The organism is Pseudonocardia halophobica, from assembly GCF_027922425.1.
GTDB lineage: Bacteria > Actinomycetota > Actinomycetes > Mycobacteriales > Pseudonocardiaceae > Pseudonocardia > Pseudonocardia halophobica.
In genome coordinates, this window is the sequence record NZ_BSFQ01000012.1 from 1 (window position 1) to 115,343 (window position 115,343).

A 115,343-nucleotide genomic window follows, 5' to 3' on the forward strand; every position below is an offset into this window, starting at 1 on the left:
GCGACTACTTCACCCGCCGCAACACCGACCGCCAACGCGACCGCCTCGTCGGCCAACTCCACAACCTCGGCTACCGCGTCACCCTCGACAAGACCGCGTAGCCCGGCTGCGGTCCATTCACTTCACAGCCCTTCCCGGTAGCGATCTTCGGATTGCTGCCGATGCTGCGGTCGTGTTCGCGGTAGAGCAGCACCAGGGCGGCGGGGGTGATTGCGCCGATGCGCCACGGGCAGAGGCTGACCTCACCTCCCAGCTCGCTGTCGACGCCCTGCGCAACGCCATCGCGCTACGCGCCCCGGACGCGACCGGGCGTCGATGGAGTAGCCGACGATCTACAAGTGGCGGCCCAAGCCCGTCTGCGAAGCCGTCCAGCCCTGCTGAGCGAGTTCGTCGGTGGGTAGACCTTGGCGTTGTCGGTGAGCACCCGCAGCACGCGCACGCCGTGGGCGCGGAACCAGGCCACCGCCCGATGGAGGAACCCGGCGCAGGTGGCGTCGCGTTCGTCGGGATGGGCTCGACGTAGGCCAGCCGGGAGTGGTCGTCCACGGCGACGTGCAGGTAGTCGTAGCCGAGCCCGCGGCCATGGACCGTGCGGCCGCGGACGTCCTCGCGGCGCCCGTGCAGCCGCCACCGGCCGCCGTCGGGCCACCCGGCCGAGCTTCTTCACATCCACATGCAGCAGATCGCCGGGGGCACGGCGTTCGTAGCGAACCCCGGAGGGGTGCCGTCGCACCGGCTCACCGGTGATCGGGTCGGTGGCGGCCAACGGCGCCACACCGTGGCGCGCAACACGCGGCCGACGGTGGCGGCGACCAGCCCGAGCTGCCCGGCCAGGAACACTGGCCCGCGCCGGGCACTGGTGCGCAACTCGAGGATCTGGGCTTCCACCTCCGTGGGGTGCGGGTCGGAGAGCGGTGCGGGCGGGAGGGGCGGTCTTCGAGCCCGGACCAGCCCTCGGCGCGGAACCGGTTGATCCACTTGTGCACGGTGGCGCGGGAGATGACGAGTTGTTCGGCGATCTGCGCGGCCGGCCAGCCGCCCTGCCAGTGCTCGATGATGAGTCGACGGCCGTGCACGGTGGTGCGCGCGTTACGGTGCCCCACGGAGGGCCTCCAGGCGGAGTAGGTGCGTCAGACACACCCACTCCGCCTGGAGGCCCTCCCCTCGTCAAGCCGCCACGCCGGACCGATCTGTCAACAACGTGATGGGTCGCTACACCTAGACCGGGCTAGCGAGACGCTCAGTAGGCGCCGCGGCTCCGTAGGACGGCCCCGATCGTCTTCCACAGGATGGTCAAGTCCAGGGCGATGGACCAGTTCTCCACGTAGCGCAGGTCGAGCCGGACGGATTCCTCCCAGGAGAGGTTGCTGCGTCCGCTGACCTGCCAGAGTCCGGTCATGCCCGGGCGGACGAGCAGGCGGCGGCGCGCGACGTCTTCGTAGGTCGCCACCTCGGCGGGAAGCGGAGGGCGGGGGCCGACCAGGGACATGCTGCCGCCCAGCACGTTGAACAGCTGGGGGAGCTCGTCGAGGGAGTACTTGCGGAGAACCGCGCCGATCTTGGTGATACGGGGGTCGCGGGTCATCTTGAACAGTGGGCCGGCAGCCTCGTTGGAGGCGCTGAGCGCGGCGAGGCGGGCCTCGGCGTCGATGACCATCGACCGGAACTTGACCATCCGGAAGGTGCGGCCGTTGGTGCCGACCCGCTCCTGGCGGAAGAACACCGGGCCGCCATCGAGCTTCACCGCGAGGGCGACTGCCAGGAAGACCGGTGCAGCGAGCAGGAGGAGCAGGCCGGCGGCGGTGCGGTCCACGACCGTCTTGACGACGCGGGCGGACCCGGTGAAGCGGGGCTGGGACAGCCGCACGAGGGGGAGGCCGTCGACCGGGGTGATGTGCATCCGCGGGCCGGCGATCTCCATCAGGCCGGGGGCGACGGCGAGCTCGGTCTCGGTGCCCTCGAGTTCCCAGGCGAGGCGGTGCAGGCGCTTGGGGCCCCAACCCGGGGCCTGGCACACGGAGACGACGCGGTAGCCCAGGCCGAAGACTGCCGGGCCGACCGAGTCGAGATCGCCGACGACCGGGACCCCTTCGACTGTCGCCTCGTTGCCGGGGCCGCGGCCGGTCGGGGTGCAGGCGCCGTCGATGCGCCAGCCGAAGTGCGGGTCCCGGCGCGTCCGGCGGATCATGTCGGCCACCGCGCTCTCGTCGCCGACAGCGAGGACGGACAGCATGGCGCGACCGTTGTGGCGCTGGCGGTGCAGCCACTTGCGGATCGTGAACCTGCCGAGCGCGACCAGGCAGCCGATCAGCGGGACCAGCAGGAACACCCAAATCCGGACCGACGCGACCAGCTGCGTGAGGCCTCCCAGACCCAGCACGATCGCCGCGCCGGCGACGGCCCGGCCGAGCCGCTTGAACTCCGCGCTGCCGACACCCAGGATTCGCCCCTCCCACGCCCGAGCGAGCGGCATCGCGACGATCAGCAGCGCGGCGGCGATAGTGCCGCACACCAGCTGGGCTCGGTCGGCGGCGTACATGCCGCTCCAGCCCGCGAGCACGGCCAGGGCCGTGGCGACCAGGACGATGCTGACGTCGCTCAGGATCACCAGGGAGCGCAGCCGCCGCTGCCACCGCGCCGCGCTGCCCTCGGGAACGACAGGATGTCCGGGCGTCGGCTCGGTGACGCGCTGAGCCGGGACGACCGGGACGCCGGCGGATGCAGCGACCTCAGACGGGTTGAACACGATCTGGAGCCCCCCAGAAAGATCCGATAGTGCGATCTCGGTCGAGGGGTCGCCGCCACGGCACGGCTCGTCCGTGCGGTGGCGCGCGGGGACGGCCGGGACCGAGGGGGAGCGATCCGGCAAACGTCGATCACTCCGCATGTCGCCCAGCCGAGTGGTCGTGTTACCGAATGTCACAGGGTCTGTGAAGCTTCATCAAGTTGGAGTAGATCGGCCTCGGGGGAGCAACCTCCCGGCCCCGTCCGCTTCGTGTCTGTTCCTGCTGAGGACTTCCTGTGTCTTTCCCGGACCGCGGTCTGCGTGGGCAGATCCAGGCGGGCCGTCGTATCAGGGTCGCGGCCGGGGGAGCGGCGGTACTGAACGCGCTGCGGATGGCTCGGCGCTTCGACCAGCCGCTGCTGGTGCTGGGCTCGTCGGCGCCGGCGGGTGGATGATGGTGTTCTTCGGCGACGTCGAACGACACGCTCACCGCCGTCGTCGCGTTGGGGATCTCGCCGCCCCGCTGCGGATCCTTGACGACGAGGAGGCCACTTCCTAGCCGCTCGGGCTCCTGCTTGGGCTCGGGGTGCTCTGCCATCTCGAGACGCTGGTGCTGGGGCCGTCGCTACTCGTCCCAGTCATCGTCGCGGTGCGGCGCGGCCGGCGACTCGGCACCCGATTGGCCCATTGCCGCCGTGCCCGCGGCGCTCGGCCTCGCGCTGTGGTGGTTCAACCGTCATGGGCTGCCGATCTCGCAGTTGGCCTCGGGCAGCCAGGTCTCGGCGCAGGGCAGGGACTGGTCGCGCTTCCTCCTCGCGGACGGCGCCACAGGGTGGATGCAGCTCCAGTTGGTGCTGCTGCTCGCGCCTGCCGTCGTCCTTCTGCCGGCGTGCCGGTTCACGGGTGTGCGCACCGTGTACCTCGGCGTCGCGTCGGCGGGAGCCTTGCTCATGGTGGTTGTCTGGTGGGCACAGGTGGGGTGTTCAACGACTGCAACCTCTACGCGATCTACGCGATCGTGGCGCCGCCACTGATCCTGCGCGTCGCCTCCGGGCTGCGGCGACCGAGCCCGCCCTGGGCGACCGCTTTCGTCGTCCTCGCCGGTGCGCAGGCGTTGGCGTGGGTGCTGGAGAACCACGTGTAGTCAACTCTGCTGATTCGTGTAACAACCACCGCGTGACCTCGGACAAGACGATCGAGATGAGAGACGGGAGAGGCATGCGCGAGGAACAGCCCGCGGAGGTGCTGGACGCCGTCGGGACGCGGAGCCGCAGAGGTCGCCGGATCCTGATCGGCCTGCTCGTCACTGTGCTCGCGCTGGTCCTGGCCGCCGCGGCGGCGATCTACATGCTCACGGAGAGCCTGGGCAACAATGTCAGCCGGGTGCCCGACGCGTTCGCCGGCATCCCCGCCGACGCGCGTCCTGCGGCGTCGTCGGGCAAGACCTTTCTCCTGATCGGCACCGACACGCGCTCGTCCGACCCGACCACAGGCACGGATGCTCCCGCTGGGGTGCAGGCGGGCTCGCAGCGGAGCGACGTGATCATGCTGGCCCGAGTGGCCGCGGATGGCAGCGCCGCCGCCGTCACCTCGATCTCGCGGGACAGTTGGGTGGACATCCCGGGCCGTGGCACCAACAAGATCAACGCTGCGTACGCCTTCGGTGGCGCCCCGCTGCTGATCCAGACGGTCGAGAGCCTGACCGGTGTGCGCGTCGACCACTTCGGGGTCATCGACTTCGCCGGTTTCCAGGAGATGGTCGACTCGGTCGGCGGGATCGACGTGCGGGTCGCGGCGGCGACGAGCAACGCCGGGGTCGACTTCCACGAGGGCCTCAACCACCTCGACGGCGCGCAGGCCCTGGCCTACGTCCGGCAGCGGTACGACCTGCCCGGCGGCGACCTCGACCGCGCCAAGCGCCAGCAGAACGCGCTCAAGGCGCTGCTGACCAAGGCCGGCGACGACCTCTCCCACCCAGTCGGCGTCTACAACCTGGTCGACGCAACCAGCCGGACCGTCAGCGTCGACGACACCCTGACCAACGGCGGCCTGCGCGACCTGGCGTTGGAGATGAAGGGGCTGCGGCCGGGTGGCGTGACCTTCACCAGCGCCCCAGTTGCAGGGCTCGGACGGGAAGGCGCTCAATCCGTGGTCTACCTCGACGAGCAGGCCGGGCCTCGGCTCTGGGCCGCCTTCCGCGACGGGACTATGGCCCAGTACGTCGCCGCGCACCCGGCCGAGGCGTTGTCAGGAGCTCCCCACTGAGCGTTCGTCCGACCGAGCCGAGAAGGCGAACGGGGGCGCTTTCGAGGCTAGCTCGAGACAAGATGTTGCCCTTTCTCCCTGAACCACTGCACCGTCTCGACAAGTCCCTTCTCGAGCGGAACGGCCGACGTGAACCCGAGCCGTTGTGAGGCGCGAGTGGTGTCGAAGTAGCGAGCAGGCTGGCCATCGGGCTTGGTCGTGTCCCACCGCACATCGCCTCCGTAACCGACGGCCGTCTGGACGGCCTCAGCGATCTCACGGATCGCGACCGCCTGGCCTGTACCGATGTTGATCGGTTCGGGGCCGGTCCTCGTGGCAACGGCCAGAGCGACGGCTCGGGCAGCATCGTCGACGTGCAGGAACTCTCGGGTGGCGTGCCCGGAACCCCAGTTCGTGACCGAGGGGGCATTCGACCGCTTCGCGTCGATGTAGCGACGGATGATCGCCGGGATCACGTGGCTGCCGGCGCCGAAGTTGTCCTCCGGGCCGTAGAGATTAGCCAGCAGCAGAACGGTGCTGTTCGTGCCGTACTGCCTCGCATAGTTCAGGCAGGCATCGTGCAGCATCCGCTTGGCGATGCCGTAGGGGCCGGTCGCCCCCGTCGGTGGCCCTTCCCAGAGGTCCTCCTCCCGAAGAGGGAGCGGGGCGTCCTGCGGGTAGGCGCAGCTGGTCGAGATCATCACGAGCTTGTCGATCCCGGCCAGCCGCCCTTCCTCGAGGAGCATCAGGCCCATTAGGGCGTTCTCGTAGAGGAACCGTCCCGGGTTGTCGACGTTCGCGCCGATACCCCCGACCGCCGCAGCGCAATGCACCACTACGCGGGGTCTGAGTTCCGCGTAGAGTGCTCGCACACCATGTTGTTCTGTCAGGTCGTAGTCCTTGCTGCCTACCGGACGTACCTCGTGGCCGGCCTTGAGGAGCCGCCGCACGACGTTGCGTCCGAGGAATCCTCGCCCACCCGTGACGACGATGGTCACGACGTCGCTCTCGCGCCGAAGTAATCGGCGTACCAGGCAACGGTCTCGCCGAGTCCCTCCCGGAGATCGACCTCCGGGCTGTAGCCGATCTCCGAGAGCTTCGTGATGTCGGGGCAGCGCCGGGAGGTCCCGCCCGCTCGGAGCGGACCCGGAACGATGGTGATCGGGACGTCGAGGATCTCGGAGATAAGATCGACGAGCTCACGGATCGACACCTCGTGCATAGTGCCCACGTGGTATATAGCGCCGGCTTTGCCCAGTTCGCCGGCGAGGAAGGCGCCCCGGGCTCCGTCGCGCACGTGGCAGAAGGCACGGGTTTCGGTGCCGTCGCCCTGAATCGGCAACTGGAGGGGGATCTCGGGGGAGGCAGCCTTCAGTTGGACGATCTTCTCGACGATCTCGGGAATGACGTGCTCGAATCCCATGTCGGGCCCGTAAAGATTGTGAGGTCGGAAGATCACCGGCTCGACCCCCCGGGGTCCGGCCATGTGCAGTGCGAGGAGTTCGCACGCGATCTTGCCGCCGCCGTAGCTGAACCGCGGGTTGGTGACGTCGGGGATCTTGAGCCACTCCTCCTCGGGCGTAGGCACCACGGAAGGTTCGTTGTAGGTCTCGCTGGTCGAGGCCAGGACCAAACGCCGTACCCCCTCGTTCACGGCAGCGTCGACGACATTCAGAGTGCCCCGGACGCCAACGTCCAGCACGTCGGCCGGCCGCTCGTAGAAGTAGCGTGTTCCGTTGATGTATGCGAGGTGCCACACGACCTCGCAGCCCTCGACGGCCGCCCGCACGTCGGTGTAGCGACGGATGTCGCCCTCGAGGACGGTGACACCCTCGCCGAGCAACGCGAGTCGGGCCGCCCGGCCGCGCGAGTTGTCGTCCAGCACGACGACCTCGTGCCGCGCTGCCACCAATTCGCTGCAGAGCGCTGCGCCCAGGAACCCCGTTCCGCCGGTGAGCAGTACTTTCACGCGTTCGCCTCCGCCATGTCGAGGGCCTTCGCCTGGTAGAACATCTGGTTCACCCGGCCGACGTTCCAGATGTCGGCGACCCATGCGTCCGGCCTGGTGCGGGCGAGCTCGCGGAGCGCCTCGTGGTAGCCGGTATGGTTGGTGGCGACGAAAACGGCGTCGACGTCCTCAAGGGCCTCACTGATCGGCCAGTTACGTGCGTCCCGGATGCTCGGCTCGGGGATCGGGTCCGGCAGGTTCTGGTCGCTGATCCGGATCTCGTCGGGAAGCTGACGGCGGACGTACCGCCACAGCTTGGGAGCAAGACTGTCCCGGAGGTCGTCCGTGTCGGCCTTGAACGAGAAGCCCAGGATCGCCACCCGGCTGTCGTGCAGGTCGGTACGCCTGCAGAGATGATCGACCAGGAATGTCGGCATGAACTCGTTCATCTTCCAGGCCGAGAGAAGCATGTCCGGGTACGGGCTCCATTCGTTGAGCATCCCGAAGTCCTTCCGCAGACAGGTCCCTGCTGTGAGGCCCGGAGCGGCGAGGAACGACCTCGGGTAGCCGTGGTTGGCCAGCTCCCGTGTCTCGTGGATGTTGGCCCCGAAGTTGTCCGCGATCATCGCGAACTGATTGGCCAGGGCGAAGTGGACGTACCGCAGGATGTTGTTGAACAGCTTGACGAGCTCGGCCGTGACGTAATCGGTCGTGAGGACCTCTCGCGTGATCCGTCGAAACAGCGCAACGGCACGGGCCTCGCTGGCGGCGTCCTGTGTGCCCACGATCTGCGGCAGTGTGCGGATCTCCTCGTAGGCCTTGCCCTCGGCGATCCGCTCAGGGCAGAAGGCAAGGAAGAAGGTCTCGCCGACGACCAGGTCTGTGTTCCGTCGAATCCACCTCTCGACGAACTCGGTCGTGCCGGGCGCCACTGTGCTGCGCAGGCAGAGCAGCTGTCCGGGGCGGAGGTGCTCCCCGATGCTCTCGAGCACGTCCTGCACCTGTGTCAGGTCGGTCTCGATGTGATTGTGTAGTGGAGTTCCGACGGTGACGATAATCGTCTCTGCTCTCGTCACCACCGACGGATCGTGAACCACGTGGAACCTGCGGCTGGCGATGATCTCGTCGTACCCGGGCTCGTGAAAGGGCATGACGCCCTCGTTGACCAGGTCGGCGAGCTCTTTGTCGACGTCGAGGCCGACTGCGCTGACCCCGGTCTCGACGAATGTCAGACCGAGAGGCAGCCCGACTCGGCCCGTACCGACAATGCAGACCTCGTGCCTCGACTCTGCAGAGCCGGGGGGCGCGTCGGGTGCCGAAGCGGTGGAGTCGTGGATCGTCATGACTTCCCCCTGGAAGAGGTCCTGGTGTTCGTCGTGCAGAGCCGCTCCTGCGCGGCGGTGGCAGTCGAGTGCGTGTTGTGCGGCCCGGGCGTCGAGGAGCTCGCCGAGTTGAGTAGCCGGCAGCGGAGGTCGGCCCACGTTCCTGCCGCGCGATCACGTGCGCTGATCGCGGTGACCGGAAGCGGCCAGGCGATCCCGAGGTCGGGATCGTCGTACTGCACAGCGACGTCCTCTGTCGGATCATGTTCCCGGTCGATCCGATAGCAGACGTCGGCCCACTCGGTGAGCGCCTGGAATCCGTGAAGGAAGCCTGGCGGCACATAGAGCTGGACGAGGTCCTCGTCGTCCAGCTGGACGGCAGCACTCCGTCCGAACTCGACCGACTCCGGCCGCGCGTCGACAAGGACGTCCAGGATCGCTCCCCGGGCACAGCGGACCAGCTTCCCCTCGCCGCGCCCCGAGCGTCCGTGCAGTCCGCGAACGGTTCCACGGGATGAGCGGGACTGGCTGTCCTGAAGGAACGCGCCGGCCTCGATGCCGTGGGCCAATGCGACACGGCTGTCGAAAGTACGGGTGAAGAAACCGCGGTAGTCGCGGTGCGGTACCGGGACGAACAAGAGGACCCCGGGCAAGGGGCCGGTCATGACCTTCACCTCAGTGGAGGGCGACCTGGCGCCAGGGCATCCAGGGCGTGCTTCCTGCCTGGTACAGCGCCTCCAAAGCCACCCGCTCCTTGACGGTGTCGGCGGGATGCCAGAAACCGCTGTAGGGGTAGGCAGCGAGTCTGCCCTCCTTGGCGAGCGCTGCGCAGGCGTCGCCCACCAAGTCGCCACCCTCGGGGATGTAGTCGAAGATCTCCGGTCGGAGAACGAGATAACCGCCGTTCTCCTGGATCGCCATATCCTTCAGCGCGGTGATCGACTCCACCCGATTCCCCTCGATCAGGTCGACGACGTGGAAGGCGGCTTGCGGGGGCACTGCGAGGAGCTGCGCAACCGCTGTCGGGTTCGCCTCGAACTGGGATACCATCGCGTCGATCGGAGCGTCGGTGAGCACATCCGCGTAGTTCGCCAAGAACATGTCCTCGTGTTCAAGGTGGGGGCGAACCCTCCGCAATCGCTCGCCGATGGCGGAATCTTGGCCTGTGTCGACGAAGGTGATGCGCCAGTCCGAGATGTCGCTGTCGAGCAGGTGCACGTCGCCGCCTTGAAGGACGAAGTCGTTGGATGCCGCCTCGTCGTAGCGGAGGAAGAAGTCCTTGATCTGTTGTGCGCCGTAGCCCAGGCACAACACGAAGTCCCGGTGGCCGTAGTGGGCGTAGTACCGCATGACGTGCCACAGCAGTGGCCGTGGGCCAACCGGGACCATGGGCTTCGGTGTGCTGGACCCGCCGTCCCGCATACGCATGCCGTAGCCGCCGCAGAAGAGCACGACCTTCATCTGATGCCCCCAACCTCGGTGTTGGTTCGGCGGTCTCTCGACGCGCCGACGCTCGGCTACTCGGGGTGGTCAGCGCGAGCGTTACCCCCGAACTCGAATGTTCCGGCTTGATCACGCAACGTGGCTGACGGGATCACCGATGGGTGTAGCAGCCCAGCGCCGTGCCTGGTATAACTCGATTTTCTGTGACTCTTCGTGACGAGAATGTCCGTTTGCCGCCGAATGGGTTGGTTCTGGCGCGCGGCAGACCTCGGCCGCTGGTGACCCCTGCGTAACGCAGCGTGACACGCTGGCCGGTGACGGCCTCGTCGATCTCAGGGGGTAAGCAATGCAGCAGGCGGCGACGAAGGGGCAGACGATCCCGCTCGGCCTCAGGGTCGGCGAGATCGTCGAGGTGCGCAGCGAGGCAGAAATCCTCGCAACTCTCGACGAGCGGGGTGAGCTCGAGGCGCTCCCCTTCATGCCGGAGATGCTCAAGTTCTGCGGGCGGCAGTTCCGGGTCGACAAGCTCGCGGTGAAGGTCTGCGACACGATCGACTGGTCCGGGATGTATCGGATGGAGGGTGCGGTCCACCTCGCGGAAACGCGGTGCGACGGCTCTGCCCACGGGGGATGCCAGGCCGGCTGCTTCTTGTACTGGAAGGAGGCCTGGCTGAAGCGCGTCGACCCCTCTGACGTCGGCGAGGGGAACATCAGAAGGGTCGCGGGCGGTCTGAGCGCCGGGGAACTGACGGCCACGACACGACGGGCCGGGGCCGCCGGCGAAGAGGTCTTCGTATGCCAGGCGACGGAGCTGATGCGAGCGGCGCCCGAATACCTCCCGCACTGGGATCTCCGACAGTATGTCCGGGACGTCCGGTCCGGAAACGCAGGCGCCTTCGCCACAGCCCGAAGCGTCCTCGTCGGGTTCTTCAACAAGTACCAGGATCTCAGCAAGCGCTTGCTGCCCCGGGCCCTGCGCATCCACGACGGTGTGCGGTACCCGTTCATCCAGGGCTGCCTGGAGCGCACCCCCTCCGGAAGCCTCGACCTCCGCCCGGGCGAACTGGTCCGCATCAAGCCCGCCGAGGAGATAGTTCGCACGCTCGACAAGGACAACAAGAATCGGGGTCTCTCCTTCGACCGAGAGATGTTGAAGTACTGCGGGCGGGAAGCGCGCGTCCTCCGTCGCGTCGACCGGATCATTGACGAGAAGACCGGACGGATGGTCCACCTGCGGAACCCGTGCATCGTGCTCGACAACGTTGTCTGTACCAGCGACTTCCACCGCAAGTGCCCTCGGGCGATCTACGCGTACTGGCGGGAGATCTGGCTCGAGCGGGCCTGACCGTGCCCGTCGACCGTCCCCTCGGCCGTCCCGCGGTAACGCCACCTCGTGACCGAGCGAGTGAGACCCAGCCAGCTCAGAGTGGACTGGCCCCGGGCTCCTGCCGTAACGAGAGAACACGGAGGGGGAGGTATCCGCGCCATGCTGATGGACGCCGCTGACGTTCCCGTCCTTCTCGTCGTGTTCAACCGCCCCGACATGGTGCGCCGTCTGATCGATGCGCTCCGGGAAGTCAAACCGCGCCGCATCTTCGTCGCTGCCGACGGGCCCCGGCTCCGTGTGCCGGACGATGTGCAGCGGTGCGCGGAAGCCCGAGCGGCGATCAGCGACATCGATTGGCGCTGCGAGGTCGAGCTGCAGTTCCAGGAGGCGAACCTGGGCTGCAAGAAGGGGCCCGAGACCGCCATCACCTGGTTCCTGGCCCAGGTGCCTCAGGGCATCATCCTCGAGGACGACTGTATCCCGGCTGCGGAGTTCTTCCCGTTCTGCGCCGAGCTGCTCGAGCGCTACGAGCGGGACGACCAGGTCATGATGATCGGGGGCCACAACCCGATCGTCGATCGGCTGGATCCTGGGCCGAGCTACGTATTCAGCCGGTCCTCGCCAACGTGGGGCTGGGCCACCTGGCGTCGAGCGTGGCGCCACTACGATCCCGATCTGCAAGCGTGGACGTCGCCGGCGGTGCGTCAGAAGTTGCGCGCCGAGATGCCGGCCGTCGAGTTCAGGATGGCGCGGCGGCGCTTCGACCTGGTTCGCGCGGGTCGCATCGACGCCTGGGATTTCGCATGGACCCTCGCCATGCTCAGTCGGAACGGGCTCTCGGTGATTCCGGCCGGGAACATGATCGATAATGTGGGGTTCGGCCCCGCAGCCACTCACACCAGGAACCCCCGGGCTCCTGATGCAGGTGTCCCGCTCGACCCCGTCAGGTTCCCGCTGGACCACCCTGAAGCACGCGTGCCGTCCGCCAAGTTCGACTCGGCCCTCTTGGCTCATCGTTTTCCCCTGCAGAGGCGAATCCTGACCCTCCTGCCAGTCGGCCTCGCTGCTCGGATCCGGGCGATCGGGTATCGGTTCGTGCGTGGGAGTGACCGCGGTGGACACGCCAGGTGTCCTGCTCCCGACCCGGACGACGGGCACGTCGCCCCGTGTGATCGTTCAGCGACGAGAGGATGACCGTGGAATCTCAGTCCGAGGCATGGCGCCCGTCCGATTCCGGTGAAATCAGTACTGATGTCTGCATCGTCGGCGGCGGACCGGCAGGGATCACCATCGCAAGGGAGCTCGGCCACTCGCGCTTCCGCGTCTGCCTGATCGAGAGCGGCGCCACGGACATCGATTCCCGAGTTCAGCAGCAGAGCCGGGGTGTCGTCTCTGGGTACCCGCTCCAGCGGCTGCACGATTCGCGGGTCCGCGTGGTCGGCGGCACACTGCGGCACCGGAAGCTGGGCAACGAAGGCTGGGCGGTCCGGCCGCTCGATCCGGTCGACTTCGAGAAGCGGCCGGGCCTGCCGTTGTCCGGCTGGCCCTTCACTCGCGATCACCTCGATTCGTCCTACGCTCGAGCCCAAGCCGCGGCCGGTCTCGACACCTACGACTACGAGCCTGAGCCGTGGTCGGATCCTGCGCGGACGCCTGTGCTCGACCTCGAGGGCTGCGGGGTCGATACAACCGTGTTCCATTTCGCCCAGCCACTCTTCCAGCACGCCGTTCCCGAGCTGACCGGCTCGCCGAACGTGCAGATGTTCACGCGCACCCGAGTTGTGGGAATGATCGCCGCGGCGGCCGGCGGAGCGGTCGACGGTGTTCGTGTGCTGCGTGACGACGGCTCACGCCTGGTCGTCCGGGCCCGCGTGGTCGTGCTCGCCGCAGGTGGTGTCGAGAATGCGCGGCTTCTCCTTCTGGGAGACGACGGACGCAGCATCGGCAACGACCACGACCTGGTGGGGAGGTTCTTCGGCGAGCGACTCTCGGCACACTGTGGGCACGTCGTCGTGGGGCGGCCCGAGATCCTGGAGACATTGGAGTTCTACACCCCGCATCAAGTCCGGCACACGTTACTCCGGGGGGCCCTGCGGCTGACGGACGAGAAGCAAAGGGAGTCGGGGCTGCGCAACTGTACTTTTCAAATTCAGCCTCGTCCCGCCCTCGTCACGACGGAAGCGCTCCGCTCTGTGGCCACGCTGCGCAAAGCCCTCCGACGGCAGCCGATGATGCAGGGTGCTGGAGCGCACCTCGGATCCGTGGTCGCCGGGCTCGGGGGGGTCCTTCACTCCGTTGCGCACGGCGGCCTTCGGGAGCGGACACTGACCGTTCGCTGTCAAGCGGAGCACGCGCCGCACCGCGACTCGCGAGTCACCCTTGGTGTCGATCGCGACGACCTGGGTCTTCCGACCGCGAACGTGCACTGGCGCTTCGAGGACTCCGATGTCGACTCCATCCGGACCTCGCTGGCGATCGTGGGCTCCGCCTTACAGGCAAGGGGACTCGGCCGAGTGCAATCCACATTGGACGACACGCGTCGCCCGACCTTGGTGGAAGGGATGCACCACCACATGGGTACGACCCGAATGAACGCCGACCCACGTCTCGGCGTGGTGGACGCCGACTGCCGCGTGCACTCGACGCGCAACCTTTATGTAGCAGGAAGTTCGGTCTTCCCGACATATGGCGCGTCGAACCCCACCCTCACCATCATCGCGCTGGCGTTCCGGCTAGCCGATCACCTCAGCGCCACCCTCGGTGCGGCGCAACCCTCCACTGTGAGCGTATCGTGACGATCAAGGACTACCTCCGGATTCTGCGCGCGCGCTGGGCGATCGTGGCTTTCGCGGTCGCGGTCTGCATGGCCGCCGCACTGGCGACCTATGCGGTACGGCCGACGGAGTACACCGCTCGGATGTCGATGTACGTGTCCGCGACAGGAGCGGAGGACGCCGCGTCGGCAGCCTATGGAGCACAGCTGTCTCTGCAGCGCGTCAAGTCGTACGTGATCCTCCTCGGTAGTCGCCGTATCGCCGAGCAGGTCGTCGCGCGGCTCGACCTTCCGGACTCACCGGACGACCTGTCGAAGCAGATCACGGCATCGACGCCGGTCGACTCGCAGGTCATCGACCTCGAGGTCGTCGACCGGTCCCCTAACCGCGCTGCCATCATCGCCAACACGGTGTATGACGAGTTCGTCCAGGTCTCGGCCGAGCTCACCCGGAACTCCCAGCTCGGGCAGTCGACCGTCGCCTTGCGCATGGTGGAACCTGCACCGCCGCCGAGGTCCCCGTCTTCGACCGGGCTGGGCCTGACGCTCGCGCTGGGGCTGCTCGCGGGCCTGATCATCGGCGTAGCCGCCGCCTTCGTCCGGAACACGCTCGACACCTCGATCCGGACACGCGAGAGCCTCGCCGCTGCCACCGGCGCGCGAGTGCTCGGGACCGTTACCTATGACGTCCGGCGCCGTCGCGCGCCGACGACGGACGATGCGGCCCAACCGTCGGGTCTGCCCCGATCCTCCTCGGAGGATCTGCGCAAGCTCCGAACCAATCTGCGCTTCGGCACGCAGCGGCAGGCGCCCAAGGTCGTGGTCGTCGCGAGTGCACTGACGGGCGAGGGCAAGACGACGCTCGTCGTGGACCTGGCCGCGACGCTGGCCGCCGGTGGCCTCCGGGTCCTCCTCATCGACGGTGACCTTCGACGGCCGATGCTCGCCGAGCGGCTCGGGCTTGCCACCTCGGCTGGTCTGGCGGAGGTGCTGTCCGGGAAGGTGCGGGTCGGCGACGCCGTCCAACGTCCGTGGGAGGAGACCGTGCACTTTCTGTCCGCGGGCGCAGCGGTGGCGAACCCGAGTGATGTCCTCACTGCCGAGCCGCTGGAGAAGGTGTTCGCGGAGCTTCGAGGGAAGTACGACGCCGTGCTGGTGGACTCGCCGGCGCTCGACCCGTATACCGACGCAGCTGTCCTCGCCGCCGCCGGCGACGGCGCCGTGCTGGTCTGTCGGTCTGGTGTCGGCACGCACACCGCCCTTGCGGCGGCGGCCGAGGGACTGCGGGCGGTGTCCGCGCCGATCCTCGGCGCCGTGCTGGTCGTCATCCGGGATATCCGCTTCCGGCTACCGTCGGGCCGTGGCCTTCCGGTCGTTCCGTGGACGGAGTTGTACCGCCCGCAGCACGCAGCGGATCCTGCAATGGGAGCCGCCGAACGGAGCGAGACGGCGGAAACGAACGGCTCGAGGAACTCCCTTCCCGTGCAGCGTGGGTGACGGAGACGCCCATGTCGATCCTACCGGTCCCGTCATCCACGATCCTGCCCGTCTCCGGCCCGACGCCGCTGCCACGGCGCGGCGCCGTGCCTGTGGTGGCCGTCGTCGCGATGGTTGCCGTGGGTACGGGTGTGATCGTCGGAACCGACGCCACGCTATTCCTGCTCGTTGCTGTGATCGCTCTCGTGGCAGGGCTGTGCTTCGTCGGGCCGAAATGTCGGCTCGTGATCGCGGTGGCAGGTGCCCTCGTGGTGTTCCAGTCGACCCTGAGCCTGCTGAAGTACGCCTATCTCGGCCTGGCTGTGCTGTGCTTCGCGTTGAGCCTCCGGGGGGTGTGCGACGCGAGTGGCGCCCTTCGCCGCGAGTATCGACCGTTCATCCTAGCCAGTTTCGCGCTGGCCGCCTACCTCGCCTTCTCCTATCTGGTCGCCCGCGCGAACGGTGCCTCCTTCGAACTCTGGTTCCGCGATGCCCTCCCGTACTTCCTGCTGACGGTCCTTCCGGTGATTGGAATCGCCGCCGGCGAGCGGATCACCCGGAGATGGAACGACGTCTGGATGGTTCTGCTGGGCATCGTCGTCAGCGTGGGCGTCACCTCCGAGTGGTTGGCCAGGCGCGAGGTATCGGCCCTGCCCTTCGGACGATTCGTCCTGTCGAGCGCCGTGATCGTCGCTCTGTGCTTCGCCTACGCCGTGACGATGGCCGGTCTTCCCCGGCGACGAGGCAGGGTCGGCTGGGCCGTCGTGGCGACGATCATCCTCGTCGTCATGCTCCTCTCCGGAACACGAACCAACATCGTTCTCCTCGCCGCACTGGTGGGGGTCGTCGGACTGGCCAAGCCTTCGGCGGTGTCGCCGCGAAGAATGGCGAGTCTCGTCCTGTGCATCCTTCTCGCCTTTGTGACCGTGGCACCGCTGGTCGCGCATGTCGTCGTTTCCGATCCGACCTTCTTCAGCGATCGGATCCAGTCTGCCGAGGCCGTCCTCACCGGTGAGGCCGCGAGCGACGGCAGCTTCGGCGAGCGACAGCAGGCGTACGAGTGGACGGCGGAGGCTTTTGCCGACCATCCCATCCTCGGCACCGGACCCGGGCACCTGTACCCGGCTCCCGAGAAATTGACGTTCAATCTGGACGCACCGGGGATCGTGCCGGCGAAGTTCGGGCTGGTGGGTATGTTCTTCATCGCGGCCTTCCTGCTCGCCGCTGTCGTCGCTGTTCGGCGAATACGGGTAGAGTACGGAGGTTTTCCTACGTATACCGCCGCGCGTGGATGGATGTGTGTGCTCGTTGCGCTTATTCCCTTCGGTCCATGGCTGGAGGACAAGGGATTCGCCATCGCCCTCGCGATCTTGTTCGCGGGCGTCGTGTCGGAAACGCGGGGGCCAACTCCCTCACTCTCTGAGACCGCCCCGTTGCGAACCGAAAAGGTATAGGGATGACGTCGCCTCGAATGGAGCAACGCTGTTACGTTGGAGCTCTTGCGTACGAGGTAGTCAGAGCGATGTTGCTCTTGACGGTGAATCGGAGGCCGCTCGATGCAGCCTGGTCGTGACTCAGTGTACATGTCTCGGATCGGCCTGAACGGAAACGACGTGCCTGCAGTGGCTGTCTGTATACCGCTCTACAACAAGGAGGGGTTCGTCTCCGAGACCATACGGAGTGTCCTTCAGCAAACTTTCAGTGACTTCGAGTTGGTCATACAGGACAACGCCAGCCGGGACGGCTCCCTTGCCGTCGCACGATCGTTCGACGACCCGCGGATCCGGGTTTTAGAGAGCGCCGAAACGATCCCGGCAACGGCGAACTTCAATAGGGCCGTATCGGCGTCGCGTGCTCGATTCATCAAGGTGCTGCCCGCGGACGATCTCCTTCGGCCGGATTGCCTGGCCCGTCAGTGGGACATCCTGGCCCACGACCCGGGGCTGGCGATGGTCAGCGCCAGGCACGAGGTCATCGACGGCGATGGCGAGGTGGTGGTGCGCGACAGGACCCTTCGGCATCAGGACCTTATCGGAAAGCAGGGCCGATCCGTCGTCCTTCGGAGGGTCGTCCGCCACGGTGGGAACCCGATCGGCAATCCCGGGAACGTGCTGTTTCGGCGACGTGCCTTCGCCGACGCGGGCGGGTTCCCAGAACACGAAGACTTCTTCTCCGTCGACGTGAGCCTGTGGCTCAAGCTGCTGGAGCACGGGGATTTCTTCGGGATCCCTGACACTCTCTGCAGCTTCCGTATCGAGGCGGGTACCGACACCCTCGCGCTTGGCCGGGAGGCCGCCCGTATCCAGCGCCGCTTCATCGAGGACCTGCGGCGCTCGAACCGCGGTGTCGTGCGGCGCAGCGACGTCATGCGTGGAGAACTGCGCCGGCCCTTGACCGCGGCGCGCCACCGCGTGCTTTCGGCTGTCGGCGGCCCGAAGAACAGCCCGACACGCCGACTCGCGACAACCCTGCTGACCGTGGCCCGCAAGCCTCCGGAGGCGCGACATCGCAATGCGTTCCGGACTGTGTCTGTGGAGCCGACAGCACAGACGATGCGCCGAGGCTGATTCGAGTCGTCGTGAGAGTAGAGGAACCGATGACACCGCCGACTCCGGCTCCGCCACCGCCGCGGCTTTCCTCCGTCGAGTCCCGCGACGGTGCCGGCGAGTTCGACCGCCCCCGCATGGTGGCCGATCCCCGAGAATGGGAAGGGCCCGCACCGAAGGTGCGGCCCGTCGCGGGGGTCCGGTCGGCCAAACGGATGAAGGCCTGGATGCTCGTCCTTCCCGTCGACCTCCTTGCCCTGAGTGCTCCGGCGATCTGGGTCCCACAGCACGCGAAGGGCATTCTTTCCATGGCGGCACTGTCCCTGCTGCTTCTGACTGGAGGAGGCCGCTACCGAGCGCGTCTCCACGTCAGCGTGCTCGACGAATTGCCGATCATCCTCGGCCGGCTGCTCGCAGCCGGCGCGATTGTGGCCACGGTCTTCGCTCTGCGCCACGAGCAGGCCGAGGTCACCGGTTTCCTGGTGTCGGCCGTCGTCGGGATCGGGCTGGTCGTGGCCGGACGAGTCGTGACCAATCAGCTCATCCTTCTGGGGCGGCGGCGGCGTGTCGTCGCACATCGAACCGTCATCGTCGGCGGCGGGATGCTCGGGGCAGAGCTCGCCGGACTCCTCAGCCGGTACCCGCAATACGGTCTGTTTCCCGTCGGGTTCGTCGACGAGCAGGAGGACTGTCCGGCCGGCTCCGTCAGTCACCGGCTGGGCGGGGTGGGCGACCTCGCTAGAGTCGTCCGGTCGACTGCATCGGACGTCGTGATCGTCGCAGACGGCGACACCTCCGAGTCCCGGCTCCTCGACGTGCTACGCCATCCGGACTGCGCTCGCTGCGACCTCATGATCGTCCCCCGCTTGCACCAGTTCTGCCGCCATGTCGGTGTCGGCGACCACATCGGTTCGATTCCGGTGACGCGGATCTTGCCGCCGCGTCTCGACGGGACGGCGGCCCTGGTGAAGCGGGGCTTCGACATCCTCCTCAGCGCGACGGCGCTCGTCGTCTGTACGCCACTGCTCCTCGCCTGTGCCCTCGCGGTGCGACTCGAAGGAGGTAGGGGTGTGCTCTTCAGTCAGGAGCGGGTGGGGCGGGCTGGTGAGCGGTTCACCTGCTACAAGTTCAGGACAATGAAGCCGGCCTCCGGAGAGGAGGCCGCTACACGCTGGTCCATCGCACACGACGGGCGAGTGGGAACCGTCGGGAGGATTCTGCGCCGCACCGGCCTGGACGAGCTCCCGCAGTTCTGGAACGTGCTTCGGGGCGACATGACTCTCATCGGGCCGCGTCCGGAGCGGCCGCACTTCGTCACGAAGTTTTCGGAGGAGGTTCCGATCTACGGGCACCGACACCGGGTGCGAACCGGACTGACCGGGCTGGCTCAGGTCAGCGGACTGCGCGGCGACGTTCCCATCGCCGACCGAGCGAGGTTCGACAACTACTACATCGAGAACTGGTCGTTGTGGCTGGATCTGAAGATCCTCCTGCGCACCGTCGCCGAGGTCGTGTTCGCCCGTGGCCGCTGAGCAGATCGCCCGACCGGTGTCCCAGGACACCACACCACGTCGACTCGAGGTGCTCGTCATCGGCATGCACTACGCGCCCGAGTCCACTGGTAACGCTCCCTACACGACAGGCATGGCGCGTGGGTTGGCGTCCGGCGGGCACTCCGTCCGCGTCATCACCGGATATCCCCACTACCCGGAGTGGAAGGTCAGGACGGGCTACACGGGCCTGAGGACGCAGCACCTGGACGGCGACATCGCTGTGCAACGCGTCCGCCACCCGGTACCTGCGGTCCCGACCGCGGCACGACGCGTCCTGATGGACCTTGTCTTCTCGGTGCACGCCGCCGTGCTTCGAGGTCCTCGACCCGACGTTGTGATAGCAGTCAGCCCCGTCCTGCTCTCGGTCGCTGCCGGAATCCGCTGGCGCTCGGCGGGAAGGACCGCGTTGGGTGTCGTCACCCAGGACCTGTACTGCCATGCGCTCGCCGAGACGGGGTTGGCCTCCCCGGCCTGGGCACAGATGGGCGCGCAGCTAGAGCGCGCGCTCCTGAGCCGAGCGGACGGCGTCGCGGTCATTCACGAGAACTTCGCACGCGACCTCGTCGAACTCGGCATCGCGCCGGAGCGGCTCTCGATCATCCGAAACTGGTCGCACGTCCGAACCTCGACGGCCGACCCTGCGGCGACCCGGAAGCGGTTGGGCTGGGCGCCGGGGGAGATCATCGCTCTGCACGCCGGGAACATGGGGGTCAAGCAAGGCCTCGGCAACGTCGTCGACGCCGCTCGTCTCGCGTCCTGCTCTCCGGGAGGCGTCCGCTATGTCCTGCTCGGAGCGGGCGGTGAACGCCGCCACCTCGAGGAGGCAGCGACAGGTGTCGAGAGCCTCGATTTCATGGATCCGTTGCCGGACGGCCAGTTCGAGGACGCCCTCGCCGCCGCCGACGTCCTGGTGCTCAATGAAGCGCCATCCGTCGCCGCGATGTCGGTGCCCAGCAAACTCACGTCCTACTTCGCCTCCGGTCGGCCGATCGTCGCGGCCACCGCGTCGCACAGCGCAGCCAGCGCTGAAATCGCGCGCTCGGGGGCGGGTGTCAGGGTGGACCCCGGGAGCCCCGACGCGCTCCATGCCGCCGTGTGCCGGCTGGGACGGGATGCCCCTCGGGGGCGTGCCATGGGGATGAGAGGTCTCGCCTACATGAGGGCCAACCTCTCGCCGCAGGCCGCCGCGGCCGCCTACGGTGCGTGGGTCGAGGGCCTGGCGGCGGCACGGACCGGGATCGGTGGCCCCCGGCATTCGCGTGGGGGAGGACCGTGATGACGCACACCTGCCCGCCGTGGCCGTCGGTGCCGCATGACGACGGCCCGTCGCGTTCTCCCGAGGCCGGGACGTGACCGGTGCGGGTCTCCGGACCGGCAAGGTCCTGGTCGGCCGGATCGGTTCGGTGGCGGGGTCCCTGGTCGTCGGCCAGATACTCGTCGGCCTCACATACGTGGCGGCGGCCCGACAGATGGAGCCTGCCGAGCTCGGGCTCGTGGCTACCTGCTACGCCATCGCGACCGTTGCGTCGACGATCTTCGATGTCGGCCTCACCGGCTACACGATCCGTGAGGTCGGCGGCGGTGATCTGACCTTCCTACGGGCGCGGCAACTCGTGACCGCCAAGCGGCGGCTGGTGCCGCTCCTCGTCGTACCGACGGTGACAGCAAGTCTGCTGATCATGCGCCAGCCGATCGACGGGCTCGTACTCGGGGTCGTCGGCTGGGCCGTGTGGGAGGCCCAGACCGCGAACGCGCTCCTGCGGATGCAGGAGAAGTTCGCCAGAGCGGTGTCTGCCCAGCTCATCGGCCGGGCAGTCGGGTTGGCCGTCGTCCTCGGTCTGCTCGTCGTGCTGCCAGCGCAGCGCGCCCTCGCGATCGGCCTCGTGACGAGCTTCGCGCTGGAGGCCGCGATCGACTACTCGATACTGCGGCGGAACCGGCACGGTGCCTCGTCGCAGGCCGACCTGCTGTCGGTGCACAAGCGGTCCTACTCCTTCGGGATCGTCTCGCTGGCAGGTATCGGTCAGCAGCTCGACACGCCGGCGGTGACGCTCGGGGCGGGGCCCGGAGCAGGCGGCATCTACGCCGGTGCGGGTCGGTTGCTCGGGCCACTGCTCTTCCTGTCGTGGTCGATGGCGCTTGTCGGCGCGCCCTGGCTGGCCCGCGCCCGGAACGATCCGGCCGAGCTGCGTCGCGAGGAGCGGCGGATCGGTCTGACCGCGCTGGGACTGTGCCTCGGGCCGCTCGTGGCGGCTGCTGTCGGGCCGACGATCATTCCGTGGATCCTCGGTGATCAGTTCGCGATGTCGGGCACGACCTTCGCGGTTCTGGCGATCGGCGCCGCTTTGTCGACCCTCAACCAGGGACTGGCGCTGGTGCTGCAGAACCGTGGGGCCGAGCACTTCGTCGGCGTGACCATCACGGTCGGTCTCGTGACCGGTCTCGTGGTCACGTACGTGGCAGCGGTGCTCGGCGGCGCGGTCTGGGCGGCCGTGGGCTTCGTCGTGAGCCAGATCTACATCCTCACGCGTCTCGCGATTCGTGTGTTCGGCCCGAGTCGGGTGCCGCGCCATGTCGAAGGGACTGAAGAGTGAGGTCGTCCGACGAGTCGTCATCCCGTGACCTCGTCTGCGTGCTCGAGACGGACCCGACCGGGCACCGCCTCCGGTACGTGAGACATCTCGTCACCGCTACCGGTCCGGACCGGTGCGTCCTGCTCACGACCCGTGAGGCGGTGGAGTCGAACGAGTACGCCACGCACCTCCGACCGGCGGGAACCAGGTTCGTGACACTTCCGCAGGCAGCCTCGCGACGGGAGGTCCTCGACTCGGCACTGAGGTGGGCGACCGCTGCCTCGGCACGGCTGCTCGTCGTGCCGGACGGGGACAAGTACGTGGTTCCCCTCCTGCGGCGAAGACCCGTCCTGCGGCGTACCCGGCCCGAGATCCGGCTGCTGATGATGAGAACGGCGACCATCGGGGGGCCGGAGGGGCTGCGCCCCACGACGGCCGTCAAGCCGCTGCTCGTCCAGATGCTTCGGCGCCTGCCCGGTGTGCGGGTGCTGTTCCTGACCGACGCCATGGGGGTGATCGAGCGTCGCCGCGGCTACCCGGGTCTGCCGCCGGTGCGGGACCCGGTGCCTCGATCGGAGGCGGACGCACCTCGGCGACCGGAGTGGCTACCGCCGGAGGGCGCTGACACGGTCGTGGGCCTGTTCGGCGTCGTCAGCGCCAGGAAAAACCTACCGCTCCTGGTACAGGCGGTCGCCGAGCTCCCGCACGTGGTCCTCGTCGTGGCCGGCCACCTCGCGCCAAACGTGCGGCGGTTCGTCGAGACCGACCCCACGGCCGTCAGCCTGTGCGCCGAGGACCGGATGAGGCTGGTCGACCGGTTCTTGGATCCGGACGAGTACGGTGCCGGGCTGTCCGCGGTGGATGTCGTCGCACTCCTGCACGACAACGACGCGCCGAGTGGCGTCCTCGGCGAGGCCTGCACACGGGGTACACCAGTGCTGGTGCCGCAGGGAGGATGGCTCGAGCGGGTGGTCGAAGCGACCGGCGTCGGCGCCGCCGTTCCGATGACGGTCGCCGGGGTGTGCGCCGGGATGACCCGGATCATGGAGGACCGGTGGGAGTACGTCGAGGCGGCGCGGGCATGGTCCGCGACCGTCGGGACGGACGACTTCAGGAACCGGCTCCTCGGCCCGTGAATGGGCACGCGGCGATCCCACGGGCACCCTGCCGGAGCGGCTAGGCTCGGAACGTGCCTACCCGGCGACCCAGGCGTCACGGACAGGTGTCGCAGCGCCGCTGGCCGCGTCGCCTTCTCCGCTACGGAGCGATTGCGATCGCGGGTCTCGTTGTCTGTGGGCTCGCGCTCTTCGCCCTCCGGCCCGAGAGCCGTCCGCCGAGCCCACAGCCGCCGGCGGGCCACGCCTCAGCGTGCACCAACAGCGACGGGACCGCCTGCCCCTCTTCGTACTTCACTGGGCCGCTCGGCAACGACAATCTGGTTCCAGGGCGGACGGGCGCGTTCCTCATCGAGTACTACGCTGGTGTGGGGGTCGAGTGGCCACAGGCACAGATGGCCATCCGTCAACGCCAGCAGGACCTCGGGCGGACGTTCGATGGCATCCAGATCGAGTACGGCAATAACGGCTACTGGGACGGCGTCTACGGGATCTACGACCCAGAGGATTTCACGCCACGCCGTGAGCAGTGGATCATCGATAATGGTTCGTTCCCGGTCGTGAGCTGGACACCGGGCTACACGATCAGTCAGATGAACAGCGGCGCCGCGGACGAGATCTGGCGCAAGGCGGCGCAGTACTTCGCCTCCTTTGCGCCGCACCGAATCATGCTCCGGCCGTTCGTCGAGTTCAACTGGCCGACCTCGGTGACGAGTGCTGTTCCCGGGCCCGAGAACGGCGGTGTGAACAGTTGCGGCGAGCCGTTCGTGCAGGCCTGGCGGCACATGGTGGACGTCTTCCGCGAGAACGACGCGACAAATGTCGGCTTCTGGTTCACTCCCGAGGAGGGTGCGGATCGCGAATGCGCTTTGGACTCGTATCCTGGTGACGCCTATGTCGACTGGGTTGGCTCGGATCGATACAATCGGTGTCCCCTCAGCGACGAATCATGCTACTCAAGCCCCTTGCGGCCGGGTCCGGCCACTTTCTCGGAGCTCTTCGGATATCGCGGGACATGTGCCGATGAGATGCCGTGCAAGACGAATATGCACGACACTTTCGGTCCGCGGAAGCCTTTTGTCGTGGGCGAGGTGGGAACCATCTACGACGTGCACGACTCCCGCTTCAAGGGCGACTTCTATCGCACATTGCCGGAGGACGCCAGGGAGCTTCGGTATCTCCGAGGTGTGGCCTTCTTCGATGCCGACGTGAGCGCGATCGAAGGCGCTGACGCGAACTGGCGGGTGGATTTTCCGCAGTCCGACCCGGACCCGTATCAAGGCTTCGCCTCGATGGCGAGGGACGCTTGGTTCTCGACGCAGCACGGCTAGTCCGCGGTCACGTGCCATATGCTGACGATGAGCACGAGGGGGCGGTCGGGCAGACTTGCGCGGCAGGAGACCGATCGCGTCCCCGAGGAGATACGAGCTGATGCCCAGGAGACGCGCGACCGGGAGTCCGGCGGCCTCACCGGAGAGTCGCGACCGAGGGTGATGACGACCGTACTGACGTGGATCGGGGTGTGGTGCGCGGGCGCCCTCGTAGTGGGCCTGGTGCTCGGTCTCGGCCTTCGCCGGCTCGCGCAACGCGACCCGGGCGAGAGCGAATTCGAACAGCGACCACCATCCGCATCTCACCGGTCACAGACTTCACCAGCGGCCATCCACTGCCGTCACAACCCGGCGGGCGAGTGCGACACTTGTGCCGGCCGGCCTGAGCAGGGCACGCGGTAGGCGGCCACCCGAGGTGCGGGTAACGCGGGTGCTGCTGCACGCGAGCCAGCATCCGACTCCGCGATGCTCATCCCGACCCGGTCGGCACCGCGGTGGAACGGGACGAGTTCCGTCCCGAGATCGCGCGGACGTCCAGCTCACCGGGGAGAAGATGACCAACACCTTTTCCGATCAGTCGGCCCAAATCGGCGTGCGGGTTCAGTCCGCCGCGAGTGAATCCACGGCCTTACCGCGGCTGCGTCGCTCCGCCGAGCTCAATGAGCGCCTCCACCGTTTGATCCCAGGAGGCGCGCACACGTATGCCAAGGGCGACGACCAATTCCCTGATGGCATGGCGCCCGTGATCTCCCGCGGACACGGCGCACATGTCTGGGACGTCGATGGCAACCGCTACGTCGAGTACGGCTCAGGCCTGCGCTCGGTAGTACTCGGCCACGCGCATCCTCGAGTCCTGAGCGCGGTACGAGCGCAGCTCGACCACGGGGCGAACTTCGTTCGGCCGAGCGTCATCGAGGCGGAGGCCGCCGAGCGGTTCTTGGCGACGGTGCCTACAGCGGAGATGGTCAAGTTCACGAAGAACGGTTCGGATGCGACCACGGCAGCTGTGCGGCTCGCGCGGGCCCACACGAGGCGCTCCGTTGTCGCGATCTGCCGGGACCAGCCGTTTTTCTCCACCGACGACTGGTTCATCGGGACGACGCAGATGACGGCGGGCATTCCGGCGCAGTCCACGTTGTCATTCCCATATGGGGACTTGCCCGCCCTGTCGGATCTGCTCGACCTGCACGGGTCCGACATCGCCTGCCTGGTCATGGAGGCGGCCACGGTGACCGAGCCGCCGGCGGGCTATCTGGAGGGCGTGCGGGCGCTGGCCGATCACCACGGTTGCCTACTCGTCCTGGACGAGATGATCACCGGCTTCCGGTGGGCGGCCTCCGGGGCACAGGGCCTCTACGGAATCGTGCCCGACCTGTCCACTTTCGGGAAGGCTCTGGGGAACGGCTTTGCCGTCTCTGCGCTCGCGGGTCGACGCGAAATCATGGAGCGTGGCGGACTTCGCTCTCCTGACGAACGTGTCTTCCTGCTATCCACAACCCATGGGGCCGAGACGCACGCGCTTGCGGCAGCGATGGCGGTCATGGACGCGTGTGTGGAGGAGGGCGTGATCGCTCGCCTCCACCAGCTCGGAGATCGACTTCGCGCAGGGGTTCACGAGGTGGCCGCCGCTGCAGGGGTCGGCGAACAGGTCGTCGTCCGCGGGCGTGCCAGCAACCTCGTCTTCGCCACGTTGGACCACCACGGCAATCCGTCGCAGGAGTTCCGGACGCTCTTCCTGCGCGAACTGCTGCTCGGCGGGGTATTGGCGCCATCGTTCGTTGTCAGCGCCGCCCTCACCGATTCGGACGTGGACCGGACGGTTGAGGTCGTCGCCGACGCCTGCGCCGTGTACAGAGACGCGCTCGAGGCCGGCGGGCCGGAGAAGTACGCGGGAAGACCGGTCAAGCCGGTCTTCCGGCGCTTTGCCTGAGGGCGCGCTCCTTCTTCACGCGGCGAGGTCCTCGGCCACCACCCAACGACCGCCTGCCGCCTCGATCTGCGGCATCGACCGTCTGACCTCGTCGAGAAGATCCGGAACGAACAGGACGACCGTGTCCGGCCTCGACTCGATCAGCGTCGAGGGCGCGACGATCGCGATTCCGCTGCCGGGCATCCGCCGACCCTCCTTCGCTGGGGATGCATCGCCGACCATCGTCAGCAGGTCGGGGCCGATGCCGGCACGACACAGGAGCGCGACGGCCCGGGAGGCCGCGCTGTAGCCCACGACCTGCCGGCCCATATCCCTCTCCCGGCGTAGGAAGGTGCTCAGCGCCTCGGATGAGGTGACGTACGCGAGCTGCAGGCTACGAGCACGCTGCGGGTCGAGTGCCCCTACACGGATCTCGTCTTGGACGATCTCCTCCACCGAGCGGTCCGGCGCACCGGCACGCGTGGCTCCGAGCAGCACCGTTCCTCCATAGAGGGGATACTGACGGGCGGTGACCGGAACGAGGCCGACCGAGCGCAGCATGCCGATCAGTGCAGAGGTGGAGTAGTAGGCGAAGTGGCCGTGGCGCAGAGCGTTCCACTGGCCACGGTGAAGGATCGTTGCGAACGAGTGGTACTGGAAGAAGAGTGTGCCGTCCGGAGCGAGGCTCTCCACCCGTCGGCGTAACGCTGCGGCCTGATCCGGCTCGTGCATCATCCCGATGTTGTCGATCACAACGTCTGCTGGCTCCCCGGCAGCCGCGACCTGGAGTCCGTGTCCCCGCAGGAGGTCCTCCCACCTGCCACCGTGAGGACTCCCGAACTCGCGCATCAACCGTGCACCCGTGAGGAAGCCGGCCGTGGAGAGCGCCCCGACCGCCTCTTCGGCCTGCCGCGCCAGTGCCTCTGGCTCCTGCCCGCGGGGCTCCTCCGCGGTCGTCGAGTCTTCGACGAGCTGTGCGAGGCGACAGTTTCCACAAAGCCAGAGGGACAGCGGATGAAGGACATCGGGTCCGGGGTCGGAGACGAGCGGGAAGGAGTCGCTCGCGGGTTGACGACCGGCGTCGAGGATGACTTCTCCCGTGGTGTGTCGACAGAAGCGGCAATTCATCCCATGCACCTCAACAGCGAGCGATGTCGGGAGTCTCGGCTTCCATCCGGCCATCGTTACGGCCCACGGACCATGCGGGTCGAGCAGCACGGTCAGGCGCAGCTGCCCCGTGCATCCCGGGCGTGATCACTCCCCGCGCGTCAGCTCATGAGGCCGAGCTGGGTCAGCATGTCCAGCTGGTCGAAGTAGAGGGTGTGGCCCGTGATCACGCCGTTCTCCACGAGGTAGAGCCCGCAGAAGGGGACACGGACCGGCTTGCCCGTGGCCTCGATCATCTGCCCGTCGGGTGTCGGGAGGGGGCCGGTGTGGGTGCCCTCGAAGACCGCCTCGAGGAGGACCTGACCGTTCTGACCGAAGAGTCGGCGCTCGACGACGCGGTTGTCGGGGAATCCGTTCTGGTAGCCGCCCCAGAACATGTGGGCGCCGTCGAGGCCCTCGAGGTGCACGCCGCCAGGGACGTCGAAGACCGACTTGTCCGAGTAGTGTGCCAGCCAGCCGTCGAGATTCCGGCTGTTCCAGGCCTCGAACTCGTTCCGGACCAGCTGCACGTCGTCCATCGTCAGCACCTCGTCTCGCAGGGGAGACCAGGGTCCTCCTCGCCGGGCGTCCTGTCGCTGCGCAGAACTGCGTACGCGTAACGGACTGCTCACCGTCGGCGAATTCCGGGCCGGGAGAGGAGGCGCCGTGCTCGCGGACATCACCGGGCTGATCGGGGTGTTGATCTGGCCGGCGCTCGTGCTCGTCGTGGTCGTGCTGTTCCGGAAGCCGCTGACCAACCTCCTGTCCGGGTCGCTGACGGTGAAGGGGCCGGGCGGGCTGGAGATCTCGGCGTCGAGCAGGCAGCAGGCCGCGACCGCGCTGACCCAGGCCACGGTGGCCAAGGGGGCGCCGCCGATGGACCAGAAGGCGGCACTGGACCGCGTCGACGACGCCGCGCGGACGTTGCAGGACGTCGGGGGCCGGGCCCGGTTGCTGTGGGTCGACGACCATCCCAGCGGCAACCGGCACGAGGCGACGGCGCTGGAGGCCGTCGGCATCGACGTCGAGCTCAGCCCGTCGACCGAGGACGCCCTGGAGCGCACACAGCGCAACCGGTACGACGTGATCGTCTCTGATATGGAGCGCCTGCAGCACCCGCAGGCGGGCTACGACCTGCTGCAGAAGCTGCGGTCGTCGGGTGTGCACACCCCGTTCATCGTCTATGCCCCGACCGGGCGGCCGGAGCGCTTCGACGAGGCGGTGCAGCACGGGGCCGACGGGTGGGCGGACACACCCGAGCAGCTCATGCAGATGGTGCTCGCCGCCGTGCGGCGGGAGCGGAGCTGACTCGGGTCAGGAGCGGTCGTAGGCCTGCCTGACGACGCCGTCGACCGACGAGCGGGGTGCGGGCACGGTTCCAGCGGGGGCGGACCGGCGCTCCGCGAACAACGCCCTGACCAGCCGCGAGTTCTCGGCCAGCGAGTTCGTCGGGTACGGCTGGTGCCACGGCGCCGCCCGGATGCCCGGGACCTCGTACACGGCCAGTCCCTCCTGGGCCGCACGGGCGGCCAGGAGGAGCTCGAAGCCGGCGGCGTGCCGGGTGAGGTCGGGTAGCCCGAGCCGGGGAAGGGTCGAGCGACGGAGGGCCGTCACGCCGCACCACGGATCCGTGACGCGCGTGCCGAGACGGGCGGAGGCGACGGCCGCGAGGGCGGCGTCGGCCACCGAACGCCGGGCGGGGCGCGAGCCCCTGGCCACGTCGAAGTCGTCGAGGGCCATGACCATCCGGGGGACCTCGGTCGGGCAGGTGGACCCGTCGGCGTCGAGCAGGACGAGCGCGTCGCCGCGGGCCGCGTGCATACCCGCGACCATGCTGGTCCCGCGGTTCCACCCCTGCGTGACGACCCGGGAGTCCGGCCGGACGCGGCGGACGGTGTCGAGCGTGTCGTCGACCGAGCCGCCGTCGGAGACCACCACCTCGTACCCGGGGTCCAGCTCCGTGAGGAGGCGTTCGACGTTGCGGCGCTCGTTGAGCGTCGGGACGACCACCGAGACCGCCGGCCGCGCAGTGCCCGAACCGTGCATGTCGTCACTCCCCACGTCGGCAGCGCCCGACCGCCACGGGCGCAGGGACGGTGACGTCGCACCGACCCGTATCGCGCCTATCGACGCCGAAGCGACACGCGTTACACAAGGTCCACTTCTGTAAACCGGCGAACGGCGCGCAGCGGACCAGCCTCACATCTCGCCGAGCCCTGCCACCCGCTTGACCAGCGCCTCCGCTCGGATGCGGGCTTCGTGACCAAGGCGGGCGGGCAGGCGACGGGCGCGCAGCTCGTGGGTGTGGTGGAGCGTGGCGCCGAGCTTGGTCTTGAAGGCCGCGAGCGCGGAGTCCGGGTGCGCGCCGCCCATGTCGTACCAGTGGCGCCCCTGGTCGCAGGCGTCCTCGATCGCGAGGCGGTGCAGCAGGTCGTTGGCCCGCAGCGGGGTCGCGACGTCCTTGTCCATCGCGCCGCGCCAGTACTTCGCGTGCCCGCCCGCGCTCAGCACGATGATCACCGCGACCGGTTCGCCGTCCCGGCGGGCGACCCAGGTCGCGCAGTCCTTGCCGAACGCGGCGGCGACGAGCGCGACCTGCGCCGGGGTGGAGCTGACCCGGCTCATCCGCCACCGGCTGAGCCACACCGGCTCACCCTCGGTCGCGGCGCGGCGGTGGACCGAGCGCTCGTGCAGCTCGTCGTAGACGTGGGCGAGCCGGCCGGTGCGGTCGACCTCCACCTCGACGCCGAGCTTCTCGGCCTTGCGCATCGCCGTCCGTGCCGTCCCGCGGAAGCGCCGCGACCACACCTCGTCGAACCCGCCGGCGAGGTCCAGCAGGTAGCTGCCACCCGCCTCCACGGCGTACCCGGCACGGGATGCCGCGGAGAGCCAGGCCGGGTCGGCCTCCGGGCGCAGCGTCACCTCGGTCGACAACGTCCCGCGGTGGGCGGCGTCCCGCCACACGAACTCCGCCTCGTCGACCGTGATCCGGCCGTCCGTGCTGATCGGACCGCCCGTGCCCCAGATCTGCGGCCAGCTCGAGACCACCCTCGCGGCCGCCGCCGACCGGCGTCGCCGGACCAGGGGGAGCACGACCTGCCGTCCGGACGGAAAGGCGTAGTGCACACTCGCGTCCGCGAAGCGGCCGTCGGCGAGGACGGCCTCCCGCCACGGCAACGACTGCCCGACGACGGCCGCCTCGTCCGTCTCGAGCACCGACCGCCACAGCGTGGTCGGCACCGGGGAGGTGACGCGAGGCGTCACGAGAACGTCTTCGTCAGGGCTCCGACCAAGCGCTCGACGTCCGCGTCGTGCAGGTCCCCCATGGTCGAGATCCGGAAGATCGACTTGGCGAGCTTGCCCTGACCGGCGTAGATCACGAAGCCCTCGTCCTTGAGCCCGTCGTGGAGGTCGGTGTAGGTGACGCTGTCGGGCAGCCGGTACGAGCGCAGGACGACCGAGCTCGTGCCGGCCGGCAGCAGGGGCGCGACGCCGACCCGCCGCAGGCCCTCGCCCGCGGCGTCGGCGTAGCGGGCGTAGCGCGCGTGCCGCTCGCGCCACCCGCCTTCCTCCCGCAGCTCCGCCAGCGCCTCGACCAGCGCGTACAGGCTCTGCACGGCCGGGGTGAAGGGCGTGTTCCGCTGGTCCTGCAGCGTGGCCAGCCGGGTCAGGTCCAGGTAGTAGGCCCGCTGCGCCGCCGAGGCGAGCGCCGCGCGCCGCACCACGGCGAACGCGATGCCGGGGACACCGTGCAGGCACTTGTTGGCCGTGCCGGCGACGGCGTCGATCGGCAGGCCGAAGTCGATCTCCTCGCCGCCGAAGCTGCTGACCCCGTCGACGAGCAGCCGCACGCCGTGCGCCCGACACACCGCGCCGATCGCGGCGAGATCCGTGAGCCGGCCGGTCGTGGTCTCGTGCTGGACGACGGCGACGTGCGTCACCGCCGGGGACCCGGCCAGCCGCGCCGCGAGGGCGTCGAGATCGGGCCCCGCGAGCCAGTCCCCGGCCAGCGTCTCGTGGGCGATCCCGTGGCACTCCGCGATCGCGGTCATCCGCTCGCCGTAGACCCCGTTCTCCAGCACCAGCAGCCGGCCGTCCGCCGGCACCACGGACGCGACCATGCTCTCCACCGCCGCGGTGCCCGATCCGGTGAGCAGCACGGCGGCCCACTCCGCGGGATCCAGGTCGTAGACCGCGAGCAGCCCGGCCCGGGCCGCGTCCTGCAGGTCGAAGAACTCGGGCTCACGGTGGCAGAGGTCGGGTCCGAGCAGGCTCTCCCGCACGCGCGGCGACAGCGTGACGGGGCCGGGGTTCAGCAGGAACACGGTCACACCTCGAGGCTCAGGCGGGGGAGCACGTCCGCGCGGGCGCGCTCGACGTCGTGCGGGAAGTCGATCTCGGTCCAGGGGGCGCCGGTGACGTCGACCGCGGCGAACAGGTGCTCGCCCGCCCGCAGCAGGTCCCGCACCGCGTCCTCGTGCGGCAGCGCCGCGCCGCCGGCCACGACGCTCGCCCGCACGATCCCGGCGAGCGCGGCGGCGGCCGCCTCGCCGAGGCGGAAGAAGCCGACGGACTCGCCGACGGTGTCGTGCGGCAGGTCGGGATCCGGCTGTTTGGCGAGGTCGACGGGCACCCCGTCCCGCAGCAGCACCTTGACCGGTTCCTCGCCGGGCTCGAAGTCCCGGTCGACGAGCAGGGCGTTCGCCGACGGCGCGTGGACGAGAGGGGCCAGGACGCGCGCGTCGCACAGCACGTCCGCGTCCATGAGCAGGACGGACCCGCCCGCGGTGAGCTGCGGCCCCACCACGTCGACGGTGAGCATGCTGCCGAGCTCGTAGCGCTCGTTCACGACGAGCGTGGGCCGCGGCAGGTCGAGGCGGTCGACCTCGCGCTCGATCTCCTCGTGGGCGAACCCCGTCGCGACCACCACCTCCGGCACCCCGCAGGCCTTCAGCTCGCGGAGCTGACGTTCGAGCAGCGTCATGCCGCCGAACTCCAGCAGGCACTTCGGCCCGGGCCGGGTCTCGACGTCGAGCCGCTGCCCGCGGCCGGCGGCGAGGATCACCGCTCGCTTCACGTCGTCGGGCTCACTCGTCCTCACGGACACCTCCGGGGGTACGGGTGCCGCTGCGGGCGGCCATGACGAACAGGACCGCGGTGGACAGGACCAGGAGCCCGGCCGCGGTCCACGCGTAGAGGATCAGCTCGTGCCGGGTCAGCACGAGCACGCACACGACGGCGACGACCGGGGCCGACACCGCGCGGACCGTCACCAGCAGCCCGCTGGCCCCCGAGGTCAGCATGGTCAGCGTGGCCGCCCGCCCCAACGCGGACGCCGCGGCGTACACCGCGACCGCGAGTGCGACCGGGGCCGCGATCGCCCAGGAGTCGCCGACGAGGGCCTGGCCCACCGGGACCGGCACGAACGTCAGGGCCAGCCCGATCGCGAGGGCGAGCCCGGCGACGGCGCCGAACGGGCGGGCCGCCCACCAGACCTTCCGCGCGGGCGTGAGCGGGAGGTCGCGCATCTTCGGGAGCACCGTCATGCTCAGCGCGATCGCGAGCGTGCTGATCGGACCCAGTGCCGACTGGGCGAGGCGGAGGCCGCCGAGCGCCTGGGCAGACAGGAACACCGCGGTGAGCAGGGTGAGGAGCTGGTCGAGGCCGGTCGAGATCACGTAGTCGCCGGCGAGGTTGGCGCTGACCCGTCGCGGCCACGGCCGGCGCCAGCTGGTCCACCGCGACGACCACGGAGGCAGGACGACGAGGCAGGCGGCCCACGGCCCCGCGCCGAGCCCGAGGATGGTCACCAGCGGACCGAGGCCCAGGGCCAGCGCGGTCCCGACCCAGCCGATGGTCACCACACCGGCGACGAGGTCCCCGGGCAGGAGCCGCAGGTAGGCGGAGCGTCCCTGGTAGTGCATTCGTACGGCGTCCCAGTACAGGCACCCCGGCAGGACGAGGCCGGTGCCCAGGACGACGGTCCGCAGCTCCCCGGAGAGGAGCAGGGCTCCCAGCAGCCCGACGAGCAGCGCCCCGGCCCCGAAGAGCAGCTCCAGCCGGCGCACCTCCGCGACCGGGCGGGTCGGGTCGACCGTGCGGTCCGCGACGATGGGGGTGAGGACGGTGGCCTGCGCGACGCCGACGCAGAACAGCACGGCCAGCTGCGCCGAGGCGAACAGGCCGAACGCCGCCGGTGGCAGGGAGCGCGACGCGAGCACGACGACGGCCAGGCTCGTGAGGGCGACGAGGGCCTGGTTGGGTGCGGCGGTCTGCGCCAGCCGGGCCACCGGGCGGGGCAGGCGCGCGAGGAGGTGCGGAGCCGGGGCCTCCGGCATCACCGGCCCGGCTCCGCCGCGGACGGCTCCGCGACCCGCTCGGCGAGGTGGGACATCAGGCGGCGGGCGACCTCGGGGGGCGTGACCGTCGGCCGGGGGAGGTCCTTCGGCGTCCCGGTCCCGATCCGCAGGCGCGCGAAGCGGGGCCCCTCGGCCGCGGGCGCCTCGAGCAGGGCGTCGACCAGGCCGGGATCGTCCCCCTCCAGGGCCACGGGGTAGCCGCAGGCGGCGGCGACGCCGGCGAACGACACGTTCGGTGACACGGTGGCCTGGCCGCCCGTCGACTCGTGCGCGCCGTTGTCCAGCAGCAGGTGGGTGAGGTTGGGCGGGCCGTACGTGCCGAGCGTGGCGAACGCGCCCATCCGCATCAGGGCGGCGCCGTCCCCGTCGAGGGCGACCACGTGCACGTCCGGCCGAGCCAGGGCCAGGCCGAGGGCGAGCAGCGCCACACAGCCCATCGAGCCGACCATGTAGAGCTGGTGGGGCCGGTCGGCGAGCGCGTAGAGCTCGCGGCCGCAGTAGCCCGTGGAGGCCAGCACCACGGTCGAGTCCTCGGGCGTCCGGTCGATCACCCGCTGCAGTGCCTCCCGCCGGGTCGGCAGGGCTCCGGCGGGAGCGCAGGCCGCCTCCGGTGCCGGGGCGGCGCCGGGCACGCCCGGCGGGCGCACCCCGTCGCGCAACGCGTACGGGGCGACGGTCCCCTTGTGCATCACCAGCGCGTAGGGGCGCCCGGTGCTGTCCATGTGCGCCACGGCGGCGTCGAGCGCCGGGCCGACGGCCGCGTCCTCGGACGGGAAGTCCGCCCACGGGATCTCCATCGTCTCGAGCATCTGCGGGGTGATCCGCCCCATCAGCTCGTGCTGCGGCTCGTCCGGGTTCCCGGGCTCGCCACGCCAGGTCACGATCAGCAGCTGCGGGAGACGGAAGGTCCAGGTCAGCGAGGTCAGGGGGCTGACCGCGTTGCCCAGCCCGGAGTTCTGCAGCATCGTCACCGCGCGCCCGCCGCCGAGGGTCACGCCGGCGGAGATCGCCACGGCGTCGCCCTCGTTGGCGGCGGACAGGTACTGCAGCCGGTCGGCCTGCAGCACGTAGTTGATGAACGGGGTGAGGTACGAGCAGGGCACGCCGGTGTACCAGGCGAACCCGCGCGCCCGGGCCTCGTCGACGAAGGTCTCGGCGGCGATCACGCGGTGCTCCCGTCGGGGTCGGGACTCACGGCCGGGCGAACTCGCCGGCGCGGTCGAAGTCGTACAGGTCGTTGATGCCGCGCCAGTGGCCGTGGATGTACAGGACCTCGACTGTCTCACCGTCGTCGACGAGCGCGTTGAGCAGGTCCGGCATGTCCAGGTGGTCGAAGTCCGGCCGCTGCGCCAGGCGTTCCAGCATCGCGGTCAGCCGTTCGACGCCGTCCCCCCGCACCGCGAGCATGCCGATCCACCGGCCGTCGGCGCTGCCGGCCTCGCCGGTGACGCGCCGCAGCCGCACCTGGCGGCCGAAGAGGGACCGGTCGTCCGGCTCCGAGCACTGCACGAAGTCGTTCGTGCTGCCGGCGTCGTCGTCCGTCGGGGCGGCGGAGTCGACGACCACCGCGAAATCCGCCGTGACCTCGAGCAGGTCGCGCAGGATGTAGCCCCGCAGCATCAGGTCGCCGTAGGAGATCACGCTGTCGCGGGTCATCGCCGGCAGGGCGTGCCGCAGCGACTCCAGCTCGCCGGTCTCCTCGTGCCGCTCGTTGACCTCCAGCTTCAGGCCGGAGGTGTCGATCGCGTCCGCCCGGTAACCGCCGACCACGGTGATGTCGTTCATGCCCTGGGACTTGAAGGTGTCGACGAGCCAGCGCAGCAGCGGCTTGCCGGCGATCGGCAGCATGACCTTCGGACGGTCCTCGGTGACGGCCTCGAGCCCGCGGCCGCGGGTGGCGGCCAGGACGACGGCGGCCGGGGCCTGGTGCGCGATCGACAGGTAGCGGCGTTCCGCGGCCGCGTACTCCTCCGCGCCCTGCAGCCGGAAGATCTCTCCGACGGGTGCAACCCGGTCCTCCACGTTGACCAGGGTGCGGCTGTCGTGGATCTCCCGGGCGACGGACTGCATCGCCGAGGTCGCGGCTCGCACCAGGTGGTTCGCCCAGATCACCACGCTGATCCCGGCCTCGCGGAACACCGTGGTGGGCGTGCTGTAGTACTTGGTCGGCACGATCACCAGCGGGGCCCGGTTCCGCCATTGCGCGGCGAACTCGAGGATCTCGTCCGGGCGCGACCTGGCGCTGTGGATCAGGATCGCGTCCGCCCCGGCCTCGTGGTAGGCCGTGGCGCGGTGCAGCGCCTCGTCCACACCCCAGCCGGCGATCATCGCCTCGACCCGGGCGACCAGGACGAAGTCCTCGTCGAGCTGCGAGTCCTTGCCCGCCTTGATGCGGCCGCAGAACTCCTCGACCTCGGCCAGCGGCTGCCGGTCGCCGTCGATGAAGCTGTTGGTCTTGGGGAACTGCTTGTCCTCGATGCAGACCCCCGCAACACCACGCTGCTCCAGCTTGCGCACCAGCCGGCGGACGTTGTTGAAGTTGCCGAAGCCGGTGTCCCCGTCGAGCAGGATCGGCAGGTCGCTGGCGTCGGCCATGAACTCGACGACGTCGACGATCTGCGTCCAGCTCGCCTCGTTGTTGTCCCGGACGCCGAGCTGGGCCGACATGGCCAGTCCCGACGCCCAGATCCCGCCGAACCCGGCCTCCCGCACGATCCGGGCCGAGAGGCCGTTGTGCGCCTCCATCAGGAACTCGAGCTCGTCGGACAGCACCATCCGCCGCAGGGCGGCGGCGCGGGAGCGGGGCGCAGGTGGCTCGGCGTCGAGCCGGGGCCGGGGCAGACCGGGACGGTCGAGCCCGGGGTGCTGGAGCTCGGGATCGTCGAGCTCGGTGGGCAGCAGAGGGTCGGGCATCAGAGGATCCCCTTTCGTCCTGGCGACGGGGTTCGCGGTGGGGGTGCGGCGGGTCACCGTGCTCCTACCGGGCGCCACTCGCGGGTCCGCACGATGGCGTTGTCGTCCAGGTAGCCCCAGGTGGGGTCCGGCGTGCGCCAGTCCCCGTAGTGGAGCTCCAGGACCTTCTCGTGGTCGACGGGCTTCCGCCACGTGCGCCCGAGGAAGTCGAAGGGTTCGAGGTCGAGGCGGGGCAGGAGCCCGACGGCCTCGACCAGACCGGTCGGGCCGGTGCCGTAGAGGTGGTACTCCTGCATGTCCTGCTCGGCGGGGTGGAGCCGGAAGAACTCGAACAAGGCCCCGTGCCGGATGAAGATGCGCTCGGTCCGCGTGCCGGTGTTGTCCAGGAACGAGTACCAGCGCCGGAAGCCGGCCGCGAGCAGCGCGGGTTCGGCCCGGTCCAGGAGCTCGTCGTCGGCCGCGTCGTAGCAGAAGTCGGCGTCGCCGATGTCGTGCGGCAGCAGGCGGCCCTCCCGGGCCCAGCCCAGCAGCATGCCGCCCCACACCCAGTAGCGCTCGCCGAACGCGGTGCCCGCCAGCACGTCGTTGAGCAGGCGGAGGTCCTCCTCGAACCGACGGGCGCGTCGGCGGCGCACGGTCTCCGGGATCAGCCCGAACCGGGAGAGGATGCGGTCGGCCTGGGGACCGAGGAAGTCCCGCAGCGCCACGACCTCGTTGCCCGGCAGGCGTCGCACGGTCCGGTCCAGCTTCATGTTGCGCAGCTGGCGGCGCACCTCGCCGACGACCCGCTCCAGCGGGGCGGGCAGTTCCACCACGGTGACTCCTCGTCGGGGTTCGGAGGCCGGAATGATCATTTCGAATGGATGAACACGGCGTGTACGCGAAGCAAACGGCCGCCAGCATAGGTCACGTCGGAAAGGGTGTCGCGCCGAGCGTGTGACGTCCCGCGGGCGGCCGTTGAATTTCTTCGTGCACGTTCGAACAGCGGTGTCGGCCCACACGGTGTGTCTCCTTCGGACGTTTTCGTGCGGCCGGCTCCCGCCGGTGTTCTCGCGCGGCTCCCTGACAGGACCCTGCTGACGGCTCCCTCCTGCTGACCTGCGAAGAACGGGACTCAGTCGCCGTCCGTCATGCGGCGGACGCCGGTCGCGGACAACCTCCCGGCGGGCGCTGTGCGAAGGGGTAGGGCGAGGCGGGCCCGGTGCACCCGCGCGGCTCTTCGGCGCTCCAACAGCAGCGCCCGAAGAATGCGTGCCCGATCCGAAAAGGCAGGATCTGCGCGGCATTCGTACCACTGTGCGTTTTGTACGCCCGGTATCTCCTGGATGGACAGTCCGGCGTCGACCGCCCGGAAGGCGAGTACGACGTCGAACTCCACGCCGTCGCCGAGGACGGAAGGATCCGTGGGGCGCCGCCGGTCGTCGGGCAGCCCGAGTCGCGGGAGGACCGAGCGCCGCATCGCCGTGAGGCCACAGCAGATGTCGGCGAAGGCGGTGCCCAGCAGTGCGGCTGCGGTCGAGGCCAACACCAGGTCGGCGAGGGTCCGGCCGGTTCCGCCGAACGTCCTGTGGGCGCGGATGCGCGAGCCCTTCGCCAGGTCGGCGCCCGACGCGAGCGCCGCGACCGCACGCGGCACCTCGTGCGGGCCGGCCGAGCCGTCGGCGTCGAGCGTGACCAGGACGTCGCCCGTGGCGCTGCGCAGGCCGGTGAGCAGGCTGTTGCCCCGGCCCCGGCCGGACTGCCTGACCACCCGGCAGGACGGACGGGCCGCGTGCGCCGCCTCCGGGGTGCCGTCGACAGAGCCTCCGTCGGAGACGACGACCTCGTACGACGGGTCGACGGCGGCGAGCAGGCGGCCGATGTTGTGGCTCTCGTTCAGCGTCGGCACGACCACCGACACCGTCGGAGCCACCCGCGGGCTCTCCTCCTGTCCGTGCATCCGGCCTCCCCGTGCCGTCGGTCCGCCCGCCGGTCCACGACTGCCTGCACGGGGTCGGTGAAGCGTGCCGTCTGCTCGTGGCACCACTTCCGTCGGATGCGTGTCCCTGAAGCTGTGTCGTGACCATCTGCGGCAGAGATGGCCCTGTGACGCGCACGGACACGTTCCCCGACCGAAGTTGCTCCGGCCGGCCCCACGAGTTGGCCCGGGCGGCACAGGCCGACTCTCAGGCGCGGTGGGCCGCCCGCCAGGCCTCGTGCACCTCGGGCCGCAGGCGTCCCTTGTCCGGGACGGCGATGCCGTTCTCCCGGGCCCAGCGCCGGACCTCGGCGGTCGACGGCGGGGGTGCGGCCGGGGCGTCGGCCAGCGCGGAGTCGCCACCGATCCGTTCCGCCGCGACGGCCTCGGTCTCGGCCCAGGAGCGGGCGGCGGCGAGGAATCGGTAGGTCCACTCCTCGGCGAGCGCGCGGGTGTCGCAGAAGACGATCGGGATCGCGGGCCAGCGGACCTGGAGCTCGGCGAGGCCGTCGGCGATCGTGGCCGGACGGACGTACGTCTGCTTGAAGATCGACGAGTACCGCTCCTCCACGACGACCGCCGCCCGCGGCAGGGTGGCCAGCTCGGTGAGGGCGAAGCGCAGCCGGCCGTCGGACACGCTGCCCACCAGGTCGGACAGCGCCTTGCGCTCGACGGCCGCGACCACCGCGCCGCCCGGACCGAGGACCGCGTAGTCCCCGCAGCTCAGGCCGCGCCTGGTGGTGGTCACCTGCTGGCCGGGGAACGAGTACGGGTACCGCTCGTGGGCGTCGACCACGATCTCGAGCCCGGCGATGCCGGAGGCGCGGGCGGTCGGGAGCCGGACGTCGGGCCGCGCCTGCTTCCGGGTCCGCGGCGACTGCCAGAACACCATCTCCCGCCCACGGGCGCGGGTGAAGACGATCTGCGAGCGCTGCTCGCGCCCACGGTCGGCGACGACGTCGATCGCGGCCCCGCGCCGGACGCAGGACTTGAGCGCCACCCGCTCGACGATCTCGGCGTCGGCGGGCCACTCGTCGTCGGAGACGGGGTGGCAGTAGATCGCCTTGGTGCGCGGCCACGTGTCCTTCGCGCGGAAGACGAGTCCGCCGGCGAGCGGCACGCGGATCAGGTACGGCAGCGAGCTGTCCGGGTCCGGGTTCCGGGCGACGAGCAGTTCCACCCGGCGAGTCTCGCAAGCCGCGCAAGCACTGCTCCGAACGGCGCAGTACCCAATTCTGTCCATAGCGCGACCCGGGGCGTAGCGCGTCCGTGATCCACGCCGACGGCTCGGGCGACAGTCGGGGGACGACGGGGGGCGAACATGACGATCCAGAGCATCGCGACGGGGCGGTGCGGGTACTGCGGAACGGGAATCACGGCGGGGGCGCGCTTCTGCGGGACGTGTGGGACCTCCCGGGATGTGCGTTTCGATGCCCCGGGAGTGCCGACTCGCGGGAACAGGGGGCTGCCGGGAGCGCCGGTCGCCGTCGTCGGGCCGCAGTGGAGTGTCTGGCCGGTCGTGATCACGGTGATCGCCGGGCTGCTGGTCCTCGGGGTGCTGCTCACGCTGCTGTTGTGGTCGCCGCGGGTCACGCCCGCGACCCCGGTCGTGCCCGTCGCGACCACGCCCGTCACCACCGCGATGACGGCGTCGGCGACCTGCGTCCGCCCGGACAGCACCGACGCGGCCGGCGTGCCGACGAGCTACGAGCCGTCGCAGGCGGTCGACGGCGTGCTCGCGACCGCCTGGCGGTGCACCGGCGACGGGGTGGGGGAGAGCCTCACGCTGACCTTCGCCGCGCCCATCCGCGTCGGCTCGGTCGGGATCGTGCCCGGCCTCGCGAAGATCGACCCGGCCGACGGCACCGACCGCTACGCCCAGAACCGGCGCCTCACCGCCGTCCGTCTGACGACCGACGACGGCCGCTGGGTCACCATCGCGCTGGACCCGTCGGTCGGGCGGCGCGGGCTCCAATGGACCGCTCTGAGCGCGACGGTCACGAGCCGGTTGACGATCACCGTGCTGGACAGCGCCGCCGGAACCGCCCAGAACGGGCAGGCCGCGAACGACACGATCGCGGTCTCCGAGATCGTCGTCGCCTGACGGTCGGCTCCCGATCGACCTCTACGGCGCCAGGGACGAGTCCTGGGACATCACGGTCGGCTCGCTCATCGTGTCGCGCTGAAGGACTTCGCGACATTCATGACGTACTGCCCGTAGCCGTTCCTGGCCTGCTTCTCGCCGAGGGCGTAGCAGGCGTCGGCGTCGATGAAGCCCATCCGCAGCGCGACCTCCTCGAGGCAGGCGATGCGGATGCCCTGCCGGTTCTCGAGGACCTGCACGTAGTGCCCGGCCTCGATCAACGACTCGTGCGTACCGGTGTCGAGCCAGGCGAAGCCACGGCCGAGGTCGACGAGCCGGGCGCGCCCCTGCTCCATGTACGTGCGGTTGAGGTCGGTGATCTCCAGCTCGCCCCGGGCCGACGGCCGAAGCTGCTTGGCCAGCTCGGCGGCCTGGCCGTCGTAGAGGTAGAGGCCGGTGATGGCGCGGTCGGAGCGCGGCTTCTCGGGCTTCTCCTCGATCGAGATCAACCGGCCCTGGTCGTCGGCCTCGCCGACGCCGTAGCGCTGCGGGTCCTTGACGGGGTAGCCGAACAGGACGCATCCGTCGCCGTCGGGACCGAGGCCGTCCCGGGCGTCGCGGAGCATCCCGGAGAAGCGGGGGCCGTGGAAGATGTTGTCGCCGAGCACGAGCGCGACGTTCTCGCCCGCGATGTGGTCCTCGCCGATGAGGAAGGCCTCGGCGATGCCGTTGGGCTCGGCCTGGGTGGCGTAGGTGAGGTCGAGGCCCAGCTCGCTGCCGTCGGCGAGCAGGCGGTGGAAGCTCGGGGCGTCCTCGGGCGTGGTGATCACGAGGATCTCGCGGACGCCGGCCAGCATCAGGGTCGAGAGCGGGTAGTAGATCATCGGCTTGTCGAACACCGGCAGCAGCTGCTTGGAGACGCCGCGGGTGATCGGGTGCAGCCGGGTGCCGGTGCCGCCGGCGAGGACGATGCCCTTCATGCCAGGTACCTCTCCAGGCTCTGTCGCCAGTCCGGCAGCGTGACGCCCGCCTTCGCGGCCTTCGTCAGGTCGAGGACGCTGTTCAACGGCCGGCGGGCGGCCCCGGGCTTGTCGGCGAAGTACGCGGCGGTGGTGGTGTCCGTGACGTCGTGGGTGTTCCGGCCGGATGCCGCGAAGACGAGCCGGGCGACGTCTGCCCAGCTCGCCGGCTCGCCGTCGTTGGTCAGGTGGTAGGTGCCCGGCTCGGCCTCGAGGAGCCCGAGGATTCCTGCGGCGAGGTCGGCCGCCAGCGTGGGCCTACCCCGTTGATCTGCGACGACGGCCGGGCTGACGCCCTGATGCGCCAGCGTGCGCATGGTGCGGGCGAAGTTGGCGCCGTCGCCGATCACCCAGGTCGGGCGGACGATCCAGTGCTTCGGGGTGGTCGCGACGGCGGCGTCGCCGGCGGCCTTGGAGGCGCCGTAGGCGCTGAGCGGCGCGATCTGGGCGCTCTCGGGGATCGGGCCCTCGTGCATGCCGTCGAAGACGTACTCGGTGGAGATGTGCACCAGGCGCAGGTCGTGCTCGGTGGCGAGGCGGGCGAGCGCGGCAGGGGCGAGGGCGTTGGCGGCCCAGGCCTGCCGGCGGCCCTCGGGCGTCTCGGCGGCGTCGACCTTGGTGTAGGCGGCGGCGTTGAGGACCGTGTCGAAGGCCGACCAGTCTACGGCCGCGAGCGCGGCCGGGTCGGTCAGGTCCAGCTCGGCACGGGTCAGCGCCCGCGCGGTCGGCAGGGCCGCGGCCAGCGCCTTCCCCAGCTGGCCGCCCGCTCCGAGGACGAGGGCGCGCACGGGGGCATTCTGCCGAGCGGCCCGTCGCTACCCTCGCCGGGTGCGCGTTCTGGTCACGGGTGGGGCGGGGTTCATCGGGTCGCACTTCGTGCGGTCGCTGGTTTCTGGCGCGTACCCGGGGCTCGCGGGTTCGGTGCGGGTGTTGGACCTGCTGACGTACGCGGGGCGGCGGGAGAACCTGGCGGGCGTCGACGTCGAGCTGGTGGTCGGGGACATCCGGGATCCTGCGACGGCTGCGGCTGCCGTGCGCGGCTGCGACGTGGTGGTGCACTTCGCGGCGGAGTCGCACGTGGACCGGTCGATCGCGGGGGCGGCGGACTTCGTGTCGACGAACGTGGTTGGTACGCAGGTGATGTTGCAGGCGGCGCTGGACGGCGGGGTCGGGAAGTTCGTGCACGTGTCGACGGACGAGGTGTACGGGTCGATCGAGTCGGGGTCGTGGTCGGAGGACCACGTGCTGGAGCCGAACTCGCCGTACTCGGCGTCGAAGGCGGGCAGCGACCTGCTGGCGCGGTCGTATCACCGGACGCACGGGCTGGACGTGTCGATCACGCGGTGCAGCAACAACTACGGGCCGTACCAGTTCCCGGAGAAGGTGATCCCGCTGTTCGTGACGAACCTGCTCGACGGGGGCACGGTGCCGTTGTACGGCGACGGGCTCAACGTGCGGGACTGGCTGCACGTCGACGACCACTGCCGGGGGATCGCGCTGGTCGCGGCCTCGGGCCGGGCGGGGGAGGTCTACAACATCGGCGGCGGGACGGAGCTGGCGAACCGGGAGCTGACCGCGCGGCTGCTGGCGGCGGTCGGGGCGGACTGGTCGCGGGTGGAGCCGGTGACCGACCGCAAGGGGCACGACCGGCGGTACTCGGTGGACTGGTCGAAGATCCGGGCCGAGCTGGGGTACGAGCCGCGGGTGTCGTTCGAGGTGGGGCTGGCCGAGACGGTGCAGTGGTACCGGGACAACCGGCAGTGGTGGGAGCCGCTGAAGAGCGGGGTGGTCTCGTGAAGTACCGGGAGCTGGGGATCTCGGGGGCGTGGGTGTTCGAGCCGCCGGTGTTCCCGGACCGGCGTGGGGTGTTCGTGGCACCGTTCCAGGGGCCGGTGTTCCGCGAGGCGCTGGGCTTCGACCTGGACGTCGGGCAGACGAACCACTCGGTGTCGCGGCTCGGGGTGGTGCGGGGCGTGCATTTCGCGGACGTGCCGCCGGGGCAGGCGAAGTACGTGTCGTGCCCGTCGGGGCGGCTGCTCGACGTGATCGTGGACGTGCGGGTGGGGTCGCCGACCTTCGGGCGGTGGGAGGCCGTGGAGCTGGACGACGGTTCTGACTCAGGGTCCATGCGGGCGGTCTACATCGCCGAGGGGTTGGGGCACGCGTTCGTCGCGCTGGAGGAGGCGACGGTGATGGCCTACCTGTGCTCGACGCCCTACAACCCCTCCGCCGAGCACGGCATCTCGCCGCTGGACCCGGAGCTGGGGCTGCCGTGGCCGTCGGATCTCGAGTTGGTCCTGTCCGACAAGGACCGGGACGCGCCCACCCTCGCCGAGGCGAAGGAGCAGGGGATCCTGCCGGTGTACCGGTAAGGCCGCCCGAGGCAGGGTGATCACCGCCGGTGGACGCGGAGGGTCGGGAATCGACCGCTCTGGTCCGCGACTCATGATCATGGTTCGGAAGGGCTCGGGCGCTTCGGTACCGATGCCCGGGATCAGCGGCCGAGGGGGACCAGATGGCGGTCGAGTTCGTGCTCCACGGACTCGGCGGCGGCGAGGGCGAGGACCTCGTTGGCGACGGCGTCGACGCGGACGTTGGTGAGGGCGGGACCGGCGAGCAGCGCGTCGACGATCGCGAGCAGCCGGACGCCCGAGGGACGGGGTTGGGGGCTCACCACGGGTTGCGCCCCGTCGAGTGCTGCCTTGAGCCCGGTGACCTGGTCCGACGGCGGCGGGATGAGGGGGAGCGAGGCGCTCGGTCCGTCGCCGAGCAGCAGGGGGAGCCAGGCAGGCCGGACGCGGTCGAGATCGAGCAGGGTGCCGCGGAGGTCCTCGCGGCCGGGCGTGATCCACATGCGGCCGTCGGAGTCGCGGATACTGCCGGTCGCGCGGTGGTCGACCTCCTCGGCGACGTCCTGCCAGCGGTTGTCGGGGTCCGCCGGCACCCAGGGGCCCGGCGGCCGCTCGGCGAACACCGTGCGGCGCACGCAGACCGTGTTCCCGATGTGGTCGCCGCCCGTGAGCTGCAAGGACACGATCTCCAGCGTGACGGCGACGGCCGAGCCCTTCACGGGCTCGCGGGCCGCGAAGAAGCGGGGCGGGCCGCCGTCGCGGTCGGTTCGGAGCGAGCGGTTGAGGAGGCGTTGGAGCTGACCGAGCTCCAGGTCGAGGGTGGCGAGCTGGGAGCGGAGGGCCGGGTCGGGTGTCTCGGCCTTCGCGGCGGGTGTTCCGGTTTGGGCTGGTCCGGCGGCCTGTGCGGCGGCTGCTGCGACCGCCGTACCTGCGGCAGCCTCGGGGACGGTCGGTGCTTCCGCGGCGGCACGCTCCTCGAACAGTTCGTCGTCCGACGGGGTGGTGGGCTCCGGGATCTCCTCGACGACGGTGCGCCTCGGGCGGTCGGTCGGCTCGGCCGCCGCTGCTGTCACGGTGGGTGTCGCCGGTGGCTCGTCGGCGTGGGCCGGCTGCTTCGAGTCGGTCGGGCCCCCCGCCCGTGTTTCTGCTGCTTCGGTCGGCTGGTCGGGGCTGGTGGGCGCGGTGGGCTCGGCTTCCGCGGTCGAGGGCTCGTCGGTGTCGGACGGCTGCGTGTCCGCCGCGGGCCTGTCTCGACCTGCGCTCGCCTGCGCCGCGACGGCTCCGATCCCAGCTGACACAGCTCCCGCCGAGGACGGCTGCGCCGCCGCGTGGCGCTCCGAGGCGGTTTCCTGAGCTTCGGCCGAGGCCGCGTCGGTCGAGGCGGTAGCTCCGGCGTCTCCCGAGGCCAGCGGCGCGACGCCGGCCGGCGCGGTCTGCGGCTCCCGCTGCTCGGGTCCGGGCTGGTCCTGCTGCGTCGACTCGCTCTCGGGGGCGGCGGGAGGAGCGGCCTCAGCCGTGGCCGCCGACGGCGCTTCCCGCTTCTCACCGGGTTGTTCCTCGCTGCGATCGGACGGTTGAGCCTCGCCGAGGTGGGCTGCGGTGGTGATCGCCCCGGACGCCAGTGCTTCCCCGTCGTCGACCGGCTCCCCCTCGCCACGGTCCGATGCCTGGTCGCCGCCGCGACTGGACGGCGCGCCCCCGGGCTCGCCCGACGCCTCTGCGTTCGATCGCTCCGCCGACTCGGCCCCGCCGCGGCCGGGCGACTCGTCCCCGATCCGATCCGACGGTTCTGCTTCGCTCCCACCAGGCCGCGCGCCGCCGCGCTCCGACGCCGGCCCGACCTGCCGCTCCGCCGGCTCGGCGCCGGCGACCGACGCCCCGGCTCCGGTGCCGCCGGATGGTCCGTCCCCTCCGCGATCCGACGGCTCTGTTCCGCTCCGATCAGGTCCTGCTGTTCCGGGCGCCGGCGCGTCCCGCTGCTCCGCCGAGTCGGTCCCGCCGCGGGCGGTCGGCTCGGCTTCGCTGCGATCGGGCGTGCCGGCGTCGTCGCGGCTGGAGGGCCGGGCCTCGCTGCGAGGAGACGGTTCGGCCTCGCGTCGTGGCGACGGTTCGACCTCGCGGGGGGTGGGATCGGCCTCCTGGCGCTCGGCTGCGACCTCGCCCGCGGCGAGCACTCCGGCGGCCGTGGCGGCGCTCGAGGCGGCGGGGAGGGGGCGGGAGTCGGGCGGGAGCACCTCGGTCGGCTCGGGCTCGGCTTCCTCGCGCATGCGGGCCCAGCGGGCGTCGGCCTCCTGCTGCGTGCGGCGCCCTCGCTTCGCCTTCCCGCGACCGAGGTCCCGGCCGCGCGTCAGCCAGGACCTCTCCTTCCGAGCCTTCGGTGCCTCGGCGCCCGTCGGCCGGTCGGCGCGGTCGAGGTCGCCTCGGCCGGCAGAGCCCTCCGGCGCCCTGCCGCCGGTCGCCGCCCTGCCGGGTGCTCCGGCTTCTGCGCTGCGGGATCCGGCGCTGCCGGCCGCCCCGCCAGGTCCTGTGCGGTCGGAGTCTGCGCGGCGGGCTGATGGGCCACCTGCGGCCCCGGCATCTGCGCTGCCGGCTCCTCCGCCGCCGAGTGCCGCGCCGCCGAGTGCTGCGCCGGCGGCCGCCGCGCCGCCGGCCGCTGCCGCAGCAGCTCCTGCGTTACCGAAGCCCCCGCCGCCGGTCCCGCCGCCGCTCGTCTCGCCGCCGCTCGTCTCGCCGCCGCTCGTCTCGCCGCCGCTCGTCTCGCCGCCGCTCGTCTCACCGCCGCTCGTCTCACCGCCGCTCGTCTCACCCGCGGTCTCGGAGCCGCGATCGGCCCGGCCAGTGCCCACTCCGACGCCACGGCTCCACTCCCGACCGTCGCCCGGCGGCACCCCCAGGTCGGTAGAGCGGACGCCCCGCTCGTCCTCCGGACCCGGGCGCAGCGGCTCGAGGTCGTCGTCCTCCCGCGCCCTGCTCCGGCGCCATCCGCGCCCGCGCCACTCCCGGAAGGCGGCGGGCCGGCCACCCCCGTCACCGGACTCGGGACGGTCGGAGGAAGCGGACCGCGGGCCGATCCCGCCCCGTCGCCACAGCAACGCCACTCCGACGACGGCGAGCACGGCGAGCACCAGCGCGGGGAGCGCGAGCTGCCACCCCGTCCACCACGACGCCTGCGGGTAGGGCGCGACCGCGGGCAGGGGGAGCGGGGCGCTGCGCTCGGCGGGTGGGAGGCCGAGGCGGACCAGGCCGTTGGACGCCGCCTGGTTGCCCGCGTCGAGCCGGAGCGCGGACTCGTAGGCGGAGCGGGCGAGGTCGGTGCGGCCCTCGATCTCGGCGGCGGAGCCGCGGGCGGCGTCGGTGTAGGCCATCGTGTAGCGGTCGCCGACCTCGGTGAGCCCGTCGTCCGCGCACGCGCCCTCGTTGCGCACCTGGGCCCGCGCGAACAGCTCCGCGGCCTGCGCGAGCTGGCCCTCGTCGACGAGCCCGCGCGCCTGGTCGCACAGCGGGGTCGGGCCCGAGGTCGCGCAGCCCGCGAGCCCGGCGAGGCCCGCTGCCGCGACCAGGGCCAGGGCCGCCCGCCGGAAGTGCATGCGGCCCATCGTGGTCGGGTCGGGACGGCCGAACAACCCGAGCGGGTGACGAGGAGATCACCGGGTGTATCCGTGCGGCCAACCGTCGTGCCCCCGGCCGACGGACGGACGAATCGCCCGGCCCGCCATCGGGCCCGGCGCCGGGACCGCCCGTCGGGTATCACCTGTCCATGCAACCGCACGCCGTCCTCGCCTCGCTCGGTCCGCGCGACCGCGACGGCTTCGCGCTGCTCTCCGCGCCCGCGGTGCCCCGCCCGGAGCGGTACGCGTTGGGGCGCAGCCTGCGTCAGGGGGTGCCGCGGTCCGCGCTCGCGGCGTGGTCGCCGAGCAACCGGCGCATCGGGGCCGTCGAGTCGGTGATCGCGACGAACGAGGGCCGGGTCTCACGGCTGGTCCCGGTGCGGATCGGGCGGATGAGCGCCAGTCCGTACGCCTTCCTGCGCGGTGCCGCCGCCCTGCACACCGCGGACTTCGCGACCTTGCCCGCCACCGGGATCCGACCGGTGATCTGCGGCGACGCACACCTCGGCAACTTCGGCTTCTACGCCTCGCCGGAGCGCGAGCTCGTCTTCGACCTCAACGACTTCGACGAGGCCCACCCCGGCGCCTGGGAGTGGGACCTGCGCCGGCTGACGGCGAGCATCTGGGTGGCCGGCCGGGACAACTCCGCCACCGAGGAGCAGTGCCGGACGGCGGTCGCGCAGTGCGTCGACGCCTACCGCCGCCACCTCGAGCGGCTGGCCGAGGAACCCCTGCTGGCCCGCTCCTTCGAGCGGATCGGCGCCCAGGAGCTGCACGCGGGGGCGCCGCGCAAGAGCAGCCGCAAGGCGGTCAAGTCCGCCGCGCGCAAGGCCCGGCGCCGCACCAGCGACCGCGCGCTGCCCCGCTTCACGCAACGTGACGGGGCGGAGCGCAGCCTGGTGACCGAACCGCCGCTGATCACCCGCCCGGATCCCGCCCAGTACGAGCGGATCCTCGCCGCCCTCGACGAGTACCTGCGGACCCTGCCGCCGCACTGGGCGCGCGTGGTCGGCGGGTACCGGGTGGTCGACGTGGCGCACAAGGTCGTGGGCGTCGGGTCGGTCGGGCTGCGCGCCTACATCGCGCTGTGCGAGGGCTCCGGCGCCGACGACGTCCTGTTCCTGCAGCTCAAGCAGGCCCGCCGGTCGGTCGTCGCCCCCTACGTGCACGGCGACGACGCCTGGCACGCCCATCAGGGCCAGCGCGTCGTCGAGTACCAGCAGGCCCTGCAGACCGTGTCCGACCCGCTCCTCGGCTGGACGACCGTCGGCGACCGGCAGTACTACGTCCGGCAGTTCCGCGACATGAAGGGCGCGATCGTCCTCGACGGGATCGACGCGGCCACCCTCGCCGACTACGCCGCCGTCTGCGGCCGGCTGCTGGCCAAGGGGCACGCCCGGACCAGCGGCGCATCGATGATCAGCGGCTACATCGGCGGTGGCGGCAAGATGCGGCAGGCCATGGGCCGCTTCGCCCGCGCCTACGCCGACCAAACCGAACGGGACTTCGACGAGCTGACCGGCGCGATCCGCCGCGGGGTCCTGCCGTGCGAGCCCGGGGTGTGAGGCAGGTCCACCCGCCTGACATGCCCGGACCCCACGTCATGAGCTAGGTTGTGCAGCCGTGAGCGTGGTGCAGACGGTGCTGGTCTTCGTGCTGCCGCCCCTGGTCATCTACGCGGTCGTCGCCCTGCTGACGGTCGCCCGGAAGACCGCGAAGCGGCCGAAGTACCGCACGGGTGAGAAGTGGGACTACGAGCCCGTGCTGTGGACGGCGAACCCCCAGGGGGCGCACCTTCCCGCGCACGTCGAGCACATCGAGCCGGCCGACGGGGTCGCGACGACCGGGGGTGCCCGTGGCCACTGGTGAGCACGGCGGGCACGGCCACGGTGCCGTCGCCACCATCGACCCGGACAGCCTGCCGGAGGGCGCGGTCGTCACCGGCTCCGGCCGGGTGTCGGCCGCCGAGATCTTCACCGAGCCGGACACGTCCGGCCAGGTCCCCTTCACGACCCCGCAGCTGTCCCGGCTCGACGAGGCGCTGACCCTCGCCAGCCGCGAGTCCGGCCTGCTCTTCGCGATCTTCCTGGGCGACCTCGGCCCCAAGCCGGAGACGCGCGCGGCCGAGCTGCAGGCCTCGCTCGAGCGTGCCCCGGAGTCCGTGCTGGTCGCGGTGAGCCCGGGCCAGCGCGTCGTCGAGGTCATCACCGGTTCCGAGGCGAAGCTGCGGCTGCCGGACCGGGGCGCCAAGCTCGCCGTCATGAGCATGGTGGCCTCGTTCAAGGAGAGCGACCTGCTGGGCGGGCTGCTCAGCGGCCTGCGCATGCTCGCCGACCAGGCCGGTCCGCGCCGCTGACGGAAGAGTGAGCACGGCCCGGGAGCGGGCCGTGCCACACCGCCATCACGCAATCGTGCGTGATGGGTAGGGCTCGTCAGCCATATGGTGCAATCATGTGGGCAAGGCGTACGGATTCCCCCACGCCCCGGGTCGTAGCGCGGACCTGGTGGGCGAATCGGTGCCGTCTGAGTACCGTCCGTCGGACCCACAGCGAAAGCCACCGTCGTAGTCCATGAGCGAACCGACACGGCACGACCCCGGGCGGAAGCCCCCGGGCGTCGGCACTCCCGTCGTGGTCGTCGACGACCACGAGCTCGTCGCGACCTCGCTCGTGCTCAGCCTGCGCTCCGAGGGCATCGACGCGTCGCGCATCCGCCCGGCCGCCGAGCGCGGGATCCTCGCCGAGGCCGCCAAGCTCGAGCCCGGGCTCGTCCTGCTGGACCTGGACCTGGGCCGGGACGCGGAGGGCAACCGGATCGACGGCGTGGAGCTGGTCGGCCCGCTGCTGGGCGCCGGCTGGCAGGTCCTCGTCCTCTCCGGCAGCGCCGACCCGGCCCGCGTCGGCTCCGCGCTCGACGCCGGCGCGCTGGCCTGGGTGCCGAAGAACGCGCCGTTCCCGACGCTGCTCGCGGCCGTGCGCGAGGCCGTCGCCGGGCGTCCGGTGATGTCCGACGACCGGCGGCGCAAGTTCATCGACCTCTACCGCCGCAGACAGGCCGAACGCCGCGACCTGTCCGAGAAGCTCGGCAGGCTCACCCAGCGGGAGCGGGAGGTGCTGGCCGAGCTGGCCCGCGGCAAACGCGCCCAGGCCGTGGCCGATCACTTCGTGGTGTCGCTGGCGACCGTCCGCACGCAGATCCGCGCCGTGCTCACCAAGCTCGAGGTGAGCTCGCAGCTCGAGGCCGTGGCCCTCTACCGCCGGGCGACCGGGGCCTGATCCGCTGTCGCGGCCGGCCGCGGGCACGCGTGTCGGGCGAACGCCTGACCGCCGTTCGGCTGAGGTCCATCGTCCGCCGCGTACCGGGGTCCCCGCATACCTAAGATGGATGAACGGCGCGCCCGGAGCGCGCCCGGGGAGGGGGTCCTCGGGGTCATGGCGACCGGTGTGACGAGCGCGGTGGGGCGGCTGCGGCGTGCGCGCTTCACCTCGCGCCTGGCCGTCGACGTGGGTGCGCTGCTCGCGCTCTGCGCCGGGGTCGTCGTGCTGGCCTCGAGCCCGCGCGTGCTCGAGTGGCTCCACGAGGAGACCGCGTCGGACATCATCACGCTGGTCGGCGCCGGTGTCGGCGCGGCCGCCGCGATCCTGGCCCTGGTGGCCTCGCGGCTGCTCAACGAGGCCCGGCTCGCCTGGCTGGCGGCCGCACTCGTCCTCTACTGCCTCGTCGTGCTGCCGTGGGGCGTCTCCGCGCCGGCGGGCACCATCTCGTCCGCGACCCAGGTCTCGCGGCTCCTCGCCCACGCCACGGCGTTGGTGCTGCTGGTCTTCGCGCTCCGGTCGCCACGGCGGATGGGCACCTGGGGCGGCTGGGTGATCATGCTCGGCGGTGCGGTCCTCGCCGTGCTCGCCCTGTTCCTGGTGCCGGACCTCGGGCCGGTGACCCGGCTGGTCGCGGGCCCGGTCAGCTCGGTGGTCGTCGTCGCGGGCTGGGGCGGCGCCGCGGTGCTCGCGGTGATCGACGCGGCGCGCCGGCAGAGCACCACCCGGCTGCGGGTCGGGCTCGGCCTCGTGGTCCTGGCCGGCGCGCAGCTCTACCGGCTGACCACCCCCATGGGGCCGCCCGTGCCGGACCTCGTGTTCCCGGCGCTGCGGCTCGTCGCGATGGCCGTGCTGCTGCTCGGCCTGCTCCAGCTCGTCCAGCGGGGCCTGCGCTCGCTGCAGGAGGAGAACTTCGAGCAGCAGGAGGAGCTCGCCGTCGCCGCGCTGCACATGGAGCGCGCCGCCGCGCACACGGCCGAGCGCAACCACGAGCTGCGCAACGGCCTGGCGGGGCTCGCCGGCATCACCCACCTGCTCTCCGCCGAGGGCGAGGGACCCGACCACGAGCGGCTGCGCAGTGCCGTCCTCGCCGAGCTCGGCCGCCTGCACACCATCCTCGAACGCTCGGCGGACCCGCTGGAGCTCGAGGAGGACCTCGCCGAGGTCGACGCCCCGGGCTCCTACGAGGTCGAGCCGATGCTCGCGGGCCTGGTGGCGCTGCAGCGGGCGCGGGGCCGGGACGTGTGCCTCGAGGTGGCCGACGGGCTCGCCGCGACCGGGGACCCCGCGGTGGCGGCCCAGATCGTCACGAACCTGTTGGCCAACTGTGAACGCCACGCCCCGGGAACCCCCGTCACGGTGACGGCGTTTTCCGAACATGACGACGTGGTAATCGAGGTCAGGGACCACGGACCGGGCCTCCCCCCGGGGAAGGAGCGCGAGGTTCTCGGACGGGGTGTGCACGACGCCCGCGCCGGCGGTTCCGGACTGGGGCTCCACATCAGCAGGGAGCTCGTGGAGGGCCAGGGAGGGTCCCTGACCCTGCGGACGGTGGACGGTCCGCGCGGCTGTGCCGCGACGGTCACTCTTCCGGCCGTCGACGCGAATCGACCGGCCACCGACACCGTCGCGCGGTAAGGCAACTGCGGACACCGTCGGGCGTCTCACCTCACCTGGTGATTCCCCGCAGGGGTCGATCGGTTGCATACTGTGGCGCATCCGGCCCCCCGAGGCCGGTCGGAAGAAAGGTGGGATCCCGAATGGGTGAGTCGGACAACGCCCGTCCGCGCAACCGGACCACGGCGCGTCGTGGTGTGCAGGGATCCTCCTCGTCGGTGCTGACCCCGCCCACGGGGCTGCCGGCGGTGGACGATCTCGCGGCGCCGGACGTCGCGGTGCCCGCCCAGCGGACCGGCCCCGAGTACGGGACCGAGGCCGGCGCCCCGACCGCACCGCCGGTCGCGCCGCCGCCGCAGGCCCCGGCCCCGGCGGGGGTGTGCGTGTGCGGGCACGAGGCCGAGGCGCACGAGCACTACCGGCCCGGCGACGACTGCGGTGCCTGCGGTGCCGCCGCCTGCGGTCACTACACGCCGGCGGACGGCAGCGGGAAGAAGAAGGGGCTGCTGGGTCGCCTGCTGGGCCGCTGACCCGGCACCCGACAGCACGGACCACCGAGGGCTCCGCCGGACGTCCGGCGGGGCCCTCGTCGTGTCCGGATCAGGCCCGGCGCGCGTGCCACCGGGCGGCGACGAACTCCAGCAGCAGTGCCGTGCCCAGCACGAACGCGACCGCGGCGCAGAAGCCGCCCACGGTGTCGGTGGGGTAGTGGGCGCCGGTCGCGACCATCGCCGTCCCGATCGTGCCGCCGGCGACGAGCGCGATCGTGACGACCAGGGCGATGCCCGTGATCCGCCCCGGTCGCACCAGGCTCACCAGCAGCAGCGCCGCGACCAGGGCGATCGACGTGGCGCCGCCGGTGTGGCCGCTGGGGTAGGCGAAGCCACCGAACTCCATCGTCCGCCCGATCGCGGGCTTGAGGAAGGTCGTGGCGACGCCGGTCAGCCCCGGCCCCACGATCGCGACGACGGCGAGGCGGCGCCGCCCCAGCGCCAGGCAGAGCCCGCAGAGGGCGAACGCGGCGAACACCACCAGCGGGGGCGACCCGAGCTCACTCAGCCGTTGCAGGATCCAGACGTGGGCCGACGTCACCGAGTCGACCAGGTTCTCGGCGTGCCCGTCGATCCGGCCGGAGCCGCTCTCCCCGGCGTACCGGGTCCCGAGCAGGGCGAACACGACCGTGGCCAGCCCGACCGCGACGGCGGCGGGCCGGCGCAGGTACGCGGGCAGGGCCGGAGGGGCGGGCGGACCTGCGCTCGTCACGATCTCCAGAGTTCCCCGTGATCAACCGGAGATACATCGCCCGTTCGAGTAGAGCGGCGTGGTGTCGACCGCGCGGCCCGGCGGCGGCGAGACCTCGACCGCGACCAGGCCCGACGGGGTGAGCGAGGCCTGGCAGGCGGTGACACCGCTGTCGAAGCCGCCCGTGTAGAAGTCGATGTGGGGGTGCCGGTTCGCCTGGTACTCGTCCTGGCAGGGCGCGCAGAGGTCCTCCATGACGAAGTACTTCCGCAGCGGCGCGTAGTAGACGAGCGTGCCCACGGCCATGTAGTCCGGGTCGGCGGCGAAGGTGATCGGGTCCGCGTAGGTGCCGGTCCCGCCGGCCTCGGAGTGCTTCACCGGGTAGGCGATCGCCGCACTCCCCGGCGGGTCGTTGTCGAAGGCGCCGTAGAAGGTCACCTCGGTGTTCGCCGTCCGGCCCGCGCGGCCCGTGGCGGCGCCGCCACCGCCCCCGCCCCCGCCTCCGCCGGCGCGCGAGCCGGGTGCCGCGGCGGCCGACGACGGGGCGGGCGTGGGCTTCGGCAGGTTCCGGCTGGCGTCGATGGCCGCCTGCAGGACCGACGGGGCACCCGGGACGGGCATCGCCGCGGGCTCGTGGGCGGGCTCGGCCGTGGCCGGACCGGTGCTGACGAGTGCCGCCTGGTCGGCGCTCGGGTTGCCGCAGCCCGCGACGACCACGAGGCACGCCAGCAGGACGGGGTAGAGCGCGGACGTGAGGCGCATGCGCGGACTCCGGCGGGTCGGGGGCGCCGCAAGTCGGGGGAGCGCGGATCACCCTCGGTGAGATGCGGAGTATGGCAGTGCCGACAGGAGCAGTCGACATTCACCCGAACGCCGAGCAACCTTCTCGCTCGGTGTCACTGACCAGCGACGGGCCGTGGCGCATTGTGGATCCATAACGCCTCTGCGCCGGCCGTCGAGGCGCAGTTTGGATCCATAACGCGTCCAGAAAGGGTGCCGAGGCGCGTTATGGATCCATAGTGCGGTTCAGCTGCGGTCGAACTCCCGCGCGGCCAGGGCGCGGACGATGCCCGCCCGGCCCTCGGACACCAGCCGGCGCAGGGCCGGCGGGTGGCTCTCGTCGGCCAGCCAGGCGTCGGCGGCGTCGACCGTCGACTTCTCCACGGCCCAGGACGGGAACAGCCCGAGCACCACGCTCTGCGCGCGCTCCGACGTCCGCCGCGCCCACACGTCCGCCACCTCGGCGAAGTACTTCTCCACGTAGGGCGCGAGCAGGGCCCGCTGACCCGGGTGGCTGAAGCCGCCGATGATCGCCTCGTTGACGGCGTTGGGCAGCTCGTCGTCGTGCACCGCGCGGTCCCACGCCTTCGCCTTGGCCTCGGCGGTCGGGACGAGGGAGCGGGCGCGCTCGGCCTGCCGCTCGCCGGCCGCGGTGGGGTCGCGGCGGTGCTCGGCCTCGATCGCCTCCTCGCCGGCCCTGCCGTGCGCGACCAGGGCGTGCAGCAGCCGCCACCGCAGGTCGGTGTCGACGGTCAGCCCCTCCGGGACGTCCCGGCCCTCGAGCCACGCGGCGAAGCGGTCCAGCGTGGAGGCGGGCAGCACGCTGCCGGACAGCGCGTTGACCACGGCGAGCTGGGCGTCCGAGCCGGGCTCGGCCGCGTCGAGCTGCGCGGACAGGGCGTCGGTGAGCAGCGGCCAGCCCGTGTCGGTGGCCCACGACTCGTCGGCGTACGAGGCCACCGCGGTCTGTACCTGCAGCAGCAGCCGCTGCACGACGCCGATCTCGGTCTCCCGGCCGAAGCCGCCGGCCACCAGCGTGGTGAAGTCCCGCGCCTTGAGCTCGGCCTCCCGCGTCATCTCCCAGGCCGCCGACCAGCACAGGGTGCGGGGGAGCGGCTCGGCGATGTCGCCGATCCGGTCGATCAGGGTGGTCAGCGAGCCCGGGTCGAGCCGCAGCGCGCAGTAGGTGAGGTCGTCGTCGTTGACCAGGACGAGCTTCCCGCGCGGGACGCCGACCAGCTCTCCGACGGGTGTGCGCTCGCCGGTGACGTCGACCTCGACCCGGTGGGTCCGCACGAGCCGGCCCTCGGCGTCGTCGTCGTACACGCCGACGGCGACCCGGTGGGTGCGCAGCTCGCCGGCGCCCGGCCGCGCGCCACCCTGCACGACCTCGAAGGAGGTGAACCGGCCCTCGTCGTCGAGGTCGAACTGCGGGCGCAGCAGGTTGAGCCCGGTGGTGCGCAGCCATTGCGCGCCCCAGTCGCTCAGGTCCCGGCCGGAGGACTTCTCCAGCGCGCCCAGCAGGTCGTCGAACGTGGCGTTGCCCCACTGGTGGGCCTCGAAGTACGCGCGCAGGCCGGCCATGAACGGCTCCAGCCCGACGTACGCGACCAGCTGCTTGAGCACCGACGCGCCCTTGGCGTAGGTGATCCCGTCGAAGTTGACCTCGACGGCCTGCAGGTCCGGGATGTCCGCGGCGATCGGGTGCGTCGAGGGCAGCTGGTCCTGGCGGTAGGCCCAGGACTTCTCGACGTTCGCGAACGTCGTCCACGCTTGCGCGTACTCGGTGGCCTCGGCCTGGCAGAGCACGGATGCCCAGGTGGCGAACGACTCGTTGAGCCACAGATCGTCCCACCAGCGCATGGTCACGAGGTCGCCGAACCACATGTGCGCCATCTCGTGCAGGATCGTCTCGGCGCGCCGCTCGTAGAGGAACCGCGTGACCCGGGACCGGAAGACGTAGTCCTCGAGGAAGGTGACCGCGCCGGCGTTCTCCATCGCGCCCGCGTTGAACTCCGGGACGAACAGCTGGTCGTACTTGCCGAACGGGTACCGGATCCCGAAGTTGCGGTGGTAGAAGTCGAAGCCCTGCCGCGTCTCCGTGAAGATCCGCTCGTGGTCCATGTGCGGCGCCAGGCTCGCGCGGCAGTAGATCCCCAGGGGGATCCCGTCGTGCTCCTCGTGCCAGGACGCGTAGGGGCCCGCGACCAGCGCGACCAGGTAGGTCGACATGACCTCGGACTCGGCGAAGCGGTGGACGGTCGCGGGTCCGGCCTTCTCGGTCTCCGCGAGGGCGTTGGACACGACCTTCCAGTCGTCCGGCGCCGTGACCGTGATCGTGTAGCGGGCCTTCAGGTCCGGCTGGTCGAAGCAGGCGAACAGGCGCTTGCAGTCGGCCGTCTCGAACTGCGAGTAGAGGTAGACGCCGCCGTCGACCGGGTCGACGAAGCGGTGCAGCCCCTCGCCGGTGTTCATGTAGGTGCCGGTCGCGCGGACGGTCAGCTCGTTCTCGGCGGCCAGGCCGGGCAGGGCGATGCCGTCGTCCTCGCGGTAGCCGGAGACGTCGAGCGTGGTGCCGTTGAGCGTGGCGCTCTCGACCGCGGCGCCGACGAAGTCGATCCAGCTGTCCGCGCCGGGCTCGGCGCAGGAGAAGCGGACCGTCGTGGTGGTGGCGAAGGTCTTCTCGCCCGGGCCGCCGCGGCCGTCGGTGAGGTCGAGGTCGACGACGTAGCCGGAGACGGCGAGCAGGGCGGCCCGGCGCTCGGCGTCGGTCCGGGTCAGGTTGGGCGGGGCCATGAGCGCAGCGCGGTCCTTCCGGAGGGTTGGGGCGTGGGGGCATCCAATCACGTGGCCGCAGTGGTCGCCCCGTCATTGCGGCCGGGACTGCGGGGTATCCGGGAACACGTCGTCCACCCCTCGCGGTTGTGACCGACGGAAGAGTCCCTCCCCGGACGAACGGAGTGCCCATGACCAGCACGGAGACGGACAAGGCGAAGGTGGACCTCTGGTTCGACCCGCTGTGTCCGTGGGCGTGGCTGACCTCGCGGTGGATCCTCGAGGTCGAGAAGGTCCGCGACATCGAGCTGAACTTCCACGTGATGAGCCTGTCGGTGCTCAACTCCGGCCGTGACCTGCCGGAGCAGTACCAGGCGATGATGGAGAAGGGCTGGGGCCCGGTCCGCGTGTGCATCGCCGCGGCCGAGCTGAAGGGCCCGGAGGTCCTGCGCCCGCTGTACACGGCGATGGGCGAGCGCATCCACAACCAGGGGAACAAGGACTTCGACGTCGTGATCAAGGAGGCGCTGGCGGAGCTGGACCTGCCCGCGTCGCTGGCCGAGGCCGCCTCCTCGACCGAGTACGACGAGAAGCTGAAGACCAGTCACCACGCGGGCATGGACCCGGTGGGCATGGACGTCGGCACGCCGGTCATCCACGTGAACGACGTCGCCTTCTTCGGTCCCGTGATCAGCAAGGTGCCGCACGGCGAGGAGGCCGGGAAGGTCTTCGACGGCGCCCGCCTGCTCGCCGGCTGGCCGCACTTCTTCGAGCTGAAGCGGACCCGTACCGAGGACCCGGACTTCGACTACTGATCCTTTTCACCCGAACGGCACTTCTGCGCGGAAGATCCGCACGGAAGTGCCGTTCGTGTCATTCGGCGGAAATCAGTGGGCGGCGATGAACATGTCCCGCAGCACGCCCGTCTCGAGCTCCATGTCGCGCAGCCGGGCCTTGACGAGGTCGCCGATCGAGACCATGCCGACGAGTCTGCCGCCGTCGATCACCGGGAGGTGCCGGTAGCGGTCGCGGGTCATCCGGGCCATGGCACTGGCGATCGGCTCGTCGAGCCGCGACGTCGCGACCTTCCTGGTCATGACCTCGTCGACCCGCCGCTCGAGCAGATCCGTCCCCCGGTGCGCGAGCTCCCTGATCAGGTCGCGCTCGGACAGGATCCCGACCATGCGCTGGTCCGCGTCGCACACCACGAGGGCGCCGACCCCCAGACGCTCGAGCCGGGCCACGGCGTCCGCGACCGTCGCCCAGGGCAGGATCGTGTGCACGGTCCGGCCTTTCGCGTCGAGGATGTCCGCAATCTTCATCGCCAGTCCCTCCGCCGCAGTTCTCGGACGTCGTTCATTCTGCTCCCGCAGCCTCGATTTCAGCACGAAACGATGCGAAAGATCACTGGTCCGGCGGAGCGGGGCCCGGGCGGTGACGGACGGTCCCGTTCACGATCGTGACGGGATGATCCGTTCCGGCCCGGGCGGGCGGGGCGCGCTGCGAGCGTGCGGCCCGTGGGTGGTTACGGACGGGCGCTGGGTGCGGCGCTGGCGGTGGTCGTCGTGCTGGCGGGGGTGCTCGTCGCGGCCGTGGTGCGGGAGGCGCCGGAGGGTGGGGTCCGGGTCGACGGGCGGTGGTTCTCCCGGCCCGACGGCACGCCCTTCTACTGGCTCGCCGACACGGCGTGGGGCCTCGTCACCGCGCTCGATGGCGACGAGGCCGCCGACTACCTCGGCACCCGTGCCGACCAGGGCTTCACCGTGGTGCGGACCGCGCTCGTGCGGCCCGGCGCGCAGCGCGACCGGGACGGCGCGGTGGCCTTCGCGGGGCACCTGGGCGCGCCGACCGAGGCGTACTGGCAGCACGTCGACGGGCTCGTCCAGGCCGCCGCGGCGGAGGGCATCACCCTGGCCCTGGCGCCGGTGTGGAGCGACGGGCTCGCCGGGAGCCTGGTCACGGAGCGCAACGCCCGGGAGTACGGGAGCTTCCTCGGCGCACGGTACGGGGACGCGTCCGTCGTGTGGCTGACGGGCGGCGACGACGGCGGGGGCGGGCACGACGGGATCTGGGCCGAGCTGGTCGAGGGGTTGCGGGAGGGCGGGAGCGACGCGCCGGTCGCGCACCTGCCGCGCGGGGTGGAGGAGACGCCCTCCGGCGGAGGGGACGGTGCAGGCGGTGCGGGTTCGAGCGAGGCTGCGGAGGGTGCCGACCTCGACGTGGCCGACCCCGACGAGGGTGACGAGATCGACTCCGACCTCGGCGGCGACGACGGCCTCGACCCGGGCGCTGTGGGCCATCTCGAGGCGGACGGTGCTCCCGGCGGGGCCGGGTCGGGCGGTGACCTCGCCGCGTCCGGTGAGCTCGGCGACCGGACCGGCGCCGGGTCGGGCGAGGGTGCCGAGGGCGAGGTGGGTGGCGAGCTCGGCGACGGCTCGCAGGACGCCGAGAGCTCGGCTGACGTGAGCTCCGCGGCCAGCGGCAGCTGTGCGTCGTCGGCCTCGCGGGCCGACGCCCGGGCCGCGGCGACGGGCACCGGCAAACCGCTGCTCGACGCCACGCCGCTCACCGAGGGCGAGGACTGCGTCGGCGCCACCGGCACCACGACCGACCACGACGTCCGGGCGGAGGCCTGGCGCGCCGCACTCGGCGGCGCGAGCGGGGCGACCTACGCGGACTCCACGGTCTCCGACTTCGAGCCGGGCTGGACCGCGGCCGTCGAGACCGACGGCGGCGCCCAGCTCGGCGTGCTCAGGCGGGTGCTGGAGTCGCGCCCGTACCGCCTCCTGGAACCCGCCGACGGGGCGCTGGCCGGTACCGGCTCCGCGGGCGACACCCGGATCTCCGCGGCCGTCGCCTCGGACGGCTCGTTCCTCGTCGCCTACACGCCCGAGGGCGAGGACGTGACCGTCGACCTCGACATGCTCGCCGCGGACCGGGTCCGGGCGTCCTGGGTCGACCCGCGGACGGGCGAGGTGCTGGAGGTCGCGGAGTCGGTCGAGGCGACCGGCGTCGCCGCCTTCGAGGCCCCCGCCGGGACGGGCGACGAGCGGGACTGGGTCCTCGTGCTCGACGACGAGGCCGCGGGCTACGGCGCGCCCGGCACCGAGGTCCTCGACGACCCCGGCTCCGCGACGCTCTCCGGGGCCGGCGACGCTGAGCCCGCCGGCGAGACCAGCGGTGAGACCTCCAGCGAGACCGACCGTGAGGCCGACGGCGCCTCCGGCCACGAGCGACCGCGGGCCGGCGGACACGGCGACGCCGACCAGCCCGAGCAGGAGCGGGCGGACCGCCGGTCGAGCGGCGAGGCGGAGGATCACGAGAGGGGACAGGACCGGCCCGAGGAGGCCGCCCCACCCGAGGAGCCGGAGAAGCCGGAGGAGCCGGCCGAGCCGGAGAAGCGCGCGGAGCCCGAGCCGGACGAGCCCGAGAAGCCCGCCGGGCCCGAGAAGCCCGCCGGGCCGGAGAAGCCCGCCGGGTCGGAGAAGCCCGCGCCGGCGAGCTCGGGCGCCTGGGACAGCCTGGCGGCCTGCGAGTCCTCGGGGAACTGGGCCATCAACACCGGCAACGGCTACTACGGCGGCCTCCAGTTCGACTCCGCCACCTGGTCCGACTTCGGCGGCACCCGCTACGCCCCGCGCGCCGACCAGGCCACCAGGGAGCAGCAGATCGAGATCGCCGAGAAGGTGCGGGACCGGCGCGGCGGCTACGGCTCCTGGCCCGCGTGCGCCCGCAAGCTCGGCCTGCCGCGATGATCTCCCTGCCGATCACCCGGCCGCGCGGCCCCGGGGCCCGCGGCGGGGGCCGGCGCGACCCGCCGGGCGATCACCCGTCGTCACGTGTCACCCTGGCAGGGGAGCCCCGTCCGACCCGACCTCCCGGAACCTCGCGCGCGCGGAGTGCCTACCCTTGACGGTCATGACCCCGCCCGAGCCCGACGCCCCGCGTATCGGGAACCGCTACCGGCTCGAGGAACGCATCGGTGTCGGGGCGATGGGTGCCGTGTGGCGGGGAACCGACGAACTGCTGAACCGGACCGTCGCCGTCAAGGAGCTGATCGCCGCGGCCGCGCCGGTCAGCGGCAACGGGGCCGACGCCGCCGAGGAGTCCCGCCAGCGCCTGCTGCGCGAGGGCCGGATCGGGGCGCGGCTGCAGCACGCGCACGTCATCAGCATGTTCGACGTCGTGGTGCACGACGACCGGCCGTGGCTGGTCATGGAGTACCTCCCCTCCCGCTCGCTCGCGGTGGTGCTGGGGGAGAAGGGGCCGATGGAGCCGCGCGAGGTCGCGGCGATCGGCCGTCAGGTCGCCGACGGGCTCGCGGCCGCCCACGCCGCGGGCGTGGTGCACCGCGACATCAAGCCCGGCAACGTCCTGATCGCCGAGGACGGCCGCGCCAAGATCACCGACTTCGGCGTCTCGCGCGCGGTCGACGACGTCCAGCTCACCCGCACGGGCATGATCGCCGGCACCCCGGCCTTCCTCGCGCCGGAGGTGGCGCGCGGGCAGGAGCCGACCTCGGCGTCGGACGTCTTCGCGCTCGGCGCCACGCTCTACGCCGCGGTCGAGGGCGAGCCGCCCTTCGGCCTCGACGACAACGCCTACGCCCTGCTCCACAAGGTCGCCACCGGCGCGGTCCGGCCGCCGGAGAACGCGGGTCCGCTCACCGCGCTGCTCATGCGCCTGCTGTCCAACGAGCCCACGGACCGTCCCACCGCCGCCCAGGCGCGGGACGCGCTGACCGCGATCTCGGGCAGCGCGTCGGCCTCCGGAGCGGCCGCCGCCACCGCGCCGGTCACCACGCGCGTGCTGCCGGGGCCGCAGCAGGCCCCGGCCAAGTCCGGCCCGCGCACGCTCACGGACATGCCGGCGCCGCCGGTCGTCGTACCGCCGGCGGCGGAGCGGCCGCCGGCCCCCGCGGGGAAGTCGCGCGGGCGGCGGCTGCTGCCGTTCGTCATCGCCGCCGTCGTGCTGCTCGTGGTGGGCGTCGGCGTCGCGATCGGTGCCATGCGCTCGGCCGACAACGGCTCGAGCGGCGCGGTCACGCCGCCTCCCGTCGCGGCGCCCACGACCAGCCCGTCGCCGACCAGGACCACCCCGCCCACGACGACCCCGCGCACGACCACCCCGTCGCCCACGCCGTCGAGCGCGGCCTCGGACACCGACGCGGTGTCCTTCGTGCAGCGCTACTACAGCCTCCTGCCCGACGACCCCGACGCCGCCTTCGCGCTGCTCGGCTCGCAGGCGCAGGCGGCCTCGGGCGGCCTCGACGGCTTCCGGAACTTCTACGGCGGCATGAGCGAGGTCGAGATCCAGAACGCCCGCTCCACCGGGCAGGGCCAGGTCTCGGGCACGATCGTCTTCACCCGCAACGACGGCTCCACCAGCAGCGAGCCCTACACCTTCCGGGTCGGCACGGGCAGCGACGGCAACCAGCTCATCCAGTCCTTCTCCCGCGCCTGACCCCGTCCCCGGCAGCGCTATGGAACCATAACGCGTCAAAGGAAGACCCCTGACAGCGTTATGGATCCATAACGCGCCAGAAGAAGACCCCTGACAACGTTATGGATCCATGACGCGCCTGGTCACGCGGTCTGCGAGGCAGGCTCCGTGAGGTGGCCCGTCACCCACCGCACCACCTCGGCGGTGAACTCGGCGCGGTTGGCGACGGCGTGGGTCTCGTGGCCCTCGTCGTCGAACAGGAGGAAGTGGGGGGCCGCGCCGCGGGCCCGCAGCGCCTCGACGATCCGCTCGGCCTCGCCCAGCGGGACGTTGGTGTCGTACGCCCCGTGCACCACCATGAGCGGTGCGCTGATCCGGTCGGCGCTGTGGATGGGGGAGAGCGCGCGCAGCATCTCCCCGTCCCGCTCCGGGTCGCCGTACTTGGTGGTCGCGGCGGCGGCGATCCACGGCTCGGTGTCGGAGTAGAAGGTCTGCAGGTCGGACATGCCGCACACGTCGACGCCCACCGCGAACAGCTCGGGGAACCACGCGAGCGCGACGAGGGTGAGGTAGCCGCCGTAGGAGCGCCCGGACACCCCGATGCGGTCCGGGTCGGCGAGGCCGGACGACGTGAGGAAGCCGACCGCGGCACGCACGTCCGTGATCGCGGTGAAGCGGCGGTCCAGGTCGTCCGCCTGCGAGAACACGCGCCCGAACCCGGCCGAGCCGCGGACGTTGGGCGCGAAGACCTGCACACCGGAGGCGACCAGCGCCTGGAACAGCGGCTGGAAGACGGGGCGTTCCTGCGCCTCCGGCCCGCCGTGCAGCCACACCAGGGTCGGGGCGGCGCCGAACCCGCCGCGGGGCCGGAACAGCCACCCGGTGAGCGTGAGCCCGTCCTCGGCGCGGAACTCGTGGAGCGTGGGGTCGACGAGCTGCTCGAGCGCGTCGAAGCTGTCGGGGAGCAGCGGGGTGGGCTCGGCGAGGGGGACGTCGAGCGCGATCCGGGCGACGTGCGGCGCGACCGCAGGCCCCTCGCTGCCGACGAGCAGCGCCTGGCCGTCGCGGGTGAACGCCAGCCCCGTCACGACGTCGCCGGGGTGATCGGGCACCGGGTCGGTGAGGCCGGTGCGCAGGTCGACGAGCTCGAGCTCCGAGCGGCCGTCGACGTTCCAGACGAGCGCGGCGCGGGCCCCGGCCGGGTCGAGGGCGACCTGGTCGAGGTCGTCGTGTCCTCTGCAGGCGACCTCCCACGCGAGGGAGACCTCCCCGCCGGACGCGTCGTCGCCGATGGAGCAGGCAAGCAGCGCGGGGCGGTCCCGCCCGGCGTCCGTGTGCAGGTAGAGCACCGCGCCGGTGACGCCGAAGCGCCCGTCGGCCACGGTGGCGTCGTGCCCGGGGAGCAGGTCGGTGCGGCGGCCGGTCCACAGGTCGATGAGCTCGAGGGTGCGGGCGCCGCGGCGCCCGGTGCGCAGGACGGCCCGACGGCCGTCGCGACTGACCGCGCACACCACGGCGGCCGGCCCGGAGCCGAGGACGATCGAGGAGCCGTCCCGGACGTCGACGAGGCAGGCCGTGCCGGACCCGTCGCCACCGGAGGCGCGGTCCGAGTAGATGGTGACGCCGAGCTGGCGCCCGGTGGGCGACCAGGCCCCGAGCGTGACGGCCGAGGAGCCGGCGGCGATCTCGCGCCGCTCGGTCCCGTCGGGGGAGAGCAGCAGGACCCGGGTCCGCTCCCCGCCACCGGGGGCGACCTCGCAGGCCACGAAGGAGCCGTCCGGGCACCAGCTCAGCGCCTTGACGTCGCACGCCACGACCGGGTCCACCTCGGTGTCCAGCGGCGTGGCGGGCTGCTCGACCGGCCGCTCGCCCGCCGGCATGGGGCCGACGTAGGCGCGCGGCCGCCCGTCCCGGTCGGAGACCCAGGCCAGCAGGGTGCCGTCCGGGGAGGGGAGCGCGGAGCGGTAGGCGGGGGTGAAGAGGTGCTCGTCCAGCTCACCGGCCAGCTGCGCGCGGCGCCGGTCGGTGAAGGTATCCACGTTGACACCGGTCATGAGCTAGATCCCCCTCTCCTGTAACCACATCTCCAGCAGCGCTACCTGCCACAACGCGTTCGACCCCAGGTTGGTGCGCTGGGTGTTCGGATCCGCGAGCATACGGTCGAGCCAGTCGCCCCGGACAAGGCCCCGCGCCTTGGCCACCGGGTCGGTCACGGCGTCGCGCACCCGCTCGAGGAACGGTCCTTCCAGGTGACGGATGGCGGGCACCGGGAAATACCCCTTGGGCCGGTCGATCACCTCGTCCGGGACGACGCCGCGGGCCGCCTCCTTGAGGATGCCCTTGCCGCCGAGCGCGAGCTTCAGTTCTGGTGGGCACGCCGCCGCGAGCTCGACGAGCTCGTGGTCCAGGAACGGTACGCGGGCCTCGAGTCCCCAGGCCATCGTCATGTTGTCGACGCGCTTGACCGGATCGTCCACGAGCATGATCGTGCTGTCCAGCCTCAGTGCGGCGTCCAACGTCTCGTCGGCACCCGGCGTTCCGAAGTGCTCGGCGATGAAGGCCCGGCTGGGGTCGTGGTCGAGGAGCCACTCGGGCTCGAGGATGTCGGCCAGCTCGCCGTGGGGGCGGTCGGTGAACACCGCCTGGTAAGCCTCGACGGCCTGGTCGCGGGGGGTGTCGCGCAGCGGCGGGTACCAGTCATAGCCCGCGAACACCTCGTCGGCGCCCTGGCCGGACTGCACCACGGTCACGGACTTCGACACCTGCTCGGACAGCAGGTAGAAGGCCACGCAGTCGTGGCTGACCATCGGCTCGGCCATCGCCGTGATCGCCTCGTCGACGGCCGGGAGCATCCGCGCCGGGTCCACCAGGATCTGCTGGTGGTCGGTCCCGAACTCCTTGGCCACGATGTCCGAGAACTCGAACTCGTCGCCCCGCTCGCCGCCGGCGGCGTGGAAGCCGACGGAGAAGGTCTTCAGCCCCGTCTGCCCCTCCTGCGCCAGCAGCGCCACGATCAGTGACGAGTCCAGCCCGCCCGAGAGCAGCACGCCGACCGGCACGTCGGCGACCATCCGGCGGCGCACGGCCGTGCGCAGGCCGTCGAGCACGGCCTCCTTCCAGTCCGTGATCCCCAGCTCGGGGCGGCGCTCGTGGACCGGCGTCCAGTACACGCGGTCGGAGTGGCGGCCGTCGGGCTCGTAGACGCGGACGGTCGCCGGCGGCAGCTTGCCGACGCCCGCGAGGATCGTCCGCGGCGCCGGGACCACCGAGTGGAACGTCATGTAGTGGTGCAGCGCCACCGGGTCGATCGAGGTGTCGACGCCGCCGGCCTCCAGCAGCGCGGGCAGTGACGAGGCGAACCGCAGGACGCCCGCCCCTTCGGTCAGGTACAGCGGCTTGATCCCCAGCCGGTCGCGGCCCAGGACGAGCCGGCCGCTGTCCCGCTCGGCCACGGCGAACGCGAACATCCCGTAGAAGTGCTCCACGCACTCCGGGCCCCAGTGCGCGTAGGCCTTGAGCACCGTCTCGGTGTCGGAGTCGGAGAAGAACGCGTAGCCGGCCGCCTCGAGCTCGCGACGCAGGTCCTGGTAGTTGTAGATGCAGCCGTTGAACACCACGGCGAGCCCGAGCGCGGAGTCGACCATCGGCTGGGCGCCCCGCTCGGACAGGTCGATGATCTTGAGACGCCGGTGGCCCAGCGCCACCGGGCCGGCCGCGTGCACCCCGGTCCCGTCCGGGCCGCGGCGCTCCATCGCCTTGACGATCCGGGCGACGACGGCCGGATCGGCCGAGCTGCCGTCGAACCGCATCTCACCGGCGATTCCGCACATGTGGCTACCTCCAACTGCTGACTACCGCAGGATCCAGGTGTCCTTGGCGCCGCCGCCCCGCGACGAGTTGACGATGAGGCTGCCGGACGGCGCGACCCGCGACAGCGCCGCCGGGACGACGTCGAGGTGCGCCCGGCCCCCGTACTGGCTCTGGAACACGAAGGCCCGCAGGTCGACCGCCCGCGGCTCCAGCCGGTTCCCGGAGAAGGTCGGGTGGGTGGACAGCGACACCATGTCCTGGGCCACCCACATGGCCGGCTCGGCCCGGATCAGCTTCTCCACCTCGGTGAGCTCCGAGCGCTCGGCGTGCGGGCCGATCACGATCCCGCTGCCGCCGTAGCCGTCGACGGGCTTGAGCACGAGCTCGTCGAGCCGGTCGAGCACCTCCGCGCGCCGCTCGTCGTCGACGCAGGGGTAGGTCGGGACGATGTCCAGCAGCGGGGTCTCGTCGAGGTAGTAGGCGATCATGTCGGGGACGTAGGCGTAGACGAGCTTGTCGTCGGCCACGCCGTTGCCCAATGCGTTGAGCAGCGCGACCCGGCCCCGGGACACCGCGCTCGCCAGCGCCCGCCCGAGCGGCCGCATGTCGGCGCCCCGGGCGTTCATCAGGTCCTTCTCGTCCATCCGACGGTAGAGCGCGGACAGTCGCCGCTTCCCGCCCGTCGTCACCAGGTAGACGCCGTCCTCGGTGACCTGCAGGTCCCGCGGCGTCACCACCGGCACACCCATCCGGTCGGCGAGCAGCCTGTGCTCGAAGAAGGCCGAGTCGGAGGGGCCCGACGACAGCAGCGCCACCTCGTCGGCGCCCGGGCTGCCCGAGTCGGTCGCCGAGAGCAGCGCGGCCCGCAGCCGTCCGGGCACGTCCTCGAGCCCGACGACGCCCGTCGGCGGCTCCAGGTCGCTCATCACGCTGCGGACCAGGCGCCGGCTCATGATCGAGTAGCCGATGCCGGACGGGACGCGCAGGTTGTCCTCGAGCACGAGCCAGCGGTCCGGCGCGTCGCGGACCAGGTCGATCCCGGCCACGGCGATCCGCACGACGTCGCCGGGCACGATCTCGCCCTCGCGGTTGCGGCCGGGTGCGGCGTCGACCACCGCCGCGGGGACGACGCCGTCGTGCAGGATGCGGCGCTCGCCGTAGACGTCCCGGACGAACAGCTCCAGCGCCCGGACCCGCTGCGCGAGCCCCGCCTCGAGGACGTGCCAGTCCTCGGCGCTCACGATCCGCGGCACCAGGTCCAGCGGGAAGAGCCGGGCCTCGGCCGTGCCGTCCTCGGGCCCGAACGTCACCCCGCGCGCCCGCTGCTCGGTCTCGAGCGCCGACTCCGCGGCGACCATCCCGCGCGGCCCGAGGCGTTCCAGCGCCCGGAACATCCAGCCGTACTGCGGCAGGACGGTGCCGCCGTTGCTGACCGCCTCGTCGAACGTGCCCGGCCGGTAGTCGGCGAGCAGTTCCCGGGCGAGCGGCACCTCGACCGGGGGCTCGATCGAGAGCAGCCGGCCCTGGGTGTTGGCGACGAGGGCGTCGACGACGTCCGTCAGCCGGCCGCGGCGGCCGAACATCCGGCGCTGCCGGGCGGCGGCGCTCCCGCGCTCCAGGGTGGCCTGCGACAGCGCGAGGACCTGCTCCCAGTCGCCCAGCTCCTCCAGCTGCGGGCGCAGCATGTCGACGAGCTGCCCGACCAGCAGCGGGGGCGAGACCAGCGAGGGGCCGACCAGGTCGACGAGGTCGCCCTCGAGCCCCGAGCGCGCGGCCCGCCAGTTCGCCGAGCGCAGCAGCTCCTGCCGGCTCGTCGGCAGCGGGAGGCCCTTGGCCAGGTCCTCGCCGGCCTTGCACACCAGGGCGCGGAACAGCCCGGCGATGAGGACGACGTCGTCGACCTCCGTGCAGGCGTCGCACACCCGCAGCTCGACGGTCGGCACGTGCGCGCTCGGCCGGATGTCGAAGTAGAGCATCCCGGGGTCGCTGATCGTGCCCGAGGCGATCAGCTCCTGGACCATCGCGTCGTACTCCGCGGCGGTCTCGACCGTCGCCGGCGGCCCGGAGGTCGGCCAGCGCGACCAGACCATGCTGCGGTAGCTCGCGTAGCCGGTGTCGTTGCCGCGCCAGTACGGCGAGCTGGCCGAGAGGGCGAGCAGGATGTGCAGGTAGGGGGCCACCCGCCGGACGACCTGCACCGCGGTGTCCCGGTCCGGCACGTCGACGTGCACCTGCGCGCCGCAGATGTGCTGCTCCCGCACGAGCATCTGGTACTCGTGCTGCATCTTCTCGTAGCGGGCCCCGGCGGAGATGTCGTCGCCGGTCAGGTCGACGAGCGGGACGGTGCCCGCGGCGACGATCCCCAGCCCGTGCGGCTCGGCGACGCTCTCCAGCCTCCGGCGCAGCCGCCGCAGGTGCGCACCCAGCTCGTCGAGGGTCTCGCAGACCGGCGTGTTCGTCTCGACCAGCGAGCGCTGCAGCTCCCGGGCGAACTCGGCCCCGTCGAGCTCGGGGAGGAGGGAGTCGACCTCGGGCGCGGCCTGCCGCGTCTCGAGGTCCACGACGTGGAACTCCTCCTCGACCCCGAGAAGGGGTTTCCCGGCGCCACTCATGCGGGTGACGCTAGGGGCCGATTGTTACGGGCGGATCTCCTGAGGGCGGGGCCCTGCTCACGTCCGTGCCCGCCTCCGTGCCCGCCTCCCCGGGGCTCAGCCGGTGTAGGCGGCCTCGAAGAAGGCGAGCTCGAGGTCCACGGCCTCGGCGAAGAAGCGGGCGAGCCGGCGCGGGTCCCGGGCCTGCGGCGCGACGCGGTCCAGCTCGGCGCGCAGAAAGGCGACCCAGGCCTCGAACGCGGGGCCGCGGTGCAGGTCGATCCAGCCGCGGGCGATCGGGTCGGTCGGCAGCGGTCCACGGGGGCGGGATGCCCAGTCGAGGTAGAGCCATTCCGCCACGACGAGCACTGTGACGATCTCGGGGTAGCTCGCGTCCGCACGGGTGCCGTCCATGAGGTCGATGAAGCCCTGCGTCGGGGCCGCCCGCTCCGGGGCCGTCCGGTCGGCGTCGGCGACGCCGAGGAGGTCGAAGGAGCGGTGGAAGTAGTCGTGCTCGTCGCCGGCGACCAGCCCGACCTGGCGGGCGTGCACCACCCGTGCGGCGGGATCGTCGCAGGTGGCGACGGCGGCACCCATCAGGGCCAGGAAGGCGTCGCAGAACTGGAAGTCCTGCACGAGGTAGCGGCGCAGCACGTCGGGTGCGACGGTCCCGGCCCACAGCTCCTCGACGAACCGGTGGCCGACGGCGGCCTCCCAGGTCTCCCGGCCGGACTCGCGCAACTCCTGCGAAAAGCTCACGCTCGCCGACCCTAGGGCTCCTCGGGCCAGGGGACGCCGGGGTGGGGCGAGCGTGCCTCCGCCTCGGTCCCGTCGAGCTCCCCGGCGGCGACGGCGCGGGCGAGCGCGGCCACCGCCGCCAGCTCGCCGTGCTGGGCCCGGGCCTGGGCGGGGGTCATCGGGTGGCCGTGTCCCGGGACGTACGTGCCGGCGTCGAGGGCGAGCAGCGCGGCGACGGCGTCGGCCCAGGCGAGCGGGTGGGCGTCCTCGTAGTCCGGCGGGGCGCCGGACTCCAGGAGGTCGCCGGCGAACAGCACGTCCGCGTCGGGTACGTGCACGGCCAGGTCGTGGTCGGTGTGTCCGGGCCCGGGCGCGACCAGCACGACCTCCCGTCCGCCGAGGTCGACCGACGGGGGTGCGGGGTCCGGGGGTACCGGCTCGGTCGCCTCCAGCGCCGCGGCCGTCGCCTCGTCGCCCTCCTCGCGGTAGTGCACGGCCCAGTGCTCGCGTTGGTCGGCGGCCGTGCGCTCCAGGGCGGCCCGGCAGCCCGGATGGGCGAGTACGGGGGCGGGCAGGAACGCGGCCGTGCCGAAGCAGTGGTCGAAGTGGGCGTGGGTCAGCACGACGGTCAGCGGCAGCGCGGTCACCGCACGCACTGCGGCGGCGAGCTCGGCGCCCTGCTCCCGGTCGCCCCGGGTGTCGATCACCAGCGCGCGCTCGGCGCCGAGGACCAGCCCGGTGGTGAGGTCGAGCTCGGCGTGCCGGCGGGCCAGCACGCCGTCCCCCACCTCGATCCAGGTCACCGCCCCTGGGCCCTCGCCGAGGCGTACTCCTCGGGCGTGTTGACGTTCACGAGGGCGCGCAGCTCGGGGTCGTGCTCGCGCAGCGCGGGGTCGGCCAGCAGCTCCGCCTCGTCCGCGCGATACACGTCGACGGCCGCGAACAGGTCCGGCGGCCGGCTGCGGCCCTCCGCGATCAGCGCCGCGACGACGGGCGCGAGCGCGGTCCGGTACGCCGCGGCGAGCGGCTGGTGGTGCCCGTGCGCGACCGGCAGCAGGACGGCGTGCTCCCCGAGCAGGTCCAGCACCCGCCGGACGTAGGCCTCGTGCAGGAAGGGCAGGTCGACCGAGGCCACGAAGGCGGTCTCCGCCCGGGTCACTACGGCTGCGAGCCCGACGGCGATCCCCTGCAGCGGCCCGCGGCCCTCGACCGGGTCCTCGGCCGTCTCGACGCCGTCCGGCAGCGGGGGCAGCTCCTGGCCGGGCGCCCGCACCACGACCACCGGCCCGTCGACGGCCGCGCCCACGACCCCGCACACGCGGTCCAGCAGCGTGGTCCCGTCCCAGTCGAGCCACGCCTTCGACCGGCCCATCCGGGACGAGCGCCCGCCGGCCAGCACGATCCCCGCCGCAGCCACGGGCCGGACCCTACCGCCGGTCCGGGCCGCCACCGCTTTACCTCCGACGTCGTCGACCGTCGGCGCCGCGGGCAGCAGGCTCACAGCCATGACGGACATCGTTGACCGCTACCTGACCGCCTGGAACACGACCGACGCCGACGCCCGCGCGACGGCCGTCGCCGAGGTGTTCACCGAGGACGCCCGCTACGTCGACCCGCTCGCCGACGTCACCGGGCACGAGGCCATCACCGCGCTGATCGGCGGCGTGCACACCCAATTCCCCGGCTTCGTGTTCGGGCCGGTGGGGGAGGCCGACGCGCACCACGACGTCGTCCGGTTCCGGTGGGGGCTGGGCCCCGACGGCGCGGGCGAGCCGCCGGTGATCGGCGCCGACGCCGTCACCCTCGCCCCCGACGGCCGGATCGCCCTGGTGGTGGGCTTCCTCGACAAGGTCCCCGCCTGACCGGGACCGCGAGTCGGGAGTTCCGGCAGCGCGAGTCGGGAGTTCCGGCAGCGCGAGTCGGGAGTTCCGGCAGCGCGAGTCGGGAGTTCTTGCAGCGCGAGTCGGTGTCAGACCGCCACCCGCATGACCCGGCCCCGGGCGCCCTCCTCGCCGCCGAGGACGTCGGCCGTACCGGCGGCCCAGCGGGCGGCCGACCAGGTGGCCGCGAGGGCGTCGAGACAGTCGTCGAGGCGGGCGCCCTCGGGGAGGTCGGCCAGCGCCCGGGCCGGGTCCACCCAGCGGGTCAGCGCCGCGATGCGCTGGCCCGCCCCCCGGGCCGTCTTCTTCGACGCGAACTCCGTCCCGGGCGCCAGCCCGCGGACGGCCAGCTCGGGGTGCACCTCGATCACGTTGTCCGGCAACGGGTGCACGGCGTCCCAGGACAGGATCTGCCGGCGGATGTTGTAGGTCTGGATGCTGATGCCGCGCCCGGTCATCTCCCGCGCGCGACGCACGGCCGCCTCGTGCGTCGGCTCGAGCAGCACCTCCCGCGGCGGGGCCGGGAACACCGAGGACCGCGCGCGGCCGAGCCGGGCGGCGCACAGCGCGTCGCACGCCCGGGGCGTGCCGTCGACCGGCAGCGCGAGCGGGATGTCGACCCCGACGGCCGCGCAGCCCGCGGTCAGCTCGACCACCTCGGCGGCGCTCGCGACCACGGCCCAGCGCACGGTCCAGCGGGGTGCGCGCCCGCGGAGCAGCACCACGACCCAGCCCCCGGGCACCCCGTCCACCCCGGCGATCCCGCTCATGAGGCAGGATTCTCGCCGTGCGCGTCTACCTCGGCAGCGACCACGCCGGCTTCGAGCTGAAGGCCCGGCTCTCCGAGCACCTCCAGGGTGCGGGCCACGACGTCGTCGACGTCGGCGCCCTGACCTACGACCCGGACGACGACTACCCGGCCTTCTGCATCGACACCGCCCGCCGGGTCGCCGGCGACCCCGGCAGCCTCGGCGTCGTCATCGGCGGCTCGGGCAACGGCGAGCAGATCGCGGCGAACAAGGTGAAGGGCATCCGGGCCGCCCTGGCCTGGAGCACCGAGACCGCGAAGCTCGCCCGCGAGCACAACGACGCCCAGGTCGTCGGGATCGGGGCCCGCCAGCACAGCGAGGAGGAGGCGCTCGCGATCGTCGACGCCTTCCTCGCCACCCCGTTCTCGCAGGGCGAGCGGCACCAGCGCCGCATCGACCAGCTCGCCGCGTACGAGCAGACGGGCGCGAGCGCCGAGCAGGCCTGATGCCCGAAGGGCACACGCTGCACCGGCTGGCGCGGCGCCACCAGGCGCTGTTCGCGAAGCGGCCGGTGGCGGTGAGCAGCCCGCAGGGCCGGTTCGCCGACTCCGCCGCGCTGCTCGACGGCCAGGTGATGACCCGCGCCGAGGCGCACGGCAAGCACCTGTTCCACCGCTTCGGCCCGGATCTGGTGGTGCACGTGCACCTCGGTCTGTACGGGACGTTCGACGACAGCGAGCTGCCCGCGCCGGAGCCGCGCGGCCAGCTGCGCCTGCGGTACGTCGGCGAGACGCACTTCGCCGACCTGCGCGGTCCCACGGCGTGCGAGCTGCTCACGCGCGCCGAGGTGAGGGCCATCCGCGAGCGGCTCGGTCCGGACCCCCTTCGGCGGGACTTCGACGCGGAACGGGTGTGGGAGCGGATCTCGCGGTCCGCCTCCCCGCTCGCCACCCTGCTGATGGACCAGAAGGTGCTCGCCGGCGTCGGCAACGTCTACCGCGCCGAGCTGCTCTTCCGGCACGGGCTGGACCCGCAGATCCCCGGCCGGGCGCTCGACCGCGGCACTTGGGACGCGATGGCCCCGGACCTCGTCGCCCTGATGCGGGACGGCGTGCGGCGCGGCCGGATCGACACCGTCCGGCCCGAGCACGACCCGCGGCGCAAGGGGCAGGCCGCGCGGAAGGACCGGCACGGCGGCGAGGTGTACGTCTACCGCCGCGCCGGCATGCCCTGCCTGGTCTGCGGCACCGAGGTCCGCACCTCCACGCACGCCGCCCGCAACCTCTTCTGGTGCCCGACCTGCCAGGCCTGACTCGGCTGTGAGTGGCGATAGTCGCTATAGCGACTATCGCCACTCACGGGTTCGACGCGCGGGATCGGGCCGGGCGGGGCAGGGTCGAGGACATGCCCGAAGGCCACACCGTGCACCGCATGGCGCGGTTGCAGCAGCGACGGTTCGGTGGGGCGCCGGTCGCGGTGGGCAGCCCGCAGGGCCGCTTCGCCGCCGACGCCGAGCTCGTCGACGGGCGGGTCCTCGAGTCCACGGACGCCCACGGCAAGCACCTGTTCCAGCACTACGGCCCCGACCTCGTCGTGCACGTCCACCTCGGGCTGTGGGGCCGCTTCCCGAACCGCCGGGTCCCGGTGCAGCCGCCCCGCGGGCAGATACGGATGCGGATGGTCGGGCGCACCCACTACGCCGACCTCAGCGGCCCGTCGGCCTGCGAGCTGCTCACGGACGTCGAGGTCAAGGCGCTGCGCTCCCGGCTCGGGGCCGACCCGCTGCGTACGGACGTCGATCCCGACGAGGCCTGGGCCCGCGTCTCCCGCTCCCGCGCCCCGCTGGCCACCCTGCTGATGGACCAGAGCGTGATCGCCGGCGTCGGCAACGTCTTCCGCGCCGAGGCGCTCTTCCGCTGCCGCCTCCCACCGCAGCTGCCCGGCCGCGAGCTGGGCCGGGAGCGGTGGGAGGAGCTGTGGGCGGACCTCACCGCGATGCTGCGCGACGGCGAGCGGCGCGGCCGGATCGAGACCCTGCGGCCCGAGCACGACCCGGCCCTGCTGGCCCCGCCCGATCGCGGTTCGGTGTGCGCGAGCGTCGTCTACACCTACCGTCGCGGCGGGCAGCCCTGCCTGGTCTGCGGCACACCGATCGCCCGCGCCACCCACCTGGCCCGGAACCTCTTCTGGTGCCCGACCTGCCAGGCGGGCTGAGTCAGATCGGGGTCGCCTCGAGCACGACCAGGCCGACCGGGGACGGAGTCGGCACGATCCGGCGCAGCGCGAACCCGGCCGAGGCGAAGAGCTCGCCGAACTCCCGCGCGGTCCGTTCGCACCCGGTGGCGAGGAGCAGCATCGTCGCGTCCATGCGGATCACCGCCGGCCCGTCCGCGGCCCGCTCCGGCAGCATCGCGTCGACCACCAGCAGCGTCGCGTCCGGCCCCATCGCCTCCCGGCAGCGGGACAGGAGGCGGCGCGCGTCGGCGTCGTCCCAGTCGTGGAGGGTCCGGGAGAGCAGGTAGGCGTCGCCGCCCGCCGGGACACCGGTGAAGAAGTCGCCCGCGACGACCTCGGTGCCCTCGGGCACGTCGGCGTCGGTCACCACCTCGGGCCGGTCGAACAGCACGCCCGACAGCGCGGGCGTGGCGGCGAGGACGGCGGACAGCAGCACCCCGGTGCTGCCGCCGACGTCGACCAGCCTGCGGAACCGGCCGAAGTCGTAGGCGGCGACGACGTCGGCCGCCTCGCGGGCCGACCGGTCCTGCTGCGAGGCCTGGAACGCGGCCAGCTCGGCCGGGCGGGCCGCGATGTGGTCGAAGAACGGCTTCCCCCGGGCCCGCTCGAAGGCCACCGCGCCGTCACGGACCGCGTCGGGCAGCGCCGGTGCGGCGGTCGCGTACAGGCCGCCGCGGGCGCGGACCGCGCCGCGCAGCGAGCCCGGGACGTCGGACCGCAGCAGCCGCCCGCTGGGGGTCAGCGAGAACGTCCCGTCGGGGAACTCCGCGAGCACGCCCTCCGCGACCAGCAGCCGCAGCACCCGGCGCAGCGGCCCGGGCCGGGCGCCGACCTCGGCGGCCAGCTGCGTGGCGTCGCAGGCGCCTCGGGCCAGGACGTCGGCCACCCCGAACTCCGCCGCGACATGCAGCGCGGCGGTGACGAGGTAGCCGTCCGCCAGGCGGGAGAGTCGGGCGGCCGGGTCGACCACCGGGGCCGGTGCCGTGCCGTCGGTCGTGCTCTGGGTCGTGCTCGCTGTCGTCGGGGCGACCATCTGGACCTCCTGTCGTCGACACGCAGGAGAGGGCACGGCGGGCGCGGGAGATACGGGAGAAGGACCCGGAAATGCACGACCGGCCCGGGACGTAGCGCTCCGGGCCGGTCAGTGTCGCAGGGCCGGTCGAGCCGGCCGACGTCGTCGTTGACAGGGAGTTACCCCGGTGGTCAGAAGTCGAAACCTCCGCCGCCGAAGTCCCCGCCGAAGTCGCCGCCCATGTCCCCGCCGAAGTCGCCCCCGGCGTCGCCGCCCACGTCGCCCCCCATGTCGCCGCCGGCGTCGCCGGAGCCGTCACCGCCCGCGGCCATGTCAGCGGCCATCGCGTCGGAGTAGCCGTCGGCGTAGGCGCTACCGGCCATGCCGGAGAACATCGCGCTGAACAGCAGGGCCGAGCCGACTCCCCAGGCACCGGCGACCAGCGCCGGCTTCCACCAGGGCTGGCTGTACCAGCCGGCGGGCACCGGCCGGCCCGCGACGTTGCCGCCGGGGTAGTAGTGCGCGTTGCGCTCCGAGGGGTTCGGCGAGGCGCTGTAGTGCTGGCCCTCGACGTCGACCTCGCGCTCCTCGGTCACCGCGCCCGCGCGCGCCTGGCCGGGCAGCGGCGGCAGCTCGGGACCGGGGTCGAGGTCCATCGCGGTGCGCGCCGCGCGGACGTAGTAGAGGCCCTCGTAGGCGGTCTCGGTGACGCCCCGGGCCTGGGCGGGTGTGCGGGCCTGGTCGAGCTGGGAGCCGGCCGCGTTGTAGCGCTCGGACGCGTCGGCGAGGGCCTGCTTGGCCGCCTCGTTGGTGCCGACGAGATTGAGCACCTGGCCGCCGAGGCGCTCGACCCAGCGGCGCGCGTCGGCCTTGGCGTCCTCGAGCTCGCGGGCCTGGCCGGCGTTCCGGTTGCGGACCAGCCAGACGACGCCCGCCACCACGGCGAGCAGCAGGACGATGGTCACGAGGTCCACGGATTCTCCTTGTAGGCGGGTTGTGCACACCGACAACGGACAGACCGGCACGAACGTTCCCGCGACTAGGCTCGTGCCCGTGGCGGACAGCAAACCGGTCGAGGCCTGGATGACCGACATGGACGGCGTGCTCGTCCATGAGGGGAGCATCATCCCCGGTGCGGACGCGTTCGTGAACCGCCTCCGCGAGACGGGCACCCCGTTCCTGGTCCTCACCAACAACTCGATCTACACGCCGCGGGATCTGCAGTTCCGGCTGCGCAACACGGGGATCGAGGTGCCGGTCGAGTCCATCTGGACCTCCGCGCTGGCCACGGCGGCGTTCCTCGACAACCAGCGGCCCGGCGGGTCGGCGTACGTGGTCGGCGAGGCCGGCCTGACCACCGCCCTGCACGAGATCGGGTACGTGCTCACCGAGTCGGACCCGGACTACGTGGTGCTGGGCGAGACGCGGACCTACAGCTTCGAGGCGGTGACGACGGCGATCCGGCTCGTCGAGCGCGGTGCCCGGTTCGTGGCGACCAACCCCGACCCGACCGGGCCGTCGAACGAGGGGAGCCTGCCCGCCACGGGCTCGGTCGCGGCGCTGATCACCCGCGCCACCGGCGTCGACCCCTACTTCGTGGGCAAGCCGAACCCGCTGATGATGCGCGCGGCGCTGAACCGGCTCGAGGCGCACTCCGAGACCACCGTCATGATCGGCGACCGGATGGACACGGACGTGGTGGCCGGCATGGAGGCCGGGATGCGGACGGTGCTCGTGCTGTCCGGGATCATGCGGGCGGCGGCCGTCGACCGCTATCCGTACCGGCCGACACGCGTCATCGGGTCGATCGCCGAGCTCGTGGACGAGATCTAGCCGGCCGGGAGACCGGGTGGTCCACGCCGGCGGGCACCACCGGCGTGGACCGGCGGCCGGTGAGGGAGGGGTTCTCCCGGCCGCTGGGTCGGCGTGCACGCCCGCGCCCGATCGGAAGATCGAACCGGCGGCGCGCCCCGGGAGATGACTCGGCTGGTTCATCCGCCGCGTTACGCGACGTCACGTGACTGTCGACCCGCGTTCGGACGAGGCCGGGCGCGCCCGCGCGATGCGCCCGGACGCGGCTGACCAGCGCGGAGGACCGGCCCGCCGCGGCGGGCCGGAGCGGCGGGCGGCGGTCAGCCCGTGGCGTAGGTCTCCGCGGTCTTGCTGTCGAACTCGAGCGCCACGAACTGCTCCTCGCCCACGACCCAGGCGTCGTGTCCGGGCGCCACCTGGTACGCGTCGCCGGGGCCGATGTCGAGCTCGGCGCCGGAGTCGTCGCGCAGGTGGAGTCGTCCCGCGATCACGTAGCCGAGGTGCGGCGTCTGGCAGCTCGCCGTCCCCGCGATCGGCTTGATGCACTCCGACCAGCGCCATCCCGGCTGCAGGCGGATCCGGCCGACGGTCGCGCCGGGCAGGCTGACGACGTCGAGGACGGTCTTGTCGGGGCGGCGCGACTCGTCCGGCTCGTCGAGGCTCCGCTTGTCCATGCCCGCCATGACGCTCTCCCTCCGGTCGCCGACGACGGCGTCATCGTGCGCGCGCAGCGTCGCAGCGGGGTGGACGCCGGGACGATACGTAGTTTCCGCCACGGCGGCGTGCACCTATCGGTGGTCCGCTGGACTTGGTCAGTCTCTCTGACTATTCTCGGTGGTCCTTCCGATCAGCTGTGCGACCGAGGAGGTCGGCATGAGCGTCGCCATCCGGACCCGTGTCTCCGCGCCCGTCGAGCTGTACGACGCCGTCCACGCCGAGGTGGTGCGGCGGACGGGGGGAGCGGTCGACGGACTCCTGGTCCACGTCGGCCTGCCGACCTCCGACGGCTTCGAGGTCCTCGAGGTCTGGGAGTCCAGGGCCGCGTACGAGCACTACACGGAAACCCTGGTCGCGCCGGTGGTCGCCGAGCTGTCCGCGGGGCGCACCGGTCCAGGTCCCGAGATGACGACGGAGGAACTGGAGCCGCGCGGTCTGGTGATCACGCGGAGCCCCGTGGTCGTATAGACCCGACCGCGCTGGCGGCGGGCACCGGAGGCCGGGGCTTGCGAATGACAGCGATGTGATTACCCTCGGCGCCATGAGCGACACCCTCTGGTGGAGCTGCGCCGCCTGCGGCTCCTACGCCGAACTGCCCGCCGAGGAGTCCGAGGGCTTCGACATCGGCTGCCCCGACTGCCGGAGCCCCATGACGGCCCAGTGGTTCTGGGACGACCGGGCCGGCGAGGCCGCCTGACCTAACCCGCGTTCGGGTCGCCCGCGGGGTCGAGCAGCTCCGCGGGCAGGTCCCGGTGCGGCCGCCAGGCGTCGGGCGTCGGGCCGTCCGTGCGGGCGAGCTGCCGCAGCGTGACGGCGACGACCGCTCGCCCCACGGGATCCTCCGGCAGGTCGACGGGTACCCGGCCGGCGCGCACCGCGTCCCGCACGGACTCCTTGAGCGCCCGCAGCAACGGGTCGCCGGCGACGTCGAGCACCGCGTCGAATTCGGCGAGCCGGTCCGCGTCGAAGGGGTGGGGCCGCCCGAGGTGGTCGGCCGCCGGGTGCGCGGGATAGGCGTGCGCGACGGCCACCTGCCCGGCCCGGATCGGCACGGTCGGCGCGGGCCCGCGGCCGATCAGGTGCGGGAGCAGGTGGGTGTGCGGGCCGAGCGGCGAGCGCCCGTCCGGTCCGGGGATCGGGGCGTACACCTCGACCCGGCCGACGGCCGTCAGGAACACCCGGTGCGGGCTGCGGGCGACCAGCTCCGCGCCCAGGGACGTGGCGAACAGGGGCTGCCCGGCGTGGGCGCCGACCAGAGCCAGCAGCTCGGCGTCGTCGGTCCGGACGCAGGCGTCGACGGTCGGGGTGCCGAGCCCGAGGTCGACGAGTACGGCCCCGCGGTCGTCGGCGCGCAGGGCGTCGGCGTCGGGCCCCAGCTGCGTGACCGTCGTCCGGCCCGCGCGCCGCGCCTCGGCGTGCGGCAGGCAGAACGCGACGGCCTGGGTCCAGTGCAGTCCCGACCCCGCCGGCGTCTCGTAGGCCACCGGGAGGACCGTCGGCGGCGGCTCGAGCCGGATCCCGCCACGGGCAGTGACGACCGTGCTCCCGTCGCCGTCGACCACCTCGCCCGGGTCCCGGGCGAACTCCGCGATCGCGCCCGGCGGTCCCATGCTCCAGCCCGTCGCCGGATCGCCGAGCAGCTCCCGTCCCAGCTCCTGCGCGTCGACCACCCCGCGATGCTGGCCGGGGCACGGACCGGCCCGCAAGCCGGGCCCGATCCGGGCACGAACGGCGGGGTCCGGCGGACGAACGGCGGGCGCGGCCGGAATCGTGGTCGACCACTTGTTCGCCGCAGGTGGCGGGCGCATGCTGGGCAGTCATGCCGAGCACATGCAGAGGTCAGCTCCCGGGGCCCGGGCCGGGCCGCTGCGCCGCGCCCCCGTCCTGATCACGTCTCGAGGGAAGTCCCGTGTCGCTCACCTACGACATCGTCGTCAAGAGGAAGAAGCAGAAGGGCGGGAACGCGCCGCACCCGACGCGGGGCGAGTCCAACCGCACGTGGTGGCCGGACCGGCTGAACCTCAGGATCCTCGCCAAGAACCCCGCCGTCGCCGATCCGATGGGCGAGGGGTTCGACTACGCTGCCGAGTTCGAGACCCTGGACCTGGACGCGGTGCGCCGGGACATCGAGGCGGTCCTCACGACCTCGCAGGACTGGTGGCCCGCCGACCACGGCCACTACGGCCCGCTCATGGTGCGGATGGCCTGGCACGCGGCCGGCACGTACCGGATCCAGGACGGCCGTGGCGGTGCCGGCACCGGCATGCTGCGCTTCGCCCCGTTGAACAGCTGGCCGGACAACAAGAGCCTGGACAAGGCGCGCCGCCTGCTGTGGCCGGTCAAGCGGAAGTACGGCCGCAAGCTCTCCTGGGCCGACCTCACGATCTTCGCCGGGAACGTGGCCCTGGAGTCGATGGGCTTCACGACCCTCGGCTTCGGCGGCGGCCGGGCGGACGTCTGGGAGTCCGACGGCGACGTCTACTGGGGTCCCGAGCGCACCTGGCTCACCGACGGCCGCCACACCCACGTCCGCGAGCTGCAGAGCCCGCTGGCCGCCTCCGAGATGGGCCTGATCTACGTCGACCCGGAGGGCCCGCACCGCGTCCCGGACCCGCTCCTCGCGGCGCGCGACATGCGGGAGACCTTCCGGCGCATGGGGTTCGACGACGAGGAGACCGTCGCGCTGATCGTCGGCGGCCACACGTTCGGCAAGACGCACGGCGCGGCCCGCCAGGACCATCTCGGCCCCGAACCCGAGGCCGCCCCGCTGGAGGAGCAGGGCCTCGGCTGGCGGAGCAGCTTCGGCAGCGGCCGGGGCGCGGACGCGATCACCAGCGGCCTGGAGGGCACCTGGACACCCACCCCGACGAGGTGGGACGGCAGCTTCCTCACGAATCTGTACGACTACGAGTGGGACGCGGTCCTGAGCCCGGCCGGCGCCTGGCAGTGGGTCCCGTCGGGCGGGGCCGGGGCCGGCACCGTCCCCGACGCCCACGACCCGTCGAGGACCCACACGCCGACGTTCCTCACCACGGACCTGGCGCTGCGCTTCGACCCGGGCTACGCGCCGATCTCGCGACGGTTCCGGGACGACCCGGACCTGCTGGCCGCCGCGTTCGCCCGGGCCTGGTTCAAGCTCACGCACTTCGACATGGGCCCGGTCCGGCGCTACCGCGGGCCGCTGGTCCCCATCGAGACACTGATCTGGCAGGACCCGGTCCCGGACGTCGACCACGAGCTCGTCGGTCCCGAGGACGTCGCCCGGCTCAAGCGCGAGATCCTCGATTCGGGGCTGTCGGCGGCCCAGCTCGTCGCCACCGCCTGGGCGTCGGCGTCGACCTTCCGCGTGAGCGACCGCCGCGGCGGGGCGAACGGGGCGCGGATCCGCCTGGAGCCACAGCGCCGCTGGGAGGTCAACGAGCCCGACGGCCTCGAGGTCGTGCTGGGCGCCCTGGAGGTGATCCGGGAGTCGTTCCACCGCTCGCGGAGCGACGGCACGCGGATCTCCCTGGCCGACCTGATCGTGCTCGGCGGGTGTGCGGCCGTGGAGCGGGCCGCGCAACGGGCCGGGTACGCCGTCGAGGTCCCCTTCACGCCGGGCCGCACGGACGCGTCGCAGGAGCAGACCGACGTCGGGTCGTTCGCCGCACTGGAGCCCGCCGCGGACGGCTTCCGCAACTACGTCGGCCGGGCGGACCTGGTCGCGCCGGAACACCAGCTGGTCGACCGCGCCCAGCTGCTCACCCTCAGCGCGCCCGAGATGACCGTGCTGGTGGGGGGCCTGCGGGTGCTGAACGCCAACGTCGGGCGGTCCCCGCTGGGCGTGCTGACCGCCCGGCCCGGGGCGCTGACCACGGACTTCTTCGTGAACCTGCTCGACATGGACACGGAGTGGACGCCGACGCGCTCGGGGCAGGTCTTCGAGGGCCGCGACCGCGCCACCGGCGAGACCCGGTGGACCGCGAGCCGCGTCGACCTCGTGTTCGGCGCGAACTCGGAGCTGCGGGCGCTCGCGGAGGTCTACGCCGCCGACGACGCGGGGGAGAAGTTCGTGCGGGACTTCGTGGCGGCGTGGGTCAAGGTCATGAACCTCGACCGGGTGTGACCGGCCGGGTGCGCCCGGAACGACCACACCCGGCCCGACGTGGTCGGGGTGGCGGGATTTGAACCCACGGCCCCTCGCTCCCAAAGCGAGTGCGCTACCAAGCTGCGCCACACCCCGTCGCGAGGGAGTCTAGGCCACCCGGCCGGGCCCGACGTCCGTGACCACCGAGGCGGGACGCGGAGGCCCGGCCGACGTGACGGACGCCTGGCGTGATGTGGTGGGGAGGCTGGCGAGGGTCGGCCGCTGATCGGCTATCCTTGCCGGGTCCGCGGAGGGATCCGGGGGCACGCGGGCGTAGCTCAATGGTAGAGCCCCAGTCTTCCAAACTGGCTACGCGGGTTCGATTCCCGTCGCCCGCTCCACCTCTGACCTGCGACGACGTTCCGACGAAGATCAGTTGAAGATCGCCGTGGAACCATTTCGCGGGACGAACGTGACCTATACCGGAGTTTGGTTCTCGTCACTTACCCGAGCCTGGCCGTCGCGTGCGTGCTCGTGGGGGTGCGCCGGTCCAGGTCGTGTCGCCGCTCGCTGCCCCAGCTCGTGCGCAAGGGACGAGCTGGGGATCACGGCCGCACGACAGAGTCAGCTCGGTCCGTCGAAATAGGCAATCCCTTATGGCCTCCTCGGAAAGTTCGTCTTGGACTGATGGCGCGCGGACTTCCTAGTGTCGTCGCCATGCCGGACGAGGAGGTTCGCCGATGAATCCGCTGCTGGGCGACAATGCCCTCAAGCTGGGGTTGTTCTGCACGAACGGGCGTGGTGCCTCCCAGACCCTGGTCCCCGAGGCCCACACGGCCAGCTGGGACTTCTCGCTCCGCACCGCCCGGGCGGCGGACGCGGCGGGATTCGAGGCGGTGGTCCCCTTTGCGAGGTGGAAGGGCTACCCGGAGAACCGGCCGCAGCACTCGTCCGGGGCCGTGATGGACCCGTTCACGTGGGCCGCGGGGATCGCCGCGGCGACGGAGCGGATCGGGGTCTTTGCGACCTCCCACGCCCCGACGGTCCATCCGATCGTCGCCGCCAAGCAGGCGGCCACGGTGGATCTGATCTCCGGCGGGCGCTTCGCGCTCAACGTCGTCGGCGGGTGGAACAAGCCGGAGCTGGAGATGTTCGGCGCACCGCTGCGCGAGCACGACGAGCGCTACGACCACCTGCAGGAGTGGCTCGAGGTGATCCGGCGGCTGTGGACTGAGACCGAGGAGTTCGACTTCCACGGCCGGTTCTTCGACGTCCTGGGTGGGGTCTCGCTGCCCAAGCCGGCACAGCCCCGGATTCCGATCATGAACGCCGGCGGGTCGCCGCGGGGCATGCGGTTCGCCGCCGAGTACGCCGACCTGTGCTTCGTGATCGTGCAGTCCGAGGACGAGGCGGGGGTGCGCAAGCAGGTCGCGGACTACAAGCGCATGGCCCGAGAGGACTTCGGCCGCGAGGTGCAGGTCTGGACCCATACGGTGGTCGTCCAGCGGGACGACCAGGCCGCGGCCGAGGCCTACCTGCGGCGCTTCTCGGTCGAGTACGAGGACACCGAGAGCGTCGACGCCTGGATGCGCCTGCAGGGCGCGAACACCCAGCTCATGCCACCGGAGATCCTGGCGATGATGCGGCAGCGGTTCGCCGCGGGCGCGGGCGGCTTCCCACTCGTCGGCACCGCGGAGACGATCGCCGAACGGCTGGAGATGCTCAGCGCCGCGGGCATCGACGGCGCGCTGTTGACCTGGGTGGACTACGACGCCGGTATCGCCGACTTCGTCCGCGACGTCCTGCCCCGGCTGGAGAAGGCCGGCCTGCGGGCCCCGGTGACCGCGCCGTGAGGCTCGCTCGCTTCCGCCTGCCCACCGGCGCCCCCGCGTTCGGCGTGGTCGAGGGCGAGGTCGTGGCGCGGCTCGATCGCCGGATCTCGTCATTCGAGGCGCTCCTCGGTGATCCCGTCGGCGCACATCCCGCGGACGAGCGGATCCCGGTCGACCAGGTCACCTGGGAGCCTCCGATGCGCGAGCACGCCAAGATCCTCTGCGTCGGCATGAACTACGCAGCGCACGCCCGAGAGTCCGGTCGTGAGGTGCCGGCCCGGCCCACGTTGTTCACCCGGTTCCCGGACTCCGTCGTGGGCGCGGGTACTCCGGTCGTCCGACCCGCGGGTGAGGAGAGCCTGGACTGGGAGGGCGAGGCCGCGATCGTCATCGGCCGGTCGGGGCGACGGATCGCCGAGGGCCAGGCCTGGTCGCACGTCGCCGGCGTGACCTGCATGGCCGAGAACAGCGTCCGGGACTGGCAGGCGCACTCGGTGCAGGCCACGGCGGGCAAGAACTGGGCGGGCAGCGGGGCCCTCGGCCCCTGGCTGACGACGTTGGACGAGATCGGCCGAGGGCCGTGGCGGGTGACCACCCGGCTCAACGGCGAGCAGGCCCAGGACGACACCACCGCGAACCTGGTCTTCGACGTCCCGCGGCTGGTGGCCTACGTCAGCACCTTCACACCGCTCCGCGCGGGCGACGTCATCGCGACCGGGACGCCGAAGGGCATCGGCCTGCGCCGACGGCCACCCCGGTTCCTGCGGCCGGGTGACCAGCTGGAGGTCGAGGTCCACGGGGTGGGCGTGCTGCGCCACGGGGTCGTCGACGAACCGGTGGCGGCCGAGGTGGGAGGAGCACGATGAGGGTCTGGTCCGAACAGGAGGTCCGGGCGGAGATCGGGGTGCGGGCGGTCATCGACTCGCTGACCGAGGTGCTGAGCCACGAGTCCCGTGGCGGCGCCTGGAACATCGACAAGACGATGGCGACCTGGCCCGCCGAACCGACGGCGGGCAGCGCCCACGCCCTCGGCGCCGTGGATCTGGAGTCCGATCTGGCGCTGTTCAAGACCTGGGTGAACACCCCGGCCGGGGCGAGCGCGCTGATGACACTCTTCTCGGCCACGGACGGACGCACCCTCGGTGTGGCCGAGGCGGGCGCGGCGGGTGCGTTGCGCACCGCGGCGATCTCGGGGATCGCCACCCGGTTCCTCGCCGATCCCGCGGCGGACGAGCTCGCCGTGCTCGGCGCGGGACGCCAGGCGTTCCGGCAGGTGGAGAGCGTGTCCATGGTTCGGGAGCTGCGTCGGGTCCGGGTGTGGAACCGCACGCGGGAGAAGGCGGAGGCGCTGGCCGACCAGGTGCGGGCGCAGTTGGGGCTCGATGCCGTCGTGGCGCCGGACGTGGCCGCGGCAACCACCGACTGCCCGATCGTCACACTGATCACCCGCGCGACCGAACCCTTCCTCCGCGCCGGTCACCTGGCCCCCGGAGCGCACCTCAACGCGGTCGGCGCGATCCTGCCCGGCAACGCGGAGTTCGGGTCGGACGTGCTCGCGGCGTCGGCGCTGACCGTCGTCGACAGCGAGCCCAACGCGCGGCGCGGCTCGCGTGAGCTGCGGGAGTTCTACGGCGAGGACTGGGCGGCCGTGCACACGCTCGGCGACGTCGTCGTCGGCAAGGTCACGCGGCCGGAGCGGCCGCGCTGCACGGTGTTCAAGGGGATGGGGATGGGGCTGTCCGATCTGGCGGTGGCGCGAGTGCTCGTGGGCGGTGCCCGGTGAAGTTCCGCAGCGACCCGGCACGGATCCGGGGGTCGATCGCACCGGTGATCACGCCGTTCACCGAAGACGGGGACCTCGACCTCGACTCCTTGCGGCGGCTCGTCCGCTGGCAGCTGGAGTCCGGCTCGCACGGCGTCTCGATCGGGGGCTCGACCGGGGAGCCGGCAGCCCAGACCGTCGCGGAGCGGATCGCCGCGATCCGCGCGGTGGCCGAGGAGGTGGACGACGCCGTCCCCTTCCTGCCCGGTACCGGTTCGGCGAAGCTGGACGAGACGCTGGAGATCACCGGGGCGGCGCGGGACGCGGGTGCGGACGCCGCGCTCGTGATCACCCCGTACTACGCCCGTCCGACCCAGGACGCGCTGCTCACGTGGTACGCGACGATCGCCCGCGAGTTCCCGGACCTGCCGATCGTGATCTACAACGTGCCCTCCCGGACGGCGGTGGACGTCGCGCCGGAGACGGTCGCGCGGCTGTTCGCCGAGCACGACAACCTGGTCGGGATCAAGGAGACGACGAAGGACTTCGAGCACTTCTCCCGCGTGCTGCATCTGTGCGGCAGAGAGCTGCTCGTCTGGTCCGGGATCGAGCTGCTCGGGCTGCCGCTGCTCGCTCTGGGCGGTGCGGGGTTCATCAGTGCCGTCGCCAACCTCGCCCCGGTCGCGGTCGCGAAGATGTACCAGGCCTGGGAGGCAGGCGACCAGGAGAGGGCCCGCGAGCTGCACTACGGCCTGCATCCGCTCGTCGACCTGCTGTTCGTGGAGACCAACCCGGCCCCGGCCAAGTGGGTCCTCCAGCGGCACGGCCGGATCGCGTCCGCCCACGTCCGACCGCCGCTGCTGCCGCTCTCGCCCGCGGGCGAGCCCCGGGTCCGCGTCCTGCTCGACCAGGGCGCGCACCTGCTCGACACCTGCTGACCGGTCCCCAGGGAGCCGACGATGACGACCGCCCCCACCACCGCCCCCGACCTGCTCACCGCGTTCGCCGATCCCGACTGGCTGGCCGGTGACCGGACCGAGGTCTACCGCACGCTCCGGGACGACTTCCCGGTCCTGCAGGCCGGCCCCACCCGCATCGTCTCGCGACACGCCGACGCCGAGACCGTGCTGCGCGATCCCACCGGGCGCATGCAGGTGCCCGGCACGGACCTTCCCGCCTGGTTCCCGGCCGGGCCCGCGGCCCGCCGGCTGCGCGCCAACATGGTGCAGACGGACGGCGAGGTGCACCGGCGGCTCCGCGGGACCGTCGCGCCGCTGTTCACCGCACGCCGCTCGGAGGAGCTGCGAGCGGCCGCGGCCGCCGAGGTGGCCGCCGAGCTGGACCGGGTCCTGGTCGACGGGCGGCCGTTCGACGCCGTCGCGGAGCTCGCCGCACGCATCCCCCGCGGGGTGCTGCGGCTGCTCATCGGGATGCCGGACGAGGACTGGGCGCTCATGCTCGACACCCAGGTCGATTTCCTGATGATCTTCTCGCCCTTCCCGCTGGAGTCCGCACAGCAGGCCCGGCTCGACGAGGTCTCCCAGTTCTACTTCGACTACTTCGACGGCTTCCTCGGCCGCACCACCCGACCCACTCCGCTGGTCGAGCGGCTGCTCACCGCCGAGTCCGAGGGCCGGCTGAGCCGGGACGAGGTGCTCTCGCTGATGCACACCGTGCTCGACGCGGGCTTCGAGACGACCCGCACGTCCCTCAGCAACCTGGTGGAGTACCTCGCCGCGCGTCCGGAGCTCCTCGAAGTCGCTCGGCGCGCCCCCACGACCCGCCTCGGCATCCGTGAGGAGCTGCTGCGGCTGCGCGCACCGGTGCAGGTGGCGAACCGCATACCCGCCGAGGACGTCGTGACCTCCGACGGCAGCGTGCTCCCCGCCGGCGAGCAGGTCCTGGTCGTGGTCGGCGCGGCCAACACCGACGAACGGGCGTTCCGGGACCCGTACCGGATGGACCCGGACCGGCCGAACGCCTCCCGCCATCTCGCCTTCGGTATGGGCCTGCACCACTGCCTCGGCGCGCCGCTCGCCCGGATCCAACTCGCAGAGACGCTCGCCGGTCTGGCCGACCGGGTGAGTGCGATCGACCTCGATGGGAAGGCCGAGCGTCACCCGTCCCTCATCTTCCCGTCCTTGACGTCGCTGCCCGTGCGGTTCGGTGCGCGATGACCGCAGCCACACGGACCTCCCCGAGCGCTCGCCGGGTCGCGCTCGCCGGCCTCGTCGGCACCACCATCGAGTGGTACGACTTCTTCATCTACGGCACCGCGGCCGCGTTGGTGTTCGCGCCGCAGTTCTTCCCGGGTGCCTCGCCGGTCGCCGGGACCATCGCCGCACTGTCCACCTACGCCGTCGGGTTCGTCGCCCGGCCGGTCGGGGGAGCGGTGATGGGGCACTTCGGGGACCGGATCGGGCGACGCAGCATGCTCGTCCTGTCGCTGCTGATCATGGGTGTGGGCACGGCGTTGATCGGTGTCCTGCCGACCTACGCCTCGATCGGGATCGCCGCGCCGATCCTGCTCGTCGTCCTCCGGTTCGCCCAGGGTCTCGGCGTCGGTGGGGAGTGGGGCGGCGCCACACTGCTCGCCCTCGAACACGCACCGCCGAACCGTCGCGTCGTCTTCAGCTCCTTCCCCCAGCTCGGCCTACCGCTCGGGGTCGTGCTCGCGAGTCTGGTGTTCCTCCTGACCCGAGTCACGCTGCCCGAGGCCGGCTTCGCCGCCTGGGGATGGCGGATCCCGTTCCTCGCCTCCGCCGTGCTGGTCGCGTTCGGCCTGGTCCTTCGGCTGAAGCTGGACGAGAGCCCGGAGTTCCGCCAGGTCCGCACCCGGCAGGAGGTCCGCCGGGCGCCGCTGGCCGAGGTCCTTCGGGCCCCTCGGGTGCTGCTGCCCGCCTCCGGGCTCAACCTGATCGGCTCCGGGCTGGGCAACGTCGTTCTCGTCTTCACGCTGAGCTACGTCGCCGCGGAGCAGCTGGTGCCCCCCTCGGCCATGCTGGCGATCTCCATCGGTACTGCACTGGCCTGGGCCGCCGCCATCACCGTGTCGGCAGTGCTGGCCGAGCGGTACGGCAGACGGACCCTCCTGATCGTCGGCTCCGGCCTGCTGACGGTCTGGGCGTTCCCCTACTTCTGGCTACTCGACACCGGCTCGGTCGGCGCGTCCACGCTGGCATGCGTGGTCTCCGGCATCGGGATCGGGCTGGCCACCGGGCCCTACGGCGCCTTCGTCACCGAGGCCTATCCCGTCGCCGTCCGCTACAGCGGATCCTCGGTCGCCTACGCGATCGGCGGTGTCCTCGGAGGCGCACTGTCCCCGATCGTCGCGACCGTCCTGTACGGGGCCACCGGAGCCGCCACGGCGGTGTCGGCCTACCTCGTGTTCCTCGGGCTGCTGACCCTGTTGTGCGTCGTCACGCTGCGCAGTCCCCATCCGGCCGTCGCCCCGGCGACGGCCAGCCGACAACTCGAAGGGAACTCCTCATGAGCCTCACCGACGACCGTCTCGACACCGCCGCGCGCCTGGTCGACGTGAGCGACCGGCCTGCCGCCACGCCCCAGCCCTGGGACCCGATCAAAATCCCGCGTGCCCGGATCGAGTCGGAGATCGACCGGCTCGCCGCCGCGCCCCGCCCCGCCAACGGCCGGCGGGCGAGCCGCATCGTGCACCCCGCGGCCACGGCCCCCGGGCTGGGCCTCGCGCCCGGGGTGTCCGTGACGATCGAGGTCCTCAAGCCGGGCGAGGAGACCGCGCCCCTGCGGGAGAACGCACACCGCGTCGAGATCGGCATCCGCGGCAGCGGCCGGATCACCGTGCAGGGCGACGAGATCGCGCTCGCGCACCTCGACGTCGCCAACATCCCGTCCATGCAGGGCTTCCGGTTCCGCAACGACGGCGATGACGTGTGGGCCCGGCTGAGCTACTCCAACGCCCCGCTGCTGGAGAAGCTCGGCGTGCACTACGCCGAGGACCTGCCCGAGTCGTGGGAGCCCAAGCCGAGGACCTCCGACGCACCGGCCACCTACACCCGGGGTACCGCGCCGGACATCGCCATCGGCGACGAGGGCGCTCGGCTGCGCGGCTACGAGTTCCTCGTGGACATCGAGGTGGTCGAGTCCCGGGCGCTCCACTGGCCGTGGGCCGAGGTCGGACAGCACCTCTCCCGGGAACCGGGGGACGGCAGGCGCACGATCATGGCGCTGTACAACCCGGCGACCCAGCGGCGACAGGGTGCGACCCACAGCTTCTTCGTCACCGCTTCGTTCATGCCCCCGGGGGCGCCGCCGCGCCGTCGCGGGCGCGGCCACCGGCACTCCTCCGTGGCGATCAACTACCACTTCGCGGGTCGAGGAGAGAGCGTCGTCGACGGCCGGACGATCGAGTGGGAGGCAGGCGACCTGCTGCTCTCGGCGCCGGGCTGGCTCGAGCACGCCCATTACCAGGGCCCCGAAGGGCTCGGCGTCTACACAGTCCAGGACCACCCGTTGCACATCGGCATGGAGTCGCTGGTGTGGCAGGAGCAGCTGGACGGGCCGGTGCTCGCCCTGGGCTCGGAGGAGGGGCAGACCGGGTTCGTCGGGCCGCGCGAGGCCGGAACGTGAGCACCGTCGCCGACCCCACCGGGTTCGGTTTCGATCCCTACGATCCGGAGCTGACCGAGCCGGCCGTCTGGAACCGTTATCGCGCCGCACAGAATCTCGGTGGCGCGGTGCGCGCACCGGACCGCGACGGGTTCTGGCTGGTCACGAGTTACGACGAGGTCCGGACGGCACTGCGCGATCCGGCCACGTTCTCCTCGGCGTCCGGGCACCGCATCCCCACCGACGGGAGCAGGCGGGCAATACCGATCGACTTCGACCCGCCCCTGCACACCGCCTACCGGGCGCTGATGGCCGAGGCCCTGTCCCCTGCACGGGTCCGGGCGCTACGTCCCTTCCTCGCCGAAGTCGTGACCCGTCTCGTCGACGACTTCGCCGCAGCGGGAGGAGGGGACTTCGTCTCCGCAGTCGCCCTGCCGCTCCCGCTGCAGGTGCTGACCGAACTGGTCGGATTCTCCGGGGAGACGGTGGCGCAGTTCCGCACACTGACCGAGGAGCTGTGGAGCCGGTACGTCGACGTCGATCCCGCGGAGTCCCACCGGCGGCTGTGGGAGCTGATGCGTGCCGAGCTCGCCGACCATCGTGCCCGACCTCGGGACGACTTCCTCGGCTCGCTGCTGCATGCGGAGATCGAGGGACGTCCGATCCGGGAGGACGAGCAGGTCGGGATCCTGGCGACCTTCGCCGTCGCGGGTCACGAGACGACGATGAACGCGGCAGCCACCCTGGCGTGGCTGCTGGTGGAACATCCCGAGGCCCAGGCGGCGCTGCGGGCCGATCCCACGCGCGCCCGGGCGTTCGTGGAGGAGATGCTGCGCCACCGCAGCCCGGCGCAGAACTTCGCCCGGCGGACCACGTGCCCGGCGCGGGTCGGCGGGACCGCAGTGGCGGAGGGCGATGCGGTGCTGCTGTCCCTCGCTGCGGCCAACCGCGATCCGGAGCGTTTCCCGGACCCGGACCGGTTCGACCCCGACCGCGACGCCCGCGGGCACCTCGCCTTCGGCTGGGGCATCCACCAGTGCATCGGTGCACCGCTGGCACGCACCGAGCTGGTCCTGCTGCTCGAGGAGTTGGCGGCGCGACCGCCGTTGTGCGCGGCCGGCCCGCCGGTCTGGAGCAGCCTTCAGGGCGGCAACCATCTCGGCCTCACCCACCTACCGCTGCTCTTCGAGGAGGAGACATGACCGACGTCGAGATCGACGAGACCGCCTGCTGTGGCTACGGCAACTGCCTGGTGGCGGCGCCGGAGGTGTTCGACCTCCACACCGACACCGGCATCGCCTTCCTGCGGCCCGGCCGACCGCGCGAGGTCGACCGCCTCGCCGTGCGGGAGGCCGCGGCGGACTGCCCGGCCAGGGCCATCACGGTCCGGGGGTGACGGCGCATCGTGAGCGCCCGAGCTCGCGCAGCGCCTCGATCGCCGCCGACTGCAGGGGCGAGAAGTACTTCGCCTCGCGGTGGTAGAGCCCGATGCCCTCGACCAGGTGCGCGTCCCGGATCCGGACGGCTCGCAGCCGTCCGGATTCCAGGTCCGCGCGCATCGTGTACCCGACCGACAGACTGACCCAGCCGTTCGCCGCCACAGCCTCCTTGATGGCCTCGGCGTGGCCCAGCCGGATCACAGCCGGAAGTTCGGGGACGCCGTGCGCGCGGAGCTGCTCCACCAGCATCCGGTGGTAGGAGACGCCGGTCGGGACCCCGACGAGCGGGAGTCCCGCCAGCTCGGCGAGGGTCACCGAGTCCGAGTGGGGCGGGCCGTTCGGGCTGGCGCACACCACGATCGGCTCCTCCCAGAGCTTCTCGCCGACCAGCGCGTCAGGCGTCTCGCCCTCGATCCAGCTGGTCACGGCGAGGTCGACGGTGCCCCTCTGGGTCGCGCGGAGGGCGATCTCCGGTTCGCTGATCTGCACCGTGATGTCGGCACCGGTCCGCTCGGCCCGCAACGCGGTCATGACCGGGGGTAGCAGGTACGTGCCGATGGCCATGCTCGCGGCCGCGACGAGCGATCCGGCGGTCCCGGCGACCAGGTCGTCGACGTCCCGCTGGACCTGGACGCTGCTCGCCAGCACTTCCTTGGCCCATTGGTACACCCGCTCGCCCGCCTCGGTCAGCACGAGGCCGCTACCGGACCGGACGAACAGAGTGGCTCCCAACGAGCGCTCCAACGACCGCAGTTGACCAGACACGCTCGGCTGTGCCACCAGCAACTGCTCAGCTGCCCGCGTCACCCCACCCGCGTCCACGACCAGGCAGAACACGGACAAGCGTCGCAACGTGATCGACTCATCCATAGGGCGCACTCTATGTGCACGTCGCAGCACTCGCTAGCACCTTATGGGGAGCGCGTTCGTATCCGCCGCCCCCTCCACGAGCCGCCCAGGACGAAGGAGTCCCACCATGCGCTCAGCCCCCACCACTCGATCCGCCTGGCAGGTCGTCGGCGCCAGCACGGCGGGCACCTCCGTCGAGTACTACGACTTCTTCATCTACGGAACTGCCGCCGCACTCGTCTTCCCGCACGTGTTCTTCCCCGAGATGACGCCGGTGCTCGGGGCCCTGTCCGCCTTTCTCACCTTCGGCGCCGGCTATCTCGCGCGGCCCCTGGGTGGAATCGTGATCGGGCATTTCGGCGACACCGTCGGGCGCAAGCGGATGCTCGTCCTGACCGTCCTGCTCATGGGCGGTGCGACCCTGGCGATCGGGCTGCTGCCCGGCTACGCGCAGATTGGCGTCGCCGCGCCGATCCTGCTGCTCGTCCTCCGGCTGGTCCAGGGCTTCGCCTTCGGCGGGGAGTACGGCGGGGCGATCATCATGGCCTTCGAGTTCGCCCCCGAGGGCCGCCGCGGGTTGTTCGCCAGCCTGCCGCACACCGGTCAGTCCGTGGGTGTCCTGCTCGGCAGTGCCGCCTTCGCCCTGGTCGGCGGCCTGCCGGAGGGGCAGCTGCTCACCTGGGGCTGGCGCGTGCCGTTCCTGGCGTCGGTCGTGCTGGTGGCTGTCGGCCTGGTCATCCGGCTGAAGGTCACCGAAACGCCGTCGTTCCGAGCGGCCCGGCGGGACAACGCGATCGTCCGGTCGCCGTTCGTCTCACTGCTGCGCCATCACCGCTGCGAGGTCCTGCTCGTCGCCGGCACCTTCACCGGCTTCAGCGCAGCCAGCATTCTTGCCATCACCTACATGGTCGGCTACGCCCGCACCGCGGGCGGGGTTCCGGCGGGCACCCTGCTGACCGCTATCACCGTCGCCACCGCGGTCCAGCTCGTCACGACGCCGCTGTCCGGCTGGCTGTCCGACCGGATCGGGCGCACCCTCCTGCTCGGCATCGGCGCCGCGGGGACCGCAACAGCCGTCTCGCTGATGTTCGGCGCCGTCTCAAATGGACGGACCGGGCTGGTCGTGCTCGCCTACGTCCTCGGTTGGGGGGTCTTCTTCGCCGCAGGCGTCGGAGTGCTGCCCGCGCTGTTCTCCGACGCCTTCGACACCTCGGTTCGGTACTCCGGCATGGGTCTCGGCTACCAGCTCGCCACCGTCCTGGGCAGCGCAATCAGCCCGACGGTGGCCACCCTGCTTCTCGGCGCGACCGGGACGTCCACCTCCGTCTCGGTCTACGTCGTGGCGATCCTGGCAGTCACCCTGGCCTGCGGCCTCGTGCTGGCCCGGCGGGTCGGGTCCGCCGCCAGCACCACCGGAGAGGCCCGCACGCCCGACCGGGTGGATACCTGACCATCCTCATGGAGACCGCCGATCCCGCGGGTGGCTCGCTCGTCGACCGCCCCGCGCACGACGACGCCGCGCTGGAGGCCGCGCCTGCCGCGATGAGCGCGGCGGCCCGAGCCTGGGATTCACCCGGCCGCCGCTGCGCGCCGATCTCCTGCGGGCGCTCGCGCGGGAGATCGGGCGGACGACACCGCTCGCCGCGCTTGTCACCCGCCAGATGGATAAGCGGCTCGCGGAGGCAGCCGTCGAGATCGGGAAGTCGGCGCGCAGCAGGCTGGTACGCCGACCACGCCGGGCGGCGGCCGGCCGTAGGCCGGCGGCGAGCAGGAACTGCAGGTGCGGGGAGGCGGTCTTTGATGCCGAGTGAGGCGACGTCGGTGTCGAGGATGATCCGTCGGCCGTCAGGCGATGTCCGAGCGGCGCATCTTCTGAAGGTCGGTGAGGAACGCGTCGAGCTCGTCGTCGTCGAACACGCCGTCGTGGGCGAGATCGTCCCCCGTACGGATCGGCGCTGCGGCGGCGAAGAGGTCGTCGACGGTGATGCCGGGCGGCTTCGGAGAGGGCGAGGGCCCGGGCTGGGTGGACACGATGCTCGCTCAGGACGGGCTGCGGGACTGTCTGCCATCGTAGTCGCGGCACCGCGGTACGGGCCCGACGACGGGCCGGGGGCGTGGAACGAGATGTGGCACGAACTTGCGTCGAGAAGGGCACTCAGGGACACCTGAGCACCCTCTGCGGAGACTGTTGGCGCTGGTAGAAGCGTTGGCGGACGTAGATCCGTTGCCTTCCAAACTGGCTACGCGGGTTCATTTCTCGAGACCGTGCCGGCGGGTTCCGACGCTCGTCGTGAGGCCGAGGCCGTGCGGGTCCGTCTCATTCACCAGATCGGCGAGCGCCGGAACCGGGGACGAGCCGCTGACTGGTCGACGCGCGCCGTCCGGGCGCGGCACTGCCGTGGAACCTCGGCAGTCGGGGTCTCGACATCGCGCACCGCGGTGACGGGCGTTTCGGCACTGACCATTCGGAACCGGCAGATGCGATGGCCGCTGCGGCCCGTTCCCGCCACGCCTTCTCGACCAGGAAGAGGCCGTCGTAGCGGTGAACCGACGGCGGCGCGTCAGCGGACGCGGGTCGTCGGGCAACCAACCGGCGCCCTCGACGACGGAGCCGGTGAGGCCGGATCCGGACAGCGGGTCCCGGGCGCCGCGGAGCCGCCCGGCGCGATCGTCCCGGCGGTTTGCGTCGGCGCCCTCCATCGCCAGGTCCACGGTTTCGCGGGCGTAACGCGCCGCGGCGCTCGGTCCCTGCTGCTGGAGCATGCTTCCCCCCGCCCGGCCGCCGACCCCGGCCGACCGGGAGGCGCGGTCGTGAACCGCGCCTCCCGGGTCATCGATCAGACGTGCTCGGTCCCGACGTCGTGCGACCCCTCCATGACGCGGTGCTCCTCGTGACCGTGGTCCTCGGTCCGGCCCTGGTCGAAGCGGTCGACGTGCTCGAAGCGGACGTCCTGGTGCTCGTACAGGTGCTGGTCGACGCGGTGCTGGTCGACGCGGTGCTGGTCGTCGCGGTGCTGGTCGTCGCGGTGCTGGTCGCGGTTCTGGTCGTCGCGGCGCTCGGTCCGGTCCCGCTGCTCGCCCCGGTTGCGGTCGCGGTGTTCGTCGCCGTCACGCCGGGTGCCCTCGAAGTGCCGGCCCCGCTCGCTGCGGTCGTGGTGCTCGTCCCGGTACCCCTCGCGGTGCTCCTCGCGCCCGCGGCCCTCCTCGCGCCCGCGGTGCTCGTCCCACCCGCGGTGCTCCTCGCGTCCGCGGTACTCCTCGCGCCCGCGGCCCTCCTCGCGCCCGCGGTGCTCGTCCCGGTACCCCTCGCGGTGCTCGTCCCACCCGCGGTGCTCCTCGCGTCCGCGGTACTCCTCGCGCCCGCGACCCTCCTCGCGCCCGCGGTGCTCGTCCCGGTACCCCTCGCGGTGCTCCTCGCGCCCGCGGCCCTCCTCGTGCCGGCGGTATCCGCCCTCGCGGTCCCGGTGCTCCTCCCGCTCGCGGTGCTCCCCGCGCTCGCGGTGCTCCCCGCGCTCGCGGTGCTCCCCGCGCTCGCGCATGCGCTCCTCCCGGTGCTCCTTGCGCTCGCGCTCCTCCCGGCGCTCCTCACGCTCGCGCTCGCGGTGTTCGCGCTGGCGGTGCTCCTCGCGCTCCCGCTCCCGGTGCTGGCGCTCGCGCTGTTCCGCCCGCTCGCGATCCCGTGCGTCGCGGTGCTCCCGCTGCTCGTGCCCGAAGACGTCCCCGCTGCGGGTGGGCTCACCCGTGCTCTGGTCGGCCATGACGGTGAGGGAGCCCGCAGCGGTAGTGGCGGCGTCGAGCTCGGCATCGACGCTGGTCGTGGTGCTGTTGTCGGTGCGGGTTGTGGCTGCGTCCATCGGATCTTTCCTCCTCGGTTCCCGGGGCGTCTCCCCGGTCGCTTGAAGGATGGGCGCCGCTGTGCGCTCGCACCGTCGGTCGACCGGACCCCTGGCCGGAGGGTCCTGCTGTCCCCCGATCGACCGACGCGTCGCGCTGGCCCGTCCGGCCTGAACCACGATCAAGCCCCGCCGCTCCATGTGCGGGCGCGGACGGGCCAGCACCAGTGCAGGTGGTCGAGGATGATCGGCTTCAGGTCGTTGCGTGGGCTTGAACCGCTGCGCCTCGGCCGACGGTCAGAGCACCTCCCGACGTGTGAGGGCGGGGACGCCGGCGCGGAGTCGCTCCAGGAACAGGACGAGGATCGCTGCGGCACTGCGGTGGGTGGCGTCGTTGAGCGCGTCGTGCCGTCCGCCCGACACGGTGACCAGTTCGACGTCCTCCAGGCCGGAGTACCAGCCGCGGACGTCGTCGAGCAGGGCGATCGTGTCCGCCTCGCCGTGCAGTCCCAGCACCGGGACGTGGACGCGAGCCGGATCCGCCCGGCCGATCCACTCGGCGGGCGGTGGTGTGGCCAGGGCGCCGTGCCGCACACCGTCGTCGCCGCGGAGCCGGGCCTGGTGGACCGGGCAGGCGGTGCGCGCAGTGATCTCGTCCTCGGGTACGGGACCTCGGCCGAGGGCGAGACCGGCCAGGACCAGCCCGGCCACACCGGGCAGGTCGGCCGCGAGCCCGGCGGCGAAGAGCGCGCCGGCGTCCGAGCCGACCAGGACGCGCGGGTGCGGGCCGGTGTCGGAGTCCGCTTCGGACTCCAGCAGCGCCCGGACCTGGTACTCGGTGCGGCCGGGGTCGGTCGTCGGGTCGGCGACGGCCCAGACCCGGTAGCCGTCGGCGGCGATCCGGCGCCCGAAGCGCTCGTAGACGCCGGCGTGCTCGCCGCGACCGGGGACGACGAGGACGGTGCCGCGCGTGGCCACGGCCTCAGGCTCGCGCCAGGAGGCGACGACGGGCACCGCGGCGGGGGAGACGGCCATGGTTGTTCCTCTCAGACGAGCTGGGCACGCAGGACGGCCCGGGCGGCGCGGTCGAGTCCGGCGCCGTCGAGCGTCGGGGCGGAGCCGACGAGCAGCCGGGTGTAGGGATGGGTGGGGTCGCCGATGATTTGCGCGGTGGCTCCCGCTTCGACGATGCGGCCGTGGTAGAGCACGGCGATCCGGTCGGTCACGCCGGCGACGGATCCGAGGTCGTGGGAGATGAACAGCTGTCCCGTGCGGTGCCCACCCACCCTGCCGGCTTCGCCGGCTGCCGTCCCCCGGTGGGGGTCCCGCAGCCGCAGGAGCAGCTCCAGGACCGCGGTGCGGCTGCTCGCGTCCAGCGCGCTGACCGGCTCGTCGCAGATCAGCAGGCGCGGTTCGGTGATCATCGCGCGGGCGATCGCGGCGCGTTGGCGCTGGCCGCCGGACACCTCGGCGGGGCGCCGGGCCGCGAGTGCGGGATCGAGCCCCACCCGCGCCAGCGCCTCGGCGACGCGGTCCGCGATCTGCGACGAGCCGCGCACCTCGAGGGCCTCGCCGACGGAGCGACCGAGGGGCAGGTCGGGGTCCAGGCTCTGCAGCGGGTCCTGGAAGACGTACTGCACGGAGCCGGCTCGCCGGAACGCCCGCAGGGCCCCGCCGCGGAGGCCGCCGACGTCCGTGCCGGTGACCGAGACGGTGCCGCGGTCGATACGGTTCAGCCCGAGCAGGCTGCGGGCCAGCGTGGTCTTCCCGGACCCGGTCTCGCCGATCAGCCCGACGATCTCGCCGGGCCGGACGGTGAGATCGACCCCGTGCAGGATCTCCCGACGGGCTCGCCCGCGGCCGAGGGACACGGCGAGATCGCGGACCTCGACCAGGTCAGACACGGTGGGCCTCCCGGACGTGCTCGATGCCGAAGCGGGCGTGCGCCTCGACGAGCGAGCGGGTGTACTCGTGCTGTGGCGCGCGCAGGACCTGCTCCGCGGTGCCACGCTCGACGATCCGCCCGGAGCGCATGACCACCACCTCCTCGCACACCTGCGCGACGACGGCGAGGTCGTGGGAGACGAGCACGAGCGCGAGCCCGTGCCGTTCCCGCAGGTCGGCGAGCAGGTCGAGCACCTCGGCCTGGACGGTGACGTCCAGTGCGGTGGTCGCCTCGTCGGCGATCAGCAGGTCCGGGTCCCGGCAGATCGCGATGGCGATCAGCACGCGCTGCAGCATGCCGCCGGACAGTTCGAACGGGTACTGGCCGGCGACCCGGCCGGGCTCGCGCAGCCCGACCTCGGTGAACAGCTCGACGGCCCGGTCCCGGGCTTCCCGCTTGCGCAGCCCGCCGCGGACGCGCAGCACCTCGGCGAGCTGGCGCCCGACGGGAACGGAGGGGTCGAGGTACGAGCCGGGGTCCTGGAAGACCGCCCCGATGCGGTCGGCGCGGTAGGGCAGCCAGCCCGCGGTGTCCAGCTCGGTGAGCTCGACGCGGTCGAACCGGATCGAGGTCTCAGGGCCGGTGTACAGCTCAGGCGGGAGGATGCCGAGCACGGAGCGACAGGTCAGCGACTTGCCGCTGCCGGACTCCCCGACGATGCCGAGGGTGCCGCCGCGGTGCAGCGTGAGATCGACGCCGGAGACCAGCGGCGCGTCGAGGTGCCCCGGATCGAGGCTGATGGTGAGGTTCCGGACCTCAAGCAGCGGCACGGACCTTCTCCTTCCGCGACGATCGTGCCGACACCCCGGTCACGTCCCGGAGCGTGTCGGCCAGCCCGTTGCAGGCCCCGACCGTGAGGATCACCAGCAGGGCGGGGGCCAACGGCGCCGTCGGCCGCGGGAACAGGTACTCCAGCGAGGTGGCCAGCATCCCGCCCCAGGTGGGCTCCGGTGGCCGGATTCCGATCCCCAGGAAGGTCAGCGAGGACACGATGACCAGGCTGCTGCCCAGGGTCGTCGCGGTGGTCACGGCGACGGCGGGCAGCACCTTGGGCCAGACGTGGCGGCGCAGCACGAACCAGGCGGACGCTCCGGTCAGCCGGGCGGCCTCGACGTACTGCGAGCCCGCCACCGGGAACGCCGCGGCCCGGGTGACCCGGTAGAACGCCGGCGACACGAGGATCCCGACGGCGAGCATCGCCTGGGTCAGCCCGTTGCCCAGCAGCGCGGTCATGGCGACGGCGAAGACGAGGAACGGCAGCGTCACGAACGCGTCCATGACCCGCAGGGTCGTCCACTCGAACGCACGCCCGAGGTAGACCGACAGCAGGCCCGGGACCGTGCCGAGCACCAGCCCGACGACGACCGCCTCCAGCGCCGCGAGCAGCGACAGCCGCGACCCCGCGAGCAGCCGGGACAGCTCGTCGCGCCCGAGGTTGTCGGTTCCGAGCAGGTGCTGTGCAGAGGGGCCCTGCAGCAGGGCGTCCTGGTTCTGCTGCAGCGGGTCGTACGGCGCGAGCAGCGGGCCGAACACCGCGAGGAGGGCCACGAGCACCAGGAACGTCACGGACACGGCGCCGATGCGGTGGCGCAGCACGGTGCTGACTCGAGGCCTCATCACGACCCCCGCTGAGCGGCGGGCCGCAGCCGGACGAGTGCGGCGTTGACCAGCAGGTTGAACAGCAGCACGACGACGATCGCCACGACCAGCGTGCCCTGCACGACCGGGACGTCCCCGCGGACGGCGCCGTCCGCGGCGAACCGGCCGAACCCGGCCATCCCGAAGATGCTCTCGGTGACCACGGCCCCGCCGATCAGCATCGGGACGCGCAGACCGAGGACGGAGAGGGCGGGCCCGGAGCCGTTGCGCAGCACGTGGCGCAGCAGGATCCGCCGCGCCGGGAGGCCGCGGACGACCAGCCCGACGACGTAGTTCTCCCGCTGTGCGGCCACGAGCCCCGTGCGGAGCTGGCGGGCGATGTCGGACACCGCGTCCAGCGAGAGCGCGATCGCGGGCAGGGTGATCAGGGTGAGCCACGCGCTCGGGTCCTCCGTCGGCGAGACGTAGCCGGCCGACGGGAACAGCGGGAAGAGCACGCAGAACACCACGATCAGCCCGATCGACACGACGAACGGGGGCAGGGTGGAGATCAGTGTGCAGAAGGCGGTCACGGCCCGGTCGACCCAGCTGCCCTGGCGCACGGCGGCGAGCACACCCAGCGCAGTGCCGACGACGATGCCGATGACCAGGGCGAATCCGGCGACCGACAAGGAGACCTCGAGTCGCTGGCCGATCTGCTCGGCCACACCGACGCCGTTGAGCCAGGAGGTCCCGAGGTCCCCGCGGACGACGTGGCCGAGCCAGTCGACGTACTGCACGAGCACCGGCCGGTCCAGGCCGAGCTGCGCGTTCACCCGGGCCACGTCCTCCGGCGTGGCGGCGTCCCCGAGCAGCTGCCCGGCCGGGCTCAGCCCGCTGAACGCGCCGAGCAGGAAGGTCACCAGGGTGGCGAGCAGGAACACCGGGACGGTGACGGCCAGCGTCCGGCCGAGCCAGGCGAGGAGAGCGAGACCCGGCCGCCGGCGCACCGGTGCCTGCGGCGCGACCGGGGTCGTGGGGGTCGGCTCGGCGGTGAGCGGTTCGGTCAGCTGAACCGTCATGCCCGGCTCCCGGGCGCGGCCACCGTCACGCCCTCCCAGCGGTACTGCGAGAGGAAGTGCGGCAGGGGCGACACGCGCGGGTTGCGCACGGCGATCCGCGGGCTGGTGCCCAGCGAGAAGCTGGGGGACATCTCGACGCCGAGCTTGACGGCGTTCTGCAGGACCTCGGGGTAGCGCGGGTCGTCCAGCGGCGTCCTGCGGACCTCGTCGAGCGCGGCGAGGAACTCCGGCGACGCCTCCTTCGAGGTGTTCATCAGCCCCTGCGGCCCGTAGACCACGCCCAGGTTCTGCACCGGCGACTCGCGCCCGACGGTGCCGTCGAGGGCGAACTGCGCCTTGCGGCCCAGGTAGACCTCCTGCTGCCAGGTCGACGAGCCCGGCGGCACGACCTTGATCGTGGCGTTCACCCCGACGGCCTGCAGCTGTTGCTGGACCAGTTCGGCGGTGGACTGCGCGACCGAGTTCACGGTGACGGTCAGGGAGAGGCTGCCCGGCGCGTAGCCCGCCGCCGCGAGCATCGCCTTCGCCTTCGCCGGGTCGTAGGCGTACGCCTGGTCGAGAGCCTTGTTGTAGGCGACGTAGCCCTGCGGGAACGGCTGGTACGTGACGTTCCCGATGCCCCCGTTGGTGACGTCGAGGATCGCCTGCCGGTCGACGGCGTACTTGAGGGCGTCGACGACGCGGCGGTCGGTCAGCGGTGCCAGCCCGGAGTGCACGTCGACCTGGTTGACGGTGAACGAGTCGACGACGTCGACCTCCAGACCGGCCGCCTTGGCCTGTTCGACCTGCCTGCCGGTGATCGTCGCGACGTCCAGCGCGCCGGACTGCACCGCGGCGATGACGGAGGTCGGGTCGGTCCCGGCGGTGAGCTCGAGCCGCTCGATCTCGACGTCGCCCGCGTCCCAGTAGTCGGGGTTCTTGACCAGGGTGGCCTTGGACTCGGGGACGAAGCTCTCGAACTTGAACGGGCCGGCTCCGACCGGCGCGGTCGGGATCGCGCCGGGATCCTTCGTGAACGCGGCTGGGCTGACGATCGCGCCGGTCTTGCCCGCCAACAGGTTCGGGACCTGGTAGTCCGGCGCGGCGAGGTGCAGCGTGACGTGTGTCGGATCGTCGGCGGTGACGTCGGAGATCGTCGCCAGCTGGTCCTTGAGCAGCGAGTTCTCCTGCGTCTTGCCGCGGAGCAGGCTCTGCCGAACGGCGTCGGCGTCGAGCGGGGTGCCGTCGGTGAACGTCAGCCCGGGCCGCAGCACGAACGTCACCGCGGTGCCGTCCGCGTTGTAGGTCCAGGACTCGGCCAGGCCGGGCCCGGCCGTCCCCTTCTCGTCGAGCTGGGTCAGCGACGCGTAGACGAGGCTGATGGTGTTGATGTCGTTGCCGGTGCTGGACGTGACCGGATCCCAGCTGGTGGGCAGGTTGAAGCCCCACTTGAGGGTCTGCGATGAGGCGCCGGCGTTCGCGCCCGCGCAGCCGGCCAGGGTGACGACCAGGACGGCGAGGGCGGCAGCGAGCCGGATGAGGCGGGACATGGGTGTGGGTCTCCGGGATCAGGCGGGGACGCGAACGGAGGCCCGCTCGCGCGCGGGGTCGTCTGCGCGCTCTCGCGCGACGGCATGGATGTTGCGGGGGATCGGCAGGCCGAGGTTGCCGCGCAGGGTGGTGGCCTCGTAGGAGGACCGGACGATTCCGCGGTCGCGCAGGATCGGCAGGACCTCGTCGGTGAAGCGGGCGAACTCGCTCGGCACGGTCACGTGGACGTTCAGCCCGTCCAGGGCACCGGCCTCGAACCACTCCTGGATCCGGTCCGCCACCGTCACCGGGGACCCGACGAACGGTGCCGGCGTCGAGGTGCTGAACCGGTGCACGGTCTCGCGCAGGGTCAGGCCCTCCGCGTGCGCGACCTGCTTGATCCGGTCCGCCTGGGTCCGGAAGCTGTCGTTGCCGAGGTCGCCGAGCTCGGGGAACGGTGCGTCGAGGTCGTAGCGGCTGAAGTCGTGCCAGCCGAAGGGGCGGCCGAACTGCGCCAGGGTCTTCGCGAAGTCCTTGTTCAGCCGGGTGTCCTGCTCGATCGCCCGGGCCTCGGCGTCGGTGTCCGCGATGACCGGGGTGATCCCCGGCATGATCACGATCTCGTCGGGGTTGCGGCCCTTGGCCCGCGCCCGGCTGCGGATGTCCCGGGCGAACGCCACCCCCTGCTCGACCGTCGCGGAGTGGGTGAAGATCCCCTCCCCGAGGGCCGCCCCCAGGTCGCGGCCCTCGTCGGAGTCGCCGGCCTGGAAGATCACCGGCTGGCCCTGCGGCGACCGGACGATGTTCAGCGGGCCACGGACGTGGAAGTGCTCGCCGACGTGGTCGAGCCGGTGCTGGCGGGTCGGGTCCACGAACACGCCGGTCTCCGGGTCGCGCGGGAAGGCGTCCTCCTCGTAGGAGTTCCACAGCCCCTGGCAGACCTGCACGGACTCCAGCGCGCGGCCGTAGCGGGAGGGGTAGTCGTAGTGCTCGTCGCGGCTGTAGTTGGCGGCGGTGCCGCCGTCCCCGGTGGCCACCACGTTCCAGCCGGCGCGACCGCCGCTGATCAGGTCCAGCGAGGCGAGCCGCCGGGCGAGGTTGAACGGAGTGTTGTAGCTGGTGGTGAGCGTGCCGACCAACCCGATGTGCGTGGTCGACACCGCCACCGCGGACAGCAGGGTCAGCGGCTCGAGCCGGTTCAGGTAGTGGGGCGGCGAGTCCGGCGTGATGAACTGGCTGTCCACGATGAACACCAGGTCGAACAACGCGTCCTCGGCCTGCCGAGCGCGGGCGATGTACCAGCGGATGTCGACGCTGGCATCCCCCGGGATCTCGGGATGACGCCAGACGTCGTGCTGGCCGGGACCCCCGACGCCCATCAGCACGGCGCCGAGCTTCAACTGTCGACCCATGGGTCGGTCCTCTCACACGGTGGAGCGCGCACGGACCGACCGTGTCCTCGGGAGGCGGGGACGACGAGGTGGCGGGCGCGCGGATCAGAGCCGTCCGCCGCGGAGCACGGCGGGGCCGAGGGGTGGAGCGGGGTCTGCGATCAGGCGCAGAACGGCCCGCGACGACACGTCGCGGTCGAGGTGCGGCCGAGGTCGACCGCGAGCCGGCGCGTCAGCCCGGGGGCCCCGACACGGAAGGTGGCAGTGACATCGAGAGACGGGACGGCAGGGACACCACCCATACAGGGGTGCGCCACGCACTGCTCGTCCGTCGTCACGCCAGGGATCGTGACACTCCGCTGCGCGGAACGTCCAACTCGGGAATCCGATCACAGTCGATAGAAGATTTCTATCGGTCGTGCTGCACTGGCGCGGTGACTCGTGCCGTGACCGCCCCGAACCGGACGCTCGACGTCGTCGCGCTGCGGAGCTTCGTCGCGGTCTGCGACCACGGCGGCTTCCACCGCGCCGCCGAGGTCCTGCACGTCAGCCAGCCGACTGTGAGTCACCACGTCCGGCGGTTGGAGGCCGCCTGCGGCCAGACCCTGTTCCGCAAGGTGGGACGGGCATCGCGGCTCACCGCCGCCGGGGAGGTGCTGCTGTCCGAGGCACGCCGGATGCTCGCGCTGCACGACCAGGTGCTCGCCCGCCTTTCGGCCCCGGCTCCGACGTCGCTGACCCTCGGCTCCACCGAGCACGCCGCGGACCTGCTGCTGCCGCGCCTGACCGGGGTGCTCGGGGGCAACGTGCGCTACCGCCTCGATCGCGGCGTGAACCTGCGCGCCGCGCTGGACCGCGGCGACCTGGACCTGGCGCTGGTCATGGGCGAGGCCCTCGACGACCGCTCCGCCGACGCGGGCGAGCTCGACCTGCACTGGTTCGCCGCGCCGGGGTGGCGGCCACCGGAGGGCGCGCTCCCGCTCGTCGCGCTCGACGAACCCTGCGCCGTGCGCGACCGTGCGCTGACCACCCTCGCCGCGGCCGCGCGTCCGGTCACTGTGGCCTGCGAGGCCGCCTACCTCGCCGGGGTGCTCGCGGCCGCCCGCGCCGGGCTGGGGGTCGCCCTGCTGGCGACCATGGACACCACCCCCGAGGGCCTGGTCCGCCGCGACGACCTACCACCCGTCCCCGCCCTGCCGATGTCCGTCCGCTGCCGCGTCGGGATGCCCGCCGAGACGCTCGCGGGCGTCGCCACCGCCGTCGGGACCGCGCTGATCGATTGACCGGTCCTTTCGGTCGGGGCGGCAAATGTCCGAACACATCCGCGGGGTTCGTCAGGGGGCAGGAGCCGCCGCGAACAGCGGTTGGGCTTCTCGGTACGGGAAGCGGCCCAGCTCGTGGAGTGACGCGAACTGGGCCTGTGGTGTCGGAACGGCTTCTGAAGGGCTGCCTTCGCCGGCGGACCGCCTCGGACGTGGCGTCCGGTCGGCGCGGACCGAACGGTGGGTCTTCCTACGCGACGAGTCCCTGCGTGGGGCTCGCCGCCGCAGGCTCGCCCTCGACGGCCATCGACATCGTCAGCTCCGAACCGTGGCGACGCACCTGCGTGACGGGGAAGGCGCGGCGCACGGCTGCGTAGGCGGCCGCGTTCACCACGAGCATCTCGCCGACGAGCTCGCGGTAACCCAGTTCGGCAGCCCTGTTCCGGGCGGCCTGCAGCAGCCGGGTGCCGACGGCACACCCCTGCCAGCGGTCCACGACCTCGACGGCGAGCTCCCCGCGCCCGTCACCGAGGTCCATGATCCGCACGATGCCGATCGGACAGCCCTGGATGAAGGCCGCAAGCGCGAGGTGAGTACGGCCGTCGAGCGCGGTCAAGCTGCGGCGGGTGGCTGCCGAGAGCTCGGCGATCGGGGCTTGGAAGCGCAGATAGCGGCTGTGTGGGGACAGTCCGGCGAAGACCACGTCGACGACGTCGCCGTCGCCGGAGCCGAGCTCACGGATGCGGACGAGGTCGCCGACACCGGTCGTGGTGGCGTCGAGCTCGGCTTCGTGGCTGGTCGTGGTGTTGTCGACAGTGGCGGTGGTGGCAGCGTCCATCGGATCTTCCCTCCTTGATTCCCGGGGCATTTCCCCGCGGGCTGAAGGGTGGGGGCGACCGCCCGCTCGCACCGTCGGTCGACCGGGCCCTTGGCCGGAGGGTCCTGCTGTCCCCCGATCGACCGAGCGCGCACCGACAGTCGTCCGGTTCTCTACTCATCGGTTGATTTACTGACTCTAAGGTTGAGTCTCGTCTTGACATGCCCGTCGGGCACTCCTAACCTCCGACGAGTTACCGTATAGTCGAATTTCCAACCTTGGAGTCGATGAGCGGTACCTCAGCCACCACTTCGACACTGAGGAGCGCGACGATGCGCGATCACGATGCCCTTTGGCAGCCCTTGCAGGTCGGCCCCGTCTCGCTCAAGAACCGGGTCGTGGTGACCCCGCACGCGCTGGCCTACGGGCGCGACAACCTGATGACCCAGCAGAGCGTCGACTACTACGAGGAGCGCGCGAAGGGTGGCGCCGGGCTGATCCTCACCGAGGCGCAGGTCGTGCATCCGTCGAGCCGCGGGATGATGCTTCGCACGCTGCAGAGCTGGCCCACCGAGGTCATCCCTGTGTACGAGCGGCTCGCGAAGGCCGTCCACAAGCACGGCGCCAAGGTGTTCGTCGACCTCTCGCACTTCGGTGCCGAGGACAACAACACGATGCACCTGGACAACTGGCGGTCACTCTGGAGCGCGTCGGGCCTTCCGTCACCGACCTACGGCGAGATTCCGCGGCCGATGACCGAGGAGGACATCGCCGAGCTCGTGGCCGGGTTCGGACGGAGCGCGCGCAACGCCGCCGTCGCCGGCATGGACGGCGCCGAGGTCCACGCCGCGCACGGCTATCTGCTCTGCAGCTTCCTGTCCCCGCTGACCAACCGCCGTACGGACGCCTACGGCGGTTCCACCGAGAACCGCTGCCGGATCGTCATCGAGTGCGCGCAGGCCGTGCGGAAGGAGATGCCCGCGGGGGAGTTCGCCGTGGGCGTCCGCCTGTCGCTCGACGAGTTCGTGGCCGGCGGGATCGAGCCGGACGAGGGCGAGCGAATCCTCCGGACGATGGACGAGTCCGGCCTGTTCGACTACTTCAGCGTCAGCGGCGGGGCCGCGCTCACCTTCCACCGGACCGTCTCCCCGATGAGCATCCCCGGCACCCCGCTGGTCGACCTGGCGATGCGCGCCAAGAAGATCGTCGACAAGCCGATCCTCACCGCCAACGGCATCGCCGACCTGGAGACGGCGAACGGCATCGTCGAGCGCGGCGACGCCGACCTCGTCGCGATGACCCGCGCGCACATCGCCGACCCGCACCTGGTCAGCAAGGCGCAGACCGGTCGCGAGGACGAGATCCGGCACTGTGTGGGCGGCAACCAGGGCTGCTTCTCGCGGATGGCCAAGGGCTGGTCGCTGACGTGCACGCAGAACCCCGCCGCCGGCCGCGAGGCCGAGCTGGGTCTGGGCACCCTGGAGCACGTCACCGAGCCACGGACGATCGTCGTGGTCGGGGGCGGGCCGGCCGGCATGCGCGCTGCGGAGACGGCCGCATCCCGGGGGCACCGGGTCGTGCTGTTCGAGCAGAGCGACGAGCTGGGTGGCCAGATCCGCTACGCCGCCAAGCTCCCCACCCGCGGCCGGTGGGCCGCGATGGTCTCCGACATGGAGCGCACCCTCGACAAGTTCAAGGTCGACGTCCGGCTCGGCACCGCGGCGACGGTCGAGACCATCGCCGCGGAGGACCCCCACCACGTCGTGCTGGCCACCGGGTCGTCCTGGCGTACGGACGGGTACCTGGCCGCCGTCGGCAACCACGGCGGCATCCCGGGGCTGGAGCACACGACGGTCCTCGACCCGATCACCGCGATCGAGGAGCCGGAGCGGGCGGGCAAGCGGGTGCTGGTCATCGACGAGACCGGCGAGTACCTGGCGCTCGGGCTGGCCGAGAGGCTGGCGGCCGACGGCCGCGAGGTGGAGGTCGTCAGCACGCGGATGTTCCTGGGGGACAACACGGTGCTCTACCTCGACCTGGCGCACCTCTACCCGCGGCTGCACGCGGCGGGCGTCACGTTGAGCCCGCAGCACGCGGTCTTCCAGGTCACCCCGGAGGGAGCGGTGGTCGGCCGCATCTGGGACGGCCGGACCCGCGTCGTCCCCGTCGACTCCGTCGTGACGGTGGCGATGCGGGACCCCGAGTGCTCGCTGGCCGGGCAGCTCCGCGGTCGCCTCCCGTTCACGCAGGTCGGCGACTGTGTCGCCCCTCGGAAGGTCGACGAGGCCATCTACGAGGGCGAGACGACCGGCCGCGCCGTCTGATTCCCCACGACCCACCGACGAAGGAGTCGCACATGCCCACGACCTGGCAAATCGGAGACATCAAGGTCAGTCAGATCCTCGAGATGCCGGTCGAGCCCGGCGAGCTCGACGGTCTGATCGAGGAGGCCACACCCGAGGCGGTGCGCTCGGTCGAGTGGCTGTACCCGAACTACGCCAACGACGCCGGGCAGACCCTGTGGAGCCTGCACGCGTACGTCGTCGAGACCCCGACGCACCGGGTCCTCGTCGACGCGGGCTGCGGCAACCACAAGACCGTTCCGCTGCTGCCGAACTGGGGCGGCCTGGACAACCCGTTCCTCGAGCGGCTCGCCGAGGCCGGGTACCAGCCGGAGGACATCGACTACGTCCTCGCGACGCACCTGCACCTCGACCACGTCGGCTGGAACACCGTGCTCGACGGGGACAAGTGGCGCCCGACCTTCCCGAACGCCCGCTACACCTACGTCCGGGACGAGTTCGACTACCACAGGGGTCTCGAGGAGGGTGCGGCAGCGACCGACGACCTCGCTCACGCCGTCGTCTACCAGGGCGCCGACCCGGACATCCACTCGCAGACCCGGCTCGTGTTCGCGGAGTCGATCCAGCCCTGTGTGGACGCCGGGCTCGTCGATCTCGTCGATTCGAACCACGAGGTCACACCCGGTGTGCGGTACACCGCGACGCCGGGGCACACCACCGGGCACCACAGCGTCACAGTGGAGTCGCAGGGCCGCATCGGCCTCGTCACCGGTGACTTCATCCACCACCCGATCCAGATCGCGCGCCCGGCCTGGAGCTCCCGCGGCGACAGCGACCGGGCCCAGTCCGCCGAGACGCGCACCGCCTTCCTCCGCGCGGTCGCCGGGTCCGAGACGTTGGTCCTCGGCACCCACTTCAGCGGCCCGAGCGGCGGCCACATCGTGCCGGACGGCGACGGGTACCGCTTCCTCCCCACAGAGAGCTGATCACATGACGGACGCAGTCATCGTCTCCGCCGCTCGGTCGCCCATCGGCCGCGCGGGCAAGGGCTCCCTGGCGAGCATGCGCCCGGACGACCTCGCGGCCCAGATGGTGCGCGCGGCGCTGGACGCGGTGCCCGAGCTCGACCCGGCGCAGGTCGACGATCTCATCCTCGGCTGCGGCAACCCCGGCGGCGAGCAGGGCTTCAACATGGCGCGCATCGTCGCGGTGCAGATGGGCTTCGACCACCTGCCGGGCACCACGGTCACGCGCTACTGCGCCTCGTCGCTGCAGACGACCCGGATGGCCTTCCACGCGATCAAGGCGGGGGAGGGGCACGCGTTCGTCTCTGCGGGCGTCGAGACCGTCTCCCGCTACGTCAAGGGCACGTCGGACTCCTTGCCGGACACGCAGAACCCGCTGTTCGACGCGGCGCAGGAGCGCACCGCGCGGCGGGCCGAGACGGACGCCCCCTGGAGCGACCCGCGGGAGGAGAGCCTGCTGCCGGACGCCTACATCGCCATGGGCCAGACCGCCGAGAACGTCGCGCACGCCACGGGGATCACTCGCGAGGAGCAGGACCGGTGGGCCGTCCGCTCGCAGAACCGTGCCGAGCAGGCGATCGCCGAGGGCCACTTCGCCCGCGAGATCACCCCGGTCACGACGCCGGACGGCACCGTCGTCACCACGGACGACGGCCCCCGCGCGGGCACCACCCTGGAGAAGGTCTCCGGCCTGAAGCCGGTCTTCCGCGTGGACGGGACCGTCACGGCCGGCAACGCCTGCCCCCTCAACGACGGTGCGGCGGCACTGGTGATCATGTCGGACGAGCGGGCCCGGGAGCTCGGTCTTCGGCCGCTGGCGAGGATCGTCTCGACGGGGGTGTCCGGGCTGTCGCCGGAGATCATGGGCCTCGGCCCGATCGAGGCGTCGCGGCGGGCCCTCGCCCTGGCCGGCATGACGATCGACGACGTCGACCTGGTCGAGATCAACGAGGCCTTCGCCGTGCAGGTGCTCGGGTCCGCCCGTGAGCTGGGCATCGACGAGGACAAGCTCAACGTGTCCGGCGGTGCGATCGCGCTGGGCCACCCTTTCGGCATGACCGGGGCCCGGATCACCGCCTCGCTGCTCAACAACCTGGAGCGGCACGGCGGGCAGATCGGCCTGGAGACGATGTGCGTCGGCGGCGGTCAGGGGATGGCCATGGTCATCGAGCGGCTCTGAGACCTGGGAAGGAGTTCGTCATGCGTCGGGATCTGCAGTTCCTGTTGTTCGAGTGGCTCGACGTCGTGTCGCTCACCGAGCACCCGTACTTCGCCGAGCACTCCGCGGAGACCTTCACCGGCCTCCTGGAGCTCAGTGAGAGGCTGGCAGGAGACTACTTCGCCCCGCACAACCGCCTCGGCGACGAGTGCGAACCGCGAGTCGGGGAGGACGGCCGGGTCGTCCTCCCGGACGAGGTGGGGGCGGCGGTCTCGGCCTTCGCGAAGGCCGACCTGATCGCGGCGCAGTTCGACGAGTCCGTGGGCGGGATGCAGCTGCCGCTGTCGGTGTTCCAGGCCTGCATGGCGTGGTTCCAGTCGGCCAACACCGCGACGACCGGGTACGCCTTCCTCACCATCGCCGCCGCCAACCTGCTGACGGCGCACGGGAGCCCCGAACAGGTCGACGCGTGGGTGCGCCCGATGCTCGCCGGGCAGCTCTTCGGGACGATGTGCCTGTCCGAGCCCGAGGCCGGCTCGTCGCTCGCCGACGTCGCGACCCGAGCTGCCCGCGCGTCGGACGGCACGTACCGGGTGACCGGCACCAAGATGTGGATCTCCGCGGGCGACCACGAGCTCGGGAACATCGTCCATCTCGTGCTGGCCAGGACCCCCGGCGGGCCACCCGGCGTCAAGGGTCTCTCGCTGTTCGCGGTGCCGAAGGTCCTGGCGGACGGGCGGCGCAACGACGTCGCGCTCGTGGGGCTCAACCACAAGATGGGCACCCGGGGGACCACGAACACACTGCTCAGCTTCGAAGGGGCGGTCGGCTATCTGATCGGTGACGAGCACCGCGGCCTCCAGTACATGTTCCACATGATGAACGAGGCGCGGATCGGCGTGGGGCTGGTCGCCGCCGCCGTGGGGCAGGCCGGGTACCGGAAGTCCCTCGAGTACGCGACCGTGCGGACCCAGGGGCGGCTCCTCACCGCGCGGAGGACGGACTCCCGGCCGGTCGCCCTCGTCGCGCACCCGGACGTCCGCCGGATGCTGCTGGCGCAGAAGTCCTACGTGGAGGGTTCGCTGGCCCTCGTGCTGCGCTGCGCCCACCTCGTGGACCGGCTCAAGACGGCGGACGACGAGGACGTGCGCCAGCTTCTGGAGATCCTCACGCCCGTTGCGAAGAGCTGGCCTTCACAGTGGTGTCTCGAGGCGAACTCGCTGGCCATCCAGGTGCACGGCGGATACGGCTACAGCCGCGAGTTCGACGTGGAGCAGCACTACCGCGACAACCGGCTGAACCCCATCCACGAGGGCACCCACGGGATCCAGGCCCTCGATCTGGTGGGGCGCAAAGTCGTCATGAGCGACGGTGCGGCGTTCCGCGCGTTCACCGACGCCGTGCACGCCACCCTCGCGCGGGCGGACGGGTTGGCGGAGTTCACGCAGCCGCTCAGCCGCGTGCTCGGCGAGCTGGAACGCGTCACCGCGTTGATCACCGAGCCGGAGCACGCCGCGGTCGGCCTGGCCAACGCCTCGCCCTACCTGGAGGCGTTCGGCCACGTCGCCCTCGCCTGGACCTGGCTGGACCTGGTGATTGCCGCGCACGGGAAGGACGGCGCGTTCTACGACGGCAAGCGCGCCGCCGCCCGCTACTTCTACCGCTACGAACTGCCCGCGGCGAGCAGTCGGCTCGACCTGGTGGCCCGCCACGACAGGACGACCCTCGACCTCGACCCGCAGTGCCTGTGACCAGGGAGAACGAATGACCGAACACGCCATCCCCTACTACTGGTCGAGCGTCGACTGGCCCCGGTTCGTCGAGGACTACCCCCCGCCGCCGGCGTTCACCGGCGCCATGGCCTCGCTCTCGGACGAGGGGCTCCGCGAGCTGCAGGACCAGCGGTTCCGCGAGCGCGTCCGCGAGGCCTGGAACGTGCCGTTCTACAACGACCGCTGGCGCGCGGCCGGGCTGGAGCCCGGAGACGTCCGCGGACTGGACGACATCGCGAAGATCCCCACGTTCACCAGCGGGGACCTCAAGCAGAGCATCGAGGACGAGCCGCCCTTCGGGTCGCACCAGAACTTCGCGCTGAAGGCGATGGCCTCGCCGCTCAAGATCCAGTCGAGCGGCGGGACGTCCGGGCTGCCGCGGCCGACCCTCTTCGACCCGGTGGCGTGGGAGGCCCAGGCGGTCCAGTTCGCGCGCGCCTTCCACGCCCAGGGCGGCCGGGTGGGGGACATCCTGCAGATCACGCTGACGAACAGCCTGGCGAACACGGCCTGGTGCTCGTCCACGGCGGCGATGAACTGGTGCGGGATGGTCCCGCTCACGACCGGCTCGGGCGTGGTGACCCCCTCGAAGCGGCAGCTGGAGCTCGCCCGCGAGTGGGGCACGGCGGGCTGGGTCGCGTTCGGCGAGTACCTGAAGATCCTGGCCGAGACGGCCGTGCGCGAGGGCGTCGACCTGCAGAAGGACCTGCGCACGAAGTTCGTCCACACCTACCTCGGCGTGGACGTCGAGGGCCATCTCCGCAAGCTGCTGTCCGACGCGTGGGGCTGCAAGGTGTTCGACAACTATGGGACCCACGAGGTGGGCCTGGTCGGGTTCGAGTGCCGGTCCCACGACGGCCTGCACGTCAACGACGACACCGCCGTCCTCGAGATCGCCGACCGCGGGACGGGGGACGTCGTCGGCGCCGGCGAGCCGGGGAACCTCGTCGTCACGAGCCTGCACCGCTCCGTCCCGCCGATCATCCGCTACGACCTCAAGGACCTCATGCGGGTGAGCGCCCGCGAGGCCTGCGGCTGTGGCCTGCGCACCACGAAGCTGTCCGGTTTCCTGGGTCGGTCCGACGAGATGGTCAAGCTCCGCGCGACCAGCGTGTACCCGCGCTCGGCGCAGGACGTCATCCAGGGCGACGCCCGCACGACCGGCGAGTTCCTCTGCATCGTCGAGACGGTGGGGCAGGGGCTGGCGTCCCGGGAGCGGATGCGTGTGCAGATCGAGACGCGCGGCGGGCAGGAGTCCGCGATCCGGGCCGACATGGTGAAGAAGCTGCACACCGCCTTCGGCGTCGCCGTCGACGTGGAGATCGTCCCGTCGGGCTCACTGGCCTCCCGGACCGGACTGGGCGGCGAGGGCAAGGTCAAGCGGCTCCTGGACCTGCGTTGACGGTGCCGGCGCAGACGGATCTCTCCCCGGAGGCCCTGTTCCGCCTCGACGGCCGCGTGGCCGTCGTGACCGGGGCGTCCTCCGGGCTCGGCGTCGCCTTCGCGCGAGCCTTCGCCGCGGCCGGCGCCCGCGTCGTCGTCGCCGCCCGGCGGACGGCGCTGCTCGACCGGACGGTCGCCGACATCGAGGGCGCGGGCGGAGAGGCGATCGCGGTCCGGGCCGACGTCAGCGACCCCGGGCAGTGCCGGGCCGCCGTCGAGCACGCGTGTGACCGGCTGGGCGGTGTCGACATCCTGGTCAACAACGCAGGGGTCGGGACCGCGGTGCCCGCCACGCGGGAGACGCCCGAGGAGTTCCGCTCGGTCGTCGACGTCAACCTGTCCGGCGCGTACTGGATGGCCCAGGCCTGCGCGACGGTGATGCCGGCGGGCAGCTCGATCATCAACATCTCCAGCGTCCTCGCTCTCACCACCGCCGCGCTCCCGCAGGCCGCGTACACCGCGAGCAAGGCCGGACTGATCGGGCTCACCCGCGACCTCGCCCAGCAGTGGGGCCCGCGGAAAGGCATCCGGGTCAACGCCATCGCGCCCGGATTCTTCGAGACCGAGATGACCGAGCAGTACCACCCCGACTACGTCGACACCGTCCTCGCACCCCGCCTCCTGCTGGGACGGTTCGGCGTCCCGGCGGAGATCGCCGGCGTGGGCGTGTGGCTGGCCTCGTCCTCGGGCGGCTTCGTCACCGGCCAGACGATCGTCGTCGACGGCGGCATGTCGATCACCTGACGCTTACCGACTCACACTTGGAGAAGTGCATGCAGGTCAACGGAATCCACGGCATCAACATCGCCGTCAAGGACCTCGACCAGTGGACCCGCCGGTACGAGGAGATCTTCGGACTCGAGGCGAAGCCGGTCGACGAGAGTGGCTTCGCGTTCCCCGGGCTGCGGGGCTCGAACTTCGACATCGGCGGCTTCCAGCTCAACCTCATCGCCAGTGTGGACGAGGGCACGTCGGTGAGCCGCTTCCTGGAGCGGCGCGGGGAGGGCGTCTTCCTCGTGTCGGTCGGAGTGCAGGATGTCGATGTGGCGACTCGTGAACTGCAGGAGAGCGGACTGACCCCCGTCCTGGGGGAGCCCGCCCGCGGTGAGGGTCACGCCGCGGTGAACTTCACCCACCCGCGGGACATGGCCGGGGTGCAGCTCGAGTTCATCGAAGTTCCGCGCTGATCCCACGCTGATCGCACGCTGTGACTCCACCGGAGGGGGACGTCATGCCCAAGGGCGCCGTGATGCA

General features: G+C 71.8%; 102 protein-coding genes, 2 tRNA genes and 2 pseudogenes (1 of these 106 running past the window's edge). 55 read left to right on the top strand and 51 right to left on the bottom strand.

The features are described 5' to 3' along the window. Positions 1-737 precede the first annotated feature (737 nt). From PKE99_RS39595 to PKE99_RS15850, 3 genes are all read right to left on the bottom strand, one after another. The gene (locus tag PKE99_RS39595) at positions 738-1,103 is read right to left on the bottom strand and encodes a leucine zipper domain-containing protein (protein ID WP_081924139.1); all 366 of its coding nucleotides are present in this window, start codon (positions 1,101-1,103) and stop codon (positions 738-740) included. 137 nt (positions 1,104-1,240) lie between these two features. After that, positions 1,241-2,746 (bottom strand): sugar transferase, encoded by a 1,506-nt coding sequence (locus tag PKE99_RS15845; RefSeq protein ID WP_231498206.1) that lies wholly within the window; start codon positions 2,744-2,746, stop codon positions 1,241-1,243. 715 nt (positions 2,747-3,461) lie between these two features. Continuing rightward, positions 3,462-3,677 (bottom strand): hypothetical protein, encoded by a 216-nt coding sequence (locus PKE99_RS15850; protein ID WP_156067588.1) that lies wholly within the window; start codon positions 3,675-3,677, stop codon positions 3,462-3,464. Positions 3,678-3,689: 12 nt separating this feature from the next. On the opposite strand from PKE99_RS15850, the gene PKE99_RS15855 reads away from it, so the two are divergent. After that, positions 3,690-3,869, top strand: a complete 180-nt coding sequence (locus tag PKE99_RS15855) for a hypothetical protein (RefSeq protein WP_156067590.1) — start codon at positions 3,690-3,692, stop codon at positions 3,867-3,869. Between the two features lie 74 nt (positions 3,870-3,943). Next, positions 3,944-4,990: an LCP family protein gene (locus tag PKE99_RS15860; RefSeq protein ID WP_156067592.1), complete on the top strand. Its 1,047-nt coding sequence runs from the start codon at positions 3,944-3,946 to the stop codon at positions 4,988-4,990. Positions 4,991-5,037: 47 nt separating this feature from the next. On the opposite strand, the gene PKE99_RS15865 is transcribed toward PKE99_RS15860, so the two are convergent. From PKE99_RS15865 to PKE99_RS15885, 5 genes and pseudogenes are all read right to left on the bottom strand, one after another. Next, a complete protein-coding gene (locus PKE99_RS15865) occupies positions 5,038-5,967 on the bottom strand; it encodes an NAD-dependent epimerase/dehydratase family protein (RefSeq protein ID WP_037045777.1) in 930 nt (309 codons plus the stop codon). Next, positions 5,964-6,938, bottom strand: coding sequence for an NAD-dependent epimerase/dehydratase family protein (locus PKE99_RS15870; RefSeq protein WP_037045778.1), 975 nt, complete (start codon positions 6,936-6,938; stop codon positions 5,964-5,966). The genes PKE99_RS15865 and PKE99_RS15870 overlap by 4 nt, the downstream gene beginning before the upstream one ends. Next, positions 6,935-8,260: a nucleotide sugar dehydrogenase gene (locus tag PKE99_RS15875; RefSeq protein ID WP_051737430.1), complete on the bottom strand. Its 1,326-nt coding sequence runs from the start codon at positions 8,258-8,260 to the stop codon at positions 6,935-6,937. The genes PKE99_RS15870 and PKE99_RS15875 overlap by 4 nt, the downstream gene beginning before the upstream one ends. 137 nt (positions 8,261-8,397) lie before the next feature. Next, a pseudogene (locus PKE99_RS15880) lies at positions 8,398-8,913 on the bottom strand (dTDP-4-dehydrorhamnose 3,5-epimerase family protein); the annotation flags it as partial. Position 8,914: 1 nt separating this feature from the next. Further along, positions 8,915-9,700, bottom strand: coding sequence for a glycosyltransferase family protein (locus tag PKE99_RS15885; RefSeq protein WP_037045780.1), 786 nt, complete (start codon positions 9,698-9,700; stop codon positions 8,915-8,917). A 328-nt stretch (positions 9,701-10,028) separates the two neighbouring features. On the opposite strand from PKE99_RS15885, the gene PKE99_RS15890 reads away from it, so the two are divergent. From PKE99_RS15890 to PKE99_RS15945, 12 genes are all read left to right on the top strand, one after another. Then, positions 10,029-11,027, top strand: coding sequence for a hypothetical protein (locus PKE99_RS15890; RefSeq protein WP_051737431.1), 999 nt, complete (start codon positions 10,029-10,031; stop codon positions 11,025-11,027). Between the two features lie 141 nt (positions 11,028-11,168). Further along, entirely contained in the window at positions 11,169-12,203 is a 1,035-nt protein-coding gene (locus PKE99_RS15895; protein WP_051737432.1) for a hypothetical protein, read from the top strand. Continuing rightward, positions 12,200-13,804, top strand: coding sequence for an FAD-dependent oxidoreductase (locus PKE99_RS15900; protein WP_081924144.1), 1,605 nt, complete (start codon positions 12,200-12,202; stop codon positions 13,802-13,804). Before PKE99_RS15895 ends, PKE99_RS15900 begins: the two co-directional genes overlap by 4 nt. After that, positions 13,801-15,279 carry a tyrosine-protein kinase domain-containing protein gene (locus tag PKE99_RS15905; RefSeq protein ID WP_037045784.1) on the top strand — a complete coding sequence of 493 codons (1,479 nt, stop codon included), beginning with the start codon at positions 13,801-13,803 and terminating at the stop codon, positions 15,277-15,279. Before PKE99_RS15900 ends, PKE99_RS15905 begins: the two co-directional genes overlap by 4 nt. Positions 15,280-15,290: 11 nt before the next feature. Next, positions 15,291-16,712: an O-antigen ligase family protein gene (locus PKE99_RS15910; RefSeq protein ID WP_156067594.1), complete on the top strand. Its 1,422-nt coding sequence runs from the start codon at positions 15,291-15,293 to the stop codon at positions 16,710-16,712. Positions 16,713-16,841: 129 nt separating this feature from the next. After that, positions 16,842-17,825, top strand: a complete 984-nt coding sequence (locus PKE99_RS15915; protein ID WP_197040627.1) for a glycosyltransferase — start codon at positions 16,842-16,844, stop codon at positions 17,823-17,825. A gap of 29 nt (positions 17,826-17,854) precedes the next feature. Further along, on the top strand, positions 17,855-19,336 hold the full coding sequence (locus PKE99_RS15920) for a sugar transferase (protein ID WP_197040628.1): 1,482 nt from the start codon (positions 17,855-17,857) through the stop codon (positions 19,334-19,336). Then, a complete protein-coding gene (locus PKE99_RS15925) occupies positions 19,326-20,633 on the top strand; it encodes a glycosyltransferase (protein ID WP_156067596.1) in 1,308 nt (435 codons plus the stop codon). Before PKE99_RS15920 ends, PKE99_RS15925 begins: the two co-directional genes overlap by 11 nt. A 73-nt stretch (positions 20,634-20,706) precedes the next feature. Then, positions 20,707-21,951 carry a lipopolysaccharide biosynthesis protein gene (locus tag PKE99_RS15930; protein ID WP_037045788.1) on the top strand — a complete coding sequence of 415 codons (1,245 nt, stop codon included), beginning with the start codon at positions 20,707-20,709 and terminating at the stop codon, positions 21,949-21,951. 191 nt (positions 21,952-22,142) lie between these two features. After that, positions 22,143-23,066: a glycosyltransferase family protein gene (locus PKE99_RS15935; protein WP_156067598.1), complete on the top strand. Its 924-nt coding sequence runs from the start codon at positions 22,143-22,145 to the stop codon at positions 23,064-23,066. Between the two features lie 86 nt (positions 23,067-23,152). Continuing rightward, a complete protein-coding gene (locus tag PKE99_RS15940) occupies positions 23,153-24,376 on the top strand; it encodes a glycosyl hydrolase (protein ID WP_037045795.1) in 1,224 nt (407 codons plus the stop codon). Between the two features lie 553 nt (positions 24,377-24,929). Beyond that, complete coding sequence (locus PKE99_RS15945) at positions 24,930-26,306, top strand: glutamate-1-semialdehyde 2,1-aminomutase (protein WP_051737434.1); 1,377 nt, start codon at positions 24,930-24,932, stop codon at positions 26,304-26,306. Between the two features lie 15 nt (positions 26,307-26,321). Here PKE99_RS15945 and PKE99_RS39600 read toward each other — a convergent pair whose 3' ends face one another. The 3 genes and pseudogenes from PKE99_RS39600 to PKE99_RS15960 form a co-directional block, all read right to left on the bottom strand. Continuing rightward, a complete protein-coding gene (locus tag PKE99_RS39600) occupies positions 26,322-27,038 on the bottom strand; it encodes an NAD(P)-binding class I SAM-dependent methyltransferase (RefSeq protein WP_231498212.1) in 717 nt (238 codons plus the stop codon). A 222-nt stretch (positions 27,039-27,260) separates the two neighbouring features. Beyond that, a pseudogene (locus PKE99_RS39605) lies at positions 27,261-27,467 on the bottom strand (hypothetical protein); the annotation flags it as partial. A gap of 86 nt (positions 27,468-27,553) precedes the next feature. Further along, on the bottom strand, positions 27,554-27,970 hold the full coding sequence (locus tag PKE99_RS15960) for an ester cyclase (protein ID WP_197040629.1): 417 nt from the start codon (positions 27,968-27,970) through the stop codon (positions 27,554-27,556). Between the two features lie 127 nt (positions 27,971-28,097). On the opposite strand from PKE99_RS15960, the gene PKE99_RS15965 reads away from it, so the two are divergent. Then, positions 28,098-28,739, top strand: coding sequence for a response regulator (locus PKE99_RS15965; protein WP_037045797.1), 642 nt, complete (start codon positions 28,098-28,100; stop codon positions 28,737-28,739). Between the two features lie 6 nt (positions 28,740-28,745). On the opposite strand, the gene PKE99_RS15970 is transcribed toward PKE99_RS15965, so the two are convergent. The 10 genes from PKE99_RS15970 to PKE99_RS16015 form a co-directional block, all read right to left on the bottom strand. After that, entirely contained in the window at positions 28,746-29,477 is a 732-nt protein-coding gene (locus tag PKE99_RS15970; protein WP_051737436.1) for a glycosyltransferase family 2 protein, read from the bottom strand. Between the two features lie 153 nt (positions 29,478-29,630). Continuing rightward, positions 29,631-30,695: a GNAT family N-acetyltransferase gene (locus PKE99_RS15975; protein ID WP_037045798.1), complete on the bottom strand. Its 1,065-nt coding sequence runs from the start codon at positions 30,693-30,695 to the stop codon at positions 29,631-29,633. Then, positions 30,692-31,762 carry a 2-aminoethylphosphonate aminotransferase gene (locus PKE99_RS15980; protein ID WP_197040630.1) on the bottom strand — a complete coding sequence of 357 codons (1,071 nt, stop codon included), beginning with the start codon at positions 31,760-31,762 and terminating at the stop codon, positions 30,692-30,694. The genes PKE99_RS15975 and PKE99_RS15980 overlap by 4 nt, the downstream gene beginning before the upstream one ends. Next, positions 31,759-32,532: a phosphocholine cytidylyltransferase family protein gene (locus PKE99_RS15985; protein ID WP_197040631.1), complete on the bottom strand. Its 774-nt coding sequence runs from the start codon at positions 32,530-32,532 to the stop codon at positions 31,759-31,761. The genes PKE99_RS15980 and PKE99_RS15985 overlap by 4 nt, the downstream gene beginning before the upstream one ends. Then, entirely contained in the window at positions 32,519-33,769 is a 1,251-nt protein-coding gene (locus PKE99_RS15990) for an MATE family efflux transporter (protein ID WP_156067603.1), read from the bottom strand. The genes PKE99_RS15985 and PKE99_RS15990 overlap by 14 nt, the downstream gene beginning before the upstream one ends. Beyond that, a complete protein-coding gene (gene aepY / locus PKE99_RS15995) occupies positions 33,769-34,956 on the bottom strand; it encodes a phosphonopyruvate decarboxylase (protein ID WP_037045801.1) in 1,188 nt (395 codons plus the stop codon). The genes PKE99_RS15990 and aepY overlap by 1 nt, the downstream gene beginning before the upstream one ends. Before the next feature lie 25 nt (positions 34,957-34,981). Continuing rightward, positions 34,982-36,703 carry a phosphoenolpyruvate mutase gene (gene aepX, locus PKE99_RS16000; protein ID WP_197040632.1) on the bottom strand — a complete coding sequence of 574 codons (1,722 nt, stop codon included), beginning with the start codon at positions 36,701-36,703 and terminating at the stop codon, positions 34,982-34,984. 53 nt (positions 36,704-36,756) lie between these two features. Next, positions 36,757-37,518: a LicD family protein gene (locus tag PKE99_RS16005; protein ID WP_037045802.1), complete on the bottom strand. Its 762-nt coding sequence runs from the start codon at positions 37,516-37,518 to the stop codon at positions 36,757-36,759. A 299-nt stretch (positions 37,519-37,817) separates the two neighbouring features. Continuing rightward, positions 37,818-38,642, bottom strand: coding sequence for a glycosyltransferase family 2 protein (locus PKE99_RS16010; protein WP_051737437.1), 825 nt, complete (start codon positions 38,640-38,642; stop codon positions 37,818-37,820). Positions 38,643-38,868: 226 nt separating this feature from the next. After that, positions 38,869-39,840 (bottom strand): ERCC4 domain-containing protein, encoded by a 972-nt coding sequence (locus PKE99_RS16015; protein WP_037045803.1) that lies wholly within the window; start codon positions 39,838-39,840, stop codon positions 38,869-38,871. Positions 39,841-40,179: 339 nt separating this feature from the next. Here PKE99_RS16015 and PKE99_RS16020 point away from each other — a divergent pair, with 339 nt between their 5' ends. Then, the gene (locus PKE99_RS16020; RefSeq protein ID WP_037045804.1) at positions 40,180-40,764 is read left to right on the top strand and encodes an NADase-type glycan-binding domain-containing protein; all 585 of its coding nucleotides are present in this window, start codon (positions 40,180-40,182) and stop codon (positions 40,762-40,764) included. A gap of 65 nt (positions 40,765-40,829) precedes the next feature. Here PKE99_RS16020 and rfbA read toward each other — a convergent pair whose 3' ends face one another. Together rfbA and rfbD are read right to left on the bottom strand one after the other, a co-directional pair. After that, positions 40,830-41,723, bottom strand: coding sequence for a glucose-1-phosphate thymidylyltransferase RfbA (rfbA, locus tag PKE99_RS16025; protein ID WP_037045805.1), 894 nt, complete (start codon positions 41,721-41,723; stop codon positions 40,830-40,832). Continuing rightward, a complete protein-coding gene (gene rfbD, locus PKE99_RS16030; RefSeq protein ID WP_051737438.1) occupies positions 41,720-42,550 on the bottom strand; it encodes a dTDP-4-dehydrorhamnose reductase in 831 nt (276 codons plus the stop codon). The genes rfbA and rfbD overlap by 4 nt, the downstream gene beginning before the upstream one ends. Positions 42,551-42,590: 40 nt before the next feature. On the opposite strand from rfbD, the gene rfbB reads away from it, so the two are divergent. Together rfbB and PKE99_RS16040 are read left to right on the top strand one after the other, a co-directional pair. Next, a complete protein-coding gene (rfbB, locus tag PKE99_RS16035) occupies positions 42,591-43,559 on the top strand; it encodes a dTDP-glucose 4,6-dehydratase (RefSeq protein WP_037045806.1) in 969 nt (322 codons plus the stop codon). Continuing rightward, positions 43,556-44,134: a dTDP-4-dehydrorhamnose 3,5-epimerase family protein gene (locus PKE99_RS16040; RefSeq protein WP_051737439.1), complete on the top strand. Its 579-nt coding sequence runs from the start codon at positions 43,556-43,558 to the stop codon at positions 44,132-44,134. The genes rfbB and PKE99_RS16040 overlap by 4 nt, the downstream gene beginning before the upstream one ends. Positions 44,135-44,256: 122 nt before the next feature. Here the strand turns inward: PKE99_RS16040 and PKE99_RS16045 are convergent, their stop codons facing one another. Then, entirely contained in the window at positions 44,257-47,700 is a 3,444-nt protein-coding gene (locus tag PKE99_RS16045) for a hypothetical protein (protein ID WP_037045807.1), read from the bottom strand. Positions 47,701-47,870: 170 nt separating this feature from the next. Here PKE99_RS16045 and PKE99_RS16050 point away from each other — a divergent pair, with 170 nt between their 5' ends. The 6 genes from PKE99_RS16050 to PKE99_RS16075 all read left to right on the top strand — a co-directional run bounded on the left by PKE99_RS16050 (position 47,871) and on the right by PKE99_RS16075 (position 53,182). Continuing rightward, positions 47,871-49,286 (top strand): DUF2252 domain-containing protein, encoded by a 1,416-nt coding sequence (locus PKE99_RS16050; protein ID WP_037045808.1) that lies wholly within the window; start codon positions 47,871-47,873, stop codon positions 49,284-49,286. Between the two features lie 58 nt (positions 49,287-49,344). After that, positions 49,345-49,590: an aa3-type cytochrome oxidase subunit CtaJ gene (gene ctaJ / locus PKE99_RS16055; protein WP_037045809.1), complete on the top strand. Its 246-nt coding sequence runs from the start codon at positions 49,345-49,347 to the stop codon at positions 49,588-49,590. Next, positions 49,577-50,077 carry a DUF5130 family protein gene (locus tag PKE99_RS16060; protein ID WP_037045944.1) on the top strand — a complete coding sequence of 167 codons (501 nt, stop codon included), beginning with the start codon at positions 49,577-49,579 and terminating at the stop codon, positions 50,075-50,077. The genes ctaJ and PKE99_RS16060 overlap by 14 nt, the downstream gene beginning before the upstream one ends. A 214-nt stretch (positions 50,078-50,291) precedes the next feature. Next, a complete protein-coding gene (locus PKE99_RS16065; RefSeq protein ID WP_051737440.1) occupies positions 50,292-50,996 on the top strand; it encodes a LuxR C-terminal-related transcriptional regulator in 705 nt (234 codons plus the stop codon). Positions 50,997-51,152: 156 nt separating this feature from the next. Then, positions 51,153-52,673, top strand: a complete 1,521-nt coding sequence (locus tag PKE99_RS16070; protein WP_037045810.1) for a sensor histidine kinase — start codon at positions 51,153-51,155, stop codon at positions 52,671-52,673. 122 nt (positions 52,674-52,795) lie between these two features. Then, on the top strand, positions 52,796-53,182 hold the full coding sequence (locus tag PKE99_RS16075; protein WP_037045811.1) for a hypothetical protein: 387 nt from the start codon (positions 52,796-52,798) through the stop codon (positions 53,180-53,182). 70 nt (positions 53,183-53,252) lie between these two features. On the opposite strand, the gene PKE99_RS16080 is transcribed toward PKE99_RS16075, so the two are convergent. The 3 genes from PKE99_RS16080 to pepN all read right to left on the bottom strand — a co-directional run bounded on the left by PKE99_RS16080 (position 53,253) and on the right by pepN (position 57,470). Next, positions 53,253-53,915 (bottom strand): phosphatase PAP2 family protein, encoded by a 663-nt coding sequence (locus tag PKE99_RS16080; RefSeq protein WP_037045812.1) that lies wholly within the window; start codon positions 53,913-53,915, stop codon positions 53,253-53,255. A 21-nt stretch (positions 53,916-53,936) separates the two neighbouring features. Then, positions 53,937-54,656: a hypothetical protein gene (locus PKE99_RS16085; RefSeq protein ID WP_051737441.1), complete on the bottom strand. Its 720-nt coding sequence runs from the start codon at positions 54,654-54,656 to the stop codon at positions 53,937-53,939. Positions 54,657-54,920: 264 nt separating this feature from the next. After that, a complete protein-coding gene (gene pepN / locus PKE99_RS16090) occupies positions 54,921-57,470 on the bottom strand; it encodes an aminopeptidase N (protein ID WP_037045813.1) in 2,550 nt (849 codons plus the stop codon). 170 nt (positions 57,471-57,640) lie between these two features. On the opposite strand from pepN, the gene PKE99_RS16095 reads away from it, so the two are divergent. Further along, on the top strand, positions 57,641-58,264 hold the full coding sequence (locus tag PKE99_RS16095; RefSeq protein WP_037045814.1) for a mycothiol-dependent nitroreductase Rv2466c family protein: 624 nt from the start codon (positions 57,641-57,643) through the stop codon (positions 58,262-58,264). A 72-nt stretch (positions 58,265-58,336) separates the two neighbouring features. On the opposite strand, the gene PKE99_RS16100 is transcribed toward PKE99_RS16095, so the two are convergent. After that, on the bottom strand, positions 58,337-58,771 hold the full coding sequence (locus PKE99_RS16100) for a CBS domain-containing protein (protein WP_037045815.1): 435 nt from the start codon (positions 58,769-58,771) through the stop codon (positions 58,337-58,339). A 195-nt stretch (positions 58,772-58,966) separates the two neighbouring features. Between PKE99_RS16100 and PKE99_RS16105 the strand changes: the two genes are divergently transcribed. Both PKE99_RS16105 and PKE99_RS16115 read left to right on the top strand, forming a co-directional pair. Then, a complete protein-coding gene (locus PKE99_RS16105; RefSeq protein ID WP_197040634.1) occupies positions 58,967-61,204 on the top strand; it encodes an apiosidase-like domain-containing protein in 2,238 nt (745 codons plus the stop codon). 163 nt (positions 61,205-61,367) lie between these two features. Beyond that, a complete protein-coding gene (locus PKE99_RS16115; RefSeq protein WP_037045816.1) occupies positions 61,368-62,912 on the top strand; it encodes a serine/threonine-protein kinase in 1,545 nt (514 codons plus the stop codon). A gap of 122 nt (positions 62,913-63,034) precedes the next feature. Here the strand turns inward: PKE99_RS16115 and PKE99_RS16120 are convergent, their stop codons facing one another. The 6 genes from PKE99_RS16120 to mobA form a co-directional block, all read right to left on the bottom strand. After that, a complete protein-coding gene (locus PKE99_RS16120) occupies positions 63,035-64,945 on the bottom strand; it encodes a prolyl oligopeptidase family serine peptidase (protein ID WP_051737443.1) in 1,911 nt (636 codons plus the stop codon). Positions 64,946-64,948: 3 nt separating this feature from the next. Next, positions 64,949-66,721, bottom strand: a complete 1,773-nt coding sequence (locus tag PKE99_RS16125) for an N-acetylglutaminylglutamine amidotransferase (RefSeq protein ID WP_037045817.1) — start codon at positions 66,719-66,721, stop codon at positions 64,949-64,951. Positions 66,722-66,742: 21 nt separating this feature from the next. After that, a complete protein-coding gene (locus PKE99_RS16130) occupies positions 66,743-69,313 on the bottom strand; it encodes a carboxylate--amine ligase/circularly permuted type 2 ATP-grasp protein (protein WP_037045818.1) in 2,571 nt (856 codons plus the stop codon). Positions 69,314-69,409: 96 nt separating this feature from the next. Continuing rightward, positions 69,410-70,051, bottom strand: coding sequence for a TenA family protein (locus tag PKE99_RS16135; RefSeq protein WP_037045819.1), 642 nt, complete (start codon positions 70,049-70,051; stop codon positions 69,410-69,412). Positions 70,052-70,062: 11 nt separating this feature from the next. Continuing rightward, positions 70,063-70,833: an MBL fold metallo-hydrolase gene (locus PKE99_RS16140; protein ID WP_037045820.1), complete on the bottom strand. Its 771-nt coding sequence runs from the start codon at positions 70,831-70,833 to the stop codon at positions 70,063-70,065. After that, positions 70,830-71,537 (bottom strand): molybdenum cofactor guanylyltransferase, encoded by a 708-nt coding sequence (gene mobA, locus PKE99_RS16145; protein WP_081924147.1) that lies wholly within the window; start codon positions 71,535-71,537, stop codon positions 70,830-70,832. Before mobA ends, PKE99_RS16140 begins: the two co-directional genes overlap by 4 nt. Here mobA and PKE99_RS16150 point away from each other — a divergent pair. Then, on the top strand, positions 71,536-71,892 hold the full coding sequence (locus PKE99_RS16150) for a nuclear transport factor 2 family protein (RefSeq protein WP_037045821.1): 357 nt from the start codon (positions 71,536-71,538) through the stop codon (positions 71,890-71,892). The genes mobA and PKE99_RS16150 overlap by 2 nt on opposite strands. 107 nt (positions 71,893-71,999) lie before the next feature. Here the strand turns inward: PKE99_RS16150 and PKE99_RS16155 are convergent, their stop codons facing one another. Then, positions 72,000-72,680: a DUF429 domain-containing protein gene (locus PKE99_RS16155; protein ID WP_037045822.1), complete on the bottom strand. Its 681-nt coding sequence runs from the start codon at positions 72,678-72,680 to the stop codon at positions 72,000-72,002. Positions 72,681-72,697: 17 nt separating this feature from the next. On the opposite strand from PKE99_RS16155, the gene PKE99_RS16160 reads away from it, so the two are divergent. The 3 genes from PKE99_RS16160 (at position 72,698) to PKE99_RS16170 (ending at position 74,873) form a co-directional block, all read left to right on the top strand. Continuing rightward, positions 72,698-73,165: a ribose-5-phosphate isomerase gene (locus PKE99_RS16160; protein WP_037045823.1), complete on the top strand. Its 468-nt coding sequence runs from the start codon at positions 72,698-72,700 to the stop codon at positions 73,163-73,165. After that, positions 73,165-73,971 (top strand): Fpg/Nei family DNA glycosylase, encoded by an 807-nt coding sequence (locus PKE99_RS16165; protein WP_037045824.1) that lies wholly within the window; start codon positions 73,165-73,167, stop codon positions 73,969-73,971. The genes PKE99_RS16160 and PKE99_RS16165 overlap by 1 nt, the downstream gene beginning before the upstream one ends. A gap of 92 nt (positions 73,972-74,063) precedes the next feature. Beyond that, positions 74,064-74,873, top strand: coding sequence for an Fpg/Nei family DNA glycosylase (locus PKE99_RS16170; protein WP_037045825.1), 810 nt, complete (start codon positions 74,064-74,066; stop codon positions 74,871-74,873). Position 74,874: 1 nt separating this feature from the next. Here the strand turns inward: PKE99_RS16170 and PKE99_RS16175 are convergent, their stop codons facing one another. Next, positions 74,875-75,927, bottom strand: a complete 1,053-nt coding sequence (locus PKE99_RS16175) for a methyltransferase (protein ID WP_051737444.1) — start codon at positions 75,925-75,927, stop codon at positions 74,875-74,877. A 170-nt stretch (positions 75,928-76,097) separates the two neighbouring features. Continuing rightward, complete coding sequence (locus PKE99_RS16180) at positions 76,098-76,880, bottom strand: hypothetical protein (protein WP_197040635.1); 783 nt, start codon at positions 76,878-76,880, stop codon at positions 76,098-76,100. Between the two features lie 109 nt (positions 76,881-76,989). On the opposite strand from PKE99_RS16180, the gene PKE99_RS16185 reads away from it, so the two are divergent. Next, positions 76,990-77,739: an HAD-IIA family hydrolase gene (locus tag PKE99_RS16185; protein ID WP_197040643.1), complete on the top strand. Its 750-nt coding sequence runs from the start codon at positions 76,990-76,992 to the stop codon at positions 77,737-77,739. Positions 77,740-78,038: 299 nt separating this feature from the next. Here the strand turns inward: PKE99_RS16185 and PKE99_RS16190 are convergent, their stop codons facing one another. Continuing rightward, complete coding sequence (locus PKE99_RS16190) at positions 78,039-78,401, bottom strand: cupin domain-containing protein (protein WP_037045826.1); 363 nt, start codon at positions 78,399-78,401, stop codon at positions 78,039-78,041. 190 nt (positions 78,402-78,591) lie between these two features. Here PKE99_RS16190 and PKE99_RS16195 point away from each other — a divergent pair, with 190 nt between their 5' ends. Both PKE99_RS16195 and PKE99_RS16200 read left to right on the top strand, forming a co-directional pair. Continuing rightward, the gene (locus tag PKE99_RS16195; protein WP_156067606.1) at positions 78,592-78,903 is read left to right on the top strand and encodes a hypothetical protein; all 312 of its coding nucleotides are present in this window, start codon (positions 78,592-78,594) and stop codon (positions 78,901-78,903) included. A gap of 73 nt (positions 78,904-78,976) precedes the next feature. Beyond that, a complete protein-coding gene (locus tag PKE99_RS16200) occupies positions 78,977-79,132 on the top strand; it encodes a hypothetical protein (protein WP_156067609.1) in 156 nt (51 codons plus the stop codon). A gap of 1 nt (position 79,133) precedes the next feature. Here the strand turns inward: PKE99_RS16200 and PKE99_RS16205 are convergent, their stop codons facing one another. Beyond that, on the bottom strand, positions 79,134-80,105 hold the full coding sequence (locus PKE99_RS16205; protein WP_051737445.1) for a DUF6925 family protein: 972 nt from the start codon (positions 80,103-80,105) through the stop codon (positions 79,134-79,136). Positions 80,106-80,344: 239 nt separating this feature from the next. Here PKE99_RS16205 and katG point away from each other — a divergent pair, with 239 nt between their 5' ends. Beyond that, positions 80,345-82,540 (top strand): catalase/peroxidase HPI, encoded by a 2,196-nt coding sequence (katG, locus tag PKE99_RS16210; RefSeq protein WP_037045828.1) that lies wholly within the window; start codon positions 80,345-80,347, stop codon positions 82,538-82,540. 40 nt (positions 82,541-82,580) lie between these two features. Here katG and PKE99_RS16215 read toward each other — a convergent pair. After that, positions 82,581-82,657 (bottom strand) — tRNA-Pro (locus PKE99_RS16215). A 171-nt stretch (positions 82,658-82,828) separates the two neighbouring features. On the opposite strand from PKE99_RS16215, the gene PKE99_RS16220 reads away from it, so the two are divergent. From PKE99_RS16220 to PKE99_RS16265, 10 genes are all read left to right on the top strand, one after another. Continuing rightward, positions 82,829-82,902: transfer RNA gene (locus tag PKE99_RS16220), tRNA-Gly, on the top strand. 339 nt (positions 82,903-83,241) lie between these two features. Beyond that, positions 83,242-84,354, top strand: a complete 1,113-nt coding sequence (locus tag PKE99_RS16225; RefSeq protein ID WP_037045829.1) for an LLM class flavin-dependent oxidoreductase — start codon at positions 83,242-83,244, stop codon at positions 84,352-84,354. Further along, positions 84,351-85,199 carry a fumarylacetoacetate hydrolase family protein gene (locus tag PKE99_RS16230; protein WP_037045830.1) on the top strand — a complete coding sequence of 283 codons (849 nt, stop codon included), beginning with the start codon at positions 84,351-84,353 and terminating at the stop codon, positions 85,197-85,199. The genes PKE99_RS16225 and PKE99_RS16230 overlap by 4 nt, the downstream gene beginning before the upstream one ends. Beyond that, positions 85,196-86,116, top strand: coding sequence for an ornithine cyclodeaminase family protein (locus PKE99_RS16235; protein WP_037045831.1), 921 nt, complete (start codon positions 85,196-85,198; stop codon positions 86,114-86,116). The genes PKE99_RS16230 and PKE99_RS16235 overlap by 4 nt, the downstream gene beginning before the upstream one ends. After that, the gene (gene dapA / locus PKE99_RS16240) at positions 86,113-87,033 is read left to right on the top strand and encodes a 4-hydroxy-tetrahydrodipicolinate synthase (protein WP_037045832.1); all 921 of its coding nucleotides are present in this window, start codon (positions 86,113-86,115) and stop codon (positions 87,031-87,033) included. Before PKE99_RS16235 ends, dapA begins: the two co-directional genes overlap by 4 nt. Before the next feature lie 21 nt (positions 87,034-87,054). Beyond that, positions 87,055-88,272, top strand: a complete 1,218-nt coding sequence (locus PKE99_RS16245; RefSeq protein WP_037045833.1) for a cytochrome P450 — start codon at positions 87,055-87,057, stop codon at positions 88,270-88,272. Next, entirely contained in the window at positions 88,269-89,588 is a 1,320-nt protein-coding gene (locus PKE99_RS16250) for an MFS transporter (protein WP_037045834.1), read from the top strand. Before PKE99_RS16245 ends, PKE99_RS16250 begins: the two co-directional genes overlap by 4 nt. After that, a complete protein-coding gene (locus PKE99_RS16255) occupies positions 89,585-90,703 on the top strand; it encodes a cupin domain-containing protein (protein ID WP_197040636.1) in 1,119 nt (372 codons plus the stop codon). Before PKE99_RS16250 ends, PKE99_RS16255 begins: the two co-directional genes overlap by 4 nt. Then, positions 90,700-91,884: a cytochrome P450 gene (locus tag PKE99_RS16260; protein WP_051737446.1), complete on the top strand. Its 1,185-nt coding sequence runs from the start codon at positions 90,700-90,702 to the stop codon at positions 91,882-91,884. The genes PKE99_RS16255 and PKE99_RS16260 overlap by 4 nt, the downstream gene beginning before the upstream one ends. Further along, the gene (locus PKE99_RS16265) at positions 91,881-92,078 is read left to right on the top strand and encodes a ferredoxin (RefSeq protein WP_037045835.1); all 198 of its coding nucleotides are present in this window, start codon (positions 91,881-91,883) and stop codon (positions 92,076-92,078) included. Before PKE99_RS16260 ends, PKE99_RS16265 begins: the two co-directional genes overlap by 4 nt. Here the strand turns inward: PKE99_RS16265 and PKE99_RS16270 are convergent. Next, positions 92,062-92,991: a LysR family transcriptional regulator gene (locus PKE99_RS16270; RefSeq protein ID WP_037045836.1), complete on the bottom strand. Its 930-nt coding sequence runs from the start codon at positions 92,989-92,991 to the stop codon at positions 92,062-92,064. The genes PKE99_RS16265 and PKE99_RS16270 overlap by 17 nt on opposite strands. A 106-nt stretch (positions 92,992-93,097) precedes the next feature. Between PKE99_RS16270 and PKE99_RS16275 the strand changes: the two genes are divergently transcribed. Continuing rightward, a complete protein-coding gene (locus PKE99_RS16275; protein ID WP_051737447.1) occupies positions 93,098-94,420 on the top strand; it encodes an MFS transporter in 1,323 nt (440 codons plus the stop codon). Positions 94,421-94,815: 395 nt separating this feature from the next. Here PKE99_RS16275 and PKE99_RS16280 read toward each other — a convergent pair whose 3' ends face one another. From PKE99_RS16280 to PKE99_RS16320, 9 genes are all read right to left on the bottom strand, one after another. After that, positions 94,816-95,001, bottom strand: coding sequence for a hypothetical protein (locus tag PKE99_RS16280; protein ID WP_037045837.1), 186 nt, complete (start codon positions 94,999-95,001; stop codon positions 94,816-94,818). 806 nt (positions 95,002-95,807) lie between these two features. Continuing rightward, positions 95,808-96,824, bottom strand: coding sequence for a hypothetical protein (locus PKE99_RS16285; protein WP_037045838.1), 1,017 nt, complete (start codon positions 96,822-96,824; stop codon positions 95,808-95,810). A gap of 276 nt (positions 96,825-97,100) precedes the next feature. Continuing rightward, complete coding sequence (locus tag PKE99_RS16290; RefSeq protein WP_037045839.1) at positions 97,101-97,838, bottom strand: alpha/beta hydrolase; 738 nt, start codon at positions 97,836-97,838, stop codon at positions 97,101-97,103. A gap of 11 nt (positions 97,839-97,849) precedes the next feature. After that, the gene (locus PKE99_RS16295; protein WP_037045841.1) at positions 97,850-98,707 is read right to left on the bottom strand and encodes an ABC transporter ATP-binding protein; all 858 of its coding nucleotides are present in this window, start codon (positions 98,705-98,707) and stop codon (positions 97,850-97,852) included. Continuing rightward, positions 98,700-99,518, bottom strand: coding sequence for an ABC transporter ATP-binding protein (locus PKE99_RS16300; protein WP_051737448.1), 819 nt, complete (start codon positions 99,516-99,518; stop codon positions 98,700-98,702). The genes PKE99_RS16295 and PKE99_RS16300 overlap by 8 nt, the downstream gene beginning before the upstream one ends. Then, the gene (locus PKE99_RS16305) at positions 99,505-100,365 is read right to left on the bottom strand and encodes an ABC transporter permease (RefSeq protein ID WP_037045842.1); all 861 of its coding nucleotides are present in this window, start codon (positions 100,363-100,365) and stop codon (positions 99,505-99,507) included. Before PKE99_RS16305 ends, PKE99_RS16300 begins: the two co-directional genes overlap by 14 nt. Further along, entirely contained in the window at positions 100,365-101,408 is a 1,044-nt protein-coding gene (locus PKE99_RS16310; RefSeq protein ID WP_081924149.1) for an ABC transporter permease, read from the bottom strand. The genes PKE99_RS16305 and PKE99_RS16310 overlap by 1 nt, the downstream gene beginning before the upstream one ends. Continuing rightward, positions 101,405-102,937, bottom strand: a complete 1,533-nt coding sequence (locus PKE99_RS16315; RefSeq protein ID WP_037045844.1) for an ABC transporter substrate-binding protein — start codon at positions 102,935-102,937, stop codon at positions 101,405-101,407. The genes PKE99_RS16310 and PKE99_RS16315 overlap by 4 nt, the downstream gene beginning before the upstream one ends. An 18-nt stretch (positions 102,938-102,955) precedes the next feature. Beyond that, positions 102,956-104,329 carry an NtaA/DmoA family FMN-dependent monooxygenase gene (locus PKE99_RS16320; RefSeq protein WP_037045845.1) on the bottom strand — a complete coding sequence of 458 codons (1,374 nt, stop codon included), beginning with the start codon at positions 104,327-104,329 and terminating at the stop codon, positions 102,956-102,958. A 425-nt stretch (positions 104,330-104,754) separates the two neighbouring features. Between PKE99_RS16320 and PKE99_RS16325 the strand changes: the two genes are divergently transcribed. Next, on the top strand, positions 104,755-105,591 hold the full coding sequence (locus PKE99_RS16325; protein ID WP_037045846.1) for a LysR family transcriptional regulator: 837 nt from the start codon (positions 104,755-104,757) through the stop codon (positions 105,589-105,591). A 229-nt stretch (positions 105,592-105,820) separates the two neighbouring features. Here the strand turns inward: PKE99_RS16325 and PKE99_RS16330 are convergent, their stop codons facing one another. Beyond that, positions 105,821-106,408, bottom strand: a complete 588-nt coding sequence (locus PKE99_RS16330) for a GNAT family N-acetyltransferase (RefSeq protein ID WP_051737449.1) — start codon at positions 106,406-106,408, stop codon at positions 105,821-105,823. 311 nt (positions 106,409-106,719) lie between these two features. Here PKE99_RS16330 and PKE99_RS16335 point away from each other — a divergent pair, with 311 nt between their 5' ends. The 8 genes in view from PKE99_RS16335 to PKE99_RS16370 are tightly spaced (at most 44 nt apart) and all read left to right on the top strand, a layout consistent with a single transcriptional unit that may run on beyond the window. Continuing rightward, a complete protein-coding gene (locus PKE99_RS16335) occupies positions 106,720-108,711 on the top strand; it encodes an oxidoreductase (RefSeq protein ID WP_197040637.1) in 1,992 nt (663 codons plus the stop codon). Between the two features lie 32 nt (positions 108,712-108,743). Then, a complete protein-coding gene (locus PKE99_RS16340) occupies positions 108,744-109,676 on the top strand; it encodes an MBL fold metallo-hydrolase (RefSeq protein WP_037045849.1) in 933 nt (310 codons plus the stop codon). Positions 109,677-109,680: 4 nt separating this feature from the next. Then, entirely contained in the window at positions 109,681-110,895 is a 1,215-nt protein-coding gene (locus PKE99_RS16345) for an acetyl-CoA C-acetyltransferase (RefSeq protein WP_037045850.1), read from the top strand. 20 nt (positions 110,896-110,915) lie between these two features. Then, a complete protein-coding gene (locus PKE99_RS16350) occupies positions 110,916-112,625 on the top strand; it encodes an acyl-CoA dehydrogenase (protein WP_037045851.1) in 1,710 nt (569 codons plus the stop codon). Positions 112,626-112,638: 13 nt separating this feature from the next. Further along, the gene (locus PKE99_RS16355; RefSeq protein WP_037045852.1) at positions 112,639-114,048 is read left to right on the top strand and encodes a phenylacetate--CoA ligase family protein; all 1,410 of its coding nucleotides are present in this window, start codon (positions 112,639-112,641) and stop codon (positions 114,046-114,048) included. Beyond that, positions 114,045-114,833, top strand: coding sequence for an SDR family NAD(P)-dependent oxidoreductase (locus PKE99_RS16360; protein ID WP_231498207.1), 789 nt, complete (start codon positions 114,045-114,047; stop codon positions 114,831-114,833). Before PKE99_RS16355 ends, PKE99_RS16360 begins: the two co-directional genes overlap by 4 nt. A gap of 29 nt (positions 114,834-114,862) precedes the next feature. After that, a complete protein-coding gene (locus tag PKE99_RS16365; RefSeq protein WP_156067615.1) occupies positions 114,863-115,276 on the top strand; it encodes a VOC family protein in 414 nt (137 codons plus the stop codon). A 44-nt stretch (positions 115,277-115,320) separates the two neighbouring features. Next, positions 115,321-115,343, top strand: partial view of a TetR/AcrR family transcriptional regulator gene (locus PKE99_RS16370; protein WP_037045855.1) — the beginning only. Its footprint extends 667 nt past the window's final position; 23 of the gene's 690 nt are visible here — the first part of the coding sequence; it begins with the start codon at positions 115,321-115,323; the stop codon falls past the right edge of the window.

Bases quoted from the DNA above. Each gene is read 5' to 3' on its own strand.
- PKE99_RS16290 (WP_037045839.1), bottom strand. From the start codon at position 97,838: ATGGCCGTCTCCCCCGCCGCGGTGCCCGTCGTCGCCTCCTGGCGCGAG.
- rfbA (WP_037045805.1), bottom strand. From the start codon at position 41,723: ATGAAGGGCATCGTCCTCGCCGGCGGCACCGGCACCCGGCTGCACCCG.
- PKE99_RS15990 (WP_156067603.1), bottom strand. From the start codon at position 33,769: ATGCCGGAGGCCCCGGCTCCGCACCTCCTCGCGCGCCTGCCCCGCCCG.
- PKE99_RS15895 (WP_051737432.1), top strand. From the start codon at position 11,169: ATGCTGATGGACGCCGCTGACGTTCCCGTCCTTCTCGTCGTGTTCAAC.
- PKE99_RS16075 (WP_037045811.1), top strand. From the start codon at position 52,796: ATGGGTGAGTCGGACAACGCCCGTCCGCGCAACCGGACCACGGCGCGT.
- PKE99_RS15860 (WP_156067592.1), top strand. From the start codon at position 3,944: ATGCGCGAGGAACAGCCCGCGGAGGTGCTGGACGCCGTCGGGACGCGG.
- PKE99_RS15920 (WP_197040628.1), top strand. From the start codon at position 17,855: ATGACACCGCCGACTCCGGCTCCGCCACCGCCGCGGCTTTCCTCCGTC.
- PKE99_RS15885 (WP_037045780.1), bottom strand. From the start codon at position 9,700: ATGAAGGTCGTGCTCTTCTGCGGCGGCTACGGCATGCGTATGCGGGAC.
- PKE99_RS15970 (WP_051737436.1), bottom strand. From the start codon at position 29,477: ATGCACGGTTCGGGCACTGCGCGGCCGGCGGTCTCGGTGGTCGTCCCG.
- PKE99_RS16355 (WP_037045852.1), top strand. From the start codon at position 112,639: ATGACCGAACACGCCATCCCCTACTACTGGTCGAGCGTCGACTGGCCC.
- PKE99_RS16225 (WP_037045829.1), top strand. From the start codon at position 83,242: ATGAATCCGCTGCTGGGCGACAATGCCCTCAAGCTGGGGTTGTTCTGC.
- PKE99_RS16270 (WP_037045836.1), bottom strand. From the start codon at position 92,991: ATGGATGAGTCGATCACGTTGCGACGCTTGTCCGTGTTCTGCCTGGTC.
- PKE99_RS15850 (WP_156067588.1), bottom strand. From the start codon at position 3,677: ATGAGCAAGGCTCCCGCCGACGCGACGCCGAGGTACACGGTGCGCACA.
- PKE99_RS16330 (WP_051737449.1), bottom strand. From the start codon at position 106,408: ATGGACGCTGCCACCACCGCCACTGTCGACAACACCACGACCAGCCAC.
- PKE99_RS16095 (WP_037045814.1), top strand. From the start codon at position 57,641: ATGACCAGCACGGAGACGGACAAGGCGAAGGTGGACCTCTGGTTCGAC.
- PKE99_RS16310 (WP_081924149.1), bottom strand. From the start codon at position 101,408: ATGACGGTTCAGCTGACCGAACCGCTCACCGCCGAGCCGACCCCCACG.
- PKE99_RS16265 (WP_037045835.1), top strand. From the start codon at position 91,881: ATGACCGACGTCGAGATCGACGAGACCGCCTGCTGTGGCTACGGCAAC.
- PKE99_RS16175 (WP_051737444.1), bottom strand. From the start codon at position 75,927: ATGGTCGCCCCGACGACAGCGAGCACGACCCAGAGCACGACCGACGGC.
- PKE99_RS16200 (WP_156067609.1), top strand. From the start codon at position 78,977: ATGAGCGACACCCTCTGGTGGAGCTGCGCCGCCTGCGGCTCCTACGCC.
- PKE99_RS16115 (WP_037045816.1), top strand. From the start codon at position 61,368: ATGACCCCGCCCGAGCCCGACGCCCCGCGTATCGGGAACCGCTACCGG.
- pepN (WP_037045813.1), bottom strand. From the start codon at position 57,470: ATGGCCCCGCCCAACCTGACCCGGACCGACGCCGAGCGCCGGGCCGCC.
- PKE99_RS16125 (WP_037045817.1), bottom strand. From the start codon at position 66,721: ATGTGCGGAATCGCCGGTGAGATGCGGTTCGACGGCAGCTCGGCCGAT.
- PKE99_RS16100 (WP_037045815.1), bottom strand. From the start codon at position 58,771: ATGAAGATTGCGGACATCCTCGACGCGAAAGGCCGGACCGTGCACACG.
- PKE99_RS16350 (WP_037045851.1), top strand. From the start codon at position 110,916: ATGCGTCGGGATCTGCAGTTCCTGTTGTTCGAGTGGCTCGACGTCGTG.
- PKE99_RS15900 (WP_081924144.1), top strand. From the start codon at position 12,200: ATGACCGTGGAATCTCAGTCCGAGGCATGGCGCCCGTCCGATTCCGGT.
- PKE99_RS16195 (WP_156067606.1), top strand. From the start codon at position 78,592: ATGAGCGTCGCCATCCGGACCCGTGTCTCCGCGCCCGTCGAGCTGTAC.
- PKE99_RS16070 (WP_037045810.1), top strand. From the start codon at position 51,153: ATGGCGACCGGTGTGACGAGCGCGGTGGGGCGGCTGCGGCGTGCGCGC.
- PKE99_RS16045 (WP_037045807.1), bottom strand. From the start codon at position 47,700: ATGCACTTCCGGCGGGCGGCCCTGGCCCTGGTCGCGGCAGCGGGCCTC.
- PKE99_RS16120 (WP_051737443.1), bottom strand. From the start codon at position 64,945: ATGACCGGTGTCAACGTGGATACCTTCACCGACCGGCGCCGCGCGCAG.
- PKE99_RS16250 (WP_037045834.1), top strand. From the start codon at position 88,269: ATGACCGCAGCCACACGGACCTCCCCGAGCGCTCGCCGGGTCGCGCTC.
- PKE99_RS16320 (WP_037045845.1), bottom strand. From the start codon at position 104,329: ATGGGTCGACAGTTGAAGCTCGGCGCCGTGCTGATGGGCGTCGGGGGT.
- PKE99_RS16165 (WP_037045824.1), top strand. From the start codon at position 73,165: ATGCCCGAAGGGCACACGCTGCACCGGCTGGCGCGGCGCCACCAGGCG.
- PKE99_RS16245 (WP_037045833.1), top strand. From the start codon at position 87,055: ATGACGACCGCCCCCACCACCGCCCCCGACCTGCTCACCGCGTTCGCC.
- PKE99_RS16340 (WP_037045849.1), top strand. From the start codon at position 108,744: ATGCCCACGACCTGGCAAATCGGAGACATCAAGGTCAGTCAGATCCTC.
- PKE99_RS16235 (WP_037045831.1), top strand. From the start codon at position 85,196: ATGAGGGTCTGGTCCGAACAGGAGGTCCGGGCGGAGATCGGGGTGCGG.
- PKE99_RS15890 (WP_051737431.1), top strand. From the start codon at position 10,029: ATGCAGCAGGCGGCGACGAAGGGGCAGACGATCCCGCTCGGCCTCAGG.
- PKE99_RS16305 (WP_037045842.1), bottom strand. From the start codon at position 100,365: ATGAGGCCTCGAGTCAGCACCGTGCTGCGCCACCGCATCGGCGCCGTG.
- PKE99_RS15960 (WP_197040629.1), bottom strand. From the start codon at position 27,970: ATGGACGACGTGCAGCTGGTCCGGAACGAGTTCGAGGCCTGGAACAGC.
- PKE99_RS16255 (WP_197040636.1), top strand. From the start codon at position 89,585: ATGAGCCTCACCGACGACCGTCTCGACACCGCCGCGCGCCTGGTCGAC.
- PKE99_RS16275 (WP_051737447.1), top strand. From the start codon at position 93,098: ATGCGCTCAGCCCCCACCACTCGATCCGCCTGGCAGGTCGTCGGCGCC.
- PKE99_RS16130 (WP_037045818.1), bottom strand. From the start codon at position 69,313: ATGAGTGGCGCCGGGAAACCCCTTCTCGGGGTCGAGGAGGAGTTCCAC.
- PKE99_RS16335 (WP_197040637.1), top strand. From the start codon at position 106,720: ATGCGCGATCACGATGCCCTTTGGCAGCCCTTGCAGGTCGGCCCCGTC.
- PKE99_RS15910 (WP_156067594.1), top strand. From the start codon at position 15,291: ATGTCGATCCTACCGGTCCCGTCATCCACGATCCTGCCCGTCTCCGGC.
- PKE99_RS16155 (WP_037045822.1), bottom strand. From the start codon at position 72,680: ATGAGCGGGATCGCCGGGGTGGACGGGGTGCCCGGGGGCTGGGTCGTG.
- PKE99_RS16085 (WP_051737441.1), bottom strand. From the start codon at position 54,656: ATGCGCCTCACGTCCGCGCTCTACCCCGTCCTGCTGGCGTGCCTCGTG.
- PKE99_RS16170 (WP_037045825.1), top strand. From the start codon at position 74,064: ATGCCCGAAGGCCACACCGTGCACCGCATGGCGCGGTTGCAGCAGCGA.
- mobA (WP_081924147.1), bottom strand. From the start codon at position 71,537: ATGGCTGTGAGCCTGCTGCCCGCGGCGCCGACGGTCGACGACGTCGGA.
- PKE99_RS16065 (WP_051737440.1), top strand. From the start codon at position 50,292: ATGAGCGAACCGACACGGCACGACCCCGGGCGGAAGCCCCCGGGCGTC.
- PKE99_RS16010 (WP_051737437.1), bottom strand. From the start codon at position 38,642: ATGCACGGACAGGAGGAGAGCCCGCGGGTGGCTCCGACGGTGTCGGTG.
- PKE99_RS16345 (WP_037045850.1), top strand. From the start codon at position 109,681: ATGACGGACGCAGTCATCGTCTCCGCCGCTCGGTCGCCCATCGGCCGC.
- PKE99_RS15915 (WP_197040627.1), top strand. From the start codon at position 16,842: ATGTCTCGGATCGGCCTGAACGGAAACGACGTGCCTGCAGTGGCTGTC.
- PKE99_RS16285 (WP_037045838.1), bottom strand. From the start codon at position 96,824: ATGGACGCAGCCACAACCCGCACCGACAACAGCACCACGACCAGCGTC.
- PKE99_RS15875 (WP_051737430.1), bottom strand. From the start codon at position 8,260: ATGACGATCCACGACTCCACCGCTTCGGCACCCGACGCGCCCCCCGGC.
- PKE99_RS16190 (WP_037045826.1), bottom strand. From the start codon at position 78,401: ATGGCGGGCATGGACAAGCGGAGCCTCGACGAGCCGGACGAGTCGCGC.
- aepX (WP_197040632.1), bottom strand. From the start codon at position 36,703: ATGCCCGACCCTCTGCTGCCCACCGAGCTCGACGATCCCGAGCTCCAG.
- PKE99_RS15945 (WP_051737434.1), top strand. From the start codon at position 24,930: ATGACCAACACCTTTTCCGATCAGTCGGCCCAAATCGGCGTGCGGGTT.
- PKE99_RS16185 (WP_197040643.1), top strand. From the start codon at position 76,990: ATGACCGACATGGACGGCGTGCTCGTCCATGAGGGGAGCATCATCCCC.
- PKE99_RS16150 (WP_037045821.1), top strand. From the start codon at position 71,536: ATGACGGACATCGTTGACCGCTACCTGACCGCCTGGAACACGACCGAC.
- PKE99_RS16050 (WP_037045808.1), top strand. From the start codon at position 47,871: ATGCAACCGCACGCCGTCCTCGCCTCGCTCGGTCCGCGCGACCGCGAC.
- PKE99_RS16365 (WP_156067615.1), top strand. From the start codon at position 114,863: ATGCAGGTCAACGGAATCCACGGCATCAACATCGCCGTCAAGGACCTC.
- PKE99_RS16315 (WP_037045844.1), bottom strand. From the start codon at position 102,937: ATGTCCCGCCTCATCCGGCTCGCTGCCGCCCTCGCCGTCCTGGTCGTC.